78 protein-coding genes and 1 pseudogene are annotated in these 81320 nt (G+C 39.8%); 51 read left to right on the forward strand and 28 right to left on the reverse strand.

The features are described from left to right. Window positions 1-260 precede the first annotated feature (260 nt). Window positions 261-1331 (reverse strand): CdaR family transcriptional regulator, encoded by a 1071-nt coding sequence (locus M9R32_RS13530; RefSeq protein ID WP_269927276.1) that lies wholly within the window; start codon window positions 1329-1331, stop codon window positions 261-263. Between the two features lie 124 nt (window positions 1332-1455). On the opposite strand from M9R32_RS13530, the gene M9R32_RS13535 reads away from it, so the two are divergent. Together M9R32_RS13535 and M9R32_RS13540 are read left to right on the forward strand one after the other, a co-directional pair. Beyond that, a complete protein-coding gene (locus M9R32_RS13535; protein ID WP_269927277.1) occupies window positions 1456-2592 on the forward strand; it encodes a glycerate kinase in 1137 nt (378 codons plus the stop codon). Window positions 2593-2604: 12 nt separating this feature from the next. Beyond that, window positions 2605-3951 (forward strand): GntP family permease, encoded by a 1347-nt coding sequence (locus M9R32_RS13540; protein ID WP_269927278.1) that lies wholly within the window; start codon window positions 2605-2607, stop codon window positions 3949-3951. 169 nt (window positions 3952-4120) lie between these two features. Here the strand turns inward: M9R32_RS13540 and trhO are convergent, their stop codons facing one another. After that, complete coding sequence (trhO, locus tag M9R32_RS13545; protein WP_269927279.1) at window positions 4121-5095, reverse strand: oxygen-dependent tRNA uridine(34) hydroxylase TrhO; 975 nt, start codon at window positions 5093-5095, stop codon at window positions 4121-4123. Window positions 5096-5339: 244 nt separating this feature from the next. On the opposite strand from trhO, the gene M9R32_RS13550 reads away from it, so the two are divergent. Next, window positions 5340-6983: an FAD-binding dehydrogenase gene (locus tag M9R32_RS13550; RefSeq protein WP_269927280.1), complete on the forward strand. Its 1644-nt coding sequence runs from the start codon at window positions 5340-5342 to the stop codon at window positions 6981-6983. A gap of 767 nt (window positions 6984-7750) precedes the next feature. Further along, window positions 7751-9109, forward strand: coding sequence for a branched-chain amino acid transport system II carrier protein (gene brnQ / locus M9R32_RS13555; protein ID WP_269927281.1), 1359 nt, complete (start codon window positions 7751-7753; stop codon window positions 9107-9109). Between the two features lie 54 nt (window positions 9110-9163). On the opposite strand, the gene M9R32_RS13560 is transcribed toward brnQ, so the two are convergent. Further along, complete coding sequence (locus M9R32_RS13560; protein ID WP_269927282.1) at window positions 9164-9826, reverse strand: GntR family transcriptional regulator; 663 nt, start codon at window positions 9824-9826, stop codon at window positions 9164-9166. 274 nt (window positions 9827-10100) lie between these two features. On the opposite strand from M9R32_RS13560, the gene M9R32_RS13565 reads away from it, so the two are divergent. The 3 genes from M9R32_RS13565 to M9R32_RS13575 all read left to right on the forward strand — a co-directional run bounded on the left by M9R32_RS13565 (window position 10101) and on the right by M9R32_RS13575 (window position 12155). Next, a complete protein-coding gene (locus tag M9R32_RS13565) occupies window positions 10101-10583 on the forward strand; it encodes a hypothetical protein (protein ID WP_269927283.1) in 483 nt (160 codons plus the stop codon). Between the two features lie 119 nt (window positions 10584-10702). Then, complete coding sequence (locus M9R32_RS13570; protein ID WP_269927284.1) at window positions 10703-11362, forward strand: type 1 glutamine amidotransferase domain-containing protein; 660 nt, start codon at window positions 10703-10705, stop codon at window positions 11360-11362. Between the two features lie 166 nt (window positions 11363-11528). Further along, the gene (locus M9R32_RS13575) at window positions 11529-12155 is read left to right on the forward strand and encodes a YczE/YyaS/YitT family protein (protein ID WP_269927285.1); all 627 of its coding nucleotides are present in this window, start codon (window positions 11529-11531) and stop codon (window positions 12153-12155) included. A gap of 70 nt (window positions 12156-12225) precedes the next feature. Here M9R32_RS13575 and M9R32_RS13580 read toward each other — a convergent pair whose 3' ends face one another. Together M9R32_RS13580 and M9R32_RS13585 are read right to left on the reverse strand one after the other, a co-directional pair. Continuing rightward, the gene (locus M9R32_RS13580; RefSeq protein WP_269927286.1) at window positions 12226-13209 is read right to left on the reverse strand and encodes an NAD(P)/FAD-dependent oxidoreductase; all 984 of its coding nucleotides are present in this window, start codon (window positions 13207-13209) and stop codon (window positions 12226-12228) included. Between the two features lie 237 nt (window positions 13210-13446). Beyond that, window positions 13447-13959, reverse strand: a complete 513-nt coding sequence (locus M9R32_RS13585) for a GNAT family N-acetyltransferase (protein WP_269927287.1) — start codon at window positions 13957-13959, stop codon at window positions 13447-13449. Window positions 13960-14236: 277 nt separating this feature from the next. Here M9R32_RS13585 and M9R32_RS13590 point away from each other — a divergent pair, with 277 nt between their 5' ends. Beyond that, the gene (locus M9R32_RS13590; RefSeq protein ID WP_269927288.1) at window positions 14237-14500 is read left to right on the forward strand and encodes a hypothetical protein; all 264 of its coding nucleotides are present in this window, start codon (window positions 14237-14239) and stop codon (window positions 14498-14500) included. A gap of 154 nt (window positions 14501-14654) precedes the next feature. Here the strand turns inward: M9R32_RS13590 and M9R32_RS13595 are convergent, their stop codons facing one another. Beyond that, entirely contained in the window at window positions 14655-15659 is a 1005-nt protein-coding gene (locus M9R32_RS13595) for an EAL domain-containing protein (RefSeq protein WP_269927289.1), read from the reverse strand. Between the two features lie 391 nt (window positions 15660-16050). On the opposite strand from M9R32_RS13595, the gene M9R32_RS13600 reads away from it, so the two are divergent. Together M9R32_RS13600 and M9R32_RS13605 are read left to right on the forward strand one after the other, a co-directional pair. Beyond that, window positions 16051-16677 carry a protein kinase family protein gene (locus M9R32_RS13600; protein ID WP_269927290.1) on the forward strand — a complete coding sequence of 209 codons (627 nt, stop codon included), beginning with the start codon at window positions 16051-16053 and terminating at the stop codon, window positions 16675-16677. 390 nt (window positions 16678-17067) lie between these two features. Then, window positions 17068-17457: a hypothetical protein gene (locus M9R32_RS13605; RefSeq protein ID WP_269927291.1), complete on the forward strand. Its 390-nt coding sequence runs from the start codon at window positions 17068-17070 to the stop codon at window positions 17455-17457. A 171-nt stretch (window positions 17458-17628) separates the two neighbouring features. Here M9R32_RS13605 and M9R32_RS13610 read toward each other — a convergent pair whose 3' ends face one another. Continuing rightward, a complete protein-coding gene (locus M9R32_RS13610; protein WP_269927292.1) occupies window positions 17629-18108 on the reverse strand; it encodes an Lrp/AsnC family transcriptional regulator in 480 nt (159 codons plus the stop codon). Window positions 18109-18292: 184 nt separating this feature from the next. On the opposite strand from M9R32_RS13610, the gene M9R32_RS13615 reads away from it, so the two are divergent. Then, window positions 18293-19240, forward strand: a complete 948-nt coding sequence (locus M9R32_RS13615) for a DMT family transporter (RefSeq protein ID WP_269927293.1) — start codon at window positions 18293-18295, stop codon at window positions 19238-19240. Window positions 19241-19296: 56 nt separating this feature from the next. Here the strand turns inward: M9R32_RS13615 and pepF are convergent, their stop codons facing one another. After that, window positions 19297-21117: an oligoendopeptidase F gene (gene pepF / locus M9R32_RS13620; RefSeq protein WP_269927294.1), complete on the reverse strand. Its 1821-nt coding sequence runs from the start codon at window positions 21115-21117 to the stop codon at window positions 19297-19299. A gap of 409 nt (window positions 21118-21526) precedes the next feature. Between pepF and M9R32_RS13625 the strand changes: the two genes are divergently transcribed. The 8 genes and pseudogenes from M9R32_RS13625 (at window position 21527) to M9R32_RS13660 (ending at window position 30237) form a co-directional block, all read left to right on the forward strand. Continuing rightward, a complete protein-coding gene (locus M9R32_RS13625) occupies window positions 21527-22351 on the forward strand; it encodes an amino acid ABC transporter substrate-binding protein (protein ID WP_269927295.1) in 825 nt (274 codons plus the stop codon). Further along, complete coding sequence (locus M9R32_RS13630) at window positions 22338-23039, forward strand: amino acid ABC transporter permease (protein WP_269927296.1); 702 nt, start codon at window positions 22338-22340, stop codon at window positions 23037-23039. Before M9R32_RS13625 ends, M9R32_RS13630 begins: the two co-directional genes overlap by 14 nt. Before the next feature lie 26 nt (window positions 23040-23065). Beyond that, window positions 23066-23800 carry an amino acid ABC transporter ATP-binding protein gene (locus M9R32_RS13635; protein WP_269927297.1) on the forward strand — a complete coding sequence of 245 codons (735 nt, stop codon included), beginning with the start codon at window positions 23066-23068 and terminating at the stop codon, window positions 23798-23800. A 407-nt stretch (window positions 23801-24207) separates the two neighbouring features. Continuing rightward, a pseudogene (locus M9R32_RS13640) lies at window positions 24208-25472 on the forward strand (alkaline phosphatase); the annotation flags it as partial. A gap of 67 nt (window positions 25473-25539) precedes the next feature. After that, window positions 25540-26196 carry a DUF4352 domain-containing protein gene (locus M9R32_RS13645; RefSeq protein WP_269927299.1) on the forward strand — a complete coding sequence of 219 codons (657 nt, stop codon included), beginning with the start codon at window positions 25540-25542 and terminating at the stop codon, window positions 26194-26196. A gap of 236 nt (window positions 26197-26432) precedes the next feature. Continuing rightward, window positions 26433-27815 carry a class II fumarate hydratase gene (gene fumC, locus M9R32_RS13650; protein ID WP_269927300.1) on the forward strand — a complete coding sequence of 461 codons (1383 nt, stop codon included), beginning with the start codon at window positions 26433-26435 and terminating at the stop codon, window positions 27813-27815. Window positions 27816-27960: 145 nt separating this feature from the next. Further along, window positions 27961-28962 (forward strand): hypothetical protein, encoded by a 1002-nt coding sequence (locus M9R32_RS13655; RefSeq protein ID WP_269927301.1) that lies wholly within the window; start codon window positions 27961-27963, stop codon window positions 28960-28962. Between the two features lie 30 nt (window positions 28963-28992). Then, a complete protein-coding gene (locus M9R32_RS13660) occupies window positions 28993-30237 on the forward strand; it encodes a hypothetical protein (protein ID WP_269927302.1) in 1245 nt (414 codons plus the stop codon). A gap of 214 nt (window positions 30238-30451) precedes the next feature. Here the strand turns inward: M9R32_RS13660 and M9R32_RS13665 are convergent, their stop codons facing one another. Beyond that, a complete protein-coding gene (locus M9R32_RS13665; RefSeq protein ID WP_269927303.1) occupies window positions 30452-30745 on the reverse strand; it encodes a hypothetical protein in 294 nt (97 codons plus the stop codon). A 146-nt stretch (window positions 30746-30891) separates the two neighbouring features. Between M9R32_RS13665 and M9R32_RS13670 the strand changes: the two genes are divergently transcribed. Next, window positions 30892-31578 carry a GNAT family N-acetyltransferase gene (locus tag M9R32_RS13670; RefSeq protein ID WP_269927304.1) on the forward strand — a complete coding sequence of 229 codons (687 nt, stop codon included), beginning with the start codon at window positions 30892-30894 and terminating at the stop codon, window positions 31576-31578. A gap of 33 nt (window positions 31579-31611) precedes the next feature. Here M9R32_RS13670 and M9R32_RS13675 read toward each other — a convergent pair whose 3' ends face one another. From M9R32_RS13675 to desA, 3 genes are all read right to left on the reverse strand, one after another. Further along, complete coding sequence (locus M9R32_RS13675; protein WP_269927305.1) at window positions 31612-32214, reverse strand: response regulator transcription factor; 603 nt, start codon at window positions 32212-32214, stop codon at window positions 31612-31614. Beyond that, window positions 32211-33347, reverse strand: coding sequence for a sensor histidine kinase (locus M9R32_RS13680; protein ID WP_269927306.1), 1137 nt, complete (start codon window positions 33345-33347; stop codon window positions 32211-32213). The genes M9R32_RS13675 and M9R32_RS13680 overlap by 4 nt, the downstream gene beginning before the upstream one ends. A gap of 94 nt (window positions 33348-33441) precedes the next feature. Then, the gene (gene desA, locus M9R32_RS13685; protein WP_269927307.1) at window positions 33442-34500 is read right to left on the reverse strand and encodes a Delta(5) desaturase DesA; all 1059 of its coding nucleotides are present in this window, start codon (window positions 34498-34500) and stop codon (window positions 33442-33444) included. A gap of 375 nt (window positions 34501-34875) precedes the next feature. Here desA and M9R32_RS13690 point away from each other — a divergent pair, with 375 nt between their 5' ends. The 3 genes from M9R32_RS13690 (at window position 34876) to M9R32_RS13700 (ending at window position 37852) form a co-directional block, all read left to right on the forward strand. Beyond that, window positions 34876-36147 (forward strand): acetyl-CoA hydrolase/transferase family protein, encoded by a 1272-nt coding sequence (locus tag M9R32_RS13690; protein WP_269927308.1) that lies wholly within the window; start codon window positions 34876-34878, stop codon window positions 36145-36147. 940 nt (window positions 36148-37087) lie between these two features. Then, window positions 37088-37501, forward strand: coding sequence for a hypothetical protein (locus M9R32_RS13695; protein ID WP_269927309.1), 414 nt, complete (start codon window positions 37088-37090; stop codon window positions 37499-37501). Window positions 37502-37588: 87 nt separating this feature from the next. Then, entirely contained in the window at window positions 37589-37852 is a 264-nt protein-coding gene (locus M9R32_RS13700; RefSeq protein WP_269927310.1) for a hypothetical protein, read from the forward strand. 50 nt (window positions 37853-37902) lie between these two features. On the opposite strand, the gene M9R32_RS13705 is transcribed toward M9R32_RS13700, so the two are convergent. The 4 genes from M9R32_RS13705 to M9R32_RS13720 form a co-directional block, all read right to left on the reverse strand. Beyond that, complete coding sequence (locus M9R32_RS13705; protein ID WP_269927311.1) at window positions 37903-39282, reverse strand: Glu/Leu/Phe/Val family dehydrogenase; 1380 nt, start codon at window positions 39280-39282, stop codon at window positions 37903-37905. Between the two features lie 200 nt (window positions 39283-39482). Then, the gene (locus tag M9R32_RS13710; protein ID WP_269927312.1) at window positions 39483-39743 is read right to left on the reverse strand and encodes a hypothetical protein; all 261 of its coding nucleotides are present in this window, start codon (window positions 39741-39743) and stop codon (window positions 39483-39485) included. Between the two features lie 312 nt (window positions 39744-40055). Further along, entirely contained in the window at window positions 40056-40496 is a 441-nt protein-coding gene (locus M9R32_RS13715) for a DUF2269 family protein (RefSeq protein ID WP_269927313.1), read from the reverse strand. Window positions 40497-40499: 3 nt separating this feature from the next. Beyond that, window positions 40500-40847: an ASCH domain-containing protein gene (locus tag M9R32_RS13720; RefSeq protein ID WP_269927314.1), complete on the reverse strand. Its 348-nt coding sequence runs from the start codon at window positions 40845-40847 to the stop codon at window positions 40500-40502. A 132-nt stretch (window positions 40848-40979) separates the two neighbouring features. Here M9R32_RS13720 and M9R32_RS13725 point away from each other — a divergent pair, with 132 nt between their 5' ends. The 3 genes from M9R32_RS13725 to M9R32_RS13735 all read left to right on the forward strand — a co-directional run bounded on the left by M9R32_RS13725 (window position 40980) and on the right by M9R32_RS13735 (window position 43714). Continuing rightward, entirely contained in the window at window positions 40980-41909 is a 930-nt protein-coding gene (locus M9R32_RS13725) for a catalase family peroxidase (RefSeq protein ID WP_269927315.1), read from the forward strand. A 205-nt stretch (window positions 41910-42114) separates the two neighbouring features. Further along, the gene (locus M9R32_RS13730) at window positions 42115-42657 is read left to right on the forward strand and encodes a flavodoxin family protein (RefSeq protein WP_269927316.1); all 543 of its coding nucleotides are present in this window, start codon (window positions 42115-42117) and stop codon (window positions 42655-42657) included. A 235-nt stretch (window positions 42658-42892) separates the two neighbouring features. Beyond that, window positions 42893-43714: a phytoene/squalene synthase family protein gene (locus M9R32_RS13735; RefSeq protein ID WP_269927317.1), complete on the forward strand. Its 822-nt coding sequence runs from the start codon at window positions 42893-42895 to the stop codon at window positions 43712-43714. A 72-nt stretch (window positions 43715-43786) separates the two neighbouring features. On the opposite strand, the gene M9R32_RS13740 is transcribed toward M9R32_RS13735, so the two are convergent. From M9R32_RS13740 to M9R32_RS13750, 3 genes are all read right to left on the reverse strand, one after another. Continuing rightward, window positions 43787-45061, reverse strand: coding sequence for an ammonium transporter (locus M9R32_RS13740; RefSeq protein ID WP_269927318.1), 1275 nt, complete (start codon window positions 45059-45061; stop codon window positions 43787-43789). A 12-nt stretch (window positions 45062-45073) separates the two neighbouring features. Continuing rightward, window positions 45074-45415, reverse strand: coding sequence for a P-II family nitrogen regulator (locus tag M9R32_RS13745; RefSeq protein WP_269927319.1), 342 nt, complete (start codon window positions 45413-45415; stop codon window positions 45074-45076). Window positions 45416-45846: 431 nt separating this feature from the next. Then, window positions 45847-47019, reverse strand: a complete 1173-nt coding sequence (locus tag M9R32_RS13750; RefSeq protein ID WP_269927320.1) for a M20 metallopeptidase family protein — start codon at window positions 47017-47019, stop codon at window positions 45847-45849. Window positions 47020-47232: 213 nt separating this feature from the next. On the opposite strand from M9R32_RS13750, the gene M9R32_RS13755 reads away from it, so the two are divergent. Together M9R32_RS13755 and cax are read left to right on the forward strand one after the other, a co-directional pair. Continuing rightward, entirely contained in the window at window positions 47233-47952 is a 720-nt protein-coding gene (locus M9R32_RS13755; protein ID WP_269927321.1) for a 3-ketoacyl-ACP reductase, read from the forward strand. 256 nt (window positions 47953-48208) lie between these two features. Next, the gene (gene cax, locus M9R32_RS13760; protein WP_269927322.1) at window positions 48209-49267 is read left to right on the forward strand and encodes a calcium/proton exchanger; all 1059 of its coding nucleotides are present in this window, start codon (window positions 48209-48211) and stop codon (window positions 49265-49267) included. A gap of 30 nt (window positions 49268-49297) precedes the next feature. On the opposite strand, the gene M9R32_RS13765 is transcribed toward cax, so the two are convergent. Continuing rightward, window positions 49298-49576, reverse strand: coding sequence for a hypothetical protein (locus M9R32_RS13765; protein WP_269927323.1), 279 nt, complete (start codon window positions 49574-49576; stop codon window positions 49298-49300). Window positions 49577-49676: 100 nt separating this feature from the next. Here M9R32_RS13765 and M9R32_RS13770 point away from each other — a divergent pair, with 100 nt between their 5' ends. The 6 genes from M9R32_RS13770 to M9R32_RS13795 all read left to right on the forward strand — a co-directional run bounded on the left by M9R32_RS13770 (window position 49677) and on the right by M9R32_RS13795 (window position 57051). After that, window positions 49677-50876 (forward strand): alanyl-tRNA editing protein, encoded by a 1200-nt coding sequence (locus tag M9R32_RS13770; protein ID WP_269927324.1) that lies wholly within the window; start codon window positions 49677-49679, stop codon window positions 50874-50876. 382 nt (window positions 50877-51258) lie between these two features. Then, window positions 51259-53376, forward strand: coding sequence for a type IA DNA topoisomerase (locus M9R32_RS13775; protein ID WP_269927325.1), 2118 nt, complete (start codon window positions 51259-51261; stop codon window positions 53374-53376). 12 nt (window positions 53377-53388) lie between these two features. Further along, a complete protein-coding gene (locus tag M9R32_RS13780; RefSeq protein WP_269927326.1) occupies window positions 53389-53811 on the forward strand; it encodes a protein-tyrosine phosphatase family protein in 423 nt (140 codons plus the stop codon). Between the two features lie 435 nt (window positions 53812-54246). Then, window positions 54247-54672 carry a hypothetical protein gene (locus tag M9R32_RS13785; protein ID WP_269927327.1) on the forward strand — a complete coding sequence of 142 codons (426 nt, stop codon included), beginning with the start codon at window positions 54247-54249 and terminating at the stop codon, window positions 54670-54672. Between the two features lie 150 nt (window positions 54673-54822). Further along, window positions 54823-55611 (forward strand): alpha/beta fold hydrolase, encoded by a 789-nt coding sequence (locus M9R32_RS13790; RefSeq protein ID WP_269927328.1) that lies wholly within the window; start codon window positions 54823-54825, stop codon window positions 55609-55611. A gap of 138 nt (window positions 55612-55749) precedes the next feature. Next, entirely contained in the window at window positions 55750-57051 is a 1302-nt protein-coding gene (locus M9R32_RS13795) for a M48 family metalloprotease (protein ID WP_269927329.1), read from the forward strand. 60 nt (window positions 57052-57111) lie between these two features. On the opposite strand, the gene M9R32_RS13800 is transcribed toward M9R32_RS13795, so the two are convergent. Beyond that, the gene (locus M9R32_RS13800; RefSeq protein WP_269927330.1) at window positions 57112-57555 is read right to left on the reverse strand and encodes a transporter; all 444 of its coding nucleotides are present in this window, start codon (window positions 57553-57555) and stop codon (window positions 57112-57114) included. 146 nt (window positions 57556-57701) lie between these two features. Next, window positions 57702-58349 carry a PAQR family membrane homeostasis protein TrhA gene (gene trhA / locus M9R32_RS13805; RefSeq protein WP_269927331.1) on the reverse strand — a complete coding sequence of 216 codons (648 nt, stop codon included), beginning with the start codon at window positions 58347-58349 and terminating at the stop codon, window positions 57702-57704. Between the two features lie 143 nt (window positions 58350-58492). Here trhA and M9R32_RS13810 point away from each other — a divergent pair, with 143 nt between their 5' ends. The 3 genes from M9R32_RS13810 to M9R32_RS13820 all read left to right on the forward strand — a co-directional run bounded on the left by M9R32_RS13810 (window position 58493) and on the right by M9R32_RS13820 (window position 61218). After that, window positions 58493-59104: a DUF1836 domain-containing protein gene (locus M9R32_RS13810; RefSeq protein WP_269927332.1), complete on the forward strand. Its 612-nt coding sequence runs from the start codon at window positions 58493-58495 to the stop codon at window positions 59102-59104. 48 nt (window positions 59105-59152) lie between these two features. Beyond that, window positions 59153-60907, forward strand: a complete 1755-nt coding sequence (gene recQ / locus M9R32_RS13815; RefSeq protein WP_269927333.1) for a DNA helicase RecQ — start codon at window positions 59153-59155, stop codon at window positions 60905-60907. Window positions 60908-60993: 86 nt separating this feature from the next. Beyond that, window positions 60994-61218: a hypothetical protein gene (locus M9R32_RS13820; RefSeq protein WP_269927334.1), complete on the forward strand. Its 225-nt coding sequence runs from the start codon at window positions 60994-60996 to the stop codon at window positions 61216-61218. A 63-nt stretch (window positions 61219-61281) separates the two neighbouring features. Here the strand turns inward: M9R32_RS13820 and M9R32_RS13825 are convergent, their stop codons facing one another. Beyond that, window positions 61282-62781: an MDR family MFS transporter gene (locus M9R32_RS13825; protein WP_269927335.1), complete on the reverse strand. Its 1500-nt coding sequence runs from the start codon at window positions 62779-62781 to the stop codon at window positions 61282-61284. A 581-nt stretch (window positions 62782-63362) separates the two neighbouring features. On the opposite strand from M9R32_RS13825, the gene metG reads away from it, so the two are divergent. Both metG and M9R32_RS13835 read left to right on the forward strand, forming a co-directional pair. Continuing rightward, on the forward strand, window positions 63363-64994 hold the full coding sequence (gene metG / locus M9R32_RS13830) for a methionine--tRNA ligase (protein ID WP_269927336.1): 1632 nt from the start codon (window positions 63363-63365) through the stop codon (window positions 64992-64994). A gap of 82 nt (window positions 64995-65076) precedes the next feature. After that, window positions 65077-65583, forward strand: a complete 507-nt coding sequence (locus tag M9R32_RS13835; protein WP_269927337.1) for a GNAT family N-acetyltransferase — start codon at window positions 65077-65079, stop codon at window positions 65581-65583. 402 nt (window positions 65584-65985) lie between these two features. Here M9R32_RS13835 and M9R32_RS13840 read toward each other — a convergent pair whose 3' ends face one another. Beyond that, window positions 65986-66843: a VOC family protein gene (locus M9R32_RS13840; RefSeq protein ID WP_269927338.1), complete on the reverse strand. Its 858-nt coding sequence runs from the start codon at window positions 66841-66843 to the stop codon at window positions 65986-65988. Between the two features lie 162 nt (window positions 66844-67005). Between M9R32_RS13840 and M9R32_RS13845 the strand changes: the two genes are divergently transcribed. The 8 genes from M9R32_RS13845 (at window position 67006) to M9R32_RS13880 (ending at window position 74973) form a co-directional block, all read left to right on the forward strand. Beyond that, window positions 67006-68484, forward strand: a complete 1479-nt coding sequence (locus M9R32_RS13845) for a spore germination protein (RefSeq protein ID WP_269927339.1) — start codon at window positions 67006-67008, stop codon at window positions 68482-68484. Window positions 68485-68498: 14 nt separating this feature from the next. Further along, a complete protein-coding gene (locus M9R32_RS13850) occupies window positions 68499-69575 on the forward strand; it encodes a GerAB/ArcD/ProY family transporter (RefSeq protein ID WP_269927340.1) in 1077 nt (358 codons plus the stop codon). 19 nt (window positions 69576-69594) lie between these two features. Continuing rightward, window positions 69595-70689, forward strand: a complete 1095-nt coding sequence (locus M9R32_RS13855) for a Ger(x)C family spore germination protein (protein WP_269927354.1) — start codon at window positions 69595-69597, stop codon at window positions 70687-70689. A 357-nt stretch (window positions 70690-71046) separates the two neighbouring features. Next, window positions 71047-71661: a PH domain-containing protein gene (locus M9R32_RS13860; protein ID WP_269927341.1), complete on the forward strand. Its 615-nt coding sequence runs from the start codon at window positions 71047-71049 to the stop codon at window positions 71659-71661. 354 nt (window positions 71662-72015) lie between these two features. Then, window positions 72016-72690, forward strand: a complete 675-nt coding sequence (locus M9R32_RS13865; RefSeq protein WP_269927342.1) for an SOS response-associated peptidase — start codon at window positions 72016-72018, stop codon at window positions 72688-72690. 18 nt (window positions 72691-72708) lie between these two features. Beyond that, on the forward strand, window positions 72709-73437 hold the full coding sequence (locus tag M9R32_RS13870) for an ABC transporter ATP-binding protein (RefSeq protein WP_269927343.1): 729 nt from the start codon (window positions 72709-72711) through the stop codon (window positions 73435-73437). Beyond that, window positions 73427-74455 (forward strand): ABC transporter permease, encoded by a 1029-nt coding sequence (locus M9R32_RS13875; RefSeq protein WP_269927344.1) that lies wholly within the window; start codon window positions 73427-73429, stop codon window positions 74453-74455. The genes M9R32_RS13870 and M9R32_RS13875 overlap by 11 nt, the downstream gene beginning before the upstream one ends. A gap of 11 nt (window positions 74456-74466) precedes the next feature. Continuing rightward, complete coding sequence (locus M9R32_RS13880) at window positions 74467-74973, forward strand: GNAT family N-acetyltransferase (RefSeq protein ID WP_418936249.1); 507 nt, start codon at window positions 74467-74469, stop codon at window positions 74971-74973. A gap of 56 nt (window positions 74974-75029) precedes the next feature. Here M9R32_RS13880 and M9R32_RS13885 read toward each other — a convergent pair whose 3' ends face one another. Next, window positions 75030-76154: an NADH-dependent flavin oxidoreductase gene (locus M9R32_RS13885; protein ID WP_269927346.1), complete on the reverse strand. Its 1125-nt coding sequence runs from the start codon at window positions 76152-76154 to the stop codon at window positions 75030-75032. Between the two features lie 278 nt (window positions 76155-76432). Here M9R32_RS13885 and M9R32_RS13890 point away from each other — a divergent pair, with 278 nt between their 5' ends. Continuing rightward, window positions 76433-76963 carry a GNAT family N-acetyltransferase gene (locus tag M9R32_RS13890; RefSeq protein WP_269927347.1) on the forward strand — a complete coding sequence of 177 codons (531 nt, stop codon included), beginning with the start codon at window positions 76433-76435 and terminating at the stop codon, window positions 76961-76963. Between the two features lie 8 nt (window positions 76964-76971). Here M9R32_RS13890 and M9R32_RS13895 read toward each other — a convergent pair whose 3' ends face one another. Beyond that, complete coding sequence (locus tag M9R32_RS13895; RefSeq protein WP_269927348.1) at window positions 76972-77544, reverse strand: phosphatase PAP2 family protein; 573 nt, start codon at window positions 77542-77544, stop codon at window positions 76972-76974. 168 nt (window positions 77545-77712) lie between these two features. Between M9R32_RS13895 and M9R32_RS13900 the strand changes: the two genes are divergently transcribed. Further along, complete coding sequence (locus tag M9R32_RS13900; RefSeq protein ID WP_269927349.1) at window positions 77713-78219, forward strand: hypothetical protein; 507 nt, start codon at window positions 77713-77715, stop codon at window positions 78217-78219. Between the two features lie 45 nt (window positions 78220-78264). Here M9R32_RS13900 and M9R32_RS13905 read toward each other — a convergent pair whose 3' ends face one another. After that, window positions 78265-79107 carry a DUF1028 domain-containing protein gene (locus M9R32_RS13905; protein WP_269927350.1) on the reverse strand — a complete coding sequence of 281 codons (843 nt, stop codon included), beginning with the start codon at window positions 79105-79107 and terminating at the stop codon, window positions 78265-78267. Then, window positions 79104-80135: an ion channel gene (locus M9R32_RS13910; RefSeq protein ID WP_269927351.1), complete on the reverse strand. Its 1032-nt coding sequence runs from the start codon at window positions 80133-80135 to the stop codon at window positions 79104-79106. Before M9R32_RS13910 ends, M9R32_RS13905 begins: the two co-directional genes overlap by 4 nt. Before the next feature lie 170 nt (window positions 80136-80305). On the opposite strand from M9R32_RS13910, the gene M9R32_RS13915 reads away from it, so the two are divergent. Continuing rightward, on the forward strand, window positions 80306-80752 hold the full coding sequence (locus M9R32_RS13915; RefSeq protein ID WP_269927352.1) for a YaiI/YqxD family protein: 447 nt from the start codon (window positions 80306-80308) through the stop codon (window positions 80750-80752). 86 nt (window positions 80753-80838) lie between these two features. Further along, window positions 80839-80994: a YpzG family protein gene (locus M9R32_RS13920; protein WP_269927353.1), complete on the forward strand. Its 156-nt coding sequence runs from the start codon at window positions 80839-80841 to the stop codon at window positions 80992-80994. The last annotated feature ends 326 nt before the right edge of the window (window positions 80995-81320 follow it).

Here is an 81320-nt window from a genome sequence, read left to right on the forward strand (position 1 = left end):
CTTATTAGGCATTTCTTTCCCCTCCTATTCGATTTAAACATCCGCTCACAAGTTTGGTTATATTGTAACTCGCTTACTTTATGGTGTCTAAAACTTTAAGGGGGCTTAAGAGTTCACGTAGGAAAAAGTGGCGTTGACGTAGGAAAAATCGACGTTCACGTTGTAAAAGAATCTTTTAGAGTGTGTTTTCTCAAAACCACAGCTGCACAATACCTTCCTTCGAAGATTGGAATTGTTTTTTCTGTACTGAAGTTGAGTAATTAACTTACCAACCAAAGTGCTAGTTGAAGTACGAGTGCATCCTGGAAGCTGGCAGGATTGTATCCAGTTGTTTCGTGAATTTTCTTCAAACGATAGGTCAGCGTATGTCGATGAATCGTTAAGGCTTCTGCACAGAGGGCGAGTTGTTGATCACACTTAAAGAATTCTACAAGCGTATGGCAATATTTTTCATCCAGCCCTTGTAGCACTCGATTTGAAAATTGTTTAGCTTCCGTGGAGTTGCTTTTTTTGAGCAAGGAAAGGACTTCTACTTCTTCAAAAAAAGTGATTTTATTCTCAGGTTGTCCATATTGTAAAGCTAGTTTAGCAGTTTGAAAGGATTGTTGGATCTCTTCAATGGTCTCTACTGGTTTGCCCGCACCAAGACGAACGGATATGTTTTTCTGCAAAAATGCAGGCAACTTTTCAATCTTTTTATGGACTTCCTCCACTTTAATTCCAGCAGTTAAAATGAAAAGTTCATTTAATTGATAATGTCCAACCATTACCTCATCTTTATCAAAGTAATCTTCCAGTTGCTGAACCGCACCATGATATTGAGTGGAGGACAGCTCTAAAAGAATCGTGACATACGGTGACTGTAGAGGAAATCCGATTCTGTCTAATCTTTCGTATAAAACAGGAGGATAGGTTGTGGACGAAATCAGCTCTTCAAATACCATTTCTTTCATTTTTCTCTTCCATTCAGACTTAGAAACAATCAATGATTGATGAATCATCATTTCTGTTGTTAGCTGAAGAAGGGTAGCAATGTCTTTTAACCCCTCTGGGTTTCCCGTAATACCGATGACGGCAATTAATTGCTGCTGAAAGTAAACGGGCATGTTGATTCCTGGTTTTGACCCTGGCCACTTATGGGTGTTTACTTCAGTAATCCACAAAGGTTTCTCCGTTTTGGCAACATGTAAGGCTCCCTCGTGGATTCTCTCCACCCGGTCTTGCTCGCCGGAAGCTAAAATCATGCCATTCGTATCCATTACATTAATATTTCGGTTCAGACGAATCATCGTTTGTTCTACAATTTGATTTGCTAGCTGTTTCGTTAACATATGCCCACCGCCATGTATAAAATAACATTGTTTATTAACAGAAAATTCATACTCCAAGTATAATGTATTTGTCTTTTTTTATCACTATACTATTTTGTAAGCGCTTACCGAAGGAGGGAATGAAGTGAAGATCGTCATAAGTCCTGACTCATTTAAGGGAAGCTTGGCAGCTGACAAAGTTGCTCAAGCGATGGCAGCAGGAATACGGGCTTTTGATCAGTCGATTGAAACACTTCTATTGCCCGTAGCTGATGGAGGGGAAGGGACTTTAGAAAGCCTCATCAGTGCTACAAATGGAAGATTCGTACCTGTTGTTGTACAGGATCCACTTGAAAGAAAAATAACTGCTGATTACGGTGTTTTAGGTGATGAAGAGACGTGTGTAATCGAAATGGCAAAGGCGTCTGGTTTAACACTTTTACATAAGGAGGAGAGAAACCCTTTAAATGCAACGTCCTACGGGACAGGTGAATTAATTAAGCATGCATTAGATGCAGGTTTTCGAAAGTTTATTGTTGGTATAGGTGGCAGTGCAACCAATGATGGTGGAGTTGGCATGCTAAAAGCACTTGGTATGAAGTTTCAAAATTGCGATGGGGCAAGCCTTGGAAGCGGTGGTGGAGCGCTTGACCAGTTATCGCACATTGACATGTCTGAGTTTGATCCTCGAATAAGAGATTCCAAGTTTATCATTGCTTGTGATGTGGATAATCCATTTATCGGTACTAATGGTGCTTCACATGTTTTTGGTCCTCAAAAAGGTGCTACAGAATCGGATGTCTCTATATTAGATCGAAATTTGAAGACATTAGCAGATGTTATAGAACGTACATATGGAGTATCCATTCATTATCTTCAAGGTGCGGGAGCGGCAGGAGGTTTAGGGGGAGCTTTTCAAGCATTTTTTCCTCTCACCATGAAACCAGGAATCGAAGTTGTCATGGAAGCAATCGGTTTTCATGAACAAATAAAAAATGCCGATTTAGTCATTACAGGAGAAGGTAGATCAGATGAACAGACTCTGTCTGGAAAAGCACCTTATGGTGTTGCGAAAGTAGCCAAGGAACATGGTATTCCTGTGATGTTATTGTCTGGATACCTAGAGCCATCTAGCAAAAAGAGTTTGAGTTTGTATTTTGATGTTCTTGGAAGTGTGGTAAATGAAAAGGTTACACAAAGAGAATCAATGGAAAACCCAGCGCATTATTTAAAGATTCAAATGCAACAAATGATTGTATCTTATGAACAAATGAAAAAATAGGGGGGATTCGGAATGTTATTTTTCATTATTTTACTAGGGGTAGTATTAATTGTAGTAGCAACAGCTGTTTTTAAAGTTCATCCGTTTTTAGCGTTATTATTCAGTGCGTTTTTTGTAGGGATTGCTTCAGGAATGCCGTTGTTAACCATCGTTGAAAATGTAAATACCGGTTTTGGTGGATTGATGACCAGTATTGGACTTGTCATTGTGGCTGGAACGATTATCGGGGTTATTTTAGAGAAATCAGGTGCTGCATTTAGGATGGCAGAAGTAGTTTTGCGGGTTCTTGGGGACAAGCGACCACAGCTAGCCATGTCAGTCATCGGATATATTGTGTCGATCCCGGTGTTTTGTGATTCAGGTTATATTATTCTAACTAGCTTGAAAAAAGCTTTAGCTAAGCGTGCAAAAGTTACGATCGCTTCTATGGGAATCGCACTTGCGACTGGATTATTTGCAACACATGTCCTTGTACCTCCGACACCAGGACCAATCGCTGCAGCTGGAAATATTGGAGCTACTGATTATTTGGGAACCATCATTTTAATCGGCCTGTTACTAGCAATTCCAGCGACGATTGTGGGTTATTTCTGGGCAGTAAAAGTAGGGTCGAAAATTGAGGTAGAAGCGGATAAAGAAGCACTGGAATTAAATTATGATGACATCGTCAAATCATTTGGCAAAATGCCATCTACATTTAAATCATTTTTGCCGATTGTTTTACCAATCGTTCTTATTGGGATCGGATCAATTGCTGCACTTTCAGGAGAAGAAAGTGGCTTGATTAACTTCTTGAAATTTCTCGGATCACCATCTGTCGCGTTATTACTAGGTGTCTTGGCATCGTTCTTATTATTACCTGCGCTAAATGAAGACACATTAACAAATTGGATTGGAGAAGCACTTAAAGAGTCAGCACCTATTCTATTAATTACCGGTGCGGGTGGTGCATTCGGAACAGTCATTAAGAACACGGGCGTCGCTGAAGTTCTTCAAAATATGGATTTAGGCGCACTTGCCACTGGAGCTCTATTCTTATTAGTACCGTTCTTAATCGCAGCAGCACTTAAAACAGCACAAGGTTCTTCTACTGCTGCACTTGTTATTACGTCTTCATTAATTGCACCATTACTGCCGCAACTTGGAATTGAAGGAGCTGTTCCATTAGCTCTTGTAGTAATGGCGATCGGTGCGGGTGCCATGACAGTAAGTCACGTTAATGATAGTTTCTTCTGGGTTGTCACGCAATATAGTGGCATGAAAGTAACGGATGCCTACAAGGCAATGACAATGGCGACATTGTTAATGGGCATCACGACGATAGCTGTGACAATGTTGTTATGGGTAATAATGGTTTAAACAGAAGAATTATAGAACAGTAGATATTTAGCTTCATTTGAAAAGAAAACCCCATCAGTAGTTCGGATCAACATTGATTTGAACAATTGATGGGGTTATTTTAACTGAAAAAAGAGAGATGCGAAGTGACAAAATCACTTTGCGTCTCTCTTTGTAATATAGGCAGATTTTAAGCTTTAACAGACTCTTTAACACGTTCAACTTCTTCAAGTCTAGCTTGAACTTGTTCTTCACTTAAGCCATGCTCCACGATATAACGGTTGCGTGGATGTGTACGGCAAGCATCAGAACAGCTGCGCAAGTAAAGATGTTCATTTTCTTCAGAACAAAGAATTTTGTCGTTACATTCCGGGTTCGCACAGTTAACATAGCGCTCACAAGGAGACCCGTCAAAATGATCTTTACCTACAATGACGTGCTCAACTTTATTAATTGGAACAGCAATACGTTGATCAAAGACGTACATTTGACCGTCCCAAAGTTGCCCTTTCACTTCTGGATCAGTACCGTAATTGTGGATACCACCGTGAAGTTGACCGACATCTTCGTAACCTTCTTTAACTAACCAGCCAGAGAATTTCTCACAACGAATTCCGCCTGTGCAGTAAGTTAAAATCTTTTTGCCTTCGAATTGTTCTTTGTTTTCGCGCATCCATTGTGGCAAGTCACGGAAGTTTTTGATTTCCGGACGAACTGCCCCACGGAAATGACCTAAATCGAATTCATAGTCATTACGTGCATCAATAACGATTGTATCGTCCTGTTGCATTTTTTCGTAGAACTCAGTTGGCGACAAGTATTGACCCGTGATTTCGTTTGGGTTGATATCATCTTCTCCAAGACCAAGATGTACCACTTCTTTTTTCGCACGAACATGCATTTTTTTGAAAGCATGACCGTCCGCTGCATCGATTTTCCACATCATATCTGCAAAACGTTCATCACTCTTCATCATATCCATGTAGGCTTGGGTTTGTTCAATCGTGCCAGAAACAGTACCGTTAATACCTTCGTGGGATACAAGAATACGGCCCAATAAGCCGATTTCTTTACACGCAGCCAAATGAGTTTGTGCGAATAATTCAGGTTCATCTATTAATACATATTTATAATATAACAAGACTTGATAAGCATTGTTTTCCATTGTAATTTAACCACCTTACTTTTATGGTAATTCAATCAATAAATATAGCATAAAAGAGGTGAAAAGAACAGGGCTAATTAGGAAATAGCACTGTTAAATTATGTATAAAAAGTGAAAAATATATGATCAGTGGGGATTGAAACCAGCTGCGTAATCCAGATATCACAAAAACCATTAAAGGATAACGTTCCTATTTTCTCGAATAAGTATGTTAGAAAAGTAAAAATCATAGGGGTGTTATGGCATGAAGGTAGATGTAATTGTGGTAGGTGCGGGGCTGGCAGGATTAGTGGCAACTGCAGAGCTAACGGATGCGGGAAAAAGAGTTCTGCTATTGGATCAGGAACCGGAAGCCTCTCTTGGAGGTCAGGCTTGGTGGTCCTTCGGGGGGTTATTTTTAGTGGATTCACCGGAACAACGTAGACTTGGCATTCATGATTCACTGGAATTGGCGTGGCAGGACTGGCAAGGAGCTGCTGGTTTTGACCGGGAAGATGAAGATTATTGGGGGCGTCAGTGGGCACAGGCCTACGTTGAGTTTGCAGCCGGAGAAAAAAGGGAGTGGCTGAAATCATTAGGCATTCGGTTCTTTCCTGTGGTTGGATGGGCAGAGCGTGGCGGCTACTTAGCGGAGGGTCATGGCAATTCCGTTCCGCGGTTTCACATTGTATGGGGTACGGGGCCAGGAATTGTCCGACCATTTGAAGAGAAAATGCGAAAATCGATGGAAAACGGACTGGTGGATTACCGTCCGAGGCATCGGGTAGATGAGTTGCTGATAGAAGGCGGAGTGGTTGTGGGAGTAAAAGGCGCGATTCTGGAACCGAGTGAGGCAGGCAGAGGCGAGGTAAGCTCGAGGTCCGCAGTTGGTGAATTTAGCGAGAAAGCCCAAGCAGTTGTCGTGACAAGTGGTGGGCTGGGAGCGAATTTTGATTTGATTCGCCAAAACTGGCCGGCCAGGTTAGGAAAAGCACCGACTCGCATGATTTCTGGAGTGCCTGCCCATGTGGATGGCCGGATGCTTGGAATCACAGAAGCGGTTGGAGGAAGAATCGTCAATCGTGACCGCATGTGGCATTATACCGAAGGGATTACCAACTGGAATCCGGTTTGGGCTAAACATGGAATTCGCATTTTGCCAGGACCTTCTTCGATGTGGTTTGACGCAACCGGTAAACGTTTCCCTGCACCGAATTTCCCTGGTTTTGATACGCTCGGTACTCTAGAAACCATTCAAAAGACAGGCTTTGATTATTCATGGTTTGTGTTAACGCAAAAAGTCATTGAAAAAGAATTTGCATTATCAGGCTCCGAGCAAAATCCTGATTTGACCGGAAAAAGTATTCGCCAGGTGCTGGCACGTGTTTTGCCAGGTCCGACTGCGCCAGTTAAAGCCTTCATGGAAAAAGGCGAAGATTTTATTGTGGCAAATACTTTGGAAGAATTGGTTGAAGGGATGAATCGTCTAACTGGAGATGGACTCATTCAAGTGGATGAAATGAAGCGACAAATTATAGCACGAGACCGTGAAATGGATCATACTTTCACAAAAGATTTACAAGTAACAGCACTTCGTGGTGCGAGAAATTACATAGGGGACAAATTGATTCGCGTCGCTTCTCCCCACAAATTCTTAGACTCGAAAAATGGACCGTTGATTGCGGTACGATTGAATATCATCAGTCGAAAAACACTCGGCGGTCTGCAAACAGATTTGTCTGGACGTGTGTTGAATGTGGATGGAGAACCGGTTCCGGGTTTATACGCTGCCGGTGAAGTATGTGGCTTTGGCGGTGGTGGAGTTCATGGGTATCGCTCTCTTGAAGGGACGTTCCTTGGGGGATGTTTGTTTACGGGAAGGCAGGTAGGAAGGGCATTGTCTGAGTAACGGTTGTTTGTGCTAATTGTACAACATAAGTTGAACTTAGTGCCTGACATATTCGAAAGTGGAATTTTTTCATTATGTAAGCATAATATGTGTAGAGTTTTTTATGTTAGCTTTTGAAGGGGGAAACGTTTGAAACGGATTAACATTTTTTTCTTAACATTCCTACAAGAGCCATTATGGTTTAAGTTACTGGTTTCAACCACTTTCCTCGCATCAGTTATTTTTAGTAACACATTTTTCTCTTATAATCTCTATTACGATAGTGGTTCCAAGTTGGCAGCTGCCATTTTTCTTGGTGCGTATGGTTTTAAACTAAGGAGAACCCGCAAGTATTCGATCCCTTTATTTTTCTTATCGGGGATTAGTTTATATTTGGCTTGGTATTATGCTACCAACGCTTAACTTATTGTTCAATGGAAACGTCTGCCCTAATTTGGGGCAGACGTTTTTTGTCGTTAAAATGATTTTGTGCAACCTGGACTCTCGTTCTGTCAACCTGGAAAGCAGAACTGTCTACCTGGACATTCATTCTGTCTACCTGGACCCACACTCTGTCAACCTGGTCAAGTAATCTCACTCTCAAAAGCCTCATAGCAGAGATTAGGGTACCTAATATATCTAATTAGGTTAAAAATTTAAAATATTTTATGCAATATATTGCATTTCGTTTTAAAAGAGAGTAGGATTACTGACAGTAATAGTTTCTGTATGCAATATATCGCTAGATAAGAATAAATAGAATGATAGTATGCCAGGAGGTAATAGATATGGATAAAAAATTGTCGTTATCAGCCTACTCCTTTATTGGAATGATGCTGTTTGCTTTATTTTTTGGTGCAGGTAATTTGATTTTCCCGGCTACACTCGGTCAAAATGCAGGCTCTAATGTGTGGCTGGCTGTCGGGGGCTTTTTGTTAACTGGTATTGGTTTGCCTTTTCTAGGCATTCTCGCAATGGGATTCTCAGGTAGTCGCAGTTTACAGGATCTTGCAAGTCGCATTCATCCAGTCTATGGAATCATTTTCACCGCCTTGCTGTATTTAACAATCGGGCCATTATTCGCGATTCCAAGAACGGGTGCGGTTTCTTATGATATTGGCGTAGCTCCATTTTTAGGTGCAGGTCATGAACAGATCGGGCTACTTATCTTTACCTCTATTTTCTTCGGTGTAACACTTTGGTTATCCTTGAATCCGTCTAAAATGGTTGACCGAATCGGGAAGTTATTATCGCCAGCTATTTTAGTTCTGCTTGGCATTTTGCTTGTCATGGTAATCGTCAATCCGCTAGGTTCCATTCAGGCACCACAGGAATCGTATGCCAACGGGGCTTTCATGAAAGGTTTCACGGAAGGCTACAATACGATGGATGCTTTGGCGTCACTAGTATTTGGGATTATCGTTATTGATATTATTCGGAAGATGGGTGTTAAATCCACTCAAGGCATTTTGAAAGCTACAGCTAAAGCAGGCGGAGTAGCGACGGTTTTACTTGGTGTAATTTATGTTGGAATTGCCTATTTAGGGGCAACGAGTACTGAAATGTTTGGCTTGTTTGAAACGGGTGGACCAGTGCTTTCAAATACTGCTTCGTATTATTTTGGAACATTCGGGACGCTCTTAATGGCAGTCATTATTTTTCTTGCGTGTCTAACAACGAGTATTGGACTGATCACTGCATGTGGGGAGTATTTCCATAGTCTGTTCCCAAATGTAAGTTATAAATTATTTACCATCGGCTTTTCTGTATTTTCATTTATCATTGCCAATATCGGGTTGTCGAATATTATCACATACTCCATTCCGGTATTGATGTTCTTGTATCCATTGGCAATTGTCTTGATTATCCTGACGTTCGCATCACCATTGTTTAAGCATTCTCGTTTAGTCTATGTTTCTGCGACTGTTGTGACATTAATGGTGAGTAGTGTGGATGGATTGAAAACTTTGTGTACATCATTGAATATGGAGTATTTCGAATGGATGAAACCGATTATATCGTTTTATGAAAGCTATCTACCTTTATACAGCCAAGGTCTTGGCTGGCTAATTCCTTCTCTCATCGTCATGGTGATTACAGGAATTCTGGCTTACGTAAAAAAAGTATCATTCGCTTATGCACAATAAACAAACGAAAACCCCAAATCTCTCTAATACATTTGAGATTTGGGGTTTTACTTATTAAAGATCTTCACGGGTATAAAATTCTTCAATAGCACGCAGCCAATTATCTCTCATTACTTGGGAGACGCTTGTAGCATCACGTTTTTTCAGCAATTCGATGATGGTCGCATGCTCCTGGATTGAGTTGGTCGTCAGGACAATTGAATTATGGAAGAACAAGCGACGTACATGCGCTTGGAGATTTGCTACCATTGCGGTTATGTATGGGTTATTAGCAGCATCCACAATAATCTGATGAAATTCTTCATCAATTTTCAAGGCTGAAAAATAGTCTTTTGACTGGATTGCTTGTGAAAATCGCTCATTCGTATCTTCCATCATATTTATCGTTTCATCATCTAAATTAGCGATTGCCAACTCTGCAGACAGGGCTTGCAGTGAGGCCAGTGGAGGAAGTAAATCCTTAATATCTTTCTTTTTTACAGTAGTGACCTGCGTTGCTTTCCCAGGGAACATTTCGACAAATCCTTGGACTTCAAGTAACTGTAACGACTCTCGGATAGGTGTGCGGCTGACGCCCAATGCTTGCGCCAATTCCGTATCATTCAATTTTTCTTCAGGACGTAAAGTGCCGTCGATGATCCATTGCTGTAATTGATTGAAAGCATTCTCTTTCGCAGAGATTCGAATAGGTTTTGCGTGATTAATGGGTATCGGCATAACTTGAAACAACCTTTCGTATCCAGAAATAATATGTACAAAAATGTGGTTTTTTCCATTATACAACAAATACTCTGTATGTGATATATCGCCGTCTACCATTTATGTTTTGTAAAACTTTAAGTAATAAATAAAGGTGGATAACGCCAAACTGAAGAAGAAGTGAAGTCAGATGGACATAATTACCACTGAGATTGGAATGATTATATTTGAATTCATGCCAGGCTTCTCGTACACTGACCTATTCATTAGAGACTAGAAAGCGGGTGGCGTAATGTTTGGATTTAACGATATGTGGAAATTTTTCTTTTCTTTTTTCCTAGTAATGCCTCTTGTGACGATTCTACATCAGATGGGTCATATGTTTTTTGCACGTCTTTTTGGTGGAGAAGTGAATATGCATATTGGCTCGGGGAAAGTCTTGACGAAAATTGGACATCTTCATATTCGACGATTGTACTTTTATGATGGTTGGTGTGAATACATTGCTCTAGCTAAAAAAGGGAGTAGATGGCAGCTGATTTTGGTCTATTTAGGTGGATCCATTTTTAATTTGACCAGTATTTTACTTTTGAATGGATTGATATTAATGCGGGAACTAGATCCGGGGATATTCCTATATCAATTCGTTTATTTTTCTTTCTATTTCATTTTCTTTTCCCTCTTTCCCATTTGGCATGGGGAGAACCCGAGTGACGGAATGGCTGTTTGGAATCTCATTCGCAAGAAACCGTTCAAAAATAACCCGACAATGTAACGTCATTTCGTCATGTGCATCCAAACGTTTTTTACTTTCAATTATGGGTATATAAGAAAAGTGATGATTTTAGTATGGCTTATCTATGATAGAAATAATAAATGCCAGGAGGAATTTAAATGACTAAGAAAATATTAATGGTATTAACAAGTGCTGACCAAATGGGTGACGATAAACCAACAGGAACATGGCTTTCCGAATTTGCAGATGCCTATTTGGAATTCAAAAAACAAGGTTATGATGTAACAATCAGTAGTATTAAGGGTGGCAAAGCGCCTGTAGATCCAGGCAGCATCGATGAGAATACTCCGCAAGAAATTTTAGATGCAGAGAAATATTTAGCTGATACTGTATCAATTGAAGAAGTAGAAATGGGCGATTATGATGTTATTTTCCTTCCAGGTGGTCACGGAACAATGTTTGACTTCCCAGAAAATAAAAAATTGCAATCGCTACTGCGAGAATTTACTGAAGCCGATAAGTACGTCGTTTCAGTATGCCATGGCCCTGCAGGATTAGTTGGACCAACCCTTTCAAATGGGGAGCCATTGGTTAAAGGGAAACGTGTAAGTGCATTTACAGATGCAGAAGAACGCGACACTACTTTTGATTCGCTAATGCCATTTTTATTGGAAAGCAAGTTGCGTGAACTCGGAGCAACTGTAGAAACAGCACCAAATTGGTCGGAGAAATCTGTGGTTGATGGTAAATTAATTACCGGGCAAAATCCTCAATCCACTCCATTGGTCGTTAAAGAGTTAATTAAACAATTAGGATAAAAATTAGGACTGCACATAATAGTGTGCAGTCCTTTAATTAAGTAATGGCTTTTTCACATAAACAGTGAAAAGGCTATTTTTTGTGAATTGAAAAATTAGTGAAACTCGTTTAATTCATGATAAGATGGTGCAATCATTCATTTGGACGGAATATAAAGGAGTTTTTATGAAAAATCGTATTATTGTCGCTGTATTTTACTTAGTTGGCTTAACGTTTCTGTCTTTGGGCATTAGTTTAATGATATTGGCTGATTTAGGTGCAGGTCCCTGGGATGCCATGTATGTTGGACTGAATAATCTATTTGGTCTAAGTGTCGGTACGTGGATCTTTATTGTGGGCATTTTACTCATTTTCATCAATGCACTGCTTTTAAGAGAACGAATAGATATTTCAGCTGTGATACCTGTAGTGACGGTTGGTTTTTTGATTGATTTTTGGTTATTATTTGTTTTTGCTAATTATCAGGCACCGGTTCTTCCAATTCGATTCGCGATGCTGGTTGGTGGGATTGCAGTAATTGCTGTGGGCATTGCTTGTTATCTGCAATCTACCATTGCACGGAATCCTATGGATACCTTGATGATGGCGATTCAAACATTGACTGGAAAAAGCATGGCTGTATCGAAAACGATGATGGAGCTTGGTGTACTGGTCATTGCTTTCATACTTGATGGACCTATTGGTTTGGGGACGATTTTTGTTGCTCTCGTAATCGGTCCCATGATTCAGTTCTTCTATCGTCCGGTAACGAAATTACGTGAACGTTTATGTAAAGAGTCTATATTGCAATAGATATACAAAAGAGCAGTGAATTCATTAAGAATTCACTGCTCTTTTTCCTGTCCACAATTCGTCTTCTGACTTAATGTGAAAATAAATCGGTTGAATGCTTCATGTGTTTCTTCGTTTCTGGGTCCACAAAGTGTTTCGCGGAATTAATGGCAATAGGTGCTTCACCAAATCCACAAACGATCAGTTTAACTTTGCCATCATACGTATTGCTATCTCCGACGGCATATACACCAGGCAGTGTCGTTTCCATTTTGGAATTGACTTTGATTGCGTGTTTATCCATCTCCATGCCCCAATTTTTCATGTTCCCGATATGTGATCGGAATCCATAGTTGACGATGACATGATCGGCTTTTAACAACTCAATCGTACCATCTGAATTACGTACAGCCACATGGGTGAAATTATCACCTTCAGGCTCAAAGTGGTCCACTACAAATGGTGTCTTGATAACTACCGATGATTGTTGGAGCAATTCCAGGCTATGCTCATGTGCACGGAAAGAATCGCGTCGATGAACCAACGTTACTGAGTTTGCAATGGGTTCAAGCATAAGAGCCCAATCGACGGCTGAATCACCGCCACCAAATAAAACAACGTCTTTTCCTGCAAATTTGCCCATATCGTCCACAAAATAATGAAGTTGGGTTCCTTCGTATTTAGCTGCTTCTTCATGTTCCAGACGCTTCGGTTCAAAAGCGCCATTCCCAGTTGTGAAAATGACTGATTTTGTTAAGTGAGTCTCTTTTTCAGTTGTCAGTTGCCATGTGTCATCATCCAGTCTTGTCATATCTTCTACGGATTGATCTGTGACGATAGTGGGAGAGAAAATGGATAGTTGCTCAGATAAATTGGCTACTAAATCTTTTGCACGTACTTTAGGGAAACCGGCAATATCATATATGTATTTTTCGGGATAAAGTGCCGTTAATTGGCCGCCGACATTAGGTAAACTTTCGATAATCTTGACTGACATCTGGCGCATGCCGCCGTAAAAAGCTGTGAATAATCCAGTAGGACCAGCGCCTACTATGGTAACGTCATAAACTTTCATGAAAATCAAGCCCCTTGTCCATAAAGTGTCTAAAGTGTTTACCAGTATTCTACCACTAACCTTGGAGATGTACGCAAAATCCCGTACATTTCAGTCGAAAGGATGAGATGTCTATAATTTCAAGATAGTGAGTCTTATTAGAGTTTCTCCAAAATAATCTTATGTTTTCCTTCTGGATTCGTATACGTAATGACGTAAAACAAATTGGATAATTAATTTTTAAAAATAGTACTCTTACTAAAGTAAAGATTTGTAGTAGTAGACCGTTGTGTCTAATTGCCCGTTTGCGGACATAGCATAATTAGGAATTCGACCAGCTTCAATGTAGTTTAATGAATTATATAGAAGATTTGATGGGTCACCTTCTCTTGTATCTAAAATCATTAATGAACGATTATTTTCTCTTGCTAAATCTTCTGCCTTACTCATAAGTAAGCGACCTATACCTTTACGTTGAAATCTTGGATGTGTCATTAATTTTGCAATTTCACTTCTATGACTAGCGTTAGGCTTATTTGCTAATTGTAATTGAACGCTACCAACAATTTTATCCTCTATCTTGGCTACTAATAATAAGTTAGAAGGTTCTATTATTGATTCCACATAAGCTCTCGCTTCCACTTCTTTAAAAGGGGGTAAAAAACCAATAGAAGCACCTTCATTTACTACTTCTATCAGTAATTCTGATAACTGTTCTATCTCATCTCCACTAAGCGCATCAATTATTTCAATCCTGATTTCCTCACTCATTTTTTTCACCTCAATATCAAATATGCTTGCACTTACTTTTAAAATAAAAGATAAAACTACTAATTTACAATTCGAGATGCTCCTTTTTATTCCCTTCCAACTTTCAGAATACGGCCCGTTTGCTGAAAAAAATTATTTCCCTACATTTGGTGGTATAAAAATGCTTTCATAAGACACGATATAGAGGGTTTAACTGCGTTTTAAAAGTCCTGTGTTTTTTCTTCGAACAAAAGGGAATAATAAGCATAAGACGAAAATTCAGAAGGAGGCATTACACATGAATGAAAAAGAGAAGTTTCCTGAATTTGAACCGGAACCTATAGAACTTGAAAAACGACAAAAGCAGCAAGAAGAAAACGAAAAAGAAATGGAGCAAAATCAAAAGTTGCACGATAACCGTGTTGCACAGGGTCAAAATAATCAACCGGATCAACAAAGTGAAAAAGACTTGAACAATCAATCCAATACCAATCAAAATGAACAAGACCTGAATGATTTGACGCATGATATTGCAAATAGACAAGGTCGCAACTTTAATTAGATAAAGCAAATCCGCACACTCGAAAAAACGGGTTGTGCGGATTTTTTAATTATTAATAAATTGGTCTGAGAAATGAAGAATCGAACCGTGTTGTATGTTGGAGCCAATAGGGAAAAAAGCAAGCGCCTGTAAGAGGCACTCACTTTCTTTGAATTTACCCAATATTGATAGTCATCTTTGGTGATTCAGCGGGTTTACCGAAAAGATAACCTTGTCCCAGGTCATACCCTAGACTTTTACACACTTGTGCTTCTTCGATTCGTTCGATTCCTTCTGCTAATGTCACAATTCCCAATGCCTGTGCACGTTTGTTGGCTTCTTTCAGGAAATCGATTTTATTTTGGTCTTGATCACAGAAACTGATATAGGATCGATCAATTTTTACATAATCAGGCTTTAGCATCTCCAACATATCCAAGGTAGAGAATCCAGATCCTACGTCGTCCAATGCCACTTTCATGCCTTCTTTTTTGTAGCGATCCAAAACGGTCTTCAAATGAATTACGTCGACTATTTTTTCGGTTTCAACTACTTCAAATACTAAGTCTTGAGGATTCACTTGATATTTTTCAACAATTTTAAATGTATGTTGTAAGCAAAAATCTGGGTTGTAGATTGTAGATGGCAAGAAATTAATAAAGCTTTTTAATCCCGCGGGCACCTTTGCTTTGCGGGCTTTTACAGCTGTTTCACGGGCACGCTGATCCAATAATGAATGCAGTCCTGTTTTGGTAGCGACATCAAATAATTTCCCGGGTGATAAAGATACGTGAGAATTAGTGGTGCGAAGAAGCGATTCGTATCCATATACTTCATTAGTCTGAAGTGAAACGATTGGTTGCAGATAACTAACCAATTCACCGTGTTGAATTAAGTTGACCGTATCTTTTTCATGAAAACGCAACTCGAAAGTCTTTAAATCAATTAGTCTTTCAGGTTTGTTTGTACGAGAAAGTCCCATTCTTAAATCGGCAACATGTTTAAGTCGATTTAGTTCATCTTCTATAGTGGAAAATGATGTATAAGGCATATAAGCAATATAGTCGTTCATCATGTGGTACGCGGCTGTCATATGTGGGTGAATATGGTTGGATTCAATAAATAAAAAACCTTCTTCATAAAAATCAAATGAAATTCCGCAGTGTACGCAATTAGTCATTAAAGCACCTCGTATTTTATTATGTATGAAACTTAAGTATCACAATAAATTTCGAATATCGCAATAATTTTGACGTTGTTTGTTTTAATTTTCTAAAAAAATAGCAAGGGTTTATTTAAACAAAAAACCCTCAAATCAAGTTAATTGACGGAGGGTCGTGTGAAATTTATAATTAAAGGACAAAGTTCATACTCAATCTTCCATTAAGGGGAGTAGCTATACAGCAAAGTCGTCAATACAGGATGTTTTCCTCGGCTTTGATGGCAACAGAAGTTGTTTGCGAGACCTTACCAATTATTTGGTGAGGTCTTTTATTTCTGAGAGGCGTTGTGACCAGTAGTTGGTTATAACGTCTCTTTTTATTGATTATACTAGAATAGGGGGTCTGAGCTTGGAAACTTATCAAGAACTTGCAAAATCAGTCGTCATTTCCGCAAAGAAAAATCGACTTCTTCGTTATGACGATGCGTTGAAGCTGGTAGGTACCGGAAGAAGTGCATTTGTCTTTCGAATTGAGGCTTCCAGTAAAGCCATCAAAGTCTTTTTTCCCGAATTCACATATATCGCAAAAGAAGAAGCGGATATTTATAAAGCATTACAGGATATCTCGTATTTCCCGACCATTTACGATGCGGGACCGAACTATATTGTCATGGATTATATAGAAGGACGTACGCTTTTTGAATGCGTGAATCAAGGATTTCCTATCACGTCAGAGCATATCGATGAAATCGATCGCGCTTTATCAATGGCTTTAGAAAGAGGGCTTAATCCATCGGATATTCACTTAAGGAATATTTTTATTACAGCTACAAATGAAATCAAGCTGATTGATGTCGCTCGATTCAGGCAGACGAAAGATTGTACCCAGTGGAACGATTTAAAAGCGGTGTATTCCCATTATTATACGAAGCGGTATTTTCCGAAAAAAATTCCTGCAACTGTTATGAACACCGTTGCATTCTTTTATAAAAAACAGCTGATTCCGCATCAGTTGTCAGCATCGAAGATGGATTAACATTTCTCATCAATTTTATTAGCAAATTAGAAGGGCGACAGTTTTTCATGAATTTTCTCTTCAGAGGTGCAAAAACTTAAAATAAAACACAAAAGGAATATCAATTAGCAATTAAATTGGTATTCCTTTGTTTATTGATATCAGCGTTATTGCGTTAAAATCTTTATTATTAGCTATTAAATTGGCAGCCTATTTGGTCACATTACGTAATGCAACTAAAATATCTGTTACTTGCTATGCTAATTGCCGTGCCAATCTACATCTCATTTAATTCAATTTTATATTGCATCGGAAAAATGGGGATTGTTGCTATATTCAGCTAACGAGGAAGGTTAGCTGAAGAATGATAATTTAAATCAAGGTAGAATAAAGTGAATTAGGAGGTAATGTATGGAAATGGGGTTTGTCTATATATCATCAATTGTTGTTGCCATTATTTTTTTGTCCATATCGGTCTTTCAAGTATTCCTTTCGCTTGGTTATCCATTAGGCGAGTATGCAATGGGAGGTCTTTATAAGGTTTTACCTAAAAAATTACGTATTGTGAGTATAATAAATGCCATTATCCTTTTATTTATGGGCTTTGTTTTTCTACAACACACTGATGTCTTAAATGGTTTAAATTTTTTACCTACAAACATATTAGTTTGGGCCATTACAATATTCCTCGGCTTAAATACAATAACAAACCTTATTTCTAAAAGTAAGAAAGAAAGGTTTGTTATGACACCATTATCAAGTATCGCTTTTTTCTTATGTTTATTTATAACTTTATCATAAGAAAAGATACCTGCTAAATGCGATGCTAATTCCACTTGTTAACGCGAAGAGAACTCCTGAGAACTCCTGAGAACGCGAATAGACCGAGTAATAAAGCTAATTAGTTAAGGAAATCTGCGACCGCAGCTTTCCTTTTTTTCTGGAAGAAGAAACTTTTCTTTCTTGAACTGCTTATGAATTATTAATCGGTAGGACGGTGGAGTGTTTGATTTCACGAAGGACAAGGCTGGTCTGGATGCGTGAGATGCCCAGTTTGTTCAGTATTCGAATGAACTGTTCAAGTTCGTGCCGGTTTTTGTTAGCCACTTTTAATAAGTAATCGTATTCACCTGTTAGACAATGACACTCAAGAACGGCAGGAAGGGCTTCCAAGTTCTTTTCCAATACTTCAAGTTTCTCTGCTTGATGGATGTCGGTGCTGATAAAGATGTAACACAACAAGTCGAAGCCCAGTTTCTGTTGATCGAGAATCGCGACTTGCCTATTGATGTATCCTTCCATTTCTAAACGTTTAATGCGTGCATGTGTGGCTGGGGGTGACAAACTCACCTGCCGACCGAGTTCTGCATTACTAATGTTCGCGTCTCTTTGCAGAATATCGAGAATTTGGATATCAATTGGATCGAGTACTTTGCTAATTAATGATTCCATGTATTTTACCTCTTTCATTTTTATTCTAAAATGGCATGCTTGAGAAGTTGCTGGTGGAATAATATAAAGTAATTACAGTATATTCTTTTGTTTATTTTGAAATCAACGGATATAGCAAAATAATATATTGTCAAAGCGATGGAGGTGTTAATATTAGCTTAATAGTAAAAGGGGGTTGAATGACTTGCCATACATATATTATTCGTTGTTGTTGTTTACAAGTTTGTTATGGGGAGGCAATTTTGTTGTTGGGAAATCATTAGTGGACCATGCTTCTCCTATGACACTGACAACACTAAGATGGTTAATTGCAGTCATTTGCCTTATTCCAATTGTGTGGTGGAAAGAAAGAAGTTTGTTGTTAAACCGAAAAGCCATCCTACCACTGGTATTAATGGGGGCATCTGGAGTCGTTTTGTTTAATCTTTTTCAATTCCTGTCTTTAGAGTTCACTTCTGCAACAAATGTCGGTTTGATTTCAACCTTTAACATGTTTTCCATTGCTTTATTTTCATTCTTGTTTTTAAAAGAGAAAATTAACAAGTTCCAGTTAGGTTCTATGTTTATTTCTTTCATGGGCGTCCTGTTGGTTCTCACAAAAGGGCATGTTGAAGTGCTGTTTTCCATTGGTTTTAATAAAGGCGACTTATTGATGATGGCTGCGGTATGCATATGGGGTTTGTATTCCGTAATCAGTAAGTGGGCGATGAAATATACAACACCTTTGAAAGCGACTTTGTATTCAGGAGTTTTCGGTGTGATCATGTTGATTCCTTTTAATGTTCATGATTTTACAGTTACAAAAGTGGATGCAACATTTATCCAATCGATTTTATACACAGGTGTCGTATCTACGGTCATCTGTATGTTGTTATGGAACTTGGCCGTTCAAAAAATAGGTGCCACAACTTCAGGTATTTTCCTGAATTTCAATCCAATCTTCACTGCCATTCTTGCTTATTTTATTCTTGGGGAACGGATGACGTGGATACAAGGATTCGGAAGTTTAATTGTCATCACAGGCTGCTTATTGTTCACATATTTTAAAACGAAGCAGGTTCCCGATATACTGCATCTATTTGGAGAAAAGAGTGTCACTGTCGCTTTCGTTCGAAAACAATTGAAAATGTGAAAAATGAAAACGAACCTAGGTCACATATAGACCCAGGTTCGTTTTCTCTATTTCATCTATTTAGCTGGAACTGCTTCGATTTCTTCTGTTAATTTCACCAATTCATCAATTAATTCGCCGATGTAGGCAATCGTGTCGCGAAGTGGTTTTTCAGTCGTAATATCGACGCCTGCCATTTGAGCAAGTTCAACTGGAGATTTCGTTCCGCCTGCTTGAAGAACTTCCAACCATTCTGCTACAGCTGGTTCGCCTTCTCCCAAAATACGTTTTGAAACTTGTGTAGATATTGTCAGTCCCGCGCTGTAAGTGTATGGATACAAGCCCATGTAGTAATGAGGTTGACGCATCCACGTTAGTTCAGCACCTGGCGTGATGTCGACTGCATCTCCCCAGAATTCTTCCAGTACGCCACGTTTGATTTCATTTAGAATACCCGCATTGACGTTTTTCCCAGCATCCACTCGATCATATACTTTGCGCTGATAAGCTGCTTCCAGTAAATGTGTCACGAAGTTGTGGTAATAAGTGCGTGCCACAATCGAAGAAATAACCCAACGCTTGAACTTCGGATCATCCGAGTTCTCAAGCAAATGGTTCGCCATCAGCATTTCATTCATCGTCGATGGTGCTTCAATGAAGTATAGTGATGGGCGAGAGTTAAAGACATTTTGTTTTTTATGTGCATTGTAGAAATGACCTGCATGTCCGAGTTCATGGGCCAATACAAATACTTCATTCATACGGCTAGACCATGAAATCAAAATGTAAGGATGAGATCCGTAAGGGCTAGAGCAGAAAGCACCTGTCGACTTTCCTTTGTTTTGTGCAAAGTCGATCCAACGCTCATCAAATGAACGGTTGACCATGTCCAAATAGTCTTCACCCATAATTGCAAGTGCGTCATTCATGTATTTCTTAGACTCTTCAATCGTGATTTTTGGTTCGTATGATGGATCCAATGGAATCTTCAAGTCCGCAAAAGTCATTTCATCTAACCCGTGAACGTCCTGAAGCAATTTCGCATATTTGCGCATATGAGGTGCAAGTTCAGTCATAATCAAGTCGATTTGACGGTCGAACAACGATTTATCCACTTCTTGACCAAACAATAAGTAGTCAAAGATATTGTCATAGCCACGTAAATCAGATGTTGTTTTTTCAATCTGTAATTTCATATCGTATGTTTTTGCAGTCGTATGTTGGTAGTTTTTCAGTTGATTTGAAAATGCCTCGAATGCAGCACGACGTACTTCCGTATCCGTTTCTGCTTCCCAGTCACCTTCAAACAGGACATAACTTAATGGATATTTTTTGCCGTTCACTTCGAAATCTTCGAAAGAGAGGTCAACCATTTTCGTCGTATTATATAACTCGTAAGGACCACCGAATGAAGAAGAGTATGCGGCCAACGTTTTTTCCACTTCTGGATGAAGCTGATGTGGTTTTTTACGAATGAGTTTTTCTAGATAGTGACCGAATTCAGTTGAGTTTTTCATTGCGTCTTCCAACACTTCCACCGGTAACTCCAGTAATTCACTATCCACAAACGATAATTTGCTGCTTAAATTGGCAGAAACTGAACCGAATTTGGCAGAACGCATTTGAGCATCGCTGTCCGTCTGATCTGTGCTGTACGCAAGACTTGCATATGTGCCAAGCGGAACAAACATTTCATAAATGCTTACATATTCTTTTAATGCTTCTTCAGCAGATTGTGCATCTTTAATCTGACCTTTGAATTGTTGTTGGAAAGCGTCCACTTCTTTTTCAAGAGCAGTAAGTGCATCTTGGTAGGCTTCTTCTGATGTGAACAGATCATGTAAATTCCACGTTTCGTCTATTTTGACATCTGAACGTGCTGGCAAACTTTGAACCATTTTCATCTCTCCCTTTTATTACGGATGTCGAACTAATAGTAAGTATAGCTGAATTTATTGAAAAATTCACTCTTTTATATGCAGAATTTAATTAAAATAGTTTAGTTAATTTCTTTGAGATTTTTGATTGTAAAGTGCTGGTCACTGCAGATTAAGTAGTTTTACTTCAAAACCAGAAGAGTTGTGACTAAGAATTAGCAAGACAACCAAGAAATAAGTTCAAAAAATGTAAAAGAAATTCGGATAGAAGAGGTTCATTTCAATCATCATATAAAGAAATGATATTAATTAGACAATTCTTAATAATTTGCTTTTTAATTCCTTGAGATTTTTGTTTTGACGCACGTATTTACATGTTATAAGATTATCAATACCAAGTAAGTCTATAAGAATTAGGAGGAATAAAGATATGAAGAAATTAACTACATTATTTGCACTGCTTCTTACAGCAGTTTTCATGTTATCGGCTTGTGGTACTTCGAAGGACGATAACGCTTCTAAAGATGAGAAGAACACAGGTTCAACCGAAAGTGATCTGTTAGCAAAAGTGCAAGAAGATGGGGAACTATTAGTCGGTACAGAAGGAACTTACCCTCCGTTTACGTACCATGATGAAAGTGGTAAATTGACAGGGTTTGATGTTGAAATTGCGGAAGAGATTGCTGCACGATTAGGTGTAAAAGCGAAATTCATGGAAACGCAATGGGATGCAATGTTCGCAGGTCTAGATTCAAAACGTTTTGACATGATTGCCAACCAAGTGGGGATTAAAGAAGAGCGATTAGTGAAATATGATTTCTCAGAACCATACATTTCTTCTACAGCTGTACTTGTCACACATGCAGATAACAAAGAAGTGAAGAGCTTTGAAGATCTTAAAGGATTGAAATCTGGACAATCATTAACAAGTAACTATGCTGAAATCGCTAAATCTTACGGTGCTGAATTAGTAGGCGTTGATGGTTTTAACCAAGCAATCGAATTATTGAACTCACAACGTGTAGATGCAACGATTAATGATAAATTATCCGTTTTAGATTTCCAGAAACAAAAACCGGATGCAAAAATTCAAATTGTAGCTGAAGCAGACGATGTGGCTCAAAGTGGATTGATGTTCCGCAAAGGTAATGAAACATTAGTTGAAGCTGTAAACAAAGCATTGAATGAAATGATTGAAGACGGTACGTACGACGATATCTCAGAAAAATGGTTCGGCGAAAATGTTTTGGAATAGTTTTTCCGTCGACCCTGAAAAAATGGAGCGCTACCTAGATATCGCGCAATCTTCCCTCCAGCCTTTGCTGGAGGGTGCTGTTGTATATACGCTTCCATTGTCTCTAATTTCCTTTATATTAGGGCTAGCATTAGCCGTACTGACGGCATTGGCAAGAATCTCGACCGTTAAGCCGTTTCAATGGATTGCCCGTTTCTACGTTTCAGCCATTCGCGGTACGCCATTATTGGTACAGTTGTTCATCTTATTTTATGGATTGGGTTCTGTCGGAATTGTCATAGATCCATTTCCAGCAGCGGTAATCGGGTTTTCTTTGAATGTTGGAGCTTATGCTTCAGAAGTGATTCGTGCGGCCATTCTCTCTATACCGAAAGGTCAGTGGGAAGCTGCTCATATGATTGGAATGTCCTATTCTCAAACGCTGAAGCGCGTAATTTTGCCTCAAGCAACTCGTGTGTCCATTCCACCGCTCTCGAATACGTTCATCAGTTTGGTGAAAGATACATCTTTAGCATCTCTGATTCTCGTAACAGAAATGTTCAGAAGAGCTCAGGAAATAGCGGCAACCAATTATGAAGTGTTGTTGTTATATACAGAAGTAGCGATTATTTATTGGATTATTTGTTTCTTCCTTTCGCTTATCCAAGGTCGCTTGGAACATCGCTTCGATCGCTATGTATCGAGATAACTAAAGGATAAAGAAAGGAGTAAGAGATGATTTCAATAAATGGTTTACACAAACAATTTGGCGACCTTGAAGTGTTAAAAGGAATCGACCTTCAAATCAATAAAGGCGAAGTAATCGTGGTTATCGGACCTTCAGGATCAGGCAAGACGACATTACTTCGATGCTTGAATATATTAGAAGTTCCGACTTCAGGTAGCATCACAATCGATGATCAGACGGCAGATTTTTCAAAATCTCTTCCAAAAAGATCAATCGATTTATTTAGAAAAAAGTCAGCGATGGTTTTCCAGCACTATAACTTGTTTCCACACATGACGGCCATTCAAAATGTCATGGAAGGTCCTGTTATCGTGAAGAAACTTTCAAAAGCGGAAGCTCGTAAAAAAGCTGAACAGCTATTAATTAAAGTGGGTCTAGGAGACAAACTGGACTTCTATCCTCACCAACTTTCAGGTGGTCAACAGCAACGTGTAGGAATCGCTCGCGCACTCGCACTCGAACCGAAAGTGATGCTGTTTGATGAACCAACTTCAGCACTGGATCCCGAGTTAGTTGGAGAAGTATTGCAAGTGATGAAAGATTTAGCAGGAGAAGGCATTACAATGGTCGTTGTGACACATGAAATGCGTTTCGCCAACGACGTAGCAGACGAAGTTATCTTTATGGATCAAGGCAAAATTATCGAACGTAGCAAACCGGTTGACATGTTTACCAATCCAAAAGAAGAACGAACAAAACAATTTTTGAACTTGCTTCAATAATAAATAGATTGATACAACGTATAGAGCATCCAATTAAAAATTAGTTGGATGCTTTTTTATTGCACCAAAACGAACAAATGTTCGTTTAAGTTGTTTTGTTTTGAATACGAAGAAATCATTTGATTTCAGTAATCTATGTTTCAAATGTTACTAAATGACTTATGTAGATTTACACCGTTTTAATTTACTTTTACTTTGGTTTAATAGGAGATTAACAATCTTCCTTTATAGTAAACCTTATCGTCATATTAAATTGAATGGTGGAGGTTATTCGGATGCTTAAAAATAAAATAACAAAAAAGCTAATTCCTGTCTGTGTTGTATCTACTCTTGCATTAGGTGGTTTAGCTGCAACAATTACCAATACTAACGTACAAGCTGCAGAAAATGAAAGAAACAATGATAACAGGGAAATTAAAAATGTTATTTTCTTGATCGGCGATGGGATGGGTTCAACCTATACTTCCGGTTATCGTTATTTTAAAGATGATTCGTCAACGGATGCTGTTGAAAGAACAGTATTCGATAAGTACCTCGTTGGACAACAAATGACTTATCCGGAAGATCCAACACAAAACGTTACAGATTCTGCTTCCGCGGCAACAGCAATGTCTGCTGGTGTAAAAACCTATAACGCTGCAATTGGGGTAGATAACGATAAATCAAAAGTTAAAACCGTGTTAGAGGCCGCAAAAGAAAAGGGTAAAGCAACTGGCCTTGTTGCTACATCTGAAATTACCCATGCAACACCAGCTTCATTTGGTGCTCACGATGAAAACCGTAAGAATATGAATGCTATTGCTGATGACTACTATGATGAATTAGTTAATGGCAAACATAAAATTGATGTCCTTCTGGGTGGGGGTTCCTCAAATTTCGTTCGCCCTGATCGAGATCTTACGGAAGAATTCCAAAAATCCGGATTTAGTTATGTAACTAATAAAGAGCAGCTTTCAAAGGATGAAAATGGACAGGTTCTTGGATTGTTTGCATCTGGTGGTCTTCCTAAAATGATTGATCGTACTGAAGAAGTTCCCTCTCTTCAAGATATGACAACATCAGCAATTCAACGTTTAAGCAAGGACAAAGATGGCTTTTTCTTAATGGTCGAAGGAAGCCAGGTAGACTGGGCTGGACATGATAATGATATTGTTGGTGCAATGAGTGAAATGGAAGACTTTGAAAAAGCGGCTAAGGCTGCAATTGAGTATGCTAAGAAGGACAAGCATACACTAGTTGTTATTACAGCTGATCATTCAACTGGCGGATATTCAATTGGTGCAGATGGAAATTATAACTGGTTCGGTCAACCATTAAAAGCGGCTAAGCGCACACCTGATTTTATGGCAGCTGAAATTGCAAAAGGTGCAGATGTTGAAAAAACATTAAAAACGTATATTGATCAAAAACTATTAGCATTAACAACCCAAGAAATCCAATCTGTTAAAGATGCTGCAACGACAAAAAAAGTCACTGATATTGACAATGCAATCGAAGAAATCTTTAATGAGCGTTCTCATACAGGTTGGACAACTGGCGGTCACACAGGTGAAGACGTACCCGTATATGCCTACGGACCTCACAAAGAACGATTTGTAGGCCAAATTGATAATACAGATCATGCTAAAATTCTCTTCGATTTGTTAGGTAAAACAAAAAAATAAATAACAGATATTATCGAAAAAGCCCGTTGCTAAGGCGGCGGGTTTTTATTATGCAGAATTTTGAGGAGGATTCCTATGAAAAAATTATCATTTTTCTTGATTCTTCTATTAGTTCTTACGGGCTGTTCATCAGTAAATAACACCGAGAATAAAGCTGGAGATCAAGTCAAAACAATCGACCAAACTCAAAAAAACCTAAATGTAAAAAAAGATGTATATGTGCCGAATCCGCAAATAACGGATGACATTAATCTTGTGACAGTTGGAGAAACCGTTACCGATGACAAAGGAGAACTGACACTAAAATCTTATAAACGTATAAATAAAGCAGTTAATATAGGCGGAATTGAAATGGTTTTAAAAGAAGTGAAGTTGATGCATTTTGTTCCGGATTACAGCATGATTGACTTTTTTCATTCCTATACACATGAAGAAGAGTTTGATTTTTTAAAAGTAGAAATTGAAGTTAAAAATACATCGGATGAAGACATGAAATTTACACCAGTTGCTTTCGTTAAGACGAGTAATGGTGAGTTGAAAACTTGGGAAGATGATATTTTTCTCGAAGAATTGAATGGAGAAATACAAAGCAATAATGTTAAAAAAGGTAATATGGGTTTCATTTTAGAAAACACAAATGACATTAAATCAATTGAAATTCTAACAAGTGATGTTCTTAATAACGTGGACGAAAGTATTGAAAAAGCGAAAACTATAAAAGAGGATATCTAATTCTTAGTATTAATAATACGAAAAAGCAGCTTTCTTCACTTGTGGAGGAAACTGCTTTTTCGATTTAGTTATGTCCTCCGACTCCTGCCACTCCATAAACAAGATATGTCATCCTAAAACCTATTATTGAATTAAGTATCTAATGAAAAGCTGAAAAGAAGGATATGCTACAAGGTGAATTGTTTGAATTTTTCTCGAATTTAGAATTAAAATGGCTCAAAGGAGGAGTATCCAACATGACCAAATTCCGAATAGAACGAGATTCCATTGGGGAAATTCAAGTACCCGTCGATAAAATGTGGGGTGCACAGACTCAACGTAGTAAAGAGAATTTTGCGATTGGCACCGAACTGATGCCTACTGAATTAATTCATGCATTTGCCGTCCTAAAAAAAGCAGCGGCAAAAGTAAATTTTGATTTAGGCACCTTGAGTGAAGGGAAGATGCAGGCGATTTCTCAGGCTGCTTCAGAAATTCGTGAAGGCAAATGGGATGAACATTTTCCGTTAGTCGTTTGGCAGACCGGGAGCGGTACACAATCCAATATGAACGTGAATGAAGTAATAGCCCATCGGGGGAATCAATTACTGAAGGAATCTGGGAGTGAAGAAATACTTCATCCGAATGATGATGTGAATAAATCGCAAAGCTCGAATGACACGTTCCCTACGGCGATGCATATTGCGGCAGTAGAAGTCGTGCAGACAATGTTATTACCTGAGCTTGCTCGTTTAAAACAAACCTTTGAAAAACAGGAAAACGATTTTAAAGATATCATCAAAATTGGCAGAACACATTTGCAGGATGCCACTCCGTTGACGTTAGGTCAGGAAATCAGTGGGTGGAAGCACATGGTGGTTAAGAGCGAAGAAATGATCCGTGAAAGTCTTGTTCATGTGGGGGAACTTGCTATTGGAGGGACAGCAGTCGGAACTGGTATTAACGCACATGCTGAATTCGGGGAACGTGTGGCAAAAGAAGTAACTGCGAAAACTGGGTTGCCGTTCGTTTCATCTGCAAATAAATTCCACGCTTTGACCAGTCATGATCAGTTGGTATATACGCATGGAGCACTTAAAGCGCTTGCTGCAGATTTGATGAAGATTGCCAATGACGTTCGTTGGCTGGCTAGTGGACCACGAAGCGGAATAGGTGAAATAACGATTCCAGCGAATGAACCAGGAAGTTCAATAATGCCCGGGAAAGTAAATCCTACACAAAGTGAAGCGTTGACAATGGTTGCAACCCAAATCATGGGCAATGATGCGACCATTGGTTTCGCGGCAAGCCAAGGGAACTTTGAATTGAATGTGTTTAAACCCGTCATTTTCTATAACTTTATGCAATCCGTGCGATTACTGAGTGACAGTGTGCGTAGTTTCCATGACCACTGTGTCGTAGGTATCCAACCGAATGTGGAGCAACTTTCACATCACGTAAGCAATTCATTGATGCTGGTAACGGCTCTAAATCCGCATATTGGATATGAGAATGCAGCGAAAATTGCTACGAAGGCACATGAATCTGGCAGTACATTAAAAGAGGCAGCGCTGCAAAGTGGTTTACTGACAGAAGAAGAGTTTGATCTGATTGTCGACCCTTCGAAAATGATTCGATAATAAAGATAGGGTCCCCTACATCTAAGAATGAAAGGGATTCTATTTTATTTGTGGGCCAAAAGTTATATTTTAATTCATAATGTGATCCAAAACTGAACTTTTTACGTTAGCTCCTGTAAATGACTGAAGGGAGGTGAATGACGACGTGCAAAAACGAATGATGCAAATTGCCGTACTTTTCGGTGTGTTAAGTTTTCCATCGTTTGCTTCCGCAGATGGTGGACTGCTTGGATCGACTTTGAGTCAACCGACGGAAATTGTAAATACGGTGACTGACGAGGTTGCCAACACAACTTCCCAAGTCGAAAAAGCACTGCCGATTAAGACAGAACAAGAAGAATCACTTCAACCAGTAACAGAGATTGTAAATAACGTTACCGAAACAACTCAAAAAGTAACAAAAGCGGTGAAAAGTGAAGAGCCAATCGTGGAAGTGAAAGACTCCACATCTCCTTCAGTTAAAGTTAATACAGGTGTGGTTGAGGCAAAAGTTTCACAAACACCTAAAGTGAAGGTTGATACAAGCATTGCTAAGGTGGAAGTGGCTGATACGGTTAAAGTTGACACGGAAGTGGTACAAGCTGAAGTGGAACGTGACCCGCAAATTTCTGTAAAAACCCCTGTAGTAGATGTGGAAAGTTCGGTACCTACTCAATCGACGGATAAAGAAATTCGTGTAACCCCAGTTCCAGAAACTGAAGTTACTGAACTACCAGTTGAAAAATTGAAACAAGAGGTACCACTGGTTATGAAGAATAAGAAAGAAATTGTTAAACCGGATATTTCCAAACAGCTAATTATAGATGAAGAGCAAGATGACGCGTTAAATGAAACGTCACGTAATGAACGCTCATTAAACGTCGAGACTGATAAACCCAAAAATGCTCTACCCATACCAATGAAAGTGCCAATCAATTACGAGCAAGTGCAAGCGACACCAACTTTCCAGTCGGGTCCTTCTACTCTATCGAATTCGAGTCTCACAATGGGTAGTATGACGTTTGCTGTGTTGGATGGATATGATGTATCAAATCAAAATGGGACGATGGCTTACTTTGGAAAGACCAGACTCTTCTTTGATCAGTGGTTAAATGCACCACCGTCACAACCACCTCAACAATCTCCTTTGAAGATAAGTAGAATATAAAAAAACTTATACTAAAAGGAGAGAATACACATGAAAAACGTATTAAGAACTTTAACTATTACAGGTGGATTAGCAGCAAGTCTATTAATCGGGGCAGGTGCTACATCTGCAGCAGAAAATGATTCTTTATTGAACCTGAATGATGGTTTAGTTGAGAATTTGAACATTCTCGATTCGAATGAAGACAACAACGTTGAGATTAACACTCAGAATGATGCATCTTCAGATGTAAACGTGGAATCAACAGAGGAATCGTTTACTTCAAATGTGGATGCTAACTCAGAAGGTTCTATCGATGCAGTTGTTGAAGGCGAAGATGAATCTGCAGCAGTAAACGCTGAAGGTGACGCTGGCGTAATGAATGAAACAGTCGTTGATGAAGAAAACGGTACCGTAACATCGACAACAGAAGCGGCAACTGAAGGAGCAATCGGAGCTGAAGTTGAAGGCGAAGAAGAATCCGCAGCAGTAAACGCTGAAGGTGACGCTGGTGTGATGAATGAAACAATCGTTGATGAAGAAAACGATACAGTCACATCGACAACAGAAGCGGCAACTGAAGGAGCAATCGGAGCTGAAGTTCAAGGCGAAGATGAATCTGCAGCAGTAAACGCTGAAGGTGACGCTGGTGTGATGAATGAAACAATCGTTGATGAAGAAAACGATACCGTAACATCTACAACAGAAGCGGCAACTGAAGGAGCAATCGAAGCTGAAGTTGAAGGCGAAGAAGAATCTGCAGCAGTAAACGCTGAAGGTGACGCTGGTGTGATGAATGAAACAGTCGTTGATGAAGAAAACGATTCAACTACATCGACAACTGAAGGAAATATTGATGCTGGTTTAAACTCAGTGTTTGAAAATGAAGAGAATTCTACTTTCTTAAATGCTGATAACAACACTTCATTCGTAAACGTTATTGAAACAAATGAGGAAAATGATTCATCATCTTTTGCACTTGGAACTGAGTCTGTAACAAACTTAGGTTTAGGTTCTGAAGATAATGAAAACGAAGAATCTGCAAAAGTTATGGCCGCTGTATCTGCATTAATTGAAGCGCAAAGAACAGAAGACTCTTCTCGTTTAGGAACTGAAGTAGATGTAGCATCTATGGTAGGTTTGGATTCAGAAGATGAAAACTCTTTCTCTTCAATGTTAGATGCAACTGCTGGCCTTTGGGTACAATCAACACATGAAGATGACAACAATTCAAGCGAATTAGGATTAGATCTTGGTCTTGGATTTGCTTCAATGACAGAAACACTTAATCAATAAGGTAAAATGAGAAAAGACTGAGCCCCTAGGGGTTCAGTCTTTTTTGAAATGAGGCTGAGCGATGGCTCAGTTGTAAAAAATGAACTCTTAGTAGGAAAAAAAGCGAGCTTTGTTGTAAAAAAGAGTATCTTAGTTGTAAAAATGAAGCTTTAAGTTGTAATAGTTAAAAAATGGGAAATCAAAAGAGAGTTTTTCAATCTACAAGCTTCTGACATTACTTTGAAAGTCTATTAGCTTCCTCTGACACCACGAAGGCAAGATCATCGTTACCGAACATTTGTAGAATCTCGATGAGTGTACCGGAATCAATGTCCAAATCCATGGGTTCATTGTTCTCGATGGTGGATTTCAACGTTTCATTGGCACCTTGGGATGGGTATGCTTTTTGATATAAAGATATTGAGTCAATCTCATGGTTTTGACACCATTGGACAAATAATTGAATCATGACTTGCTCGTCTTCTTGATATTTTTGGATGATGTATTCTGTCATGGTTTTTTGATCCATTGTTTCAAATCTCCTTTAGAACTCTACTAATCTGTGTCTATATCGTACCACGCCATAGTGTGGCAAGCACCTAAACAGACAATCTGACAACTATCAGCATGACAATTAAAATAAATACTAGTCTTAATGGAAACGAGGAGAAACGGATGGAACAAATAATAGTGGATTCACTAGTGCTTGACCCGAAAATATTGGATCACCAGCACTTGCAAGACATGATGGAACTTCAACAACTTACGAAAAAACAGATGGATTCTGAAGATACGCTGCAACCATTATCGAGAGATGAATTTAAATATATCTTAAGCGGAAATGGGCTTCTACTTGGCTTGTTTGACGGGCGACAACTGGTCGCATTCCGTGCGTTACTGGTGCCGTTTATTGATGGTGAACACTTAGGGATGGATGCGGGGCTTTCATTAGAGGCATTAAGTCGTGTCGTTTATCAGGAACTATCGATTGTTCACCCAGCCTACCGTGGAAAAGGTCTTCAACTTAAAATGGGGGAGGTCCTTATGGCCAATATCGATCGTTCTCGATTTGATTATGTATGCGCAACCGTCGCACCGTTAAACATCCCAAGTCTGAAGGATAAATTCGCCCTAGGTCTCCACATTGTTGCCTTGAAACACAAATACGGTGGCAAACTTCGCTATGTATTTTTGAAAACACTCAAGGATGAGAAGGTGGAATATAGCCACTCAGATGATGAAAAATTGATTCCAATGACCGACACATTGATGCAGCAGCAAATGTTGAAAGAAGGATATGTAGGTGTCGGCATGAGTCCGTTAAGTGATGAATGGCATGTGCAATACCAGCGGAAAGTTTAATGGCAAGAGAAAAGCACTCCCAAAAGGAAGTGCTTACTTAAACCAGCCTTTTTCTTTGAATCTAGAAATGGCTTCTATTCGATTGCTTACGTCCAGCTTGTCTAAGATGACGGAAATGTAGTTTCTGACCGTCCCAGTTGTAATGTATAGCTGACTCGCAATCTCTTTTGTGTTTTTTCCGTCTGCGATTAATTCAAGTACTTGATGCTCGCGTTCCGTTAAAGGATTTTCGTCTCCACTATAAGCAAGGTCGATCAGTTCCGGTGCGTATACACGACGTCCTTCCATAATGCTGCGAATAGAATTGGCCAGATCTTCGCTCGGGCTATCTTTCAGGAGATAGCCCATGACATTGGCTTTCCGCGCACGTTCAAAGTAACCTGAACGGGCAAAAGTAGTAAGAATGATTACTTTACAGTCATGTTCCTTCAGTTCCTCCGCAGCGTCCAAACCCGTTTTAGAAGGCATTTCAATGTCCATTATGACCACATCAGGATTTAATTGGTGCACCAAGGAGATGACTTCTTCTCCATTATGTGCTTTTCCGACAACCTCCATGTCATCCTCCAAATCGAGTAAAGAACCAAGAGCTCCCAGTAACATGCGTTGATCTTCAGCAATGACAATACGAATCATGAATTTTCCTCCTCAACCGATTGTAAGATGACGTGTGGAATCCGGATATTAAGGGTCGTACCATCATTACCCGAAATTTCAAAGCTTCCGTTGACGAATTCCAGGCGTTCTTTCATGCCAATTAAGCCATTGCCATCTGAAAATTGTGCATCTCCTTCAAATCCAATCCCATTATCTTGAACTTGAAGAAACAATTCAGTTTGGGTTTGTTTAATTAAGACGTGACAAAACGTGGCTTGACTATGCTTAACGACATTGGTGACTGCTTCTTTCAAACACATACCTAAGACATTTTCAACGAGTAAAGGTGTATCTTTTAGAACGGAATTCCCTTTTACACGGAAGTCGATTTCTGCTGCTTTTAAAATCTGCTGGACACGTATAAGTTCATCTACGAGTTTACCCGAACGCATATTGGAAACAAGTTCACGGACTTCTTTTAACGCAATACGAGCCGTGTGATTGATATCAAAAAGCTCATTTTTAGCACGTTTCGGATCTTTATCAATCACTTTGCTGGCCAAGTCACTCTTTAAGCCGATTAAAGATAGCTTTTGGCCCAATGTATCGTGTAAATCACGAGCAATCCGCTGGCGTTCCTGCATGACAAGCAATTGAGAAATACGTTTATTTGCATCTTCCAACTGACCTTCGAGTTTTTCCTGTTTATTACGGTTGTACGAATTGAAAGGCAATAAGATCACACCGATGACGCCAATTAGTATGAACGGGAATTGAGAGACGAGTAAGTCATATTGAGTGAAGAATCCAATACTGACAGACGCCATGGTTGTAACGAGATGGACCACATACATCGTGATGAAACCGGCTTTATTGCGGATGTTGCCGATAAAAAATGCCAGGAACAACGAAAAATAGAGATAGCCAAACAATATAATTAACGTGATGCTGATGGCAATTTGAAAGGCAATCCACACATACATACGCCATCCTTTTGAAATGAACGATTGGCGGTACGTTAAAAAGAAACCTACAACTAGTAATAGTCCTAAGAAGCTTTCCGATGGGGAGTACGATTTAAATATATAAAATAACGGCAAAATACAAAAAATAATCCATATGTAAATACTGACGTATGGGTTTTTAGGGAAAATTTGATACCAGCTTTGCATAAAACCCTCCATAAATTAGGTGTTTTTGTTATGAGTTAAGTATAACAGACAGAAAAACCATTCCATATGCGGAATGGTTTTTCAGCTATACTAATTATTTTCCTTGAATACTTGAACGTTTTGTTTGCAGTTGTTGCATTGTAGAATTCTTTGTATCGTTCAGTAAATGTTTGATTTCGTTAAAGCTGACAAACGTTTTTTTCGTTTCGTCATATAAACGGAAGCGGATCGATTGTAAACTTGTTTTTAACGTAATCGTCGTTGCCTTGTGTAGTGGTGGTGTCGATTCATGAGCTTGTTCCAACAAGTAGTTAGGTACTCGTGGGCTTAAATGATGAACATGGTGATAACCGATATTACCAGTTAACCATTGCAGAACTTTAGGCAATTTGTAGAACGAACTGCCATCCACTGCTGCTTTAACATAATCCCATTGGTCTTCATCTTCAAAATAAGAATCTTCAAATTGATGTTGTACATAGAACAACCAGATCCCAAAAGATCCTGCAACAATCAAGATTGTACCTTGAATGATTGCGAACGCCTGGATGCCAACTAACCAAATCATAAATGCATACAATGCAACGATTGCCACATTAATAAAGTAAGTATTGTTACGTTCTTTTTTACGAGCATCTTTACGGTTAAAACGGTTTGATACTAAGTACAAGAATAATGGTCCTAAACCGAACATCACTAGTGGATTACGGTATAGACGGTATGCCAAACGACGACCTGGTGATGCTTCAAGATATTCATTAACCGTCATTACCCAAACATCACCTGTTCCGCGTTTGTCTAAGTTACTGCTCGTTGCATGGTGAATTGAATGATCACGTTTCCATTTTTCATAAGCGAACAAAGTCAGAATGCCAGTAATGGTTCCTAAGATGGCATTGGCCTTCTTGCTCTTAAAGAAAGAACCGTGTGTACAGTCATGGAAAATGATAAAGATTCGAACGATGAATCCTGAAGCAATCACTGCTAGAGCGATTGTTAAGAAAATCGATACGTCTAAACTCAAATATGCTAAGTACCATAAAATGAAAAATGGGGGAATCGTATTTACAATTTGTTTGATACTTGCTGACATATCAGACTTCTCAAACGGCGCCACTTGCTTGCGTAACTGCATTGTTTTTTCTTTACTCATAGCGTCCTCCTGGAAAAAATGTATTTTAATTTTTCGTTAAAAAACTTGTTACCTTAAGAATAGGGATTAGGAGCAGATAATAAAAGTCATAAACGTCAAGTGATTGGTATGACAAATATCATATAGGTCGTGATGATTAGAGAAATTGTGATTCATTCATATTTTTTGCGGACGTGTTTAAAAAATGCATAAATTAACGAATTTTCTATGTGAAATTACCTGTTAAATGTATTGATTTCACTCCGCTACGCAAGAGCCAAAAGCATTTTGTGCAACCTGGAGTTCGGTTATGTCTACCTGGCATGCCCTTAAATAAGAAAAAGACCATAAATATGCTAAAGTAAGACGAAGAAGTTTTGACAGGAGTGTTTAATGTTGACTAAATTACTGGACAAAAAAAGTGTAATTAACTTAATAGATAAGGAAGCAGATATTATTATACCGATTGCGAATGGTGAGCCGATTCAGTTGCTCGATCTATTGGAAGAGCATGCAAGCGAACTTAGTGGTGTGAAAATTCATCAAATGTTGGCATTGCATCCCCGAAAGTATATTTTAGGGGAAATGCCTGGTCAGCTTTCGCATGTATCGTACTTTTTAAGTGGTGCTACCCGCAAAACGTATCAGCAAGCCAAAATGGAATTAGTGCCAAACAATTTTCATGAGGTGCCGAGAATGCTTTCGAAAGTAACGAAAATGTCGATGATTTTTTCAGTTGCTTCTCCTATGGACGAGCATGGATATTTTTCACTTGGGACTCAAGCTGATTATGTAGCGGAGTTTATTGGTAAAGTTCCATTCATTTTGGAAGTAAACCGAAATATGCCCCGTACATTTGGACTCAATCAAATTCATGTAAGTCAGATTGCCGGTTATGTTGAACACGATACGCCATTGGCCGAAGAAGTGGTTCCGGAAATCGGAGAAAAAGATATGCGCATCGCTGAAAAAGTAGCTGCGGATATTCAGGACGGTGATACCCTTCAAATTGGGATAGGATCAGTTCCGAATGCGGTAATGAGTTTATTGAAAAATCACCGCAACTTAGGAATCCATACGGAAATGCTGCCAGATGGGATTGTGGATTTGGTCGAATCTGGCGCAATTGATGGGACGAAAAAGTTCACGAACAAAGGAAAGATTGTTGCGACATTTGCGTATGGAACGAAGCGTTTATATGATTTTATCAACAACAATCCATCGGTAGAGTTTTTACCTGTAAGTGTGGTGAATGATCCGCGTGAAATCGCCAAAGAAGAAAATATCGTATCCATCAATGCTACTACTGAGGTTGATTTATATGGGCAATGTGCTTCGGAAACGGTTGGTGGAAAATACTATTCTTCAAGTGGCGGGCAAATTGATTTTGCAAGAGGCGTTCGTTTTGCGAATAACGGCAAAGGTTTCATTTGTATGCATTCCACTGCCAAGAACGATTCCATTTCGAGAATCAAGTTGGATTTAACCCCAGGTTCGGTTGTCACGACCGGAAAAAATGATGTCGACAATGTGGTCACAGAATACGGAATCGCCCGATTGCATGGTCGTTCAATCAGTGACCGGGCTAAACAATTAATCAGTATTGCACATCCAAAATTCAGAGCTGAACTGACTGCTCAGGCCATCGAACGAGGAATTATTAATTAAATTCAAAAAGCGCCAGACCTTTAGAGAGCAACTCGAACCTCTAAGGGTCTGGCGTTTTTTGAAAGATAAGAAAGTATATAATTTTCATTTCCCTAAATTCAGTGGTTGAGGTATTTTGCGCAAAAAGATCATTAATATTGTTGATTTCCGTTTCAGGCGGACGCTTTCCGCGGGGCGGGAGGTGAGCCTCCTCAGGCCAACAGGATGTTGGTCACAAAGGCGTTGTCATACGATGTGGCGTTCTTAGCCTTTGTTCATTTTCGCAATCTGCGGGGTCTCACCTGTCCCGCTAATCCCGCTGGAGTCGCCGCCTTCCACTACAATCCATGAAGTGAGTGTAATCAACAAGAAGATCTGTCAATAACGAATTGCTAAGACACGAATAAATGATTCTAAGTTAAGTTAGAGATAGAACCAATCTGTTACCGTAGTTGCCATCTAGAATAGTTGATTGAAGCGCAGGTGGCGACTTCTGCGGGATTAGCAGATGTTTTCTGCACCGAAAGCGAAGCGGCAGGTGCATGAGCTGAAGGCCCCGCAGGAAAGAAGCTGGCCAATAGCCAGTATCTTTGCGACGAGTAACCGCAGGAGCACATGTTTTTGCAGTGACGAGGAGACTGAAGCCATGCCCGCGAAAAGCGTCCACCGTAGCGGAAATCAATAGATTTCTATGGTTACATTTCAAAAGGACCGGGGAGAATAGCTTAAGCTGTAGACCCCTGTAGGTAGCTGAAGCCGAGCCGAGAAAGCGAAGTGGCGAACCCTGCTAATTTTTTGTGAGTGTCAAATAATCATGGGCTAAAAACTAATCGAATGGAAAATAATATTGAAAACTGTATTTATTATGAGACATATGAAGGAGGTTATCTAAAAGGATTGTCGAATTCTATATCCTATATAAAACTAAAGATACAGACATTTAATGAAAGAGACCTTTAATGTGGCAAATCATACAGATGGGAGATTTATCTTTATGAAAAATCAGCTCACCCTTATCGTTGCCGCAAAGTGGCAGCAATATTTGAACGAACGTAAGTATGAGGAATTGCTTAAGCTGACGAAAGCAAACATTGAGGTAGTTGATGATAATCAAGGATCAAATTTCGGACATAAAGCTTTGCTGGATTGCATTAATCGGACGGGTCTTACTTTATTGACAGTAAACAGTTATGTTAATGAGGAAAAATTGATTTTAAAACATCGAAGAATTTGGAAGAGTGAAGATGGAGAGAATATAAAAGAAGCACTTGTATATTCGTATATCAAGATGAATAACGGCAAAGTTGCATACATCCAGTGTTTTAATGATTCAGAAGAGGCTGAGAAGGCCAGTGGGATTTCAATTCCAAATTGAAACCAAAGTTATCTTTTGACCGTATACAGAAGTTATAAGGTTAATGGGAATGCAAGATAACGTAACTAATGAAATAGAGGTGAATGTATGGATAATTTAATAGGGTTAATTGCCGTCGTTATGGTATTTTCAATTCCACTTACAGCCATAATTTTGGGGCATCTTCGAGGTAGTCAAAAGTTGAGAGCGAAAATGCTGAAAGATGAATTGGAACTGGAAAAATTGAGAGGTCAAAACTTTATCGCAGAAACAGAGAAAATGCGTCTTGAATTAGAGAAATTGACCTTAGATTTCAAGAAAACGGAAGATCCTGTTCTGATTGAGCTTCAAAAAGACAAAATACACGTTTAATCATAAAAAAAGTCGCAAGCTGAAACGAATCAGCTTGCGGCTTTTTGTTTTTAATAAAGTTTACCTTGTTTGTATAAAACAGTCGATAAACGCGTTACCGAGTGAATGTAACAGTTTTGACGGAGCGGGAATGGGTCGCCAAAATATTGTGGAAGGATGATGTCCATGGTGTTCTTCATTTTTTCAAGCAATTGGGTGTGGACTTGTTCTTCTGTATAGAATTGCGTCTCGCGTCCCTGCAACCATTCCAGGTAAGAAACAATTACTCCTCCGGCATTCGCTAAAATGTCAGGAATGATGACAACACCTTTTTCGCTTAAATAATCATCAGCTTCTTTAGTAGTTGGTGCATTTGCGCCTTCGACGATGATACGAGCTTTAATTTGTTCCTTATTTTGATCTGTCAGCTGATTTTCAAGCGCCGCAAGGAATAATACATCCACGTTCATTGTTAAAATTTCTTCCCGAGAACGAATTTCAGCACTTACATTTATTTCTTTCAATTGTTCAGGGGTTGTAGGTAAATCCCCTCGATTAGTGGCTGTAAAGTTCACGAGTGCAGGTATATCCAATCCGTCTGCATTGAATAATGTAACGTTGCGGTCGCTTACCGCTACGACTTTGTTTTGGATATGCTGGCAACGGAATGCCTCCAGGGCTGTCACTGAACCTACATTTCCAAATCCTTGTACAGCGACATTTAACGGTCGATCCACGTACTCTACCGCAGTCTTGGCAAAAGGATTGGATGATGCGGCAAGTGTTTCTTCGTTTGGTTTTACATAGTCATTTAATAAGTAACGGAAAGTGAAGTAGACGCCTTTACCGGTCGCTTCACGTCTCCCTAAAGACCCGCCGTTGACAACGCTTTTCCCTGTAAAACTTCCAAGGTAAGGTTGACCTTGATTGATTTTTTTGTATTCAGCCATCATCCAGTCCATTTCACGCTCTCCTGAGCCGACATCCGGTGCGGGAATATCTTTGTCCGGACCTAGGACATTGTTGAAATAGCGGACGTACTTAATGCAAATACGTTGCAGCTCCCGTTCGGTAAAGGCTTTGGGATCAATGATGATTCCACCTTTACCGCCTCCAAAGGGAACGTTGTGCAAGGCATTTTTTAACGTCATCAAAAAGGCTAAGTTCACGACTTCTTCTTCGTTTACGGACTCATGAAAACGAATGCCGCCCTTGTATGGACCCAGTGCATCATTATGATGGACACGGTAAGAGGGAATGCGTATAACTTCGCCTTCTTCCAGTGGGATCCGCAGAAATGATTTATGTATTTGATTCGGTGTTGATAGGATTGCGCTGAGTGAAGTGAAGGCGGTTTTTCGCATATCGCCTTTTAATTCAGGCAGAAACGTTTCGTTTTCCAATAAGGCATTCAATGATTGTTGAACAATCGTTCTTGTTTGTTCTTCCATGTGTGAAGCACCTCCGAATAGAATTTCGTTCTAGTTTTATTTATACCCTACGAGATTGTGGATAAAACGGATAAAACCCATCAGCAGGACTGATGGGCTTTCCCGAAGAAGTGTGAATTTATCGGATAGGTGGCTGAGAGAATGCCCGGCCACTTTTAGGGAATGCTGTTAATGAAAAACGTTTTTGTTCTTTAAGTTTATTAGTGAAGGCGGTTCAGTTTTTCCTTTTGTTGGTTTAACTGATCCTGAAGGGAGCTAATCGGGTCTGATTGCCCTTGGTTTTTCAACGCATTTTCAACCGCTCGATCCGCACGCTCAAGCATTTCATGTGCTTGGTGGATGAATTGCTCAGATGGGTTCGTTAATGCTTGTCCTACCGCCATACTGGCGTTCTCGATGGAATTAGTCAATTGACCAATGATTGTATCTTCTTTCCAACTCATTTGAGTATGATCTTCCATTGAAAGTCCTCCTTAAATTCAACTAATAAATAAATTAATTAATCCATCTTACTATGGCAATATTTGCTCGAATTATTCATTAAAAGGATAAATATAAAAAACCGGGCAAATAGATGCCCGGTCCTTAAGAAGAGTATACATTGCAACCTGTTGATTTTCGCGGGCGTGGATTCAGTCTCCTCGTCACTACAAAAACATGTGCTCCTGCGGTTACTCGTCGCAAAGAGACTGGCTTTTGGCCAGCATGCTCCTGCGGTTACTCGTCGCAAAGATAATGGCTCTTGGCCAGCATCTTTCCTGCGTCGACTTGATCTACCACATAGTTGGCTTTATCACCATTAATGCGAGCATAAGTACTAATAAAATAATATAAATCCACGTAGCTTTACGAAGCTTCTTAATTAAAAAAACACGGTCAGCTTCATTGTCATCAAATTTCTTGAGTGTACTTGAAAATGCACGGGCAAGAAAGAAAATGGAAACTACCATCAGTGCAATCGTCATCACGATCCATGGAGTATGCCATGGCCATGGTCCGAAGATTACGAGTAAAACGCCGGAGCCGACAAGGACATGCCCAGCATGTTTGATGAGACGAACGACTGAACGGAAAATAGAGATATGCGTCTGATCAAGCAGGCGGTCACTTTCTTGCATTTTCCTTAGAACGGCAAATAATACAAACAAGGGACCAACTGACAAGACCGCACTTAAAACATGGATGAAGACGATGTAAATGTAATAATCATTCATGGCTTAAGCGTTTACCGGTGAAAATTCATGAACCCAGACAGTCATTGTCGGCAACCAAGGCATTCTAGGATGATAAGACAAAATGGATTGTTTGTATTCTTCTACAGTTTGAAAACCTTCATGACGGGCATGTTCGTCAGTTAATTCACCCAATGTCTGGATGTATACATTGTTGATGATGAATGACTGTCCTTTTAACTCCATGATTTCTCCGATATCAGCATATCGTCCGTTACGACGCGTTGCTGTTTTTTCTCCATTAAGCACTTTTTCAATATCTGATTCCATTGTAATTAAGCGTTCGATTGAACACGTCTTTGGTGGTAAATTAGTTTGATCTGAATGGGTCATGTAATTCCGCCTTCTTCTATAAGTTAGTTTAATTTCTTTAATGGGTATCTTGAGAATAAAGTATACCTTTTCTAAGTGTACACCTTAAAAAGAGTTTGGACTATGAGTTGCAGTAATTAAGGAGGTTTCTAAATGGTCGAAAATACAAATGAAACAGTATTGGCAACGAGAACGGTGAATTACATAGAAAAATTGGCTGGTACACACCCAGGCTATCGTCGAGCGCATGCCAAGGGTGTATTATTTCAAGCAACCTTCACGCCGACGGGCAAGGCATCCCACTATACTAAGGCCGCTCATTTAACCAGAAATGAGGTTTCAGCGATTGTTCGCTTTTCAAACAGCTCTCCTAACCCTGCGACAGCAGATGCCCTTGCTGCTGTAAAAGGAATGTCTGTACAATTTCAATTACCTGAAGGAGACATCCATAGCTTAGTGGGAATCACTTTGCCGATTTTCGTCACGAAGTCACCTCAGACCTTTTTTGACATGTTAAAGACGATCACGTCATTCAAAGAAGGTAAACCGGATTTTAAAGAGATGGTTAAACTATTTGCGACTTATCCGGAAAGTCGGGCTGCTTTTCAAATGATACGAAAACTCAAGCACACGAAGAGTTATGCAAAGGGTCGATATTACGCCGTGCATGCATTTTATTTGATTAATGAGGAAGGCGAGCGTACACCTGTGAAGTTTGAATGGGAACCGGAACTGGGAGTCGAAACTTTCACAGTGAAAGAATTGGCGACATTGCCTCCTGATTACCTGGAAGCCGAGCTTGCACAACGTTTAAAAACAGAGGAAGTGCGCTTCCGTCTACATATCGTAATAGGGGAAGAACACGATCCGACGGACGATCCGACGAAAGAATGGCCAAAAGAGCGGACGCGAATTGATGCCGGTGTATTAAGTATCCATGCAAAAGAAATGATCAAAGACGATACATTTATCTTTGATCCAACCATCTTACCCACAGGAATTGAATGTTCGGACGATGAAATTCTGCCATTTCGTAAAGATGCTTATGCAGTTTCTTATGAAAGACGAAGAAAAGGGCAGTGAGGGAAAAGTTATGCACGGATAAATGGTCAACTGTCCACAAAATGTGTATAGGTCGGCAATTTGGTCGGTTATCCACATGTGGATAATAATTGAAAAAATCATTGGACTTATTTAAGTGTTTTTCGTTAATTTTAAAGGGGTTGTCGCATACACTATTAATTGCCTACTTAATTAAACATAACAACATAAAGGAGACCGATCCAATATGAGTATTGTTGTAATATACGGGAGTACCCGGCCGGATGGAAATACAGAGCAATTAACTAAATATGCAATTGAAGGACTTGAAGTTGAACAAATTTATTTGCGTGATTATAAAATTGAACCAATTGAAGACCGCCGTCACTCTGAAGGTGGATTCTCGGATGTAGGTGATGATTACAACGGGATAGTCGAGCGGATGATGAAGCATGACACCTTCATTTTTGCGACACCAATTTATTGGTACAGTATGACAGGGACCATGAAAAACTTTATTGATCGATGGTCTCATACGATGCGGGATGAAAAATTCCCTGGTTTTAAAGATCAGCTTGGTACGAAAAAGGCTTATGTTATTGCGGTGGGTGGCGATAATCCACATGTAAAAGGCTTGCCTCTTATTCAACAATTCAACTACATTTTTGAATTTATGAGCATTTCTTTTGAAGGATATGTACTCGGAAAAGCGAGTCGTCCTGGTGATGTTTCCACGGATTCTCGGGCGCACTCGGCTGCCACAGCCATGAATCAAAAATTAAAGGAATAGTGTACTCATGAAAGTGTCAGGTATTTAAAGGAGTTGCAGGGAAGAAACTTATCCTGCGTATCCTGCAGATTCTTGGCGCTTTTTGTTGTTGAATCGTTCTAATTCACTAGTTTCTTGAATTTTCTATCTTTGATTCGTACGAAACTGAATTTTTATTGTATGATAAGAGGATTAAAACCTTTTGAATTGGTCATATCATAGGAATACATATGGATTGGAACGGGAGGAATCGAGGATGAGTGAGGCTGTCTTATTGCAACGTGAAGCCATGGATGTGTTAAAACAAACGAGTCGTACATTTTTCATTCCCATTAATTTTTTGGAACCGACACTGAGAAAAACGGTAGCGTCTGCTTATTTGTGCATGCGAGCGATTGATGAAATCGAAGATCATCCAGACATGCAGGCGGAAACGAAGCGTCAATTACTAACGTCAATAAGCGAAAGTATGAAGACGACATTTGATCCTGAAAAATACCGTGCGCTAATTCAGCCTTATCAAAACTTGCTTCCTGCTGTGACACAACGTCTCGGTGATTGGATTTTATTGTGTCCGCCGGATGTCGTTGAAAAAGTGAAAGAGTCAACTGCTGTTATGGCGGAAGGTATGGCAAAATGGGTGGACAAGGACTGGCGCATCAAGACTAAAGAAGATCTTGATGATTACACCTATTATGTAGCGGGTCTCGTAGGATGTATGCTGTCCGATTTATGGAAATGGCATGATAATACAGAAACTGATCGTGAAAAAGCGATTGCTTTTGGACGAGGGTTACAAGCTGTAAACATTCTGCGTAATCAAGACGAAGACTGGGAACGTGGCGTACGTTTCTTACCAGACGGCTGGGAACGGGAAGATTTATTTTTGTATGCTAAGCAGAACTTGGCGATGGGAAGCGACTATGTTAAAGATATTAATAATCGCGGAATCACGATGTTTTGTAAAGTGCCGCTTGCTTTGGCAAACAGTACGTTAAAAGCGATGAAAATAGGTCGTGAAAAAATCTCCCGTAAAGAAGTCGAATCGATTGTTGCCGAACTGGAAAATCAATATTAATGTATCCAAATAAAAAGTGCCGGAATCCAAGGTGAGTATCTCATACCTTTGGGTTCCGGCACTTTTATTCATTTAACCTGCTTGTGGTGATTTGCCGAGTTTAGTCAGACGTTGAGCAAATTCTTCAGAGCGTGGCGCTGTCCCTTTAAAGACATCGTTCAATTCATAAGCTTGAGTTCCGTGTTCGGCAAAGTCTAAACCAATTTTCTCTTCTTCTTTTGACACTCTTAATGTGGAGAATAATCGAATGGCCATCAAACTCCCGCCAACAGTGATGGAAGTCCAAGCAATAATCGCGGCAATCCCAACGATTTGAATGGCAAGAATCCCTACACCGCCTCCATAAAATAAACCATTTGTCGTATCAAATAAACCTACTGCAAGTGTTCCCCAAATGCCTCCGATCCCATGAACCGAAATCGCGCCTACGGGGTCGTCAATTTTGGCTTTCACATCAAAGAAACGAATGCTTTCTGTCATAATGACGCCTGCAATCAGTCCAATGATAATTGAACCGATTAATGAAACGTTTGCGCATCCTGCGGTAATACCAACCAGACCACTTAAAGCGCCGTTCAGTGTAAGAGAAGCATCCATCTGTTTGTAGCGAAGTTTGGTGTGTAAAGCAGTGGACAAAACTGCTGCAGATGCAGCAAGTAAAGTATTAGCAATGACGACCGGCACTAATGTTGTGTCAGCGGCCAAAGTACTTGCACCATTAAACCCAAACCAACCAAGCCATAAAATAAAGACACCGAGCGCGCCAAGAGGTATGCTGTGACCGGGAATGACATTGACGGATTGATCACTATATTTGCCAATTCGTGGACCAATCAACCATGCAGCAATTAATGCCCCGACAGCACCTGTTAAGTGAACGACTGACGATCCTGCGAAATCAATAAAACCGAGTTGGGATAACCAACCACCACCCCATACCCAGTGGCCGACGATCGGATAGATAACACCGGTCATGGCGACGACCAATAGTAGGTAAGAAGATAATTTCATACGTTCGGCAACGGCTCCAGAGATGATGGTTGCACATGTTGCGGCAAAAACAGCCTGGAAAACAAAGAAGCCAATATCTTCACGACCAAGTAAGGCAAACCCTTCTGTACCAATAAGTCCGAAAGCGGAAGTGCCAAACATGAGGGCAAATCCTACGATAAAATAAAGAATAGCGCCAATGGATAACGTTAATAAATTTTTCATTAAGATATTCACTGTATTTTTCGAACGAGTAAATCCTGTCTCGACCATTGCAAATCCAGCGTGCATAAAAAATACTAAAATTGCACCAATCATCATCCACATCATGTCTACTGAACTTTGTACTGCTTCCATTTTTACTCCTCCTTAAAATACAGCGACTGCGCCGCGTTCTCTTGTCCGAATTCGAATTGCTTCATCCACAGGAAGAATGAAGATCTTGCCGTCTCCCACTTCTCCTGTAACTGCGTGATTTAAGATTGCTTCAATTATGGGTTCAACCTTAAAGTCCTCAATGACCATTTCCAATTTGAGCTTTGCTGAAAACTCCATTTCATAAGCGTTTCCTCGAAATAACCCCGTACGACCTTCTTGTCTGCCGCATCCCGCTATTTCAGTTACCGTTAACCCATCAATTCCTTCTTTCACCAATGCTTTCCGAACATCAGAAAATACATCTGGTCGAATAATCGCTTCAATTTTTTTCATTTTCATTCTCCTTTCTAATTCCTAATATCATATGTTAGGTTTTCTAACATGATAATCCACATTGTCTAAAAAATCAAACTATTTTTAAAATTAATGTTAGGTTTTCTAACATCGGGTAATAAAAAATGAGGTTATGTAGGGATTGGGGTGTGAAAATTTGAAGAAGGAGTGGTTTTGATAAAGAAAAAACGAGCGTGGACTGGCCAAGTAGTTGGCTTCTGGTCCCGCTCGCAAAATTAGAGAGATTAAAAAGTATAAGTTTACACATTTAATTTGGAGATTTGTTTTTCGTCCAGTCAAGGTGAGTTTTCATCCATTGAACTCGGGTTTTCGTCCATTCAACTTCGGTTTCTGTCCATTCGCTTGGAGGAGGAAATAATTCTTCTGGAGAAAGACACCGCTCCACCTTCTCTTGAGGACATTTTTCCCTTTTACTGTTGTGCTTTGAAATAGATGGCTGCAAACAGCTTGGCTATCAACAACATGGCTGATTCATCAAAATCAAATTGTTCATGGTGGTGGGGAAATACAAGTGATTCGTCTTGTAATTTTGCACCGACAAAGAAGTAGGCTCCCGGCACAACTTGTGTGTAGTAACTAAAATCTTCTACAGGCATGACGGGCGATGTTTCAACAACTGCATCTGTTCCATAAAGTTCATGACCTGCCAGCCTGACTGTATCCATCGCTTCCGAGTGGTTCCATAGTGCGTCATAACCATTATCAATGGTAACAGTCGCTTTTGCGCCAAGACCTATAGCAACGTTTTCTGCAATTTCACGTATGCGTCGGCTAGCTAGTTTGCGTAGTTCCGGATCGAACACCCGAATGGTTCCTTCAAGTACTGCTTCACTCGGAATGACATTGTCGGCATCTCCGGCATGAAACTTCCCAATCGATACGACCAGTTCCTTTAAAGGGTCTGCATTGCGACTGACGATTGTCTGCAAGGCCACCATAATATGACTCGCAGCCAATATAGGGTCGACACCATTATGTGGTTCAGCTCCATGCGTCCCAGATCCGCGGACCACGATTTTAACGGTATCTTCAGAAGCTTGGAGAAAACCATCTCGGACATAAATTTTGCCACTTTCCATTTTGCTTTGCAGATGGGCACCATAAACGAGTTCGACGCCTTCTAGACAACCGTCTTCAATCATGGCGCGTGCACCACCAGGCGATAGTTCTTCCCCGAATTGGTGAATCAGCACGATGTTGCCTGGCAATTCTTCTTTCACTTCCATCATCGCTTTAGCAAATGCGAGCAAGGCGGAAGTGTGGCCATCGTGACCGCATGCATGCATCACACCTGGAATGGTCGATTTGTATGGGACATCTTTCACATCTTGAATGGGCAACGCATCGAAATCTGCACGGAAAGCAATAGTCTTTCCAGGCTTACCACCTCTAATTGTCCCAACAACACCACGTCCGCCAACACCTCGTTTCACTTCCACACCTAGAGCTTCTAGTTTGGCAGCTATGTATGCAGGAGTATCGACTTCTTGATGTGACAGTTCGGGATACATATGTAAATGTCGGCGAACCTCGACCATTTCATCAAAGAGCAGTTCCAGTTTTTGTTGTATCAATTTTTCCATTTTTCTTCCTCCTTATGAGGTATTGTAGATTGTTAACAATTGTAGCAAATTTTCATTTTCGTGCATAATAAACTTTAATTTTGAATGTTTATGCAGGTTGTTGATGTAGAATTGCCGAGTCAGTTTTCTTTTATCTCATCATTCGATTGGTTAAAATAACGTAGTACATTTAAAGTTGAGTAAAAAACGCATCAAGAATAGGAGGAAACCATATTGGCTACATCTCTACAAGGTAAGAACGCCATTATTACAGGTGCAGGACGCGGTATTGGCCGTGCGATTGCCGTTGCATTAGCGAAAGAAGGAGTAAATGTTGGACTCCTTGCTCGATCTGAAGAGCATTTGCAACAAGTCGTAAAGGAATTGGAAGGTCAAGGTGTAAAGGCAGTTTTCGCAACGGCTGATGTTTCTTCAAACGACGAAGTGACACGTGCGATTGAGTCATTGACAAATCAACTTGGAACGGTCGATATTTTAATTAATAATGCAGGCATTGCGAAGTTCGGTAAATTTATGGATCTTGAAATTGCCGAATGGGAAAAAATCATTCAAGTGAATTTGATGGGTGTTTATTATGTGACACGCGCTGTGTTGCCGGGAATGATTGAACAACAAGCTGGAGACATTATCAATATTTCTTCTTCTGCAGGCCAAAAAGGTGCTCCAATTACAAGTGCATACAGCGCTTCGAAATTCGGTGTCCTTGGAATTACCGAATCACTTGCAATGGAAGTGCGCAAGCATAATATCCGTGTAACAGCACTGACGCCGAGTACAGTAGCTACGGATTTGGCCATCGACAATGATTTGACGGATGGCAATCCAGATAAAGTGATGCAACCGGAAGATATTGCAGAATTTATCGTTGCTCAATTGAAATTGAACAAACGAATCTTTATAAAAGAAGCGGGACTATGGTCAACTAATCCGTAGAACCTTCAGAAGATGTCAGGGGATGGTCGAAATTAGCCATCCACCTGGCATTTTTTATTAGGAATAGCTTTAATTGACCTTTTAGTAGTAAGAAACGGTCCTAATTTAAGTGATGTTATCTGATGATTTACTTAGTTAGAAAAGTAATGGTTTGGACCATACATTAAATTTTTCAAAAGAGTGTAGAATCTGCTGTTGATTGGGTATGGATAAAAGAACATCATATATCTATATTTTTTAATTGGAGCGTGAACGTATGAATCGGATTTTTACTATTCTCGTACTGGCAGGTGTGCCACTAACATTTGTGGGATCTATGATGCATTGGTCCAGTATTGTTATGTTTATTATTTGTTCCGTAACGGTTATTGCGATCTCAAGCTTTATGGGACGCGCAACGGAAAGTTTGGCGATTGTAAGTGGCCCTCGAATCGGCGGGTTGCTGAATGCCACATTCGGAAACGCCGTCGAATTGATTATTTCCATTTTTGCCTTGCAAGCTGGTTTGATTGGCGTCGTATTGGCTTCATTGACCGGTTCGGTACTGGGGAACTTATTGTTAGTGGGAGGACTATCATTCTTCCTTGGAGGACTGAAATTTAAGCGCCAAAAATTCAGCATTCATGATGCGCGTCATAATTCTGGCTTGCTAGTTTTCGCGGTAATTGTGGCTTTTGTCATTCCTGAGATTTTTGCCATGTCAATGAATGAAGCGAAAACGTTACAATTAAGCGTCGGAATTTCGATCATCATGATTGTTCTGTATTTAGCGGGACTCGTGTTTAAATTGGTTACTCATCGTGGTGTCTATGCACATAGTGAGGACAATTCAACATCAGAAGAACATGAAGAACCGGAATGGACGAAGAAAAAAGCTTTAACCATCTTATTGCTTTCTACACTAGCTGTTGCTTATGTATCGGAAAGCTTGGTACATACATTTGAAGCAGTGGGTGAACAATTTGGTTGGTCCGAACTATTTATTGGGGTCATTATCGTTGCCATTGTAGGGAATGCAGCAGAGCACTCATCGGCTATCATTATGGCTATGAAAAACAAAATGGACGTTGCGGTGGAGATTGCCATCGGTTCTACTTTACAAATTGCTATGTTCGTAGCACCCGTGTTGGTTCTAATTTCATTATTTATGCCGCAAGCAATGCCGTTAGTTTTTACAATGCCTGAACTCGTTGCCATGGCTACTGCTGTGCTTTTGACGATCAGCGTTTCGAATGACGGGGAATCCAATTGGTTTGAAGGACTTACATTACTTGCCGCCTATCTAATTATGGGGATTGGTTTTTATTTATTGTAATCTCCAACCAAACAAGAAAAGCTTATGACTTTAATCAGTCATAAGCTTTTTTTGCATCAACGTTTCCACATGGGTATTGACTTCAGTTATCGATTTAAATTGCAATCCAGTATTACGATTGATTGCATGAAGAATGTCTGTTTCTTCAAATGGAGTTCGTTTTGCTTTTTTCTGCGTCGGCAATGTAGAATCATACAAACTGGTTGGAATTACTCCACGAAACTTACAGAATGTTTTCGCGTGAGTTGTTGCAAGTGGAAAAACAGGTGTATGTCCAAAACGTCGTGCTCGATGTAAGTCTGTTTTCATTTCGTGGCTCCTCCTGCTCATAGATGTTACATTAATTTATATACCCACTTTTCAGAGCAATAAGTCACATTCGGTTCAAAATCTGTGCCACAGAAGGAGATTGACTAAATTGAAACATAAATTATATTACCAAGATGCCTACTGCCAAAAAGGAAAATCAATTGTAGTGTGTCAGATGAAGGACGAATCTGACAGATGGTATCTCACACTGGAAGAGACCCTCTTTTATCCAACGGGTGGAGGGCAACCCCACGATACAGGCACCATTAATGAAGTTGAAGTACTGGATGTGGAGGAAGTGGATGGTGAAATCCGCCATTACATATCAGAACCGACATTCGAAGTGGGAGAGAAGGTAGATTTTCAAATTGATTGGACCCGTCGTTTTGACTTTATGCAACAGCATACGGGCCAACATATTTTGACTGCTGCATTTGTTGAGTTGTTTGGTATTCAAACCACGAGTTTTCATTTAGGAAAAGAATTGGTCACAATTGATCTAGATGTGAAGAATGTAACGGACGAACAATTGTTAGAAGTGGAGAAACGCGCAAATCAAATTATTCTAGATAATCGTCCTATTGAAACGAAGTGGGTCACAAAAGACGAGTTATCGAATTATCCTCTTCGAAAACAAGTAACTGTCGAAGAAGACATTCGGTTGGTAATTATTGAGGATTTCGATTATAACGGTTGCGGAGGGACACATCCCTCATCCACAGGTCAGATTGGATCATTGAAAATTCTCGATACGGAATTACAAAAAGGAAAAGTGCGCATTCATTTTGTGTGTGGTAGTAGGGTATTATCACAACTTCACCGTAAACAAACGACTTTGCAGGAAGTGACTCACCTGTTGAGTGCATCTGAAGAGGGCCTATCAAAAGCGGTAAAAGTGTTGCTTGAGAACGCCAAGAAACTGGAGAAACAGCTGGATGAGTCACGTGAGCAATTACTCCATTATGAAGCGAAAGACTTGCTCGGCAACAAGGTCAACAGCGATTCCGTCGAATGTTTATTTAAACAACGACCAATTCAGGAACTGCAAAAACTTGCCCGAATTCTAGTTGCTGATGCACCTACCATCCGCGTGATTTTCATTGCGGAAAATGAAGGTCTGCTTCAAGTGGTTTTAGCACGTGGAGTAGAAAATTATACAAATATGAAACAGTTGTCAGCACAAATATTACCGATCATCAACGGTAAGGGTGGTGGCTCTGAAAGTTTCGCTCAAGGTGGCGGGGCAACAGAGTTAACTGGACAAGAATACTTATCGCAAATTCATCAATACTTAATTTAAGTTTTTATTTAAAAGGGGAGGATGGGGATTGGAATGTCTTCGGTAGAGTGGCATTCCTAGACTAATCCTCTTCGACTATTTACATCTCCTGATATAATCAGATGGCTGATATGTGTTTCACCAAGTTGACTTGCGCATGAGACGTGTTTGAACGATAAACTGTTCGGTTTGAGCGATAAATCCCCAGTTTGAGCGATAAATGGTCAAATCTGAGCGATAAATCTTTTAAACTAGATAACTACCATCTCAGTAGCGGGTTAACTTGTTTATTGAAACGATTTTAGACAACCCATTCAACTAGACTATCTTCGAAAAGTAGAATGTGCGTTCGCTAAATGATATACTTTTCCTACATATTGAAAGATAGAAAGGTGGTGGATTTGTGAAACCAGTGATCGTTGCTGAAAAGCCAAGTCAGGCGAAGGCATATGCAGATGCTTTCAAAGTGAAGAAGCAGGAAGGCTTTTTTGATGTCCAGCCATGTGAGGCTTTTCCTCAAGGTGCCTATATTACATGGGGAATCGGACATTTGGTTGAGCTGCGTGATCCAAAGTCCCACAATCCAAAATGGACGAAATGGTCTCTTCAGACATTGCCGATCTTACCGGATGAATTTCAATTTCAAATTGCTAAAGGCAAGGCAAAACAGTTCGGCATTATTAAGAAGTTAATCTTTGAGGCAGATACGGTTATCAATGCGTGTGACGTTGATCGTGAAGGGTCCAATATTTTCTATAGCATCTTTGATTACACGCGTGCCCGTAACAAGACCATTAAACGTTTGTGGATTAATTCACTGGAAGTGGATGAAGTTCGCAAAGGGTTTATGCAGTTGCAAGACAATCGCAAGGATTTATTGATGTATGAAGAAGCGAAAGCGCGGCAAATGAGTGATTGGCTTGTCGGGATGAATGGTTCCCGTCTTTACACCCTCCTCATTCAACAAAAAGGAATTCGTGAAGTATTTTCCATCGGGCGAGTTCAATCTCCGACTGTTTATTTGATTTACCAACGCGCACTGGAAATTGAACGTTTCGTGCCGGAATCCTTTTTTGAACTGGAAGGAACGTTCAAAGCTGAACATGGCTCGTATAAAGGGAAAGCAAAAGGGAAAATGAAGCTCGTTGAAGAAGCGCAAGAGATCCTGAACAAACATCAAATTGACGGCTTTCTTCCAGGAACAGTGAAACAACTGAAGACGGAAGATAAGAAAATTCTACCGCCAAAGCTTCATGCATTATCCACTATTCAGGCAACGGCCAATCGTAAGTGGAAATACAGTCCTGCGAAAGTGCTGTCAACGATGCAAACTTTATATGAAAAGAAACTGGTCAGCTATCCAAGAACAGACACTCAATTCATTACGCCAAATGAATTTTCTTATCTCGTCAATCAAGTTGAAGCTTACCAACAGTTGATACAACAGCCTTTCCAAGTTGCTTCAAGAAATCCGAGTAAACGGTATGTCGACAGTTCCAAAGTGCAGGAGCATTATGCCATCATTCCGACGAAAAAAATTCCGAGCGAAAAAGTATTGGCTGGCTTGTCACGTGAGGAACGGAATCTTTATGAGGAAGTATTAAGAACGACACTCGCGATGTTCCACTCCGATTATCTATATAAAGAAACAACGGTGACGACGGATGTCAATGGACTCGCCTTTTTCTCGAGCGGTAAAACCGAAACGGATAAAGGATGGAAAGCATTATTTTCGAATGAAAAAGCATCTTCATCTGCCAAAGAACCAACTTTGCCAAAGCTCACACTTCACGAGCAAGTGAAAAGTAAAGTTGAAATTAAAGAAGGCCAAACCACTCCACCTAAGCCATATACAGAAGGGCAGCTCATCGCCATGATGAAAACGTGTGGAAAGTTTGTTGAAGATGCGGTGGATACGGAAATCCTGAAAGAAGTGGAAGGTCTTGGAACAGAAGCGACCCGTAGCGGAATTATTGAAACGATTAAGAGACATGGGTATATTGAAGTGAAAAGAAATATTGTGTCCATTACTGAAAAAGGTCGTGTACTTTGTGAAGCGATTGAAGGCAATTTACTTGCCAGTCCTTCCATGACCGCGAAATGGGAAGCGTACTTAAAGAAAATCGGAACGGGTAATGGTTCATCTGAATTGTTTTTAGGCAGCATCGCTAAATACTTGAATCAATTGATTCAAGATGTCCCGAATCAACTGAACGATAAAACTTTTCATATGACGACCGAAACTTTTGTAAGCAGAAAAGAAGTCGCTACTTGCCCGACCTGTAAAAAAGGAACCATACTTTCAAGGAAGAATTTTTATGGTTGTTCAGGGTATAAAGAAGGGTGTAAACAAACGTTTCCGGCCACATTCCTGAAGAAACGGTTGTCTGCCAAACATATCGACGATTTATGCACGAAAGGCAGAACGGATGTTATTAAAGGATTTGTCTCGAAAGCAGGAAAAAGCTTCAATGCAAAATTGACATTAATTAATGGTCAATTAAAACTGGATTTTAACTAGGAGGACGACACAATGAATGAAAAAAATTATCAAGCCTTAATCGACAATCGTATTTTTATTGGCGGAGTTAACGATGTACCTCAAGCAATTGAAAATGAAAAAATCGATGTTGTGTACGATTTGCGTGCAGAAGTTGGAGCTGCATCAAGTGAAATTAGCAAGCATCAACCGATTGTTGACGATGGGGAATTCCAGGATGAATCCATTCGTACCGGCGTCAAACAAATTGTTCAGGATTACCAGGACGGCAAGAAAATTTTCTTCCATTGCAATACAGGTCGTGGCAGAGCAGGGACAATGGCAGTTGCTACATTAATGGAACTTCGTTTAGCTGATTCAATTGAAGAAGCTGAAGCAAAAGTGAAAATGATCCGTCCCGAAGTGGATGTAAAACCTCAATTCAAGGAAGCATTAACTCGTATCTATGGCAATTAAAAATAAAAAGTTATGAACAAGCAGCCTTAAGATATCGGGGCTGCTTCTTTTTATAGCTACTCATTTTTGGAGATTGGCTTTCTTCCGTTCAATTGGCGGTCGACGGCTATAGAAGTTCACGTGGACATGAGGCTAGCGCTATACAGCATTTATTTTTTGCTCGAAATACTGAAAGTTAATCGGAATAGTATGAGCTAAATGAACCAAACTAAACAGTAGAAAATCGGTTATCCTGATTTTCTCGCGCAGAAACCGGTAAAGTGAAATTATTATTAGGCATCCCTTTTGAGTTGTAACACCATGAACAGCAACGTTTAGTGTGGATGAAATGTTGTCGTGACATGCATTGTCGGTTGGTATGTAGCTGTGTAAAGGTGAAATTTAATCAAAAATGGTGTATACTTACACTAAGAGAACTTTTAGAAGAGGTGAAGAATGGATAATAATCAAATCCCAAGTGCAGTTAATAAGGACTTTTTGACAAAGGAATTAGGGTTAATTCAACATTTAAATACGACCATTTTTAAGAAACGTGACTTTTTTGTATTGTCACCGTCTGTTCAAAATAAGTCTAATGGATTTGATTTAAGAGAAGTTAGTTTAAACAAGTATAACCGAGTAGCCCACAATGGCTATTTATTAATTCGTTATAAAGAACGTTTCTTAATTGCGAAGCTTGCCAATTTCAGAAAGAAAATGATGCGTGAGGAACTAAAAGCAACGAGTACTTCTAAAACGTCTCATTGGAAATTTATTGTAAAGGAAACACCGACATTGCACGTGGTCTGCCAGACTGACAGTGATGAGACGTACCCCTTACAAGAGCCATCAAGCAACCAATTAATTAAGTTTTTTCAATAAATGAATGAAAGCATGTGCCTCCGAGCACATGCTTTTTTTAATTGTCTGCGTATCTTTGGTAGCATTTTTTCATTTGAACCCATTTCTTTGCTTACATGTTTAAAAATTGGGTATATGTGTATGACAAACATGAAAACGGGAGTTGTTATAATGGGGCAACATCAAATTGAATTATCGAATCTGACATTGGCATATGAAGACAGTGGACAAGGTGAAGCGATTGTCTTGCTGCATGGTTTTTGTGGAAGTCATGAATACTGGGATAAACTGATTCCGGCTTTGTCAGAGAATAACCGCGTTATTGTACCTGATTTACCAGGCCATGGAGATTCCACGTTTCCTAAAGGGAATTATGAAATGGAATACATGGCAGATACGTTGGTAGAACTACTGGATAAATTAGAGTTGGAGAAAGTAACTTTATTCGGTCATTCTTTAGGTGGTTACATAACATTAGCATTTGCAGAAAAATATGAAGAACGCTTAAACGGTTTTTCACTGATTCATTCAACTGCACATCCAGATTCTGATGAAGCGAAAGAAGGCCGTGACGCATCCATCGCAAAAGTGAAATCGGAAGGCGTACCTGCTTTGATTGAGGGCTTAATTCCAAAATTATTTGCTCCAGAAAACTTGGAGACACATGCAGAAGATGTGGAGAAAGCTAAAGAAATTGGGAAAGCAACTACTGAAGAAGGCGCCATTGGTATGCTCAAGGCCATGAAAAACCGCCCAGACCGCAATCATGTCATCAAAAACAGTAAGTTGCCTGCACTACTGATTGCTGGAGAAAAGGATCAGGTCATTCCTCCAGAAAAAACGTTCTCTGTTCATAAAGAAACGATTTCTCAGGCTTTAATCAAAGGTGCCGGACATATGAGTATGATGGAAAAACCTGATTTATTAATATCGGAAATTCAGGATTTCTTAAAATCTTAAAACAAAACGCAAGCGACCATAAGTTTGGTCTTTTGCGTTTTTTGTTTTTATTTACCATTATTATTCTATTGACCTCTTTCCTATTATCCGTTAAATTCAGTATTGTATGTAAAATTTATACAAGAGGGGACTACACGAGTGAGAACATCCAATGTAACATCAGAGAGAGAAACGATTTATTTCGTATTGAGTCTCATCTTCAGTATCTTTATTTATATAATTGCCGCCATTTCGATTATCGGAATCGGTATTGCAATTGGTCTGTTAGCCTTAGTGCTATATGCAAATATGGTTATGCTTGGGTCAATTCGAGGGAATGGCATTCGTATTCGTGAAAATCAATTCCCAGATGTCTATGAGCGAGTTGTATCCCTATCAGGGGAAATGGGGCTGAAACGCATTCCTGATGTATTTATCGTACAGTCAGAAGGTGCGTTAAACGCTTTTGCAACACGCTTTTTAGGACGCGATATGGTCGTCATTTATTCGGAAGTTTTCGAACTTGCTAGACAAGGTGGAGCTGCTGAACTAGATTTCATCATTGCCCATGAACTTGCACATATTAAACGCCGTCATGTTTGGAAAAATATTTTACTCGTTCCAGCAACGTTCATCCCGTTCCTGTCGCAAGCTTACAGCCGATCATGCGAATATACGTGTGACCGTGAAGCAGCTTTCTACACGCAAAATGGAACAGCTGCGAAGCGTGCCTTGACCATTTTAGGAGCAGGAAAAGATTTATATCATGAAGTAAACGAATCTGCGTATTTAGAACAAATCAAGAGCGAGTCCAATGTTGCCGTATGGTTCAGTGAAGTATTATCAAGCCATCCACGTTTACCGAAACGCATTCAGTCTGTCGGTCAGTTTATGCGTGTAGAAGGAACGCCGTCATATGAACCGAAAAACGGAAAAATCGTTTTGGGTGCATCTTTATTATTCGGTGGAATGTTTGGTGTGTATTTGCTGATTGTCTTCTTATTCTCTGCAGGTGGATTGGTCTATGCAAGCTTTATACCATCACTTCTTTCTGAAGATACATTCGATTTGTCTGAGGAAGACTATTATCCTTCCGAAGGAGAAACGCCGCTAATGACTGCGGCTTACGATGGGGATATTGAAGAAGTAAATGCATTAATCGAACAAGGTGCCGATCTGGAAGAAAAAGATGCTGAAGGATATACAGCTCTTGGATATGCAGGATTTTTACAGAATAACGATGTTGCACAAGTTCTCTTAGATGCAGGGGCAGACCCGAATGCTCAAAGTGACTATTCGACTGTTTTGCTAGAGGCTTTATACAACGAAAATTATGAACTTGCATCCATGCTTTATGAGTACGGTGCTAATCCAGAACTTGAAGATCCTACAGGCGAATCAGCGTATTCATATTTTGGAGTTGACAATGAAGAAGATTTTTTAAGAGCGCTTGAACAGTAGAATATATAAAAAGAGGACGCGTAAAAGTCAGGTTAATGACTTCTGCGCGTCCTTTTCATTTTAGAAACATTGGAAAGATGAGACTCTGTCTAAATCTGTCCCGTAATAAGTCCATCTACGACCATTCCAACGCCAACCGGCAACGGATTGTCTTCCGACAAATGTTGGGTAGAACCAGAATGAACGACCATTTCGTAGCCATACATACGTAAACCGGAATAAACAGCCTCGAATCGCACCGGGATCTACTGCAAAGACGCCTGCGCCTCCTCGAGATTGTGCAGATTGCTGAGGAACGAAAGTTGGTGGTGGACTAGACGGCGGGCCGCCTGAAGATGGTTGGCCTCCTCCTTGACCAGGGAATCCAGGACCTTGCCCAGGGAAACCGCCTTGTCCTGGGAATCCGGGACCTTGACCAGGGAAACCAGGTGGGAATCCAGGTCCACGTCCAGGGAAGTTCGGCGAGTCATCACCGGGTAGAAATGGGAAAAATCGATTAACCAAAAATGGGTACCTCCTTTAAACTGTATTCAAGGTAGTATATGGCTTTATTGAAGAAGCGTTTGGGTTCCCATGCTCTGCCTAATTTCAACAACTCAAAAATGCCAGGCAAAGGTTATGATAACCGCTGCCTGGCACTAAGTTATTTTTTATAAAACATACATATATACACTTAAAAAGTGACAAAGGGTTCCAAGTAAAATGAAGATGTGAAAAATTTCATGAAAGCCGAGGTATTTTGATTGCATAAATTTGGGCTTGGCACCGTAGATGATGCCTCCGATTGTGTACATGATACCACCTGTAACGAGTAGCCAAAGCCCCTCAGCTTTTAAAGTGGCAGCTAAAGGTGACGCAAGAAATACAATAATCCACCCCATCCCAATATAAAGAGCTGTAGAAAGCCATCTCGGACAGTCGAACCACACCATTTTGAACAGAATTCCTGCAATAGCTAAGCCTGTGACGACGGAGAATAACACAAATCCAGTTGTGCCATTAAGTGCGATTAAGCAGAAAGGCGCATACGATCCAGCAATCAATAAAAAAATCATGGAATGGTCAAGCCTTCTTAAAAAAGCAATGATATGGTCTTTTGCAAGCACCATGTGATAAGTGGCGGATGCAGTATACAATAAAAACATGCTGATGCCGAAAATAATGACAGCAACGATATGTAATGCAGGTGCATCACTTGATGAAGCTTTCAAAAGCATGGCGATTAACGCGATAATAGATAATACAGCACCAGCCAAGTGTGACAAACTGTTAAAAGGTTCTCGAATATAAGCGTGCAAAATAAATACCTCCATCTCAACAAGTAGTTATTAATACTATGTATAATCATATAATCATTTTAACATCTAGTCAACATTTACGACCTATCAATTTTAAGTTACACTTTAACTACTTAATGCCAATGAATTTCGAGGGGTAAACGATGGAGAAATCACAAGAATTGATACAAAAACTTTCTTTAGAAAAGAATATTTCACTTCAGGAAATGCCGGATATCGATTTATATATGGATCAAGTCATTCAATTATTTGATCACACGTTTAAAAGTACAAAACGTAATGATGAAGAAAAAGTTTTGACCAAAACCATGATTAACAACTATGCCAAAGCGAAGCTGTTCATCCCTATAAAAAATAAAAAATATTCGAAGAAGCATCTTATCTTGATTAGTTTAATCTATCAATTAAAAGGTGCTTTATCGATTAATGACATCAAGTCGACCCTCGACGGTCTCAATTCCAAGCTGACTAACGAAGACTTTGAACTGGAGAAATTCTATACTAGTTATCTTGCCATTCAGCAAGGAAATGCATCAGATTTTGAATCGGAGTTTGAAAAGCGAGCACTAGATGTCCACAAAGAAGTGGCCAAAATGGATGATCGCGAAGCGGAAAAACTGGAGAAAATCCTTCTGATTACCTCTCTGGTAAACATCAGTAATTCGTACCGTAAAGCAGCTGAGCTGTTAATCGATGAATTAAAAGAGGAATCACATCAAACCGAGGAAAATCTGAAATCTAAAAAAGAAAAATAATCAAAATGCCTGACGCTTTCAATCTGCAATAAATAAGGAGTGACACATGTGTTAGAACAAGCTACAAAATATTTACAAACCTTTTTTGGATATGAGTCATTCCGAACTGGACAAGAACAAGTTATTACACAAGTTCTGAATGGTGATAATTCAATCTGCGTAATGCCGACTGGTGGGGGGAAATCCATCTGTTATCAAATACCTGCACTAGTTTTGGAAGGTACGACAATAGTTGTTTCTCCTTTGATTTCACTCATGAAAGACCAAGTGGATACTTTGCTTGAAGCGGGAATTCATGCGGCCTATATTAATAGTTCATTGAGTCACGAAGAAGTAAGGGAAGTCTTGTATGATGTGCAACGCGGTGCAGTTAAACTTTTATATATTGCGCCAGAACGATTGGATTCCCAGTCCTTTTTAAATGAACTTCGGGATATTCCAGTACCATTGATTGCGGTGGACGAAGCGCATTGTATTTCCCAGTGGGGTCATGATTTCAGACCGAGCTATCGTTTGATTAGCCGAATGACCGAACTTTTTCCGAATAAGCCAACAGTTCTCGCGTTAACAGCAACTGCCACACCACAAGTACGCGAAGACATTTGCCGCATTTTAAATATTACTGAAAACAATACCGTCATGACTGGTTTTGAACGATCGAATTTAACATTCTCTGTTATACGTGGACAAGACCGGGAAAAATTTGTTAAAGATTACGTAATGAAAAACGAAAATGAATCCGGCATTATTTATGCCGCTACTCGAAAAACGGTCAATCATATATATGACCTGCTGCAAAAACGTGGAATCAGTGTGGCTAAATATCATGGTGGCATGTTTGATGAGGATCGCACATACGAGCAGGAACGTTTCCTTAAAGATGAAGCTCAAGTGATGGTGGCGACCAATGCCTTTGGAATGGGGATCGATAAATCAAATATTCGCTATGTAATTCATTATCAACTTCCGAAAAATATGGAGAGTTATTACCAGGAGGCTGGACGCGCGGGTCGAGATGGATTACCGAGTGCGTGTGTTGTTCTTTATGCATCACAGGATGTCCAGACCCAGCGATTCCTGATTGATCAGGCACAAGATCCAAGTCGTATTCCCGGTGAACTCATCAAGTTGCAGGGCATGGTGGATTACTGTCATACAGAAAATTGTTTGCAGCAATTCATCATTCATTACTTTGGAGACATGGATGCTGATGTTTGTGGCCGATGTAGCAATTGTACGGATCAACGGGAAAGCCAGGACGTAACACAGGATGTACAAATGGTGCTTTCGTGTGTTATTCGAATGGGACAGAAATTCGGAAAAATGCTGACAGCTCAAGTATTGACCGGCTCGAGGAACAAAAAAGTTATCGAATTTGGATTTGATAGACTATCAACTTACGGCATTTTAAAGCATTACAGTGCGAAAGATGTAGCAAACTTGATGGAATTCATGATTTCACAGGACTTACTTGCAGTCGAACATGGGTCATTCCCAACCATCTATGTTACAGAGAAAAGTAAAGAAGTGCTGAAAGGCAATCAAAAAGTCCTCCGCAAAGGGTCGATTGTTACCCAACAAGTTGCTGACAATGATCCATTGTTTGAAGAACTACGAGTTGTGAGAAAAAGATTGGCTGATGAATCGAATGTTCCGCCATTTGTTGTCTTCTCGGATAAAACATTGAAAGACATGTGTGCTAAACGTCCGAAAAATGAAGAAGAGTTTCTTGAAGTCAGTGGTGTGGGTGCTAATAAGCTTGAGAAATATGGAGAAGCATTTCTTAATGTCATTAATCAATGAGAATTAGGACTCCAGATCTTATCAAATTTTTCATCTACTTCTTTTTCATAACGGCACTCGCTTTTATAGGAATCCTCATTGCAGATATGGATAATCTTCAGCGGTATGTTCATTTAGATTACTCGAGGATGGCAAGCGCCATCATTCGTACCATCATCAGTTGGATGCATTTGTGGTTTGCTACATTGTTGTTTAAAAGGTTTAAGGACATTCCTACATGGTTGAAAATTTTGCTGGCAGTGCCGTCTGCTTTACTGGCAATATTTTTTGCTGGATTTCTAGTCAGTTTATTTGTCGACTTAGAGACATAATACACAAAAAAGGGCTTTTCCCATTGTCATCACGAATGACAACGGGGAAAGCCCTTTAAATGCTTAATCTTCTTTCGAAACTTCCAACTTTTCATTTCCCATGAAATAAACAGCGACTACTGAAATGGCAATCGGAATGAGGGACCACAGGAAAGTAGCAGAGATGGAATTAGACATCGCATTGACAATGACTTCCAAGATGTTTGGTGGAATCATCTGACGTTGTTCAGGTTGGAATACGGTCTGTAAATTGTCGATGGTTTGTGATGCACCTTGACCAGAACCGCCAAGCTTGTCTTGTATTTCACTGGTCAGCAATTTCGTTTGCAATGATCCGAATATGGTAATACCCAGCGCCAGACCCAATGACCGGAAAAATGAATTGGTCGAGTTGGCGGAACCTCTATGGCGATAATCCATCTTGTGCATACTTGCTGAAGGTAATAATGAAAATGAGAACCCGACACCCATTCCAACCAATACCATATACAAAGTAAGTAATATACGGCTTGTATCAGGAGAAATTGTTGACATAAATGCCATCCCGACGGCATAAAAGACGACGGAAATCGCCATGATTTTTTGGTAAGAAATTTTGGATTGAGCAATCCCTGCAAAAGCACTTCCTGCTACTGACCCTAGTAGCATCGGCATTAAGATAATCCCGGCATTCGTTGCCGAGCCGCCATATACTGCTTGAACAAAAATAGGGATGAAAATCGTCAATCCGACAAATGTGGCCCCATATAAAAAGGCGAGCACTTGTGATGACGCAAAAAGGCGATTTTTGAACATCCAAAAAGAAATAATTGGTTCGGATGCTTTCGTTTCTGCCCAAATAAACACAATGGAAAACACAATGAAAATCCCGAATAAGGTGTAGCTTTGCCAAGAATTCCAGGCAAATTCTTTTCCGGCAAGCTCCAGTCCGAACATAAGGCTAACGACGGCGGTAATGAGAGTGAATGCGCCAAGCCAGTCAATTTTAAGTTTCGCAGTTTGCTTCGTTTCTTTGTAAAATTTCAGAATCAAGAATAGAGAGACAATCCCGATTGGCACGTTCACATAAAAGACCCAGTGCCAGCTGATTGTGTCGGTAATAAAAGCGCCAAGCAACGGCCCGAGAACACTGGATGCACCGAACACGGCACCTAATAATCCAGTCATTTTTCCTCGTTTTTCGGGAGGGAATATATCAAAGACAATCGTAAACGCAATCGGCATTAGAGCCCCACCACCGATTCCTTGAATAGCACGGTACACAGCCAGTTGAGGTACCGATTGGGCAATTCCACATAATGCAGACCCTATCAGGAAAATCGTCAAACCAAAGACAAAGAACCGTTTACGTCCATACATATCGGATAATTTACCGAAAATCGGCATCCCAGCCAAGACGGCTACAGCATAAGCTGAGGTAATCCACACGTAGCTTTCCACGCCACCCAAATCAGCCAAAATCGACCCAAGTGCAGTAGCGACAATGGTATTATCCATCGCAGCCATCAAAATAGCTAACATGAGGCCTGTCACGACCAGGCGTAAATTTCTTTTTTCTATCATTCTACTAACTCCTCTGGATTGAAAAGATATGAATTGATTCAATGAAGAAAGTATATCAATAGAGTTGATAAAAAAGAAACTTCAAATGTAATCATTGGTGGAATAAAATGGGTGAAACCAATTAAATAACGTTTAATGCCGATTAACTTTTCATACATGCCGATTAAACGTCATGTCATGCCGATTAACTCACCATCCATCAATAATGAAATTAAGATTGCATTTTATTTCCAAATTCACTATAATCATTTCAACCATATAAGAAACGGCGATGACGAGGAAAAGTAGTGGGACGATGTTATATAGAGAGCTTCTGTTGGTGGAAATGAAGCAAACTAGTCTGACGAACATGATCTCTGAGCTTTGCACTGAAAATCTGATGATGAGTAGGTCTGCAACAAGAATAGACACTTGTTACAAACGTCTGAGTATAACTGACATGATTTAAAGTCTGCGTACTTATGAAGGCAAGTGGCGTGAGCTGTTTGTAAACTAAGGTGGTACCACGGGGAGTTTTCAACCTCGTCCTTATCGATAAGATAAGGGCGGGGTTTTTTTATGCATTTAAAGGGGGAGTCAGAATGAATATTTTTATTGGGGGAGCATGGCCATATGCCAACGGTTCGTTGCATCTAGGTCATATTGCGGCTTTATTGCCAGGAGATATTTTAGCCAGGTATTACCGCCTGAAAGGAGAACATGTCTTATATGTATCGGGCAGTGATTGTAATGGTACCCCGATATCTATACGGGCTAAACAGGAAGGGGTATCTATCGAGGATATAGCCAATCGTTTTCATCAGGAATTTGAAGAATCCTTTTCAAAACTCGGCTTTAGCTATGATACGTACTCAAGAACGGATCTCCCGCAACATCATGAAGTCGTTCAGCAAATCTTCCTAGAGCTTCTTGAAAATGGCTACATTCATAAGCGGGAGATCGAGCAAACTTACTGTGATTTCGACCGACAGTTTTTACCGGATCGTTATGTTGAAGGGATTTGTCCAAACTGCGGGCAGCCATCAAGAGGAGATCAATGTGATCACTGCTCTTCCATTCTTGACCCTTTGGATTTACTGGAGCGGAAGTGCAAAATTTGTGGCAATGAACCTACCACCAAGACAACGGAACACTTCTATTTTTCTTTAAGTTCTTTCCAAAAAGAGATGGAGAATCGAGTGGAGCTTGCAAAGGAAAACAAGCAGTGGCGGGAAAATGCTATTCATCTGACTGATCGTTATTTAAAAGAAGGCTTACACGACCGAGCTGTCTCAAGAGATTTGCCAAATGGAGTAAGCGTACCTGTGGAAGGTTATGAACAGAAAAAAATCTATGTATGGATTGAAGCGGTTGCGGGTTACTACTCAGCCAGCAAACGTTGGGCAACCGAGACGAATCAAAGTGATGCCGCATTTTGGGAGAAAGAAACCGTCTCCTATTATGTACATGGGAAAGATAATATTCCGTTTCATTCAATTATTTGGCCATCCATCCTCTCGGGTATTGGAAAAGGTGTTCATCCAACCCACATCATTTCGAATGAGTACTTAACGCTGGAAAAGAAAAAATTGTCGACGAGCAAAAACTGGGCGGTTTGGGTACCAACGATGCTGGAAAGTTACGATCCCGACTCAATCCGATACTTTTTGACGGAGAATGCGCCAGAAAATAGAGATGCTGACTTTTCATGGCGTGAATTCATTTTAAGTCATAACTCAGAACTGCTTGGTGCTTACGGTAATTTAGTGAATCGAACTTTGAAATTTATCGAGAAGTCTTTCGAAAGTCATATTTCTGGGGAAATAGATAAAACCATCAAGGAAAAGGTGTCGTCCAAATACGAAGAGATCGGTCTGGACATTGAACAAGGACATTTTAAAGAAGCGATCCAATCCATCTTTGAAATGATTCGATTTGGAAACAAATACTTTGACACTAAACAACCATGGAGAACACTTCATGAAGATAGAGAAGACTGTCAAAATGTGTTGCTTACTTGCGTGCATATCATTTCAAACAGTGCCCAACTGTTAGCACCGTTTTTGCCATTTTCGAGTGAAAAACTGAGAGGAATGTTAGAGTTGGCACCCTATTCGTGGCAGCCAATTGAAAAGGTTAGTTATCAACTATCAGATATCAATCCCTTGTTCGAACGGATTGATTTAAAACAGATTGAGATTGAACTAGAAAAACTTAAACTGAACTCGCTTTAATATAGAAATATTCATACGAGAGCTCACGATAAAATACTAATAGTGCAAAGACGTTTCAATTCCAAAGAGAAGAGTTGATTAGATGGTGATAATACGAGAGGCTATAGATGAAGAACTTGAACTAATTCGACAACAAAGAGTGAGTGCATATGAAGAACATGCGAAAATCATTCCCGATGGTCATTGGCATGCATTAAGAAAAGCTATTATGTCAGATGCTGATACTCAAAACGGTGTTGAACTTTTGGTTGCTGAATTGGAAGGGACAGTCATAGGAAGTGTAGCGTTGTTCCCTGCTAAATCTGATGCTTACAAAGGACTGGTAGATGTATTGGATTATCCTGAAATTAGAATGCTAGCTGTTACTTTAGAGGCACGAGGAAGAGGTGTAGCAGAAGCTTTAATAAAGGAATGTATTATGCGAACAAGAGTGAAAGGTTCTCAAAGCATTGGATTACACACAGCTGATTTTATGAAAACGGCTATGAGACTGTATGAGCGCATGGGATTCGAACGCTTGCCACAGTTTGACTTTGAACCGGCAGGAGATGGAATTATTGTGAAAGCGTATCGATTATCCATTGATTGATATACAAAACAGGAAATGATCCTACTGCGGTTACTCGTCGCAGGGATGCTCCATATCTCAAGATAAAAGAGTAATACAGAGAAATTAGCAAGGTATTGGTGAAGGCGAGGATTTTCCGAGACGATGCACACACCAAAGCTTCTACAACGTGAACGTCGATTTTACCTACGTGAACGCCAATAATTACAACCAAGGCTCGGTAAAATAATTCTCCTTCAATTTCCAGAAGGTGGGGCGTGTGTTTTCACGCTTCGAAATTTATGTATCTTCCTTATTCCATTCAAACATAAATAAAGAGCCAAGAATCGTTTATTTTAAACGATTCTTGGCTCTTTTTATTTAAACTCACATGTAATCCTTGTCTCCAGCATTTCGCGAATAGATCGTCATAAGCGACGAAACCTATTTTCCAACAAACAGCTGAACTTCAACTCCTGAAGGATCAATTGCCCCTATATAGTCAATTTGTTCGAAGACAGACGCCCCGATTTCATTTAATTGCTTCACAACTTGTTGTCTTGATGCATCATCCGGATAAACGATTGAAAAACTTTTCAATCCAAGAGTTTGTTCCGAGCGTTTAATCGAGCTAGGGTGTCCCCATGTATTAAGCGCAATATGATGGTGATAGCCATTTGAAGAAATAAATGTTGCTTGTGTTCCATAGCGACTCACAACATCAAATCCTAAGCCCTGGACATAAAACGTTTCTGCGTCAGCGAGATTTGCGACACGAAGATGAACGTGACCCATCACGGTTCCTTCAGGCATGGCAGTAAATGATGTCTGCTCTGCACTTGCCACAAGCCCCTCAATATCAAGTGGATCCACAGTCATTTCAACCATATCACTTTGCCATTTCCACACATCAGGGCTACGGTCATAATAAAGTTCAATGCCGTTCCCATCAATATCATTTAAGTACAGCGCTTCGCTCACCAGGTGATCGGAGGCTCCACTAAATGGATAGCCGGTGCTGCGAATATGATTGAATATGCTACCAAGATCCTTCTTAGAAGGCAATAGAAAGGCCATATGGTATAGTCCTGCAGCATTTGGCGCGTGATTGCTGACTTCTATGGGTTGTTCAATTGTTAAGATTGCATCTTGTCCGTTTGTAGTAAAACGGACAATTGATTTTGTTTGCTCTAGAATACGCAGTCCCAAAATGTTTTCGTAAAAAATAGTAGAGCGAGATACGTCTGCTACTTTTAAATGGACATGCTTTGTATAAGTGGTTGGATGTTGATGGAATGTCATAATCATTCTCCTTTTGGTTACATTTTAAAAGCTAGTTACTTTATGTAAGTTAGTTTACGGGAGTTTGCGACATAAGTCAACACTATTTTCGATTAAACTTTCCCTCAATAGGCAAGACTTACATCAAATAGAAATGCCTCCAATGCAAAGGGAAGTGATTAGATGAAAATTTGGAAACGTGCACGGCAAGTGGTTGAAGAGAGCAAAAAGAAACCTTCCCCGGCACAGTCTGGGAACAAACCAGCAACCGTACAGTTGGCAGCTATCAAAAAAGATCTGACAGATATTGATGATGCAGTTTTCAAAGACTTTCAAACGAAAGAAGGTCTTATCACAGTAGTTTACTTGAGTTCACTAATCGATCCATTAATTTTGCATAAAGCAATTATCTTACCTTTGGTGAATGAACAGAAAGAAGTCCTCAAATCCTTTGATCCAATGGACGGCTCTAATAAGGAAAAACTAATTATGTCCATTGTCAACGGAGATACCGTCGTCTTCCACCATGAAAAACAACAATATTTACAGGCACATACATTCAGCCCTCCGGAACGGCCCGTATCCACTTCTGAAATGGAGTCCAGTGTCATTGGTCCGCAAGATTCATTCACGGAGTCCTTGAAAACAAATTTATCGCTTATTAAAAGGAGAATTCAACAGACCGGATTGAAAAGTAAGGACTATACCATCGGCCAAGAGACGAATACAAAGATATCCGTGTTATATATTGAACATCTTGTAAATGATGAAAACCTCCAGCGAATTAATGACCGCATCAATAAGTTGGATTTCGTGGGGTTTTTAGATATCACGATTCTTAAACAATTGGTTGAAGACAATCCGTTTTCTCCATTTCCGCAATATGGTGCCACGTCAAGACCTGATGTTGCAGTGAATTCCTTATTGGATGGCCGTATTGTCATCGCAATGGATAATAGTCAAAGTGTTATGGTCTGCCCTTCGTCGTTTATCGAAATGTTTAATTCTCCGGAAGACTTTTATAACCGTTGGACGACCGCCACTCTTCTAAGATTTTTAAGATTTGCGGGCTTCTTTATTACCATCATGCTGACACCGATGTATATTTCTGCACTTTCCTATCATCCGGGCATTCTCCCGTATGAATTGCTTATCATGATCCAAGAATCTCGAAGCAGAGTACCATTTCCTCCTGTAATTGAAGTGTTGTTCATTGAGTTGGTTATTGAAATCTTGAGGGAAGCCGGATCACGAATGCCTACAAAAATTGGTCAAACAATCGGTATTGTTGGAGGTATTGTAATCGGTACAGCGGCGGTTGAAGCTGGTCTTATCAGTAATACACTCATTGTTCTTGTAGCAATTTCTGCTTTATTGTCTTTCTTGATGCCCAATTTCCTTATGAGTAATGCCAGTCGCTTCGTTCGATATATTTTCATCTTGGCAGCAGGATTGTTTGGTTTGCTTGGTCAAATGTTGGCTCTTGCATGGTTATTTAATCATTTATTAAATTTAACTTCATTAGGTACGCCGTATATGACACCTGTTATTCCGCGCTCTTGGTCTGATCTAAGGGATAGCATTGTTCGTTTTCCATTGGCATTTCTCCAAAAACGAACGGGATTGTCCAGAGCCAAGAGAGAGAAAAAGCCTACAAAATAAAGGGGTGATTGCATGTGGATGTAAAGAAAAAGAAAATACTAAATGGGTACCATGTGGTTTTCCTGGTCCAGAATATCATGGTAGGCATGGGTTTGTTGTCCATGAATAATTCTTTGAGTCCCGTTGGCTATAGTCAATGGTGGTTCCCTATTCTTTTTGGCTTAATTGCCAACATCACACTCATTCCAATGATTTGGTTGGCTTTACAGTATAAAGATGATGACTTGTTTGATATTCATGAAAAATTGCTGGGCAAATTTATCGGTAAGACGCTGAATAGTTTTCTGATTTTATACTCCATCGTGCTATTTGCTGCGGTCATTCAAAATTACTTGGATTTAATCCAAGTCGCTGCTTTGCCGCAACGCTCAATTACAGGCCATCTGATTTTGTTCATTGTCTTGACCGTTTTCATTATTAAAGGGGGTATTAAATCCCTTGCCAGATTTTGTATCGTAACATTCTTTTTGACAGGGTGGATGGTCTATTTTTTACGATGGGGCTTCGTGGATGGAGAGATACGCCATCTCTTGCCTCTCTTTAATTTCACAGCTTCAGAATTTTGGGACGCAACCAAAAAAGGATTCAATACATTGGTTGGATATGAATTAATTATGTTTTACTTCCCTTATATACGTCATCCCGAAAAAGCTTTTAAGCATGCTTCAATCGGCATTTGGATAACCATATTTTTTTATTTGGCAGTTGGGATTGTAGGTGTTATGTACTTTACGGAATGGCAACTTGAACATTTGCTCTTTCCCGTACTTAAATTATTCCAAGCGGTGGACTTATCGTTTGTCGAGCGAATTGATACTTTTGGTATCACCATTTGGGTGTTTTTGATTTTGACGACAGCTGGTGCTTATTTATGGACAGCGAAGAAAGGAATCGACTCCGTCCGTAATAAGAATAGTCAATATCATATATATGTCACGGCGATTTTGACCTTTATCATAATTAATCTCCCAGTTTCACAAGCGATGAGAACGACATTGTATGAAAATACGTTTTATGTGAGTTATGGGCTGATATTATGGCCAATCCTGTTATGTCTGGTGCACTTAGTCCGAAGGAAAGTAAAGAGGTGATCAAATGAAAAGATGGTTTATGATAATTATAAGTTCTTTTTGTTTATTGCTGAGCGGGTGTTCTACAGAACAAGGTTCCCAGCCATCCTTGGAGAGATTGGGGATGATTAGTGTCATTGGGTTCGATTATATAGATGATGACCAAATGAAGATGACTGTAATCATGCCCCAACCGGCCATTGAAGCCATGAAGCATACACAAGTTATTACAGTTGAAACGGATATGATTCATAAAGGATTGGTTGAAATCTCATCAAAAGCAGATAAAACCGTTTCATTGACACAACTCCGAGTCATCTTATTCAGTGAAGAATTTTCAAAAAAAGGAAAAATGAAAGAAATGGTGGAATATTTATATAAGGATTCAGAAGTGAGATCGAACTCTTATGTGGCTATAGTGAAAGATTCGGTTGAAGAAGTACTGAGTAAGGAGTATCCAGATAAACAAAACACAAGCGTCTATATCAACAATTTATTTCAACCAAGGCAATATACGTACTTCAGTCCATTCACAACGATTCATGAATTTGTCTATGACGAATCGAATCCGCTCATAGACTCCATTGCACCTTATGTTGAATTGAAGGACGGGATCATTCATATCGAAGGGATAGCGGTTTTCAGTAACGGGAAGATGAAAACAATGTTCACTCAACAAGAAGGAAAGACCATTCAAATACTGCGTGGACAAAAAAAACTATCCGTATTTGCTATTACTCTTAATGATGATTCTGAAAGTAAAGAGAAAGTCGCCTTGGAATTCATTACATCAAAAGCTAAAATTGAGACCAATCATAACTTTGACTCACCAAAGGTTAAAATTACAATGAAATTTGAAGGTACTTTAAGTGAATATGAAGGTGGAAAGGATCTTGCAAATAAACACGAACTGGAAAATCTCGAAAAAGAGGTAAGTAAAAGTATTGAGGATGATGTTCGAACTCTGTTGGAAAAATCTCGGGACTTATCGATTGAACCAGTTGGACTGTTTAAGGCGATGCGTATGCGTTATAAAGGAGATTGGCCGAGCGAATTGACTCAAGAATTAATGGCCAAAGCTGAATTTGAGATTAAAGCGGATACAAGAATCTTGAGTGCTGGTACATTAAAATAACTCGTTCTAGCAAAGCCAATAGGGCAATCGTATACATTACCATTCACGCATTTATATTTTCTACAGTCTGAAACCTGTTACAAGCAGGTTTCTTTCTTTACTTTTTTTGTGGTATCTATATACTAAAATCCCCCTAAAAATTGCACTGCTTTTGCCACTGCTACTTTTTCACGCTTTTGATTGGGTGGGTAGCGGTTTTGTGGTTCATTTTTTTTATTATCAATGGATCATAATAGATCAATGAAACCAATTAAAAAAAGTTATCCACATAATTATCCACAAATTCTGATAGTTTGAAACTTCACGCTCTTTTACTCGTATTTATAGATGAATGATTTATTTAAAGGAGGAAATAAGATGTTCAAAAAATTAGCAGCAGATGCACTTGGGTTGTCTGATATAGGGATTGTCGTTCCGAAAGCGGATTTTGATAAAACGGAGTCTGATGATTTTCTTATGCATGAATCCGGTGAAGAAATCTTTTTCCTGATTAAAACTAAAGCAGATGAATATTGCTTTACGAATAAAGCGTTGATTCATGTTGATGGTGCTAATGCCATTAGCAAGAAACGGACGCTTAAACGCTACGAATATGCGTACCATCCAATTACAAATGTCACGTTGGAAACAGCTGGAACAATTGATTTGGATGTAGAAATTAAATTCACGATCGGCAGTATTCCGATGACGGTGGATATTCACAAACGCTTCTTGGCGGAAATTAAAGATTTGTACAAAGTGTTGTTTGCGATTTCGCTTGAAGTAAAAGAAAACGAGAAAAAGTACGCCATTGCAGAAAACAGTTTGTCCTATGCTTCTCAATCGATGGGTCGCGTTGGAAATAATGAAGTAACCCCTGCTCAATCGTTCGAAGAAATCACCCGTTTCGCACATGACTGGATGCAGGAAAGTCGATCTAAATACGGAAAGAAAGACTTTAAAGATACATTTGAGCTGTACATCAATCAATAAATAGCAGAGATTTGAACCGTCCGTCTCAACTGAGAATGGGCGGTTTTTAAAATGAAAGTATACAACTTTGATGTGCCATGAACCAAGCGTTTATGGTATTTTTATTACTAATCTAGTGGTAGGGGATCATCATAAATTTTGATGGCACTTTACAGCCTAATCCACGTAATAAATGTAAGGCAGGGACCGTAACGAAGACTCCTGTGGGAAAAGCTTGAGCTGAAGACCCCCGTAGGTGGCTGAAGCCAAGCCCGCGGAAAGCGAAGTGGAGGGCCCTGCCAATTTTTTAGCAGAATAAAGAGGAATGTTTACTTATGGTGAATTGATTCTAAAAGAAAGGGAGGAGAAATAAATATGTGTGGACGCTACAGTTTGTTCGCAGAATTTCGAATCATAGAAGAACGTTTTGGTGAAGCCACTTTTGAAGAAGAAGATTACGAAGAAAGTTATAATATTGCCCCTTCACAAATGGTTCTTTCAGTCATAAATGATGGCACAAAAAATCGATTGGGTTATTTGAAATGGGGGTTCGTACCTACATGGGCAAAGGATCCAAAAGTCGGATTTAAAATGATCAATGCACGAGCAGAAACGGCTCATGAAAAGCCCAGTTTTCGTGAAGCGTTCAAGAAGAGAAGGTGCTTGATTGTCGCAGACTCATTTTATGAATGGAAACGTGAAGAAGGACGAAAAATTCCAATGCGCATCAAAATGAAAAACGATCAGATTTTTGCGATGGCAGGGTTATGGGAATCCTGGAAAGATGATAACGGCAAACTCGTTCACACATGCACGATTCTTACCACAGAAGCGAATGGATTGATGTCATCCATCCATGAAAGAATGCCAGTCATTCTTAAGAAAGAGGATGAGCAAAGCTGGTTAAATCCGAATGTACATAAAGTGGAGGAACTGAGACCGTTTTTAATCCCATTGGAAGACGGTTTGCTCGAAGCATATGAAGTGTCCGACAAAGTGAACTCTCCCAAAAACAATGCCCCAGAATTGATTGAAAAAGTGTCGGGATAAAAGGAGATGTGGTTAAGGATGCCGATTTTACATGTTGACAATGTAAGCAAATCTTACGGGAAGCATCAGATTTTAACAAACGTGAATCTAACTGCGGAAACGGGTCAAATTCTCGGACTCATTGGACCCTCAGGCTCTGGAAAAACGACTTTAATCAAACTCATTATGGGAATGGACGTACCAACAACGGGAGTGGTCGAAGTGCTTTCAAAAAAAGTTCCGAATCTGGATATACTCCGGCAAATTGGATATATGGCTCAGTCTGATGCTCTTTATCAAGATTTAACTGGCTTAGAAAACTTGTCATTCTTTGCCTCGATGTTTTTAATGAATAAGAGCGAACGAAAAGACCGGATTGCATATGTTACACGCATTGTTCAATTAGAAAATGCCATCCAAATGAAAGTGTCAACTTATTCAGGCGGCATGAAACGTCGACTGTCACTAGCGATTGCACTGATTCAAAACCCTGAGATACTGATACTTGATGAACCTACGGTCGGCATTGATCCGGAGTTAAGAAAATCCATATGGCAAGAACTGTCTAGGTTGAAGACTGAAGAACATAAGACGATTGTTGTAACTACGCATGTCATGGATGAAGCGGATAAATGTGATATGCTCACCATGATTAGAGAAGGGAAAGTAATTACAACAGGAACACCACATGCCTTAAAAGTCGAGTATGAGGTCAGTAATTTGGAGGAAGTCTTTCTAAAAGCGGAAGGGGTACACCGTGCGCATTAGAGCTCTTATTAAACGTATCGCTTTGCAGCTTTTTCGGGATAAACGGACATTGGCTCTTCTATTTGTGGCACCATTACTAATTTTGACGCTTATGCATTTTTTGTTTACTAGCAATGAAGTTGATTCAATGTTAGGTGTTGAAGGTGTATCCAATGAAATGTTGGAGCAATGGAAGAGCAATGGTTTAGACGTTGTCACTTTTCCAATAAACAGTGATGTAAAGAAATCCATATTAGAACATGACTTGGATGGGTACCTTGTTGTTAAAGGACCAACGATGACATTGACACTTGAAAATACCGATCCATCCCGCTCAAAAGGACTGCGGGCAAAAGTTCAACAAGCTTTGGTCGGAAACTTAAATGGAGAGAACTCGTCGGAAATAAAAACAAATTTTGTATACGGAAGTGAAGAAACTACTTTCTTTGATGTGTTGAGTCCTATATTAGTCGGATTTTTTGTGTTTTTCTTTGTGTTTTTAATTTCAGGGATTGGTCTACTTCGAGAAAGAATGACCGGTACACTCGATCGGTTATTATCTACTCCGATTCAAAGATGGGAAATAGTCTTAGGTTACTTGATTGGATATGGGTTATTTGCCATCATTCAAACGATTATTGTCGTAACCTATTCCGTTAACGTTTTGGACATGATCCTGGTTGGTTCGTTTTGGCATGTACTCGTAGTAAACGTATTAATTGCCCTGGTGGCCCTAAGTTTGGGGATTCTTCTGTCTTCCTTTGCATCGTCGGAATTTCAAATGATTCAATTTATTCCATTAGTGATTGTCCCGCAAGTGTTTTTCACGGGAATTATTCCTGTTGATGGAATGCCTGAATGGTTGCAAGCATTATCTAGATTGATGCCGATTTCGTATGGTTCAGATGCGTTAAAAAGTATAATGTACAAAGGATACGGTTTGAGTGATGTGATATCAAGCTTGATGGTGTTAATAGGTTTTGCGATTTTGTTTATATTGCTTAATATAGTTGCCCTTAAAAAGCATAGAAAAAACTAGAGGTGAACATCGTGATTGAAACAGAAAGACTTGTTCTTCGGTATTTAACTCCAGAAGATGCGGAGTTTATTTTAGAACTTTTAAATGAACCGGATTGGATTAAATATATCGGGGACAGAGGCATTCGAACCGTCGAAGCTGCCAAACAATACATCGTCGAGGGACCGATGGCTATGTATAAAGAGCATGGCATTGGTTTGTACTTAATTGAAATAAAAGCAAGTGGAAAACCGATTGGGCTTTGTGGGCTCCTTCATCGAGATTTCCTGAAAGATGTCGATCTTGGTTTTGCACTTCACTCGAATTATTGGGGAGAGGGCTACGCTTATGAAGCGGCAAAAGCAACATTAGCTTATGGTGCTGATGATTTAGGCTATCGCCGAATTGTTGGATTTACTTCACTTGATAATGAAAAGTCAGCGAACCTCCTGCGAAAACTGGGAATGAAAGATGAAGGCACCATCAAATACGCATCTACTGCGGAAGATGTCCGGTTGTTTGCAAAAGAATTACAATAAAAAAGATTGAAACGAGCTAACTTAGTCCGTTTCAATCTTTTTTTACTTAAAACAAATTATACGCCTGGAACCCAACCTGGATTTTTTAATATACGCTGCCAAAGTGGTGTGGGCATTTCCAATTCTTCTTGCTTGTTGATATCTAGTTCGGTCACAATTTCATCCTCGCGACCTTGTTCGATTTTTTGCACCCACTCAGGGTCAATTAATAGTTCTCGGCCTAGACCGATTAAAGGAATACCGGAAGTCAGTGCTTTTCGAGCATCCTCGGCTGAGTAAATTGAGCCTACGCCGATAACAGCCACCCGGTCACCGACAGCGTCTTGAATGATTTCGATGCGTGAACGACTGTCTTCAACTCCTCTTTTTGGAGTAGACCAGAAATCCATAAGTGAAACGTGTAGATAATCCAAATTCTTATTAGCCAATCTGTCAATCAAGACCATAGTGTCAGCCATCGTGATGCCAGGAGTCTCTGGTTCTTCAGGAGAGAAACGATAGCCAATGATAAATGGCTCTTTTGCATGTTCTTTGACCACTCTTTGTACTTCATCCACAACTGCAAGTGGGAATGTCATGCGCTTTTCTAACGATCCGCCAAAACGATCCGTTCTGCGATTGGAATGCGGAGAAAAGAATTGTTGAATGAGATAGGTATTAGCTCCATGAATTTCGACTCCATCATATCCTGCTTCGATTGCTCTTCTTGTTGTTTCACCGAAATCACGAATGATTGATTCTACTTCAGTTTCAGTGAGTGCGCGGGGGACAGGTTTACCTTCGCCTTCAGATGGAACATCACTGGCGCTGACCACATCTCCGTTTGGGGCGATATCCTTAGGTACTTGGCGGCCTGCATGGAAGATTTGTAAAATGGCTTTCGCACCTTCGCTTTTAATGGCAGTAGCCAAGCGTCGAAGGCTCGGAATCATTTCGTCCGTATGACCGGCAAATTCTCCGGGGAAACCTTGTCCATTTGGCGTGACATATGTACAAGCCGTAATGACCATGCTGACCCCTTTGGAGCGGCGAACATAATAGGCAACTTCCGCGTCTGATACTGTACCGTCTTCATTTGACGAGTAATTCGTCATGGGTGCCATAACTACACGGTTCTTTAGTGAAATACCATTTTGAAATTCAAATGGTTCTAGTAATGGGGCATATTTTTGGTTGATCATAGATTAAATCCTCCTATTTATTATTAGTCTTTTATATTAGGGAAACTTTTCATTCTTTCGGTGTAACTTTTACCCCTATTGGGGCAACTAACCAATTGTCTCCAAAAAAAATGAAGAAAAGTATAGTGTCACTTTATGCCTTCACTAAACCCCAGTCAAAAATTATGCCTATTGAAAACACATTGTAATAGAAACAACATGGTTTAGAAAAAGGGATTGTATACTGCAAGGTAGAAGTTAGTACTTAGAGAAGTCTAAAAGAAAATAGGTGATCAAGAATGAGGATTCGAACTGAAACGAAAAATGATTTTAAACATGTATTCAATCTGAATTACACTGCTTTTGGAAATCGAGATGATGAAGCCAAGCTGGTGGAGCAAATTCGTTTTTCGGATGGTTTCATTCCGGAATTATCGATTGTCGCAGAGGCTCAAGGTGATATCGTTGGCCATCTACTGTTGAGCAAGGCAAAACTGACTAATGAAGATGGAGATAAAGAAGTGGTCGTTCTGGCACCTGTGGCTGTATTGCCTGAATTTCAGAAAAAAGGCATTGGCAGCAAGCTGATTAAAGAAGGATTGAAAAGAGCAAAAAAAGAGGGATATGGACTCGTATTTCTTATTGGACACCCAGACTATTATCCGAAGTTCGGTTTTCAACCAGCGAGAGCGCATGGGATGGAATTGACACAATTTCAAGTGCCTGACGACGTTTTTATGGTTTGTGAACTAATAAATGGTGAGCTTGAAAACAGTGTTGGTGAATTACATTATCCGAAAGCGTTTTTCGCTGCGGCAACTCAAAAATAGATGGTTTTCTACTTTATCTTAACGAGTGCAAAATGATAACTCCAAATTACAATAGTTAGCAAACATCCACCTGCAAAATAGCCAGCCAATACATCACTTGGATAATGAACACCTAAATAAACGCGGCTAATTCCAATGGCTAAGATCATGAATGTAGATAGAGATAGCAGTAGGAATCTACCCGCAAGTGATGGAATATGACGCCACAAAACAAACGTAAGAATTCCATATATACATATAGCATTTGTGGCGTGGCCGCTTGGAAAACTATATCCACCTATTTCAACAAGTCTATGCAAATCGGGACGTGACCTCTGAAACATATGTTTTAATGCACGGAAGAGATAGTGAGAACTTAGCAGGACGATAATGAAAAGAAGAAGTTCCACTCGATATTTTAAAAAGAAATAAAAGAGTATGAAGATGATAAACGCAAAAATATGAATGGAAGATCCTGAGCCAACTTCTGTGAAAAAAAGCATGAAATTCGTTAAAGTTGGGGTCTCAAAATTTTGTGCAAACGTGATGATGACGTAATCAAAATGGTCAATATGATTCCCTTTGATTAGTAGCGATATCATAGTGAAACCACCTATCATAAGACCTATTACTAGGGTATACAGCGTAGTGTGATACTTCGGTAGCATTCGTTCAACAAATCCTTTCAAACCACGAGTATGAAAAACTCCTTTTTTACAGTTCACCCAAAATATAGAAAAAACTGTATACTGAAAGAAGGGGGAATATTTATGAAAAAATACTTAATCGCAAGTTGTTTCCTATTGTTGACAGCTTGTTCAAATGAATTGGACACATCACAACTAACGGAATCAAAAATGAGTGAAGAGGGATTCATCAAGTTTTATAATGCGCCGTCTCTAGAAGTGGCGATTGATGCTTTACCCTATGAAGTTAATTTGCCCGAGGAATTGCCATTCAAAACCGAAGGATTCAAATCTCTAGGAATTACAGATATTGGTGGAAAGGGTCGAAATCCAGATGCTCAATTTATGGCGACTGGCGACCAAGAAAACAACTTGCTGCTGTCCACTACAATGGGGAACATTGACTATGCAGATACTACTCCAGAAGAAATTACGTTAAATAATGGCTATCAAGCTCAATATACCTTACCCAACCATCTTGATGTAATCGTCAAAGATATTACGTATTCATATACTTTGAATATGTCAGGGCTTGAAGAGAATGAATTAAAAGATGAGTTGTTGAAATTAGCAGAGCAGCTAGCTGAATAAGGTTATAAGAAAGAGCCATTCTATCAATAGAATGGCTCTACGTATTTATTTAATTCGCATAAACTCTACAACTTTACGATCAATCATGCCGCGATTCTGAACGCGTTCATCGAAATTCTCAATAAGGTGGTACGACTGAACTGCATCGAGTAAATCTTCATGGTCGGAAAGCTCTCGTTGCAAATGGCCATTTTCGTACAATAGGTTTTGCAGTTCTTCTGCCAACGATCCTTCAATCGCAATGATATCTTCAGGTAAAGTAGGTTCGAAATACAGCTGATGCAATTTTAATAAGCGTGCCAACTCTTGAACCGGTTCTTCATGATCATCCACCCGTAAATCAATATAGCGATCATTGTATCCGCCATAACTGCCATTTTCTTTTACAATCAACAAGGCAGCAGACTGTTTCCCTCGACTGTCACCACCTGCCGTATCACCTGCAAGTAGCGCAGAAAGCAAACGTTCTGCCAATGACCCTTGAGTTTGCAAAAATGTGGATTCCATCGTTTCTGCAGTTTGCTGATCAACCAGAATATTTCCTTGTACGGCAAAGTTATCTCCGGCAAAACCACCAGCCCAGTCATAACAGTCTTCACCAGTAAACGTGACACTTCGCCCTTGTGCATCTACAATGCCAACTTGTCTGGATGTAAATTTTTCATCGTTACAGATTAATTGGTCCAAAACCTCTTGGGGGGAAAGACCTTTTTCAAGCAATTCCAAACCATGTTTCCCATAATCCAAGTTCGCCCAGGACTGCGTGGCAATGGCACCAACACCAGCCTTCGCGAATGGAACAACAGCCCCTACACTCAAGAATTTAGATGCTACGGCTACTCCAAGCTCTTTTGTTTCTGAATCGAAACCTACGATAGAATAAGTCATGACCGCACTCCTTTCGAAATAATAGAATGATAGGTAGAATCATCACAAATGACCGTCAATATAGCATCGGAAGGAATCTCTTCCTGTAACCGACGATTGATGTCCATTTTCTGACGATCGGCAATTAATGTTGCGCCATGTTCTAGTAATGCATGAAAAGCATCTCCATATGTTTTCCATTCAGGGCGTGTTGGTATTTCAAACAAATCCTCGCCCACGGTACGACTGATCAATTGTGTCACGATGTTGCCAACATTTTGATGCATGGCAGAGCGGACAGCGAGTAAAGAAATCGTTTCTTGGGACAAAATAAACTCATCCACTTTGACATGTGAGAAGTTGGCGAGTTGTTTTTCTGTCATTACTTCCACCGTCGTATGGACATTTGAAGCAAGACGTTCACAAGTAATTGCAATCGTCAGTGTCTTGGCATCACGTAAAGATGCGACTGTAATGTTTTCATCTGCAAAAATGATGACAGATTTCGCTTTTGCAATATTTGCCTGAATAAAAGGTCCTTCTTCGGATGGATCACCTTGTACATAATGGACACGTTCCATGCTGACATCTGTCGGCGATGTAGGCAGCGTATCAATAATGACGATTTCCACGGAAGGATCTGATGAAAGAATTTCTTTAAGTGCCATTTCTGTTTTCTTTCCCCATCCGACAATGATGATGTGATGTTCATGTGTATAAGCCAACTTGCCTTCCTCCTTACGTTTTCTGAAAATGGAAAACGCATCTACTATTTTCCCGATGACAACACCGAGTAACCCAATTCCTAATAAGTACATCATGACTGTAAATAATCTGCCTGCACCGGTAACAGGCGAATAATCTCCGTACCCTACGGTAGAAAATGTGGTCATTACAAAGTAAAATGATGTTAACAAACTTTCAAACGTTTCAGGTTCCAACAAATAAATGGTCACAGTACAAAAAACAATAAAGATTAATGCTGCAAACAATAAGGTTAAATTTTTCATACGGACTAGACTGAGTCCGACCTTCAGGAAAAAATGCATGGTTCAATCTCCAATCGCCAGAATCTTTCGATAAATTTAGTTTACACGTTTTCATATACAGGCGCTAGAGAACGAACATAAATTAAAACGTTAAGGGAAAACTAGATTGAAAGAAATTCAAGCAATAACAATATCGAGAATGTGTTCAAGAGTGGGAGGAATTGAGAAAAATGGTCAACATATTAGTTGATGCAGATGGTTGCCCGGTTGTCGATAGTACGATTCAAATCGCTATACGACATGACATGCCTGTCACTTTATTTTGCGATACAGCGCACAATATGCAACGTGAAGGTGCAAATACCGTGATGGTCTCTAAGGGAATGGATGCAGTGGATTTTGTGCTCGTCAATCGCGTCAGGCCTGGAGATATCGTCATCACTCAGGACTACGGACTGGCTGCTATGGTATTGGCCAAAAGAGGTCTTGTAATGGACCAAAATGGTCGTGAGTATACGAACGAAAATATTGATCAATTATTAGATAGTCGTCATATTGCCAAGAAAATTCGTCAGGCAGGCGGGCGAATGAAAGGACCTAAAAAAAGAAGAAAAGAAGATAATGAGAACTTTGAACGAAGGTTTGAAGCGCTAATTCTCCAACAATTAGAGAAATAAAATTAAGACCCTCATAGGTTTGCCCAAATCACACATACTAAACAAGATTTCTTCTTTTCATTCTTAGAAAAAAGAGGTGAAGGGCAATGAGTAAAAAACAACCACTGGATTCCAAGTCAGCGGAGTTACATCATAACTGGACAAGGCCTAAGAAAGCTAAATCACAAGTCAACGGGAACACAGAAGAATCACAAGCGACTCAGATTTTAAAAACCAGCGCCAAAATTTACCGAAACGGATAAGTTGAATAAGAAGAAATTGGGACCCGGAAATTTTTCCGGGTCTTTTTTTGTTGTTGGAAAGAACTTTTAATGCTATGAAAGCTGCTCAGTTTTTTGTATTAAATTCTAGGTAAATTATAGCTGATTCCTACGTGAACCTCGATTTTTCCTACGTCAACCTCGATAATTCCTACGTCAACCTCGATAATTCCAACGTGGTCTCTTAAGCCCCCTTAAAGTTTTAGACACCATAAAGTAAGCGAGTTACAATATAACCAAACTTGTGAGCGGATGTTTAAATCGAATAGGAGGGGAAAGAAATGCCTAATAAGAAAATTGCCGTAGTT

Origin of the sequence: Paenisporosarcina quisquiliarum, assembly GCF_027563315.1 — a bacterium.
Classification (GTDB): domain Bacteria; phylum Bacillota; class Bacilli; order Bacillales_A; family Planococcaceae; genus Paenisporosarcina; species Paenisporosarcina quisquiliarum.

Bases quoted from the DNA above. Each gene is read 5' to 3' on its own strand.
- M9R32_RS13530 (WP_269927276.1), bottom strand. From the start codon at position 1,331: ATGTTAACGAAACAGCTAGCAAATCAAATTGTAGAACAAACGATGATT.
- M9R32_RS13540 (WP_269927278.1), top strand. From the start codon at position 2,605: ATGTTATTTTTCATTATTTTACTAGGGGTAGTATTAATTGTAGTAGCA.
- trhO (WP_269927279.1), bottom strand. From the start codon at position 5,095: ATGGAAAACAATGCTTATCAAGTCTTGTTATATTATAAATATGTATTA.
- M9R32_RS13550 (WP_269927280.1), top strand. From the start codon at position 5,340: ATGAAGGTAGATGTAATTGTGGTAGGTGCGGGGCTGGCAGGATTAGTG.
- brnQ (WP_269927281.1), top strand. From the start codon at position 7,751: ATGGATAAAAAATTGTCGTTATCAGCCTACTCCTTTATTGGAATGATG.
- M9R32_RS13560 (WP_269927282.1), bottom strand. From the start codon at position 9,826: ATGCCGATACCCATTAATCACGCAAAACCTATTCGAATCTCTGCGAAA.
- M9R32_RS13565 (WP_269927283.1), top strand. From the start codon at position 10,101: ATGTTTGGATTTAACGATATGTGGAAATTTTTCTTTTCTTTTTTCCTA.
- M9R32_RS13570 (WP_269927284.1), top strand. From the start codon at position 10,703: ATGACTAAGAAAATATTAATGGTATTAACAAGTGCTGACCAAATGGGT.
- M9R32_RS13575 (WP_269927285.1), top strand. From the start codon at position 11,529: ATGAAAAATCGTATTATTGTCGCTGTATTTTACTTAGTTGGCTTAACG.
- M9R32_RS13580 (WP_269927286.1), bottom strand. From the start codon at position 13,209: ATGAAAGTTTATGACGTTACCATAGTAGGCGCTGGTCCTACTGGATTA.
- M9R32_RS13585 (WP_269927287.1), bottom strand. From the start codon at position 13,959: ATGAGTGAGGAAATCAGGATTGAAATAATTGATGCGCTTAGTGGAGAT.
- M9R32_RS13590 (WP_269927288.1), top strand. From the start codon at position 14,237: ATGAATGAAAAAGAGAAGTTTCCTGAATTTGAACCGGAACCTATAGAA.
- M9R32_RS13595 (WP_269927289.1), bottom strand. From the start codon at position 15,659: ATGACTAATTGCGTACACTGCGGAATTTCATTTGATTTTTATGAAGAA.
- M9R32_RS13605 (WP_269927291.1), top strand. From the start codon at position 17,068: ATGGAAATGGGGTTTGTCTATATATCATCAATTGTTGTTGCCATTATT.
- M9R32_RS13610 (WP_269927292.1), bottom strand. From the start codon at position 18,108: ATGGAATCATTAATTAGCAAAGTACTCGATCCAATTGATATCCAAATT.
- pepF (WP_269927294.1), bottom strand. From the start codon at position 21,117: ATGGTTCAAAGTTTGCCAGCACGTTCAGATGTCAAAATAGACGAAACG.
- M9R32_RS13625 (WP_269927295.1), top strand. From the start codon at position 21,527: ATGAAGAAATTAACTACATTATTTGCACTGCTTCTTACAGCAGTTTTC.
- M9R32_RS13630 (WP_269927296.1), top strand. From the start codon at position 22,338: ATGTTTTGGAATAGTTTTTCCGTCGACCCTGAAAAAATGGAGCGCTAC.
- M9R32_RS13635 (WP_269927297.1), top strand. From the start codon at position 23,066: ATGATTTCAATAAATGGTTTACACAAACAATTTGGCGACCTTGAAGTG.
- M9R32_RS13645 (WP_269927299.1), top strand. From the start codon at position 25,540: ATGAAAAAATTATCATTTTTCTTGATTCTTCTATTAGTTCTTACGGGC.
- fumC (WP_269927300.1), top strand. From the start codon at position 26,433: ATGACCAAATTCCGAATAGAACGAGATTCCATTGGGGAAATTCAAGTA.
- M9R32_RS13660 (WP_269927302.1), top strand. From the start codon at position 28,993: ATGAAAAACGTATTAAGAACTTTAACTATTACAGGTGGATTAGCAGCA.
- M9R32_RS13665 (WP_269927303.1), bottom strand. From the start codon at position 30,745: ATGGATCAAAAAACCATGACAGAATACATCATCCAAAAATATCAAGAA.
- M9R32_RS13670 (WP_269927304.1), top strand. From the start codon at position 30,892: ATGGAACAAATAATAGTGGATTCACTAGTGCTTGACCCGAAAATATTG.
- M9R32_RS13675 (WP_269927305.1), bottom strand. From the start codon at position 32,214: ATGATTCGTATTGTCATTGCTGAAGATCAACGCATGTTACTGGGAGCT.
- M9R32_RS13680 (WP_269927306.1), bottom strand. From the start codon at position 33,347: ATGCAAAGCTGGTATCAAATTTTCCCTAAAAACCCATACGTCAGTATT.
- desA (WP_269927307.1), bottom strand. From the start codon at position 34,500: ATGAGTAAAGAAAAAACAATGCAGTTACGCAAGCAAGTGGCGCCGTTT.
- M9R32_RS13700 (WP_269927310.1), top strand. From the start codon at position 37,589: ATGGATAATTTAATAGGGTTAATTGCCGTCGTTATGGTATTTTCAATT.
- M9R32_RS13705 (WP_269927311.1), bottom strand. From the start codon at position 39,282: ATGGAAGAACAAACAAGAACGATTGTTCAACAATCATTGAATGCCTTA.
- M9R32_RS13710 (WP_269927312.1), bottom strand. From the start codon at position 39,743: ATGGAAGATCATACTCAAATGAGTTGGAAAGAAGATACAATCATTGGT.
- M9R32_RS13715 (WP_269927313.1), bottom strand. From the start codon at position 40,496: ATGAATGATTATTACATTTACATCGTCTTCATCCATGTTTTAAGTGCG.
- M9R32_RS13720 (WP_269927314.1), bottom strand. From the start codon at position 40,847: ATGACCCATTCAGATCAAACTAATTTACCACCAAAGACGTGTTCAATC.
- M9R32_RS13725 (WP_269927315.1), top strand. From the start codon at position 40,980: ATGGTCGAAAATACAAATGAAACAGTATTGGCAACGAGAACGGTGAAT.
- M9R32_RS13730 (WP_269927316.1), top strand. From the start codon at position 42,115: ATGAGTATTGTTGTAATATACGGGAGTACCCGGCCGGATGGAAATACA.
- M9R32_RS13735 (WP_269927317.1), top strand. From the start codon at position 42,893: ATGAGTGAGGCTGTCTTATTGCAACGTGAAGCCATGGATGTGTTAAAA.
- M9R32_RS13740 (WP_269927318.1), bottom strand. From the start codon at position 45,061: ATGGAAGCAGTACAAAGTTCAGTAGACATGATGTGGATGATGATTGGT.
- M9R32_RS13745 (WP_269927319.1), bottom strand. From the start codon at position 45,415: ATGAAAAAAATTGAAGCGATTATTCGACCAGATGTATTTTCTGATGTT.
- M9R32_RS13750 (WP_269927320.1), bottom strand. From the start codon at position 47,019: ATGGAAAAATTGATACAACAAAAACTGGAACTGCTCTTTGATGAAATG.
- cax (WP_269927322.1), top strand. From the start codon at position 48,209: ATGAATCGGATTTTTACTATTCTCGTACTGGCAGGTGTGCCACTAACA.
- M9R32_RS13765 (WP_269927323.1), bottom strand. From the start codon at position 49,576: ATGAAAACAGACTTACATCGAGCACGACGTTTTGGACATACACCTGTT.
- M9R32_RS13780 (WP_269927326.1), top strand. From the start codon at position 53,389: ATGAATGAAAAAAATTATCAAGCCTTAATCGACAATCGTATTTTTATT.
- M9R32_RS13785 (WP_269927327.1), top strand. From the start codon at position 54,247: ATGGATAATAATCAAATCCCAAGTGCAGTTAATAAGGACTTTTTGACA.
- M9R32_RS13790 (WP_269927328.1), top strand. From the start codon at position 54,823: ATGGGGCAACATCAAATTGAATTATCGAATCTGACATTGGCATATGAA.
- M9R32_RS13810 (WP_269927332.1), top strand. From the start codon at position 58,493: ATGGAGAAATCACAAGAATTGATACAAAAACTTTCTTTAGAAAAGAAT.
- M9R32_RS13820 (WP_269927334.1), top strand. From the start codon at position 60,994: ATGGATAATCTTCAGCGGTATGTTCATTTAGATTACTCGAGGATGGCA.
- M9R32_RS13825 (WP_269927335.1), bottom strand. From the start codon at position 62,781: ATGATAGAAAAAAGAAATTTACGCCTGGTCGTGACAGGCCTCATGTTA.
- metG (WP_269927336.1), top strand. From the start codon at position 63,363: ATGAATATTTTTATTGGGGGAGCATGGCCATATGCCAACGGTTCGTTG.
- M9R32_RS13835 (WP_269927337.1), top strand. From the start codon at position 65,077: ATGGTGATAATACGAGAGGCTATAGATGAAGAACTTGAACTAATTCGA.
- M9R32_RS13840 (WP_269927338.1), bottom strand. From the start codon at position 66,843: ATGACATTCCATCAACATCCAACCACTTATACAAAGCATGTCCATTTA.
- M9R32_RS13845 (WP_269927339.1), top strand. From the start codon at position 67,006: ATGAAAATTTGGAAACGTGCACGGCAAGTGGTTGAAGAGAGCAAAAAG.
- M9R32_RS13855 (WP_269927354.1), top strand. From the start codon at position 69,595: ATGATAATTATAAGTTCTTTTTGTTTATTGCTGAGCGGGTGTTCTACA.
- M9R32_RS13860 (WP_269927341.1), top strand. From the start codon at position 71,047: ATGTTCAAAAAATTAGCAGCAGATGCACTTGGGTTGTCTGATATAGGG.
- M9R32_RS13865 (WP_269927342.1), top strand. From the start codon at position 72,016: ATGTGTGGACGCTACAGTTTGTTCGCAGAATTTCGAATCATAGAAGAA.
- M9R32_RS13870 (WP_269927343.1), top strand. From the start codon at position 72,709: ATGCCGATTTTACATGTTGACAATGTAAGCAAATCTTACGGGAAGCAT.
- M9R32_RS13885 (WP_269927346.1), bottom strand. From the start codon at position 76,154: ATGATCAACCAAAAATATGCCCCATTACTAGAACCATTTGAATTTCAA.
- M9R32_RS13890 (WP_269927347.1), top strand. From the start codon at position 76,433: ATGAGGATTCGAACTGAAACGAAAAATGATTTTAAACATGTATTCAAT.
- M9R32_RS13895 (WP_269927348.1), bottom strand. From the start codon at position 77,544: ATGATATCGCTACTAATCAAAGGGAATCATATTGACCATTTTGATTAC.
- M9R32_RS13900 (WP_269927349.1), top strand. From the start codon at position 77,713: ATGAAAAAATACTTAATCGCAAGTTGTTTCCTATTGTTGACAGCTTGT.
- M9R32_RS13905 (WP_269927350.1), bottom strand. From the start codon at position 79,107: ATGACTTATTCTATCGTAGGTTTCGATTCAGAAACAAAAGAGCTTGGA.
- M9R32_RS13910 (WP_269927351.1), bottom strand. From the start codon at position 80,135: ATGCATTTTTTCCTGAAGGTCGGACTCAGTCTAGTCCGTATGAAAAAT.
- M9R32_RS13915 (WP_269927352.1), top strand. From the start codon at position 80,306: ATGGTCAACATATTAGTTGATGCAGATGGTTGCCCGGTTGTCGATAGT.
- M9R32_RS13920 (WP_269927353.1), top strand. From the start codon at position 80,839: ATGAGTAAAAAACAACCACTGGATTCCAAGTCAGCGGAGTTACATCAT.